Genomic DNA, 112950 nt, shown 5'->3' on the forward strand with positions numbered 1-112950 from the left:
TGGTCCTGCACGCGCCAGTAGGCGCCGTGGCTGACGCAGCCGGTCTGGCAGATCACGAGGTCGGCGGCGCGCAGGCCCGCCTCGAGCGCCGTGGGGTCGTCGGCCTCGTCGCCGCCGTCGTGGTGCAGGTAGTGGCCACCGGCAATCTCCACGAGCTGGCGCGCCAGCGAAGGCGCCTCTTGCGCCGCTTCCGAACGGCCGACGCACAGCACCGACTTGGCCCGCAGGTCGGCCGGCACCTGCGGCCCCGGCGGCAGGGCGTGGTGGCGCCGGCCGCCCGGCGCCAGCAGCGCATGCAGGCGCTGGGGCAAGGCAGTGCCCTTGGCCGCGCGCGCCGCCAGCTCTTCGCGCACGATGGCAATCGCCGAGTCGCGCGCCACCAGCGCACCGCGCAGCCGCACGATCTGCGCCTCGAGCCGCTCGACCCGGGCGGCCTGCTCCATCAGCAGGCGCGAGCAACGCTCCTGCACCCGGGCATAGGCCCGCAGCAACACGGCATGTTCTTGCATCGGGAAGTCCATGGCGGCCATTCTAGATGAGAACAATTCTCAAATGAAACACCCGCGCGTCAGCGGGCCCGAAGCCATGCTCGGTATAGTGGGACGCGTTTTTTTCCCCACCTCCCCCGGAGACAGCGACACCATGAGCTACGAAAACATCGACGTGCGGACCGAAGCAGGCAAGGTCGGCATCATCACCCTCAACCGCCCCAAGGCCCTCAATGCGCTGAACGACGCGCTGATGACCGAGCTGGGCCAGGCGCTCAAGGCCTTCGACGCCGACGACGCCATCGGCTGCATCATCCTCACGGGCAGCGAGCGCGCCTTCGCGGCCGGCGCCGACATCGCGGCGATGGCCAAGTACAGCTTCATCGACACCTACAAGGGCGACTACATCACGCGCAACTGGGAAACCATCCGCTCGATCCGCAAGCCGGTGATCGCGGCCGTGAGCGGCTTCGCGCTGGGCGGCGGCTGCGAACTCGCGATGATGTGCGACTTCATCATCGCGGCCGACAACGCCAAGTTCGGCCAGCCCGAAATCAAGATCGGCGTGATCCCCGGCGCTGGCGGCACGCAGCGCCTGCCGCGCGCGGTGGGCAAGAGCAAGGCCATGGACATGGCGCTCACCGCCCGCATGATGGACGCCGCCGAAGCCGAGCGCGCGGGCCTCGTGAGCCGCGTGGTGCCTTTTGAAAAGCTGGCCGACGAGGCGCTGGGCGCTGCGCTGATCATCGCGGGCTTCTCGCAGATCGCCGTGATGGCGGCCAAGGAATCGGTCAACCGCGCCTTCGAGAGCGGCCTGAGCGACGGCGTGATGTTCGAACGCCGCCTGTTCCACGCGCTGTTCGCCACGCAGGACCAGAAGGAAGGCATGGACGCCTTCCTGGCCAAGCGCCAGCCGGATTTCAAGAACGCCTGATCAGGCTGATCGTCGCGGGCCCGGCGGCCGCAGCAGCGGTTGCCGTCAGCGGGCTCGCAACAGCGCCGTGCGCAGCGCCTCGAGCGCCTGCGCCGGCGGCGTGCCGATGGATGCGGGGCCGCCCGGCTGCGGCGTCCACCGCACCTGGTCACCCGCGATCTCGAGCACGGCCAGCAACGCGCCGTCGCGCCGCAGTTCGATGCGCGCCTCGACCGGCGCACCCCATTCCCCGCCCGCCACGGTGGCCGCGCGCGCCACGGTGTTCACCAGCGCCGCGAGGCCTTCGGTGTCGCCGCGCGCCTGGCGCGTGGTGGCGCCGGCGCGCGTGATGTCGAGGGTGGTCCAGCGGTCCAGTGCGGTGAAGCCGCCGCTCACCACGGCTTCGGTGGCCGCGCGCGGCGCCGCCTTGGCGGCGGCCGACGGAGCCGGCGCGGCTTGCACGGGAGCGGCCCGACGCTGCATGCCGGCGACATTCGCGCTGGCACCGCCTTGCGCGGCAAGCGACGGGGCCGTGTCTGCGGACTCGCGCTGCATCGGCGCTGGCGCTGCAGGCGCTGCAGGTGCTACGGCCGGCGCCGGCGGTGCGGCTGCGTAGGGCATCGGACTCTGACCGACATCGGCCATGGGCGGCGCGGCCGGCATGGGCGCGGACGCGATGGCCGGTGCGGCGGGTGCAGGCGCAGTCACGGGCGCCGGGGCTTGCACCACCGGGGCCGCGGGCGCCGCCTTTTCCATCGCCCGTGCTTCGTCCTTCTGGACCGACGCCGCCGCCGCAGGGGCTTCGCGCCGCCGCGACGCTTCACGCGTTTCCTGCGTCTCGCGCTGCTTCAGGGTTTCTTTCGCATCGCGCGCCGCTTCGCGGCGCTGCGCAGCGGGCGGTGTCATGTCCGCCGTTGCGGCCGGTTCAGCGGCTGGCGCAGGCGCTGCGGCCACTGCCGGTGCTTCGGCGGATTGCGCAGGCGCAGGCGGTGCCGACGCCGGCGCGGGCGCCCCGGCCACTTGCGCCTCGCCATCGAGCCGCGCGTCGGGCACCGGCTCGCGATGCCACAGCACGGTGACGAAAGTCGCCACGAGCACGGTCACGAAGGCCGCGTTCCACGGCATGCGCGAACGCGGACTGCCGCCGCCGAACAGGCGTCGCCACCACGGCGCGGCCTGCACCGCAGGGCCGGCCGCCGGCGCGGAGGCCGCGGCGAGGTTGTGCGCCATCTTCAGGATCGCCTCGCGCGTGTGGGCCGCGGGCACGGCGTCGCGGTCGGGCGCGTGGTCCAGCGCGCGACGCAGCCGCGGGTCGTGCAGATCGTCGTCGTCCATACCGGTGCTCATGCCCGCTGCTCCAGCACCGACAGGTAGCGTTCCATGCAGCCGCGCAGCTTCTGCAGCCCGTAGCGCAGGCGGCTGCGCACGGTCTCGAAGCCGATCTCCAGCCGGGCCGCGAGCGCGTCGACGGTCAGGCCGTCTTCATGGTGCAAGAGAAAAGCCGCGCGTTGCTCGGCCGGCAGTTCGTCCAGGCAGGCCAGCAGCCGACGCCCGGCGGCACGCCAGAACGCCAGCTCTTCGGCCGACGGATGCGCCGACAAGTCGGTGGCCCCGTGCACGCCGCGGTCAAGCGCGGGCACCGCGTCGCCGTCGTCGTCCGTTGCATGGCCATCGAGCGTCACCTCGCGCCCGCTCACGCGCAGGCGGTCCATCGCGAGGTTGTGCGCGATGGTGAAGGCCCAGGTGCGCCAGGTGGCGCCCTGCGGCGAGAAGCTGCCGCGCGCCGAGATGATCCGCACCCAGGTGTCCTGGAACACCTCGTCGGCCTGCGCGGCCAGCCGCGCGCCGAGCAGGCGCTTGACGAAGCGGAACAGGCCGCCTTCGTGGCGTGCGTAGAGCACGTCGAAGGCGGCGGCGTCGCCGTGGGCGTAGGCCAGCATCAACTGATCGTCGGGCATGGCGTCGCGCTCGGTGGCGGTGCGGGCAGCAGCAGAAGGGGCGCGTGGCAGCGCAGACATCGCAGGATTGTCACCCGAGCTTGTACGGCGCACGGAGGCGATCGGGGTTAAGTCGCGATGCGATCCGACGCATTCGATCGCAGAAAAATCGAGCTGAAAACGCCGGGAGTTGAACTGGGCCCAAAGCCTGGGCTATAATTTTGGGCTCGGTGCTGAATTGCACTGACGGCTCTTTAGCTCAGTCGGTTAGAGCGATGGAATCATAATCCACAGGTCCGCGGTTCGAGTCCGTGAAGAGCCACCAACACAGCCTCCCCGCCCCGGCGGAATGGCTCAAAAAGCCCTAAGTTTTCAACGACTTAGGGCTTTTTTCGTTCAGGCGTTCGGTGCCGTTTCGCCCACCGGCACCCGGTCCAGCCGGAACGCCTCGGGCTCGCAGTGCACCAGGCGCCAGCCGTGGGCGCCGTGCAGCTGCAGTTCGTCCATCACGTCCGTCAGCGTGCCGATGAGTTCGTTGCCCCAGAACCTGCGCGCGCCGCGCACGGGGTTGAGCATCTGCCGCAGCCGCGGAATCGACAGCACGCGCTCCGCGTTGAAGAAGAACTCCAGCGCCAGGTCGAAGGTGACCGGGTCGACGCGCTGCGTGCGGCCCGGGAAGCTCACGCTGCGGTCCATCGGCTGGAAGCTGTAGGCGCCCCACACGAGCGGCGCCGGCATCGCGCACGCCAGGCCGCGCGTTCGGAGCGACAGCAGGATGGAGCGATAGAAGTCGTCGAACGCCGGTGCCGCCGCGGGCGGGCGCCCCCGCAGGTGCCGCGTGGGCGCGGGCGCCTCCTGCGCCAGTGGAACGACTTTCGTCCCCATCAACGACAGCACGTCCGGCGCCTCCTCGCTCGCTGCCTCGGGCACGTCGGCCAGGAACAGCAGGTTCAGGCGGTCGCCCAGCGTCGCCAGTTCGTCGATGCTGGTGAACACCAGCGGCGCCACGCCCAGTGCGCGCAGCACGCGCCGCGCGTACTCGCGCTCGCGCAGCGCATGGCCGAGCACGCCGATGCGTCGGGCGGGGCGCGCCAGGGGCTCCGAAGGTGCAGCGAAGAAGCGGCTCATGCGGGCGCCCCTTCACAGTCCGCTGCGGCAACAACATGCCCGAGGCAATGCTTTCGGGGGCTCGGGCCGCGGTTCGCGACCCCGGTGATCAGGACCGGCATGGGTGCTCGAAATTCTCAAAAGAATGAATGAAGCCGCGTCCGCTGCGCCCGCGCTTCATGCCGCATGCGATGCGGCACAAGGCAGCGGGCCCACTGAGGCAACCCGGCGCTCACCCATCCTAGGAAGGCCCGCACGGCCCGTACATAGGACTGTTCCGAAAAGCCGCGCCTTTCGCGCCCCTCAGAGCACCTTTGCGCCGCGCAGCCAGTCCAGCAGCATGGCCGAGTCGGCGCGCATGCGCAGGTCGGCGGCCTCGGCGTCGAAGCGCGTCGTCACCTGGGCCGACTGGTTGTTGTAGTGATCGCTCTCGGCGGTGAGCACGTCCAGCAGCGTGCGCTTGCCCAGGTGGTACCACTGCTCGTAGAAGATCTTGCGCACGCGGTCGGTTTCCTGGATCAGCTCGGTGTACTCGCCGGCACGGCTGGCCGCCGCGTCGCGCTGCTCGGCCGAGGTGCGCAGCCGGTAGGCCAGGTCGCGCGCCGAGGCCTCGGCCTTTTCCTCGCCGGCCGCCGCGCGCTCGAAGGCCGCGCGTTCCGACGCGCGCCCCGAGCCGCCCTGGAACGCGTTCCACTGCAGCGACAGGCCCGTGGACCACGGCTGCTTGTTGCCCGCCGAATCTTCCTGCGTGCTCTTGCCGACCACCCAGTTCAGCTGCGGCAGGCGCCCGGCCTTCACCGACTCCGCATACAGGCCCGCGGCCTTCGCCTCGGCCCGCGCCTGCTGCATCGCCGGATGCTCGGCGCCGGCAATCAAGGCGTCCTGCAGCGCGACCGGGCGGATCTCCCATGCCAGGTCGGCCGGCCACTGCACCTCTTCGCCGACCAGCTTCACGAGGTTGACCTGCACCTCGCGCAGCTTGGCCACGATGGTGTCGCGGCCGGTCACGGCCTGCAGGCGGCGTGCGCGCGCCTGCGTGAGTTCGCTGGCGCGGCCGCGGTCGCTCTGCACGATCTGGCTCAGCATGTCGACCAGCTCTTCCATGCGCTTCACATAGCCCTGGCTGGCCTCGAGCGCCGCCTGGTGGCGCCGCTGTTCGAGCAGCGCCGACACGGTGTCGTAGGCGATCTTCTGGCGCACCTGCTGCGCCGCCTGGTAGGCCGCCTTCGAGGTCTCGGTGCGGCTGTCGATGGTGGCGCTCAGGCGCCCCCAGTCGTACACCGGCGTGGTGATCGCGAGGTTGATGGAATGGTCGCCCTCCTTCAGGTCGGTCGACGGCGTGAAGGTCCAGGCGCCGTTCTCGTCCACTTCGGTGGTGCCGATCACGGTGTCACCGTCCTTGATGACGATGGTGTCGCCCGGCGTGCCTTCGCCATGGAACTCGGGCTGGCGGTCGTCGGTGACGCCACCCGGCTTGATGGGGCCCTGGTACTCGCCCATGTTGTCGTTGGCGCCGCCCACCTGGGGCTGCGCGGGCGGGGTGATGTCGACGACGAATTCGAACGGGTCGGAGGGCTTGCTCTCGTTGCCCGCGGGGTCGCGCTCGACGATGGTGATGGAGTGCTCGCCCTCGCTCAGGTCGGTCGGCGGCGTGAAGGTCCACACGCCGTTCCCGTCCACTTCGACGCGGCCGATTTCCTTGCCGTGGTCCAGCACGATGATGGTGTCGCCCGGCGTGCCCTGGCCGTCGAAATCGGGGCGCTGGTCGTCCGTCGCGCCGCCCGGGGGCACGCGGCCCTTGATGGGGCCCACGTCGTCGATGACGGCGCCGGGGCCTTCGCTGCTGCCGCCGTTCCACTCGGGCTTGGTCGGTGGCGTGGTGTCGACGGCGAACTCGAACGGATCCGAAGGCTCGCCTTCACGGCCGGCCGGATCGCTCTCGGTGATGGTGATGGAATGGTTGCCCTCGCTCAGGTCCTTCGGTGGCGTGAAGTGCCACGCGCCGTTGCCGTCCACAAGGGTCTTGCCGATTTCTTTGCCGTTGTCGTACATGGTGATGGTATTGCCGGGGGTGCCGGTTCCGAAAAAATCTGGGCGCGTGTCGTCGGTCTGGCCGCCGGGTTGGATCTGGCCCTTGATGGGGCCGACGTCGTCGTAGGCACCGCCGATGCCGTCGAAGCCGGGCTTGCCGGGGGGACGCACGTCGGGCGGGGGCATCACGGGCGGAAGGCTCGGCGCGGTATCGCCGTCGCTGCCGCTGGCCGCGGCAATGGCGCCGAGGCCGAGCGCGGCCAGGCCGCCGGTCATCAGCAGGGGCAGCATGCCGCCGAAGAAATCGTTGCCACCGGCCGCTTCGGTGCCGGCCAGGTACGGCGCACCCGCGCCGTACGAATCGCCGCCCAGCGCCACGGGCGCCGACTGGCCTTCGGCCAGCGCGTAGATGTCGCCCGCGCCATCGGTGCGCGCGTAGGCGTACAGCTGGCCGTCCTCGGCCACGCCGTACAGGCCCACGGGTTCCGACTGCGCGTAGTAGCCCTCGAGCACCAGGCCCGGGCTCGTCTCGCCTTCGAGCGTGATCTGCAGGTCGTTGCCCACGCGCGTGAGCGTCACGTTCTCGGGCGCAAAACCGTCGTCGCCCTTGAGCAGGTACTTCGCACCCTTCTGGACCTTGATGCGGACCGGCGCCTTGCCGTTCGCTGCCGCTTCCACCGTGTGATCGATGTTCCTGCCGTTGCTGTTGACGACGACCTTCGTCTTCTTCGTTGCCATGTGATTCCTAGTGCTTGCTGAATGAAAAACGGGACCGCAGCGGCACGCGCACGCGCGGCGCCAGCTCATACGGTTTGTTGACCGATGACTTTAGGAAGACGGTCCCGTTCCATCCATCGGACGAGTCCGAAAGCGGGTGCGACAAACATAGGCACAGGGCGAAACTGTGAACAAAGCCCCCAGGAGTTCGTACAAAGCACAAGGCCCTCGCGAGTCAGCGACTCGCAAGGGCCTTGAAGAAGACAGCGCGGCAGCGCGAAGCGGTCAGCGTCCGAGGTCTTTGGCGGACACGCCGCCGATGCCCCAGTTTTCCTTGGGCATGTCGTGCAGCCACACGCGCACGTTCTCCTTCGGCGCGTCGACGGCCTCGACGATGGCGCGGGTCACTTTCTCGATCAGCGCGCGCTTCTGTTCTTCGGTGCGGCCTTCGATGAGGTAGATCTGTGCAAAGGGCATCGTGTACTCCTGTTCGGTGCTTCAGTGCTTGATGCAGATCAGACGAAGCGCAGGCCCACGCTGCCCATGCCCTGCACCTTCAGCGTGACGGCATCGCCCGCCTGCACGGCCACGGCCTCGGTGATGCCGCCCGACAGGATCAGCGTGCCCGCCGGAATCTCCTCGCCGCGCGCGCCCAGGTGGTTGGCCAGCATCGCAATGGCCGCGGCCGGGTGGCCGAGCACGGCGGCGCCCGCGCCGAAGGCCACGGGCTGGCCGTTCTTCTCGAGCACGATGCCCACGGTGCGCAGGTCGACCTCGCTCGCGGGCACGGCGCGCCCGCCCACCACGAAGCGCGAGGCGGAGGTGTTGTCGGCCACCACGCTCTTCAAGTCGAACTTGAAGTCGCGGTAGCGGCTGTCGATCACCTCGATGCCCGGCAGCACGAAGTCGGTGGCCGCGAGCACGGCGCCGATGTGGCAGCCCGGGCCGCTGAGCGCGCGCTTGGTGACGAACGCGATCTCGGGCTCGACCTTCGGGTGGATGAGCTCGCTCACCTTGCATTCGCCGCCCTCGGGCAGCGCGTAGTTGTCGGCCATGAAGCCGAAGACCGGCGTGGTCACGCCCATCTGCTTCATCTTGGCGTGCGAGGTGAGCCCGGCCTTCAGCCCAATGATGCGGTGGCCGCGCGCGAGCTTGCGGCGGCGGATCTCGTTCTGGATGGCGTAGGCGTCGTCCCAGTCCATTTCGGGATGCTCGTCGGTGATCTTGGGCGTGTCGCGCGCCTCGAGCTCGCAGGTCTCCAGGTGCTCGGCGAGCGCGGCGATGGTGTCTTGGCTGAGCTTCATGCCGCCACTCCTTCCTGTTGTTGCTGCACGGCCTGGCGTGCGCGGGCCAGCGTGATGGCCGTGTCTTCGATCATGTCTTCCTGCCCGCCGACCATGCCGCGCAGGCCCAGCTCCACCAGGATCTCGCGCGCGGGCACGCCGTACTTCTTCTCTGCGCGCTTGGCGAACAGCAGGAAGCTCGAGTACACGCCCGCGTAGCCCAGCGTGAGCGAGTCGCGGTCGACGCGGATCATGTGGTCCATGATCGGCACGACGCGGTCCTCGGCCACGTCCTGGATGCGGAACACATCGACGCCGGTCTCGATGCCCATGCGGTCGCACACCGCCACGAACACCTCCATCGGCGTGTTGCCCGCGCCCGCGCCCAGGCCTGCGGCGGCGGCGTCGATGCGGTTGGCGCCGGCCGCAACGGCCGCGACCGAATTGGCCACGCCCATCGCGAGGTTGTGATGGCCATGAAAGCCCAGCTCGGTGTCGGCCTGGAGCGCCGCGCGCACCGCGCCGATGCGCGCCGTGACATCGTCCGGCAGCATGTGGCCGGCCGAGTCGGTCACGTAGATGCAGTTGGCGCCGTAGCCTTCCATGAGCAGCGCCTGGCGCACCAGCGTCTCGGGCGAGGCCATGTGGGCCATCATGAGAAAGCCCACCGTGTCCATGCCGAGCCGGCGCGCCATGGTGATGTGCTGCTCGGACACGTCGGCCTCGGTGCAGTGCGTGGCCACGCGCACGGTGTGCACGCCCAGGCCGTGCGCCATGCGCAGGTGGTCCACGGTGCCGATGCCGGGAATCAAGAGCGCCGACACCTTGGCCTGCTTCATGAGCGGGATCACGGCGCCTAAATACTCCTCGTCGGAATGCGCGGGAAAGCCGTAGTTGACCGAGCTGCCGCCCAGGCCGTCGCCGTGCGTCACTTCGATCAGCGGCACGCCCGCTTCGTCGAGCCCGCTGGCGATGTGCGTCATCTGTTCGAGCGTCATCAGGTGGCGCTTGGGGTGCATGCCGTCGCGCAGCGTCATGTCGTGCAGGGTGACGCGGCGGCCCTGCAGGTGGGTGTTCGTGGGGGTGGTCATGGGGGTTGCTCCTAGGCCACGGCGGGCTCGGTTTGCGGGAGGCTGGCGAGCATCGCTTCGGCGAACATTTCGGCCGTGCGCGCCGCGGCGGCGGTCATGATGTCGAGGTTGCCGGCGTACTTGGGCAGGTAGTCGCCCAGGCCTTCCACCTCCAGGTAGATCGACACGCGGTGACCGTCGAACACCGGCCCGTTCACGAGCTTGTAGCCCGGCACGTACTTGCGCACCTCGGCGATCATCTCGTGCACCGAGGCCGTGATGCGCGCCTCGTCGGGCGCGCCTTCGGTGAGGCAGTGCACCGTGTCGCGCATGATCAGCGGCGGCTCGGCCGGGTTGACGATGATGATCGCCTTGCCCTTGGCCGCGCCGCCCACGCGCTCGACCGCACCGGCCGTGGTGCGCGTGAACTCGTCGATGTTCTTGCGCGTGCCCGGGCCGACCGAACGGCTCGACACGGTGGCCACGATCTCGCCGTAGGCCACGGGCTGCACGCGCGACACGGCCGCCACCATCGGGATGGTGGCCTGCCCGCCGCAGGTGACCATGTTGACGTTGGCCGGCCGCGCACCGCCTTCCATCAGCAGGCTCTTGAGGTTGACCGGCGGCACGCAGAACGGGCCGATGGCCGCGGGCGTGAGGTCGATCATCAGCACGCCCAGCGCGTTGAGCTTGGCGCTGTTCTCGGCATGCACGTAGGCGCTGGTGGCGTCGAACGCAATCTGCACGCCGTCGGCCTGCACATGTGGCAGCAGACCGTCCACGCCCTCGGCCGTGGTCTTCAGGCCCATCTCGCGGGCACGCTTCAGGCCGTCGGATTCGGGGTCGATGCCCACCATCCACACGGGTTCGAGCACCGGGCTGCGCTGCAGCTTGGCGAGCAGGTCGGTGCCGATGTTGCCGGGGCCGATCAGCGCGCACTTGATCCTGGTTGTTGTCGTCATGGGGTTGTCTCCTTCAGTGGAAGCGCACCGAGCAGCCGCCGAGGCCGCCGATCGAGACGCGGAAGTTGTCGCCGGCCTTGGCGGGGAACATCGCTGCGAGCGCGCCCGACAAAATCACCTCGCCCGCCTTGAGCCCGATGCCCAGCGCGCCCAGCGTGTTGGCCAGCCACGCGACCGCATTCACCGGCGAGCCGAGCGCAGCGGCGCCCGCGCCGGTGGCGATGATTTCGCCGCTCTTCTCGAGCACCATGCCGCAGGTGGCCAGGTCGAGGCGGCGCGGATCGACCGCGTGGTCGCCCAGCACGAACACGCCGCAGGAGGCGTTGTCGGCCACGGTGTCGGCGATCTGGATCTTCCAGTCGCGGATGCGCGAATCGACGATCTCGAAACAGGGCATCACGCACTCGGTGGCGGCCAGCACGTCGGCGTTGCCGATGCCGGGGCCCATGAGGTCGCGCTTGAGCAGGAAGGCGATCTCGCCCTCGGCCTTGGGCTGGATGAGCGTGGTGCTGTCGATCGACTCGCCCTCGCCGACGACCATGCCGTCGAGCAGGTAGCCGAAGTCGGGCTGGAACACGCCCAGCATGTTCATCACGGCGCGCGAGGTGACGCCGATCTTCTTGCCGACGATGCGCTCGCCGGCGTCGAGGCGGCGCGCGATCATGCGCTGCTGGATGCCGTAGGCGTCGGCGATGGTGATGCCTTCGTGCCGGCTGGTGAGCGGCTCCACGACGCTGCGCTCGCGCAGCGCGTCGTAGAGCTCGTCGCCGAGCCGCTGGATGAGGGTGGGGTCCATGGTGGGTTCTGTCCTTTGCTCTGTCTCGGGTGAATCAATCAATCGGTCGATCGGCTTCGTTCAGGAAGTCGCCGACCAGGCGGGCGAAGCGCGCGCTGTGCTCGATCTGCGTCCAGTGGCCGCAGCGGCCGAACACATGCAGCTGACTGCGGGGAATCCACTGGCTCAGCGTGAGCGAGGTGGCCAGCGGGATCACCTGGTCTTCGCGGCCGTGGATCAGCAGCGTCTCGTGCGGCAGCGCACGAATGGCGGCCTCCGGGCTCGCCATGGCATCGACCCAGCGCTGGCGCGGCGCCGGGAACATCGCGCCGAAGGTCTCCTGGAAACCGGGCCGCATGCTGGCCTCGTAGCGCAGCTGCGCGAGCTCGTCGGTGACGAGGGCGCGGTCGAACGCGAACACGTCCATGATCCGGCGCATGTTCGCGAACGAGGGCGTGTAGCCCCACACGGCGTCGAGCCCCGGCGTGATCGCGAAGGGCACGCCCACGCTGCCCATGAGCACCAGCCGGCGCACGCGGTGCGGCGCGCGGATGGCCAGCGCCAATGCCAGCGCACCGCCGAAGGAGTTGCCCACCACGTCGGCGCGTTCGATGTCGAGCGCGTCGAGCAGGTCGAGCGCCTGCTGCACCCAGGCGTCCATCGTGTAGGCCGCGCCGGGCACGCGCTCGGTGAAGCCGAAGCCGGCCATGTCGGGCGCGATCACGCGGCGCGTCTGCGCGAGCACCGGCAGCACCAGCCGCCAATTGGCCCACGCGCTCACGCCCGGGCCCGAGCCGTGGATGAAGAGCACCGGCGCGCCCTCGCCCAGGTCGTGGACGTTGGTGTGGAAGGCGCCGGTGCGCACGCTGTTCGCGATTTCGGGGTTGCTCACCGCCGGGCCCTCACAGCTTGATGCAGACGTTGCGAAGTTCTGTGTAGAACTCGAGCGAATGCACGCCGCCTTCCCGCCCGATGCCCGACGACTTGGCGCCGCCGAACGCGGTGCGCAAATCGCGCAGGAACCAGCTGTTGACCCAGCAGATGCCGACCTGCACCTGCTTGGCCACGCGGTGGGCGCGGCCCAGGTTCTCGGTCCACACGGTGGTCGCCAGGCCGTAGTCGGTGGCGTTGGCCAGCGCGATGGCTTCTTCCTCGGTGTCGAAGGGCGCGATGTGGCAGCAGGGGCCGAAGATTTCCTCGCGGATCACCGAGGCCGTCTCGGGCAGGCCGGTCCAGATGGTGGGCTGCACCCAGTGGCCCTCGGCCAGCGCGCCGGACATCGACGGCACGCCGCCGCCGGTGACGACGGTGGCACCTTCCTTCACGGCCTTCGCGTAGTACGACAGCACCTTCTGCTGGTGCTCGCGCGAGATCAGCGGGCCGATGCCCACGCCCGCTTCCTCCGACGGGCCCGGCTTGAGCGCCTCGGCCTTGGCCTTGAGCGCCGCGACGAACCTGTCGAAGATCGGCCGCTGCACGTAGACGCGCTCGGTGCCCAGGCAGACCTGGCCGCAGTTCTCGAAGGCCGAGCGCGTGATGCCGGCCACGGCCTTGTCGAAATCGGCGTCGGCGAACACGATGCCGGCGTTCTTGCCGCCGAGTTCGAAGGACACGGGCCGCACGCCCTTGGCGGCCGCGCCCATGATGGCCTCGCCGGTGCGCGTCTCGCCGGTGAAGGTGATGCCGTCCACGCCCGGGTGCGTGGTGAGGAACTCGCCGGCCGAGTCGGGCCCGAAGCCGTGCACCACGTTGTAGACGCCCGGCGGGATGCCGACCGCGTTCATCACCTCGCCCAGCAGCGTGGCGGTGGCCGGCGTTTCTTCCGAAGGCTTGACCACCACCGTGTTGCCGCAGGCCAGCGCGGGCCCGACCTTCCAGGTCATGAGCAGCAGGGGCAGGTTCCACGGGCACACGACGCCGATCACGCCCAGCGGCGAGCGCACGGCGTAGTTCAGCGCCTGCCCGCCGTCGGGCGTGGCCATCTCGAAGCTCTCGGTGGGCACGTTCTTCACGATGTCGGCAAACACCTTGAAGTTGGCCGCGCCACGCGGGATGTCGACGTGCGAGGCCAGCGCGTGCGGCTTGCCGGTGTCGGCCATCTCGGCGGCCAGGAAGTCGTCGAAGCGCCGGTTGATCTCGTCGGCCACGGCATGCAGCAGCTCGACGCGGCGCGCGACGCTCATGCGGCCCCACTCGCCGTTGAGGGCTGCACGCGCGGCGCGCACGGCCGCATCGACCTCGCTGCGACCGGCCTCGTGGACCTTGCCGATGACGCGGTTGTCCACCGGCGCGCGGTTGTCGAAGGTCTTCGTCGTGGCGACGAACTCGCCGCCGATGAAGTTCATGAACTGTTTCATCGCACCGTCTCCTTCAGGTCACCACGCTCAGGAAGTTCTCGTTGAGCTTGCGGTCGTGATAGAAGATCGCGCGCCCGAGTTCGTCGTCGGTCCACACCAGCGGCGGCTTGTCGGGGTAGAAGATGTAGCCGCCCGAGAACACCTCGTTGCGGTTGCCGCTCGGGTCGAAGAAGTAGATGGTTTCGCCGCGCGTGATGCCGTGGCGCGTGGGGCCGATGTCGAGCGACACGCGCTTCTTGGTGATGATGTCGGCCGCCTTGAGCACCTCGCCCCAGTTGTCGAGCAGGAACGACGCGTGGTGGAACTTGTTCTTCTCTGGGTGGCGGATGAACGCGATGTCGTGCGGCTTGGTCGAGCAGGTGAGAAAGGCCGCGATGTACATGCGCTCGGGGCCGGCCACCACGCTCTCGGCGAGCTGGAAGCCCAGCACCTCGGTGAACAGCTTCATGGTGCCGTCGAGGTCGTCGCCGTACAGCAGGCAGTGGTCGAAGCGCGAGGGCGCCATGCCCTTGAGGTCGTCGGGATAGACCTCGGGGTTTTCATACGGCATGCCGTTGCCGACCTTCTCCTTCTCGGCGAAGAGCTCGATGGCGTGGCCGGTGGGCACGGTGAAGCGAAAACGCTTGCCGGTGCGCAGGTGCTCGCCGGCGGCGATCCATTGCGTGTCGGTGGCCAGGCCGCTGGCCTTGAGGTCGGCGGCAAGCTTGTCGAGCGTGGCGGGAGAATCGACGCGAAAGCCCATGAAGTCCATGCCGGCCTCGTCGGCTTCGCGCAGCACGACGCTGTGGTGGTCGTGCTCGTCCCAGGCCTTGAGGTAGATGCGGCCCTGCGCATCGCGCCCGGTTTCGATCAGGCCCAGCACGTCGCGGTAGTGCGTGAGGGCGGCCCCGAGGTCGAGCACGCGCAGTTGCACGTGTCCGGGGCGAATGACGCCAGTGAGTGCCATGGAAGTCTCCTTTGGTGGGTGAGGGAAAAGTTCAGGTGGGGGAACGGGGAACGGCGGGCTGCGGCGCGGCCAGGCGCCGCTCGATGCAGCGCGCCAGCTTCTCGACGGCGCGCAGGGCCAGGTCGCTCTGCGGGTACGCGCGGCAGGCCAGCACGTAGCCCTGGGCTTCTTCTTCGGCGCTGACGTGGCAGCGGCTCATGCGCTCGCGGCGCACGGCGCCCGACTCGATGCGCACCTTGCACACGCCGCAGCCGCCGCCGCGGCAGCCGACCGGGATGCCCTTGCGGCCGAGCTGCTCCATGCCGCCGAGCAAGGTCTGGTCGGCGCGGCATACGTAGTGCTCGTGGGTGTTGCCGATGGCGACGGAAAAGCGCATGACCGGCTCCACGTCACAGTGCCTTGAACAGCGGGCTGCGCGGCGCTGCAGAGGCCGCATCGGCGGCGGTGAAGAATTTCTCGGTGTAGATGTCGCGCTCGAACAGCCGCCCCTGCATCAGCGTGGCGATGCAGGCCTCGGTCATCGGCGGCGGCCCGCACAGGTAGGCCTTGTGGCCGCGGAAGTCGTTCGCGAAATGGGCCTTCAGCGCCTCGTGCGCAAAGCCGCGCGCCCCATGCCAGTCGCTGCCGGCCGGCAGGTCGGACAGCACGGGCACGTAGGTGAAGTTGGGGTGCCGCTCGGCGAGCTGCTCGAAGAGCTCGCGGTAGTACAGCTCTTCGGTGTTGCGCGCGCCCTGCACCAGCGTGATCGGCAAGGTGCAGCCTTCGGCCAGCAGGTCGAGCACCATCGACTTCGGGCTCGACAGGCCCGAGCCGCCAGCCACGAAGATCATCGGCAGGCCGGCCGACTTGCGCACGAAGAAGCGGCCGTTGGGCGCGGTGAAGCGCAGGTGCTGGCCCAGCTGCAGTTCGTCGTGCAGCCAGCCGGTGGCGCGGCCGTGGGGCACGCGGCGGATGTGCAGCTCGACGAGGTGGTCGTCGGGTGCGTTGGCGATCGAGAAGGCGCGTGCGCCCTCCACGCCCGGCACGTGCAGCATCACGTACTGGCCGGCCTGGAACGGCGCCGGCCGGTCGGTGCGCAGCCACAGGCCGCGGATGGTGGGCGTGAGCATGCGGGCCTGGACCAGCTCGGCGTCGAAGTCTTCCAGCGGCAGGAACTGCGCGTCGGGGTCTTCGTCGATCTCGGCCTCGATGACCAGGTCGGCCTGCGCCATCGCGCAGCACGCGAGGATCTTGCCGTCGTCGCGCTCGAAGTCCATGAGCGCGAAGTTGGAGGCGTCGCCGTGCTCGCATTCGCCTTCGAGCACCTGCACCTTGCAGGTGCCGCACACGCCGTGGCCGCAGGCGTGCGGCAGCCACACGCCGGCGCGCAGGCAGGCGTCGAGCACGGTCTGCCCGTCGCGCGCCGCCACGACCTGGCCGAGCGGCTCGATCATGATCTGGAAGCTCATGGCAAGGCCCTCCGGTACTCAGCTGAACGAGCCGTCGATGCCCGTGAGCCCGGGCGTGCGAAAGCGCAGCGCCGACTTGTGGACCAGGCCGTTGTCGGCCAGCGACTTCGACGCGTCGGGCGCGAAGGGCTTGCCGGAGTCGAACCATTCGACCTTCGACCAGTCGACCTTTTCGAAGTCGGGGTGGCTGCCGTACACGCCGGGCAGCACGTCGCTGACGAGCGCGCCGAAGGGCATGGCCGCGGGCAGCGGCAGGCACACGGGGGCGCAGAAGAGCAGGTGGTCTTCCCAGCCGATGTAGAGCAGGCGGTTGCCATGGAAGCGGTCTTCGCTGTCCATGACGGTGCCGGTGTAGCCGGGGGCGAGTGCAACAACAGACATGTCGGTCTCCTTGTTTCGGGGTGAGCGCCGCCCGCGCCGTGCGTGGGGCACGGCGGGAGCGCGGGGTCGATGAGGGGTGGTGGGGCCTGGGTGCTCAGGCCACCTTGGGCTCGGCCGCCGACAGGTCCTGCCCTGTCCAGCGTTCCCAGTTGGCCTTGTCGGGCGAGGTGTTGAACTCGCCGTTGTCGGCGCCGACGTTGATGTGGTAGTAGTCCAGCACGGCCGCCAGCGGGTTGAAGCCTTCCACCGTCGGGTCGGTGCCCTCGGGGAAGCAGTTGCCCTGGTAGATCTGGTGCACCGGCAGCCAGGCCTGCACGTACTTCTCGGGCTCGCCGTCGAACACGTCCTTGCAGCCGTCGGAGCAGAAGTGGTACTTCATGCCGTGGTAGCTGCTCTCGCGGTAGCAGATCTTGGTCGGGTCGTCGGGCTCGGTGAAGGCCATCGGGATCTGGCAGGTCTGGCACAGCATGGGCAGCGTGTTGTTGAACCAGCGCTTGCCCTGCTTCTCCTGCTCGGCCAGCCACTCGAAGCGCGGGCGGTACAGGGTGTCGAAGGTCTCGGGGTACTTCTCGGCCAGCCAGCTCATCTCGTCGGGCTTGGGTGCCCAGACGTTGAAGTTGGCGGCGTGGCCGTAGTTGTTGAAGATGGCCCAGGCCTCGTGCGAGATGCGGCTCTTTTCCTTCGAGGCCACCTCGTGGTACTTGGGCATGCGGATGCCGTAGCGCGCCAGGTCCTCGAACAGCGCGCCGCCGTTCTTCTCGAAATACATCTCCCAGGCCTCGGACCAGCTCATGACGCGCTTGGGCAGCATGTAGTCCATCATCATCGCCACCAGCGTGAGCAGTCGGTAGCCGCGCCAGAACCACTTGTCGACCCACTTCTGCACGATGGGCACGTTGTCCGGGTCCTGCTCGAGGATGAACTTCACCACCTCCAGGCCCAGCGTCATGTGGCGCGACTCGTCGCTCTGCGCCGAGAAGCCGAAGGTGACGGTGGCCATGTCGCCGTTGTAGGCGGCGCCGCTCATGAAGGGCATGAACAGCAGGTTGGTCAGCACGTACTCGAAGGAGAACGAGATGGCGGTGATGAACTCGAAGGGCCCCGCGCTCATCGCGTCTTCGAAGTAACTCTTGGGCACCGACAGGTACCACACCCGGTCGTGCATGTGCTGCGGGTCGTGCAGGCCGTTGAAGTACTTGTTGAAGTGGCTGATGGTGTGGAACTGCGTCTGCGCATGGCGCAGCTCGTCGATCGACTGCATCTGGCAGGCCACGCGCGCGCCCACGCCGCGCAGCGAGCGCCCGGCCATGGCATAGCCGCGATGCGCCGCGTACTCCAGCGGCGAGACGCCGGTGAGGAACAGCTTGAGCGTGTTCAGGTAGCGCGGGTCGCTGATGTTGAACTGGCCGTTGTTCTGCTGGAACGCATCGATGATGGCGTAGAGTTTTTTCTCCTTCTCGCCCTGGAACTTCCAGTAGGCGTCCATCGTGAGGCGGAACGGGTCTTCCCACTTATCCCAGTCGTGGATCTTGATGCCCTCGAACTTGTCGAAGGGAAACACGTCGTCCATCGACTGGTAGGTGGTCTCCCAGCCGAGGCCGCGCGTCATCATGGCGTAGCGTTCCTTCAGGCCGAGGCGCGGGGTCGTGGAGGTCTTTGCTGCTGCTTGGGTGGTCATGGCGTGGTCCTTGGTCGTGGTCCGGTGGGGGCTGGGCTCAGGCGCCCCAATGGAGGGTGAATTCGTCGTCGGTTTCTTCGATGCTTCCGGACAGCGAGATCAGGCTCAGGTGCAGTTCCTGCAGGTCCCAGCGGCGCCCGACCAGGGCTTCGACGCTCTCGCGGCGGATCACGAGGCGGCCGGGCGCATCGATCTTCACCATCGCGGGGTACTCGGTGACGGTGGCCCCGGGGTTGTCGGCCACGATGGCCTCGACGATGGCGCGCGCGGCCTCGCCGGTCTGCAGCGCGATGAAGACGGGCGGTCGGGACACTTCGGCGGTGGCGGTGGTCATGGGGTGGTCTCCTTGGTTCGATCGATTCGGTCGTCAGGCGGCAGCGCCGGTGCGCACCAGGCGGGCCACGCGCGCGTCGAGCGCGGCGTGCAGCGTCTTCAGCACCTCGGCGCCCTGTGCGCCCAAGGCCAGCGCGGCCAGCGGCGCCAGCGCCTGCACGGCCTGGTCGCGCCAGCTCGCGTACCACTGCGCAAGCAGTTCGGCGTTGGTGGGCGACTCGTCGGCGGCGGTCTTCAGCGTGGCGTCGACCCAGCGCACGTTCTCGTCGAACCACTCGTTCATGAACTCGGTCAGCATCGCCAGCGCGTTGCCGGTGGCGGCGCTGTGCGCGTTCACGTAGTGGCGGTAGACCAGCGGGTACAGCAGGCCGTCGAGCACGAGGTTCTGGGCCACGAACACCTCAAACCAGTCCTTGGTGACGAACAGGTTCTCCATCAGGCGGCGCACGCCCTGCCAGGCCGGGTGCGCGAGCCAGGCCTGCTTGCCGGCGTCCAGCGCGCGGCCCGAGTTGGCGTCGATCTGCAGGCCGACGCGCGAGAGGTACTGCGCGATGCCCAGGCGGTCCATGGCCGCGTAGATGAAGGGCTGCGTGATGGCCGTGCCGTAGCCATAGCCGCAGCAGTAGCTGTGGTTCATGTTGGCGCCCCACTCGTAGTGGCGCAGCGGCACCAGCACCTGCTGCAGCGACTCGCGCACGCCGGCATCGGCCTGGGCCAGCAGCTGGCGCTTCTCGGCGAATTCGAACTGGCGGTCGGCGCCTTCCCCCTGGCGCGCGCGGGTCATGGTGTACACGCCGTAGTAATAGTGGCGCGGGTCCTTGAAGCTGTACCAGTCGGCCATCACGAGCGCCGTGCGGCGCTTGTCGTACAGCGCGTGCTGCGGGTCCCACAGCGGCCGGTAGTGGAAGTTGGCGGTGGGCTGCATGTCCAGCGTGGCCTCCTGGTAGCGCGAGGCCGGCTTGTCGCCGAGCCGCCGCGCCACATGCGAGAAGGTCTGCCGGATCGGCCGGATGTCCGAGGTCTTGATGTCGACTTGCACGGGGTGTCTCCTTGGTTGTCGCGGGGAAAAAATGCGGGGTCGTCAGTGGTCGATGCCGGGCGCGCCGAAGCGCCACTTCATGCGCTCGAAGTCCAGCCGCGCGCCCTCTTCGGTGCTCAGGTGGCGCACCGCGTGGCGCGCGCAGAACTCGCGGAACTGGTCGAACTGCAGCACCAGCTCCACGGCCAGCTCGGGGTCGCCGATGGCGAACTCGAACTCCACGAAGCGCGTGCCGCGCGTGCCGGTGACGCGCACGAAGCACGGCTGGCCGGTCATCTGTGCGGCGCTGCCGCTGCGGGGGTCGGGCTGCATCGAGGGCATCACTTGTTCAATCCATCAACAGGTAGACGGCACCAGCGCCGCCCGGCCTGATAAGGGCAACGGGCGTGCCAGCGTGGCTAAGTGATTGATTTGCATGGGCCCGCTGCGCCTGCGGGCCCGAAGCACCGGGAAGTCCCGGATGCTGGTTTGATCATTTGCTGCGGTGCAGCTTGATCAAATGGTGAAAACCGGAAAACGCCGGCCGGCGTCCGCTCAGGACGTCGGCAGGCCTTCCTTCTTGAGCCGGTAGGCCAGCTGCGGGCGCGTGATGCCCAGCAACCGAGCGGCCTGCGACAGGTTGCCCTTGGCGCGCTGCATCGCGGTCTGCATGAGACGCTGCTCGAGCGAGGCGATATCGATGTTCTGTTCCAGCACGCGCTGGCACAGCGCATCGAGCTCGCTCGCATCCGCGCCCGAAGCCGACGCGCCCGTGGCGACCTTGCCGCTGGCGTCGAGCTGGTTGTCGGGCGGCGCGCCCGGCGGCTGCATCCACAGGTGGCAGGCCTCGATGTCGCCGTGGTCGGGCGCCAGCAGCACGGCGCGCTCGATCACGTTCTCGAGCTCGCGGATGTTGCCGGGCCAGGCGTGCTTGTGCACGTCGAGCGCGGCCTTGTCGGTGAGGCCGCGCAGCTTCTTGCCGTACAGCGCGCTGTACTTCTCGACGAAGCGCGCCACCAGCGCCGGGATGTCGGCGGTGCGCTCGCGCAGCGGCGGAATCTGGATCGGGAAGGTGTTGAGCCGGTAGAACAGGTCGGTGCGGAACTTGCCGGCCTGCATGGCCTGCTGCAGGTTGACGTTGGTGGCGGCCACGATGCGCACGTCGACCTGGGTCGGCTGCTCGGCGCCCAGGCGCTCGACCTCGCCGGTCTGCAGCACGCGCAGCAGCTTGACCTGCGCGGCCAGCGGCAGGTCGCCCACCTCGTCCAGGAACAGGGTGCCGCCGTGGGCGCGCTCGAAGCGCCCGGCGCGCGCATGGTGGGCGCCGGTGTAGGCGCCCTTTTCCACGCCGAACAGCTCGGCCTCGATCAGGTCGGCCGGGATCGCCGCGCAGTTGACGGCAATGAAGGGCTGCTTGCCGCGCGGCCCGTTGTCGTGCAGCCAGCGAGCGAACACTTCCTTGCCCACGCCGGTCTCGCCGAGCAGCAGCACGGTGATGGCACTGTCGACCGCGCTGCGCATGAGCTCGAAGGCGGCACGGAAACCCGGCGACACGCCGACCAGCTTCTGGTCGTACTCGCGGCGCGGCTGCAGGCGGCGCAGGTGCTGCAGGCCGAGGTTGAAGTCGATGAGCTTCTCGGCCACATGGTGCTGGCGGAAGTACTCGAGGTAGTGCTCGTCGTTCCACGCCTCGGCGGCCTGGCCGACGATGCGGCAGCGGCTGTCGCCCATGCTGGTGCATTCGACTTCCTTGAACACCACCAGCCGCCCCATGAAGGCGGTGGTGTAGCCCGAGGCATAGCCGATCTGCGACCAGCACTGCGGGTCTTCCCCGTAGCCGAAGTCGGCCACGTGGGCTTCGCATTCCCAGGAGTTCTCCCAGAGGAATTCGCCGTAGAAATGCTTGGTGGCCACGTCGAGGTCGACCTGCACCTTCTGCACCGAGACGATGCCCTCGATGGAATGCAGGCGCGGCCCGAGCATGAAGGCGTCTTCGGCGCGCATGCCGGCAAGGCGCTCGCGCACGGCCACCTCACCGTCGCGCAGGCCGGAAGCAAAACCCATGCGCACCAGCAGGCCGCGCGCGCGCTCGATGCCCAGCGAGTCGAGCAGTTCGCGGCGCAGTTCGGCGAAGGCCCGGGCATGCATGAGCAGCATGCGCTGCTCGTCCAGCCAGATGTGGCCCGAGCCGGCGCTGAAGCGCAGGAGAGAAAGAAGTTCTCCCACCATGTCCCCTTTACTTGTCTGGAATCCGTTCCTCCTACATTCTCCTGCAAGGACGGACGACAAGGCTGCTCAATCAACAGGCAACGTGGTGCGAAGCCGCGCCAATGCTCGTTCTGCTGGCTCGCCTCCTCAGGCAACCCACAGAGTTATGCACAGAAAGAACGAACAACTGTCATCAAGTTGACTTGGCAGCGACGTAGCCCTTGAACTGCTCGCGCAGCTTGGTCTTCAGCAGCTTGCCGGTGGCTGTATGCGGCAGGCTGTCGACGAAAGCCACGTCGTCGGGCAGCCACCACTTGGCCACGCGCTGCGAAAGAAAAGTGAGCAGTTCCTCGCCCGTGACCTCTGCGCCTGCACGCTTCACGACGATCAGCAGGGGCCGCTCCTGCCACTTCGGATGCGCGATGCCGATCACCGCCGCCTCGGCCACGGCCGGGTGCGCGCTGGCGGCGTTCTCCAGGTCGATCGACGAGATCCACTCGCCGCCCGACTTGATGACGTCCTTGGCGCGGTCGACCAGCTGCACATAACCGTCGGCGTCGATGTTGGCCACGTCGCCGGTCGGAAAGAAGCCCTCGGCATCGAGCACGTCGCCGCCTTCGCTGCGGAAGTAACCGCTCGCAATCCACGGGCCGCGCACATGCAGGTGGCCGAAGGCCACGCCGTCGTGCGGCAGGCGCTGGCCGTTCTCGTCGACGATCTTGAGTTCCACGCCCCACACGCCGCGGCCCTGGCGCATCTTGACCGTGGTCTGCTCATCTTTCGGGAGCGCGAGGTGCTTGGGCAGCAGGTTGCCGATCACGCCGATGGGGCTGGTCTCGGTCATGCCCCAGCCTTGCACGAAGTCGGCGCCGAAGTCGCGCTCGAAGCGTTCGATCATGGCGCGCGGCGTGGCGGCGCCGCCCACGCCGATGCGCTTGAGGCCGATGGCGCGGGTGTCGATCTCGGGGTGGGCGTCGAAGTACTGGAACAGCATCAGCCACACGGTGGGCACGGCCTGCGAGAAGCTCACTTTCTCGTCGCGCATGAGTTCGTACAGGCTCTGGCCGTCCAGGTGCGGGCCGGGCATGACGAGCTTGGCGCCCACCATCGGCGCCGAGTACGGCATGCCCCAGGCGTTGGCATGGAACATGGGCACGGCCAACAGCAGCGTCATCTGCGAGCACACGCCGAAGGTGTCGGGCGCGCATTCCATCAGCGAATGCAGCACGGTGGAGCGGTGCGAATACAGCACGCCCTTGGGGTTGCCCGTGGTGCCCGAGGTGTAGCACAGCGACGACGCGGTGCGCTCGTCGAACTCGGGCCAGGTGTAGTCCTCGCTCTGCGCGCCGATGAGCTCGTCGTAGCACAGCAGGTTCGGCACGTCGATGGCCGGCATGTGGGCGCGGTCGGTCATGGCGACGAAGGCGCGCACGCTCTTGAGCTTGGGCGCGAGCTTCTCGACCAGCGGCGCGAAGCTGGTGTCGAAGAACAGCACCTTGTCTTCGGCGTGGTTGACGATGTAGTCGATCTGCTCCGGAAAGAGCCGCGGGTTCACCGTGTGCAGCACCGCGCCCGAGCCCGACACACCGTAGTACAGCGCCAGGTGCCGGTACGTGTTCCACGCCAGCGTGCCCACGCGGTCGCCGGGCGCCACGCCCAGCGCCTTCATCGCATTAGCCACCTGCTTGGAGCGCCGCTGCACCTCGCGGTAGTTGGTGCGGTGCACCGGGCCTTCGACGGTGCGCCCGACGATCTCGACGTGAGGGTGGAAGGTGGCCGCGTGGTCGATCAGCGACGAGATCAGCAGCGGGCGGTCCTGCATCAGTCCGAGCATGGTGTGTGTCTCCTGTGGTTCTTTTGAGCGTGCTTCTGCGAAGGCTACTTCACGGCGATCGAATCGCCCATGGGCTCGAACTCCTTGCCGTTGAACTGCACCAGCTGCAGCGTGTTGAACGGAAAGTAGTCGGTGGCCGAGGTGTTCAGCGCAATGCCCGGCAGCAGCATGCCGGTGCGCATGTTCTTGAGCGTGGTGGCCTGCTTGAGCACGTTCTCGCGCGTGAGGTTGTCGCCCGAGGCCTTGAGCACGGTCTCCATGGCCTGCGCCACGCCGTAGCCGTACACGCCGGCGGCGTTGTTCACGTCTTCGTTGGGTGCGTACTTCTTCATGAAGGCCAGGAACTCCTGCGTGGCCGGGTCGTTGGCCCAGCGCGGCTGCGCGGCGTCCTTGAAGAAGGCCATGGCCATGATGCCCTTCGACTTCTCCAGGCCCGCGGGCTCCAGCGTCATCTTCACGTAGGCCGACACGTAGGTGAGGTACTGCTGCTTGGGCTTCCAGCCGATGTCCCAGGCCTTGCGGATGGCCTGCGCGGCAAAGCGCGCGGTGGCGAAGTTGACGAACACGTCGGCGCCCGACGACTGCAGCTTGATGATCTGCGAATCGACCGTCGGGTCGGCCACTTCGAACGAGGCCTCGGCCACCACCATCGAGGCCTTGTCGCCCAGGCCTTTCTTCAGGCCCTTGAGCAGGTCCTTGCCGAAATCGTCGTTCTGATAGAGCACGGCGATCTTCGCGTTCGGCATCGTCTTCAGGATGTTCTTCGCGTAGAGGCTGCCCTCGCCTTCGTAGCTGGGCATGTAGGGCGTGGTCCAGGGGTAGGTCTTGGGGTCGTTGAAGCGGTCGGCGCCCACGCCCAGGAACAGGTGCGGCACCTTCTTGGCGTTCATGTAGCGCTGGATCGCGGCATTGGAGGCCGAGCCCAGGTTGCCGTACACGGCGAGCACTTCGTCCTGCTCGACCAGCTTGCGCACCACCTCGGTGGTGCGCGGCGGCGTGTACTGGTCGTCATAGCTGATGAGCCTGACCTTTCGGCCGTTGATGCCGCCCTTGTCGTTCACCATCTTGAAGTAGGCCTCGTTGACCTTGCCGACGATGCCGTACGACGACACCGGGCCGCTGTAGGGCATGGCCATGCCGAGCTTGATCTCGGTGTCGGAGGCGCCGGTGTCGTACTTCTTCTGCGCAAGGGCCGCGCCGGCGGTGAACAGGAGGGCCGCGCCGCCCAGGGCGGCGGCCAGTCGAACGATGGAGGTCATGGAAGCTTCAATGAAAACGAAAAGAGGGAAATGAAAAGCGGGCCAGCGGCGTGGCCCGCGTGACGTCAATCAATCGCCGAGCACTTTGCCGAAGGGCTCGTAGCGCGTGCCATTGAAGCGCACCAGCTGCATGCGCTCGATCGGATAGAAGTCCGTCGGCGAGGTCTTCACCTCGATGCCCGGGTAGAGCATGGGCGGGCTGTACTGCAGGTTGGCCGCCACCTTCATGATGTTGGCGCGCGTGAGGTCGTCGCCCGCCTTGCGCAGCACCTGCTCCAGCGTCTGCGCCGACGAGTAGCCCAGCACGTTGAGCGAATCGCTCAGGTCGCCCGAGGGGTAGTACTTGCTGAACCAGGTCTTGTAGTCCTCGTACTCCTTGGCGCCCTTCCACATGTCGTCGGCCGGGTCGCGCAGGTAGGTGGCCGAGATCACGCCCACCGCGTTCTCGGGGCCGGCCGGCTTGATCACCGCCGACACCGAGACCGACACGCTCGACAAATACTGCGTGGGCTTCCAGCCGATGTCGGCCGCCTTGCGGATCGCCTGCGCCGCGAACTTGGGCGTGGTGATGCTGAAGAAGGTGTCGGCGCCCGAGGCCTTCAGGTTGACCATCTGGCTGTCGATGGTCGGGTCGGTCACCTCGTAGGTCGACTGCGCCACGATCATCGTCTTGGCCTTGTCGCCCAGCGCCTCGAGAAAGCCCTTCAAAAAGTCTTTGCCGAAGTCGTCGTTCTGCATGAGCACGGCGATCTTCGCGTTGGGCTTGGTGGAGAGGATGTGCTGCGCGTAGATCTTGCCTTCGGTCTGGTACGTGGGCTGCCAGCCCATGGTCCAGGGGAAGGCCTTCGGGTCGCCGAAGCGCGTGGCGCCCGTGGCCACGAACAGCTGCGGCACCTTCTTGGCGTTCATGTAGCGCTGGATCGCAAGGTTGTGCGCCGTGCCCAGCGGGCCGAAGAGCACCAGCACCTCGTCCTGCTCGACCAGCTTGCGTGCCTGCTCCACGGTCTTGGAGGGGTTGTAGGCGTCGTCCAGCGAGATGAACGTGACCTTGCGGCCGTTGATGCCGCCTTCGGCATTGAGCTTGGCGAAGTAGCCCGCCGCGGCCTTGCCGATGGTGCCGTAGGCCGACACCGGGCCCGAGTACGGGACGATGTGGCCGATCTTGATCTCGGTGTCGCTCGCGCCCGGGTCGTAGCGCTTCTGGGCCTGCGCCGTGAAGGTCGCGGCGAGGCCTAGCGTGGCCGCCAGGCCGGCGCCCAGCAGGCGGCGGCGCGTGCCGGGGCGGGCGGAAATGAGGGAACGTGTCATGGTGTTGTCTCCGTCGTTCTTGTGAAAAAGAAGCTGCGGCCGCGGGCCTCTTGCCGGCCTTGCATGGGTCTCTTGCGGACCTCGTGCGGCATTCGGGCTGGATGGTAGGCAGCGCCCCTTGCGCGTCACATCGTCGGAACGGACGATTGAGAGCGGCTGAGGGTTGCCCCTAGCATGGGCCTCGACACGGAGACACACCCACCGCCGCGCAACGCGGCGCGCACCGAAGGCAAGCACCGCATGGACCTCACGCTCAATCCCCGCTACGAAGCCTTTCGCGACGAGCTGCGCGCGTTCCTGGCCACGCACGGCCACCGCTCGGCCTTCGCGCGCACCGCCGAGCGCCCCGACGCCGACGCCCTCGCATGGCAGCGCCTGCTGCTGGACCACGGCTACGCGGGCCGCACCGTGCCGCGTGAGTACGGGGGCCACGGCGCGGTAGCCGATGTGATGGCGTCGCACCTCATCACCGAGGAGTTCGCGCGCGCCGGCGTGGCGCCACCGCTGGGCAACCAGGGCATCTCGATGCTGGTGCCCACCCTGCTCGAGCTGGGCAGCGAGGCGCAGCGGCGCGAATGGATCGGCCCCACCTTGCGCGGCGAGGTGGTCTGGTGCCAGGGCTACTCCGAGCCCGGCGCGGGCTCCGACCTGGCCTCGCTGCAGACGCGCGCCACCGAAGACGGCAGCGACTTCGTCATCAACGGCCAGAAGATCTGGACCTCGACCGCGCACGTGGCCGACATGATCTTCTGCCTCGTGCGCACCGAGCCCGGCGCCGCGAAGCACGCCGGCATCAGCTACCTGCTGTTCTCGATGAAGACGCCCGGCATCGAGGTGCGCCCGCTGAAGACGATGACGGGCCACGCCGAGTTCAACGAAGTCTTCTTCACCGACGTGCGCGTGCCGCAGCACCAGATCGTGGGCCAGCGCGGCGACGGCTGGAAGGTGGCCAACGCCACGCTCAAGCACGAGCGCGGCTCGCTCGGCAACCCCAACCTCACGACCCAGCGCTACCAGGAGCTCGCCACGCTGATGCAGGCCGAGACCGTTGACGGCACGCGCCTCATCGACCAGCCCGTGCTGCGCGACCGCCTGATGCGGCTGCAGGGCCAGGTGCTGGCGCAGAAGTGCCACGGCCTGCGGCTGCTCACGGCCGCGGCCAACGGCGAAGACCCCGGCCTGGCCGCGCTGGTCGTGAAGCTGCAGGGCTGCGAGCTGCGCCACCAGCTGGCCGCGCTCGCCATCGACGCGCTGGGCGAGCTGGGCCTCCTGATGCCCGGCAGCGCGCACCTGCGCGCACAGGCGCTCTGGCAGGAGCGCTACATGTTCGACCTGGGTTTGATCATCGGCGGCGGCACCGCGCAGATCCAGAAAAACATCATCGCGGAGCGCGGGCTGGACATGCCGCGTGAACCGCGTCTTGCCTGATCGACTGGAAGGAACTGCTCCATGGAATTCGCCCTCTCCGCCGACCAGAAGCTGCTGCAGGACAGCCTGCGCCGCGCGCTCGAACGTGCGTGTCCGCTCGACCGTGTGCGCCGCGTCGCGGCCGACGACCTGCCGCTGGACCGCGAGGTCTGGCACACGCTGTGCGAAGTCGGCGTGCCGGCCCTGCTCGTGCCCGAGGCCTTCGGCGGGCTCGGCCTGTCGCTGCTCGACGCCGCGCTGGCCGCAGAAGAACTGGGCCGCCATGTCGCGCCCTCGCCCTTCCTCGGCACCGCCGTGCTCGCACCGCTCGCGCTGCGCGAAGCCGGCAGCGCCGCGCAACAGGATGAATGGATGCCGCGCCTGGCGGCCGGCGAATGCATCGCCGGCGTGGCCATCGCCGAGGCCGTGGCCGGCGCGCGCGATGGCGCCGGCGTGACGGCCGACACCAACGGCACGCTCGACGGCAGCGCACTCTTCGTGCTCGACGCGGGCGCCGCCGATGTGTTCATCGTGGCCGACCGCGCGGGCGGCCTGCACCTCGTGCGCGCCGATGCGCAAGGCCTCACGCGCGGCGCACTGCGCAGCATCGACGCCACGCGCCCGCTCGGCGAATTGCACTTCGCACAGGTGAAGGCCGAGCGACTGCCCAACGCCAGCCCCGCCACGCTCGCGCGCCTGCGCAGCGCGGGCTGGGCCCTGCTCGCCGCCGACACGCTCGGCGCGGGCGAAGCCATGATCGGCCAGGCCGTGGCCTACGCCAAGGAGCGCCGCCAGTTCGGCCGCGTGATCGGCTCCTTCCAGGCCGTGAAGCACCTGTGCGCCGAGATGGCCGCCGCGCTGGAGCCCGGCCGCGCGCTCGTCTGGTACGCGGCCCATGCCTTCGACGCATTGCCCGAAGAAGCCGCGCTGCTCGCCGCGCACGCCAAGTCGCACCTGAGCGAAACCGGCACCTTCGTCGCCCGCACCGCCACCGAGGTGCATGGCGGCATGGGCATCACCGACCTGCTGGGCCTGCACTACTGGTTCAAGCGCATCGGCTTCAACCGCCAGCTGCTCGGCGGACCCGAGCGCGTGCGCCACCTCGCCGCCGAGATCCAGGGCCTCGTCGCCGCATGACCTCCCATCCCATGACCACACCATCCACCGCCCCCCGCATGCTCGAAGGCCTGCGCATCGTCGACCTCACCACGGTGATCTTCGGCCCCTACTGCACGCAGATCCTCGCGGACCTCGGCGCCGAGGTGGTCAAGGTCGAGCCGCCCGAGGGCGACAGCATCCGCATCATCGGCACGCCGCCCGTCACGCCGCTGATGAGCCCCGTGCACCTGCGGCTGAACCGCGGCAAGCGCTCCGTCGTCTGGGACCTGAAGAGCGAGGACGGCCGCGCCGCGATGCGCCGCCTCATCGAGACCAGCGACATCTTCATCCACAACGTGCGCAGCGACGCCATCGCGCGTGCGGGCCTCTCGTACGACGACGTGCGCGCCATCCGCCCCGACATCGTCTACGTGCACTGCACCGGCTTCGACCAGCGCGGGCCGTACGCCGCGCTGCAGGCCTACGACGACATCATTCAGGCCGCCTCGGGCATTGCCTCGCTGCCGCCCAAGGTCGACGGCAACCCGCAGCCGCGCTACGTGCCGATGACCATGGCCGACAAGGTCTCGGGCCTGCACGCGGCGTATGCCGTGCTCGCCGCCGTGGTGCACCGGCTGCGCACCGGCGAGGGCCAGCAGGTGGAAGTGCCGATGTTCGAGTCGCTCGCCAGCTTCAACCTCGTGGAGCACCTGTGCGACAAGACCTTCGTGCCGCCCACCGGCCCCGCGCTGTACCCGCGCCAGATCGACCCCATGCGCCAGCCCATGCGCACGCGCGACGGCTACATCGCCATTGCGCCCTACCTGGACGACCGCTGGCTGCGCTTCTTCGAGGCCGCCGGCCACCCCGAGGTGCTCGAGGCGCCCGAGCTGGCCGACAAGGCGCTGCGCCGCAAGCACATGAGCCGCATGTACGAGGCCGCCGCCGCGATCCTGCCCGAGCGCACCACGGCCGAGTGGCTCGACATATTGAAGAAGGCCAACGTGCCCGCGATGCGCGTGAACGACATCGCCGACCTGCCCGACGACCCGCAGCTGCAGGCCGCCGGCCTTTTCCGACAGCGCACGCATCCGACCGAAGGCGAGTATCTTGAGGTGCGCCCGCCGGTGCGCTTCTCGGGCTATGCCTACGCCGACCTTTCGCACGCCGCGACGCCCGGCCAGCACAGCGCCGAAGTGGCGCGCGAGCTGGGCGTGACCCTCATGAACGAACGAAAGAACGCCGCATGATCATGACTGTCTACGACGCCGTCGCAAGCCGCCGCTCGGTGCGCGAATTTCTCGACCGCCCCGTGCCGCCCGACACCATTCGCCGCGTGCTGCAGGCCGCGTTGCGCGCCCCCTCGGGCGGCAACCTGCAACCGTGGCACCTGCACGTGGTGGGCGGCGAGCGGCTTGACGAACTCAAGGCCCTCATGCGCACCCGCGTGCAGGAAACACCCGGCGGCGAGGGCAGCGAGTACGACATCTACCCGCGCGAGCTGGTCGCGCCCTACCGCGACCGCCGCTTTGCCGTGGGCGAGGCGATGTACGCGCGACTGGGCATTCCGCGCGAGGACAAGGCCGCGCGTTTGAGATGGTTTGCGCGCAACTTCCAGTTCTTCGGCGCGCCGCTCGCGCTCTTCTGCACCGTCGACCGCCGCATGGGCCCGCCGCAGTGGTCCGACCTGGGGATGATGTTGCAGAACGTGATGCTGCTGCTGCGCGCCGAGGGCCTGGACAGCTGCCCGCAGGAGTGCTGGGCCATCTACCCGCAGACCATCGGCCGCTTCATCGACCTGCCGCCCGAACGCATGCTCTTCACCGGCATGGCCATCGGCTACGCCGACCGCGACAAGCCCCTCGACGCCCTGGAGACCGAGCGCGCGCCGCTGGACGACGTGGCCGAGTTCATCGGCATCTAGGAAGGTAATCACCGATGGACGATTGGGAAAGCGCCTGGGCGCCGATGGTGGCGCGCGTGGGCGAAGACTTCGCGAACGGCGTGATCCGCTGGGGCGTCGATGTGATCGAGGCCGGCGCGGTGCGCCGCTATGTCGAGGTGCTGGAGTTCGACTGCCCGCTGCACCAGGGGCCCGACGCGGTCGCACCGTCGACCAGTCTCGCCAGCCTCACGCTGCCGCCCATGTGGGCCCCGGGCCAGCCGCCCGTGTTCACCAGCGACGCCCGCAACGCCGAACCCGAGCGCAGCCCGCTCAAGGGCACGCGCCCCGAAGGCATGCCGCCCACCACCGCCTACATGGCGACCGACTACGAGGTCGACTATCTGCAACCCGCGCGCCTGGGCGACCGCTTGGGCCGGCGCGGCAACCGGCTCGTGCGCTGCGAACCCAAGGCCACGAAGGTCGGGCGCGGTGCGTTCACGACGTGGGAGTACGACATCGTGAACCAGCGCGAAGAAGTCGTGGCCCGCTGCCGCTTCGGCATGTACCACTACCTGCCGCACTAGAGAACAGACGCCCGACGCCGTGCGGCCTCCCGCACTGGCGCGCTGCGTCCCGTGCGCAGGGCATTGGGTGCTCCCCGCAGCGAAATCAAGGAGGAGGGGCGAAGCCCCGGGGGACATTCGCGGAGGGGAGTACCCGATGTCCTGTGCACGCGCCCTGAACAAAGAAAGCAAAAAGATGAACTGGCAAGAACAACGCCACTGGAACGAAGTCAACGAGGGCGACACCCTGGCCCCCGTGCCCTTCCCCCTCACCGTCTACCGCCTCGTGATGGCCGCCGGCGCCAACCGCGACTTCAACGCCATCCACCACAACACCGAGCACGCCCAATCGACCGGCGCCCCCGAGATGTACGCCAACGTCATGCTGCTGCAGGGCATGTGGGAGCGCGCGATTCGCGAGTACATCGGCACGGCCGGCGTGCTGCATGCCATCCGCGGCTTTCGCATGAAGTCGTTCAACACCGCGGGCGACACCGTCACCGTGCGCGGCCAGGTCGAGCGCAAGTGGATCGACGACAGCACCGATGCCGCGCATCGCCACCGCCTCGACCTGCGCCTGTGGAGCGAGAACCGCCACGGCGTGTCGGTCGGCCCCGGCATTGCCGTCGTGAGCCTGCCGCCCTGACATCGCGCCCAGACAGAAAAACCATCGGAGACAAGACAGACATGCACAACAGCAGATTCACCCGCCGCCACGCCCTCGCGCTGGCCGCCGCCCTGGCCACAGGCAGCGCCTTCGCGCAACAGCCAACGACCACCTGGCCCGACAAACCCATCCGCATGATCGTGCCCTACGCCGCCGGCGGCGGCACCGACGTGTTCGCGCGCATCGTCGCCGAGGGCCTGGGCAAGCGGCTCGGCCAGAGCGTCATCGTCGACAACCGCCCCGGCGGCAACGGGCAGATCGGCATCACCGCCGTGCAGCGCGCACCGGCCGACGGCTACACCGTGCTGTTCTCGCTGACCTCCATCATCCAGAACCCGCTGCTGTACCCCAACGCCGGCTTCGATCCGTTCAAGGACTTCGTGCCCGTATCGGAGGCGGGCCGCCTGCCCATCGTCTTCACCGTGAGCAACAAGCTCGGCGTCGACACCCTCGACGGCTTCGTCAAGCTCGCGCGCGCCGCGCCCGGCAAGTACTCGTACGGCTCCTACGGCAACGGATCGAGCGCCCACCTGTACGCCGAGGTGCTGCAGGACGCCGCGGGCATCCAGCTGCTGCACGTGCCCTACAAGGGCGAAGCGCCGGCCATCACCGACCTGCTCGGCGGCACCGTCGATGCCGTGTTCGTTTCGGCCAAGGGCGTGGGCCCGCACGTCGCGGCCGGCAAGGCGAAGTCGATCGCCGTCGTCGGCACCGCACGCGCCCCGCTCGCGGCCGGCGTGCCCACCTTCAAGGAGCAGGGCTTCGCCGGCATGGAGTCGGTCGGCTGGTTCGGCATCTACCTGCCCGCCGGCACGCCGCAGCCCATCGCGCAGCGCCTGTCGACCGAAGTGGCCCAGGTGGTGCAAAGCCCCGAGCAGGCGGCGCGCATCGAAGGCCTGGGCGTGATCCCGGTCGGCAGCACGCCCGCGCAGCTCACCGCCACCATGCGCGCGGACCATGCGCGGTGGAAGCAGGTGATCCAGGCCAAGAACATCAAGCTCGATTGAGACCGCACGCCATGACACGTCTTTCCTCCACGCTCGGCCTCGCACTCGCAGCCTTGCTCACGCTGCCCGCCGCCGCGCAACAACCACCGGCCGACTACCCCTCGCAACCCGTCACGCTCGTCGTGCCCTTCCCCGCCGGCGGCATCACCGACAACATCGCGCGGCTGGTCGCACAGGAACTCGGCACCGCCTGGGGCAAGCCCGTCGTCGTCGACAACCGCGTGGGCGCCAGCGGCACCATCGGCGCCGCCGCCGTCGCGCGCGCCCCGAAGGACGGCCACACCGCCCTCTTCACCATCACCACGCACGTGCAGATGCCCGCGCTGCAGCGCAAGCTCTCGTACGACGCGGTGAAAGACTTCGCGGCCGTGTCGCAGATCGGCATCTCGACCTCGGCATTGGTCGTGACGCCCGACGTGCCCGCGAAAACGCTGGCCGAACTCGTCACGCTGCTCAAGGCCGAGCCCGGCAAGTATTCGTACGGCTCCACCGGCGTGGCGACCACCTCGCACATCTACGGCGAACTGTTCAAGAAAGAAGCCGGCGTCGACATGCCGCACGTGCCCTACAAGGGCGCCGCGCCCATGGTGACCGACCTGCTGGGCGGCCACATCCGCGTGGCCGTGCTCGACACCGGCACCGCCCTGCCCTACCTGCAAAGCGGCAAGCTGCGCGCGCTGGCGGCACTGGGCACGCAGCGCTCGGCCACGCTGCCGCAGGTGCCGACCTTCCAGCAGGCGGGCTACGCGGGCTTCGAGCCCTATGCGTGGATCGCGCTGTTCCTGCCGGCCGGCACGCCGCAGCCGCGCGTGGACAAGATGTCGAAGGCCGTCGCCGCCATCATCGCCAAGCCCGAGGTGCAAAAGAAGATGCGCGACATGAACATCGAACCCGTGGGCAGCACGGCCGCCGAGTTTGCCGTGGTGCTGCGCCAGGACGCCGACACCTGGAAGCGCGTGATCGACAAGACCGGCATCCGCCTGGAGGACTGATCGATGACGCCCCCTCCACTTTTTCGCGGCGCCCTCGAAGGCGTCAAGGTGCTCGACCTGTCCTCCGTGGTGCTCGGCCCGCTGGCCAGCCAGATGCTGGCAGACATGGGCGCCGACGTCATCAAGGTCGAGGCGCCGCAGGGCGACCTGGCCCGCTCGGTGGGGCCCGCGCGCCACAAGGGCATGTCGTCGCTGTACCTGTCGTGCAACCGGAACAAGCGCAGCCTCGTGCTCGACCTGAAGCAACCCGCCGCGCGCGAGGTGCTCGACACGCTGGTGCGCGGCAGCGACGTGCTCGTGCACTCGGTGCGCACCGACGCAGCGGCACGCATCGGCATCGACGCGGCGCGGCTGCATGCGCTCAACCCGCGGCTGGTGAGCGCGCACGTCAAGGGCTTCTCGGACGAGGGGCCGTATGCGGGCCTGCCGGCCTTCGACGACATCATCCAGGCCGCGTCGGGCCTGGCGCAGCTGCAATCGATCTACACCGGCGAGCCGCGCTACATGCCCGCGCTCGTGGCCGACAAGACCACGGCGCTGTACGCGGCGTACGCCATCGTCACCGCGCTGTTCCACCGCGAACGCAGCGGCCAGGGGCAGGCGGTCGACGTGCCGATGTTCGAGACCATGACCGCCTTCAACATGGTGGAGCACCTGTGGGGCCACACCTTCCAGCCGCCGATCGACGACATGGTGTACGGCTCGATCCGCTCCGGCGTGCGCAAGCCCTTTCGCACGGCCGACGGCTACATCGCGCTGGTGCCCTACACCGACGCGCAGTGGCTGCGCTTCTTCGAGGTCGTGGGCCGGCCCGAGCTGCGCGAGGACGAACGCTTTGCCACACTGGCCGCGCGCGTGCGCAACCACACGGTGGTGTTCGGCGAACTCGAACGCGCCACCGGCGCACGCACCACGGCCGAATGGGTGTCTGCCTTCCGCCAGGCCGACATTCCGGCGATGCCGATCCAGACACTGCAGCAGCTGCCCGACGATCCTCAGCTGAAAGCCAGCGGCCTGTGGCACGACGCCGAACACCCGACCGAAGGCACGCTGCGTTTTCCCGGCGTGCCGTTCACGCTGTCGGCCACGCCGGGCGGCGTGCAGCGGCTTGCGCCGTCGCTGGGCGAGCACACGGACGAGGTGCTGGAGGAGTTCGGGTTCGAACGCGCGGCGGTCGATGCGCTGGTGACCGCCGGCGTGGTGGCGCGGGCCTGAGGTCTATTCAAGCTTCAGGTTCATGTCCTTGATGAGCCGCGACCACAGCAGGTTCTCTCTGCGCACCGCCGCCATCAACTCACCCGGCCCTTCACCCGAAGGCTCCAGCCCCAAACCGATCATCCGTTCCTGAAGATCAGGCTGCGCCACGGCCTGGCGCACCGCACCGGCGAGCTTGTCGATGGCCGGTTGCGGCGTGCCGGTGGGCGCGAAGAAGCCCCAGAAGCCGCCGTGCTCGTAGCCCTTGAAGCCCTGCTCGGTGAAGGTGGGAATCTGCGGCGCGAGCGGCATGCGGCGCGTGCCGAACACGCCCAGCAATTTCGCGCGGCCCGACTTCGCGTGCGGCAGCGCCTCGCCCATGGTGACGAAGCCGCCCTGCACCTGGCCGCCGAGGATGTCGATCATCAGCGGCGCGCCGCCCTTGTAGGGCACGTGCGTCATCTGCAGGCCCTCGTCGCGCATGAGCTTCTCGCCGTAGAGGTGGCCCGACGAGCCCTGCCCCGCCGAGCCGAAGCTCAGCTTGCCGGGCTGCGCCTTGGCCATGGCGACGAACTCGCGCATGCTCTTGGCCGGCACGCCCTCGCCCACCGCGAACACGAGCAGGCCGTAGTTCGACAGCGACACGGGCGCGAAGTCCTTGAACACGTCGTAGCCGGGCTTGGCCATCAGCAGCGGCGCGAGCACGAAGGAGTTGACGGCGAACAGCAGCGTGTAGCCATCGGCCGGCGCCTTGGCCACGAAGGACGCGGCAATGGCGCCGTTGGCACCCGGCTTGGGGTCGATCAGCACCGGCTGGCCCAGCGGCTTGGCGATGCGTTCGCCGATGGTGCGCGCGATGCCGTCGACCAGCCCGCCGGCCGCCGACGACACGATGACCTTGATCGGCTGGGTCGGGTAGGCGTCGGCCGCCTGCGCCTTCGGCAAGGCACCGAGCGCGGGGGCCAGCAGTCCGCTCGCGCCCCATTGCGCGAATCGACGTCGTTGCAGCATGGAAAAAGTCTCCTGTTGGTTTTCTTGACGATGAAAGTCGTTCAGCCCGCCGCGCCCCACACGGCCAGCGCATCGAGCGCCTCGACCGTGCGACCGTCCACCCGCAGCGGGTTGACTTCGAGCGAGACCAGTTCGGGGCCGAGCGCGAGCGCCGCGTTGCCGATGGCGGCCACGGCTTCGGCGATGGCGTCGCGGTCGGCCGCGGGTGCGCCGCGCCAGCCGTCGAGCAGGCGCGCACCGCGCAGCTCGGCCAGCATGTCCTTCACCTCGGCGGGCGTCACGGGCAGCAGGCGCAGGCTGGTGTCGCGCAACGCCTCGACCCAGATGCCGCCGAGCCCCACGGCCAGCGCCGGGCCCCACTGCGGATCGCGCACGGTGCCGACGAAGAGCTCGAGCCCACCTTGGCGCATCGGCGCGACGAGGATGCCGTCGATCTCGGCTTCGGGCCGCGCCGCGCGCACGCGCGCATCCATCGCCTGCCAGGCGGCGCGCACCGCGTCGGCGCCCTGCAGGTTGAGGGCCACGCCGCCGACCTCGGTCTTGTGCGCGATCTGCGCCGAGGCGATCTTCAGCACGACCGGGCCGCCGAGTTCGTCGGCGAAGCGCGCGGCCTCGTCGGCGCTGCGCGACAGCCGCACGGGCACCACGGGCACGCCGCGCTGCGAGAGCCACTCGAGCGTCTCGCGCTCCGAACGCAAAGGCTGCGCGGGCGGCGTGGCCGGCACCGCGGCAGCGACACCTTGCGCGCCTTGACGCCGGCGCAGCGTTTCGGACCACCGGCGCACCGCACCCGCCGCGCTCATCGCGTGGTGGATGCCGCAGGCGATGTGGCGGATGCCGGTCTCGGCGATGAGCTCGCGCGACCGCTCGCTCACCTGCATCACGTAGTGGCTGCAGACGATGGCGGGCACCGGGCTGGCGGCCAGGCCGCGCGCCACCTGCGCCAGCACGGCGCGGTTCAGCGGCGTGTCGTTGGCCGGCGCGTTGGGCACGTCGGCCACCACGATGGCGGCGCCCAGCGCGGGGTCGCGCACCAGCGCTTCGAGCGCGTTGCCGAACAGCTCGGGCTGCAGCATGGCGGCGCCGGTCACGTCCAGCGGGTTCTGCGGCGTGCCGTAGCCCGGCAGCACCTCGCGCAACGCGGCCTCGGTGGCGGGCGCGAGCGGCGTGAGCGCCAGGCCTTCTTCCTCGGCGCGCTCGGCAAAGATCTCGCACATGCCGCCCGACATCGACACCGCCGCCAGCCCGCCGGCCGCGAAGGGCCCGGTCATGCTGGCGAAGGCGGCGGTGAACACCAGGTCTTCAATGGAACGCACGCGCATCAGGCCCAGGCGCTGGCACATGGCGTCGAACACGCGGTCGTCGCCCACCAGCGAGCCGGTGTGGGCCTGCGCGGCCTGCGCCGTGATCTCGCTGCTGCCCATCTTCAGCACCACGATGGGCTTGGCCACGGCCAGCGCGCGCTCGGCCGCGGCGGCAAAGCGCTGCGGGTCGCGCACGGTCTCGGCGAACACGGCGATGGAACGCGTGTGCTCGTCGTCCACCAGGTAGTCGATGACCTCGGCGATGTCGATGTCCGACTCGTTGCCGGTCGACACCATGCGGCTCAGGCCGATGCCATGCACCTGCGCCATGAACGACAGCTGCCCCGCCAGCGCGCCGCTTTGCGACACGATGCCCAGCGTGCCCGCCGGCAACGGCTCGCGCAGCGAGGCGGTCCACACGGCCGAGCGGTCGACGAAGTTGACGAAGCCCAGGCAGTTGGGCCCGAGGATGCGCAGGCCGCGCGAGCGTGCCTTGGCCGTGAGCTGGCGCTGGCGCTCGCGGCCTTCCTCGCCGGCTTCGGCAAAACCCGAGCTCAGCAACACCGCGTTGCCGATGCCCGCGCGCTGCAGGTCGGCCAGCGCGTCGTCGAGCGCGTCGGCCGGCACCATGAGCAGCGCCGTGTCGACCGGCTCGCCGATGGCCTCGGCCGAGGTGGCCGCCGCCATGCCATGAAAGCTGCCGCCGCGCCGGTTGACCGGGTAGAGCTGGCCCGCGTAGCCCAGCGTGCGCAGGCTGGCGAGCGCCGCGTTGGACCACACCGAGCGCTCGGTGGCGCCGACGAAGGCGATGGCCTTCGGGTGGAGGAAACAGTGAAGAGAAGAAGAGGAAGAAGAAGTCATGGCAGCAGGAAGAAAGGTCGGGTTCAGTCGTCGAGCTTGATGCGCAGGTCGCTCACGAAGCGCTTCTCGTCGGCATAGGTCTTGTGCGCCCAGGCCGTGTAGGCGGGGCTGTCCATGTAGAACCTGACGTAGTCGTTGAGGTCGAGCGTGCGCAGGAACTCGGGGTCGTCCACGGCCTTGCGGAAGGCCTCCTGCAGCGCCTGCACCACCTTCGGGTCCATGCCGCGCGGGCCGGCGATGCCCCACGAGCCGTTGGCCACCACGTCGTAGCCGAGCTCCTTCACGGTCGGCACGTTCAGCCGCGTGGGCGAGCGCGCCTCGTTGAAGGTGGCCAGCAAGCGCACGCGCCCGCCCGCCACGGCGGCGCCGAAGCCGGCCTCGGAGACCGCGTCCACATGGCCGCCCATGAGCGCGTTGTACAGCTCGGCCGCGCCCTTGAAGGGAATGAAGTTGAACTTCACGCCGGCCAGCGCCGCCAGCCGCTCCATCGACACGTGCGAGGTGCCGCCGCGCCCGGTGGTGCCGTACGACACCTCGCCCGGTTTGGCCTTGGCCGCGGCCAGCAGCGCGTTCAGGTCTTTCCACGGCGCGTCCTGGCGCACCGTGATGCCCAGCGTGGCGGCCGTCACGTTGGCCACGTAGGTGAAGTCGGTGGCCGGGTCGTAGCTCACCTTCTGCAGGTGCGGCAACCGGTACAGCGAACTCAGCATGAGCGACAGCGTGTAGCCGTCGGGCGCGGCCTTGCGCGCCATGGTGGTCGGCGCCAGCGTGGCGGCCACGCCGGGCTGGTTGAGGATCACGATCTGCTGCTTCAGCTCGCGCGAGGCCGCCAGGGCCAGCGCGCGAGCCTGCACGTCGGTGGCGCCGCCCGCGGGGTACGGCACCAGCAGCGTGATCGGCTGCTTGCCGAACAGGCCCTGGGCGCGTGCCAGGAAGGGCAGCGCGGTGCCCGCGACGGCGAGCGCGGCGCCGTGGATCAGGCGGCGGCGCGCCGGGTCGGTCGGGAAGGAATGCATGGCTTGTCTCCGGTCGGTCGAACAGTCGAATCTGTCGTTCTGCGGCGATGGTCGCGCGCAGCCCTTGGCCGGTCACCGTCGCTTCGGACGACTTTGGCCGCCACGGCGCATTCGATCCCGTCGCTTCCGACGATGCCGGCGCGGCGCGCCCCTTCCATACTCGGCGCACGACAACGAACCGACCGACGGAGACCACAGTCCATGGACCTCACCCAGCCCCTGCACAAGGCCCTGCAGGAACGCCCCGGCGCCACCGCCCTCGTGTGCGGCGAGCGCCGCAGCACCTTCGCCCAGTTCGTCGACCGCGTGGCGCGGCTGGCGGCCGTGCTGCAGTCGCTGGGCCTGCAACCCGGCGACCGCGTGGGCCTGCTGGCGCTGAACTCCGACCGCTACGTGGAGTACCTCTACGCCACCTGGTGGGCGGGCGGCGTGATCAACCCCGTCAACATCCGCTGGAGCGCGCGCGAGGTCGCGTACTCGCTGGACGACTGCGACACGCGAATCCTGCTGTCGGACGCGCACTTCGGCGCCGTGGCGCAGCAGCAGCGCGAACTCTCGCGTTCGCTGAAGACGCTGGTGCACTTCGGCGACGGCCCCGCGCCCGACGGCATGGCCGATGCCGAAGCCCTCATGGTGCGCACGCAGCCCGTGCCCGACGCGCGGCGCGGCGGCGCCGACCTGGCCGCCGTGATGTACACCGGCGGCACCACCGGCCTGCCCAAGGGCGTGATGCTCACGCACGGCAACCTCTACACCGGCCAGCTCTCGGCCAACATGGCCGCCACGCGCCCCGCCGAGGCCGTGGGCCTGAACATGGCGCCCATGTTCCACGTGGGCGGCACCGGCCTCACGCTGCAGCTGATGATGCGGCTGTGCACGCAGGTCATCATTCCGGCCTTCGACGAAGTGAAGGTGCTCGAGGCGATCCAGAACGAGCGCGCCAGCGAGACCTTCATGGTGCCCACCATGCTCAAGCGGCTCATCGAGCACCCGCGCTTCGGCGAATTCGACACCACGCCGCTGCAGCTGGTGCTGTACGGCGCCGCGCCCATCGACGACGCGCTGCTGCTGCAGGCCATCGACAAGCTGCCGCGCGCGGGCTTCTGCCAGCTCTACGGCATGACCGAGCTGTCGCCCGTGGTCACCGTGCTGCCCACGTGGTGCCACCAGCCCGACCAGCCCGCCGCGCGCCGCCGCTCGGCCGGGCGGCCCGTGCCCATCGCCGAAGTGCGCATCGTCGATGCCGAAGGCCGCCCCGTGCCAAACGGTACCGTCGGCGAGATCGCCGCGCGCGGGCCGATGGTGATGGCCGGCTACTGGAACAAGCCCGAGCAGACCGCCGAGGTGCTGCGTGACGGCTGGATGCACACCGGCGACGGCGGCGTGATGGACGCCGACGGTTTCGTCTACGTGGTCGACCGGCTCAAGGACATGATCGTGAGCGGCGGCGAGAACATCTACTCGGCCGAGGTCGAGAACGCCATCACCCAGCTGCCACAGGTCTCGATGTGCGCCGTGGTCGGCGTGCCCGACGACCAGTGGGGCGAGCGCGTGCATGCCGTGGTCGTGCTGCGCGCCGGCGAGGCCCTGAGCGCCGAGGCGCTGGTGGCGCACTGCAAGACGCTGATCGCCGGCTACAAGTGCCCGCGCAGCGTGGAGTTTCGCGCCGAGATTCCGCTGTCGCCGGCGGGGAAGATGCTCAAGTACAAGCTGCGCGAGCCGCACTGGGAGGGGCGCGCGCGCAAGGTGGGGTGACGCGCCGGCGGGTGTGTACGGGTGTGTTTCACCTGCTTGGGGTATGGTGGCGGGCCGCCACCTGCACCCACTGCGACATGCACCGCCGCCTCCTCGCTCTCGCCCTGCCCTGCTTTCTGCTCCTTGGCCTGTCGCCCGCCTTTGCGAACGGCAGCCTGCAGTGCGACGGCCGGCCGTACGCGGTCGAGATCCAGTTCAGCCTCTCGACCGGCCAGCTGACCGAGCTGATCGTGGCGAACACCGCCTCCGGTGCCGACGAGACCGAGCGCTTCAGCCTGCAGCAGCGCTTCGTCGACCATCGCCGCCAGTTCATGCGCGCGCGCGGCACCGGCCTGGACCGTCCGCAGGTGGCCGTGGCGCTGCGCGTGGCCGGCGCGACCGGCACGCTCAGCTACCGCGGCGCGCAGTACGAGCTGCGCTGCAACTGGACCGCGCTGGGCTGACCCACCCTGTCGTGCGTTCACGCTTCGCATGCCGCAAGACCGCACCCTTCTCTATGCCGGACGTGGGTTCGAGGTGGCGCATGTGCGCCTGCACGCGCCGCAGGGGCCGGCGTGGAGCGACCTGTACACCGTGGCCTCGCCGCGCGTCGTCTTCCCCATCGGGCGCACGCGGCTCGACGTGCGCTCGGGCGATCACACCTGGCTGACCGACGCGCTCACCGCCATCCGCTTCGGCGACGCCACCGCCTACCGGCTGCGGCCCGAGACCGCGACCGTGCGGCACAGCCTCGTGGTCAGCGGCCACGCGTCGGTGAGCCCGGCCCACGGTGAAAGCGCGGCGGGCGTGAGCGTCTGCCTACTCACCCCGCAGGCGCTGTACCGCATGCACGCGGCGCGGCGCCAGCTGCCGGACACCGACAGCGCACGGGCCGCGACCCTGGTGGCCGCGCTCGTCGCCGAGCTGGGCAGCGCGCCGCACCAGGCACCCTGGCACGGCGCCGTCGCACGTGCGCGGCAACTGCTGCTGTCCGAAGGCAGCGGCCCGGGCACGCGGCCCCCGCTCTCGCTGGACGAGCTGGCCGAGGCCGTGTCGCGCTCGCCCTTTCACCTGGCGCGGCGCTTTCGCCAGCAGACCGGCCTGAGCCTGCACCAGTACCGCCAGCACCTGCGGCTGGCGGCGGCGATGGAGCGGCTGGCCGACGGCGAGCGCGACCTTGCGGGCCTCGCGCACGACCTGGGCTACTGCAGCCAGAGCCACCTGGGCGCCGTGTTCCGGCGCGGCGTGGGCGTCACGCTCGGCGAGGCCCGCCGCGTGCTCGGGCCGGCCGGCGCAGGCGCACGAATCTGATAGCTTTCGCGCCGGCCGGGCCACAGACTGGCCCGATGACGACATCGCCTCGCACCCTCTGGACCGGCGCGCTCGCCGCGCTGGCCGCAGCCCTCATCGGCAGCGCCTGGCAGCTGCTGTCGCGCCACGGCGTGACCGCCACCGCGCTCGGGCCGATGGACCTCGCCCTGCTGCGTTACGGCATTCCCGCGCTGCTGCTCAGCCCGTTGTGGCTGCGCGGCAGGCTCGTGCCGCCGGGTGCGTCGCGCGGCGCGCTCGTGCTGCTCGTCGTCGGCAGCGGCCTGCCCTTCGGCCTGCTGGTGCTGGCCGGCGCGCAGTGGGCGCCCGCCAGCCACATGGGCATCTTCATGGCCGGCAGCCTGCCGCTCTTCACCGCGCTGGGCGCGTGGGTCTATCGGGGCGAGCGCGTGCACGGCCTGCGCCTGCTCGGGCTGGCCGGCATCGCCGTCGGCATGGCCGTGTTCGCGGCGGGCAGCTTCGGCGAGGGCTTGCGGCAACAGCACTGGCGCGGCGACCTGCTCTTTCTGCTGGCGGCTTTGCTGTGGACCGTCTACTCCCTGGCCTTCGGCCGCTGCGGCATGAGCGCGTGGCAGGGCGCGGCCTTTGTCAACGGCGCGTCGACCCTGCTGCTGTTGCCGCTGCTGTGGCTCGCCGGCCCGCCGCGCCTGTTCGCCGCGCCATGGACCGACATCGCGATGCAGGCCGCAGGGCAAGGCGTGGTCGCCGGCCTGCTGGGGCTGGTCGTCTACGGCGTGGCAATCACGCGGCTGGGCGCCGCACGCGCCGCGCTGTCGTCCGCGCTGGTGCCCGTGCTCACCACGCTCGGTGCGGCCTGGTGGATGAACGAACCCGTCACGCGCCCGGCGCTGCTGGCGCTGTCGTTCGTGGTGCCCGGCGTCGTGCTCGCGAGCGGCGCGCTGCGGTGGCCGGTGCCGGCGCCACGCGACAGCGAGCGCAAGACCCCGGAGGAGAATGCGACGACGCCGTGAGGTGGTGTGACGCCTCGGTGCGCTAACGGCGCAGATCGGCTGCTGCGGCGTTCAGTTGGGCGATGAAGTCAGGAAGGGGAATGCGTGAGCCCAGGCTTCCGTCTTTCGCGGGGAACGCAACGCAGAGCTGGTCCCGGCCTTCCTCGCGGTCGAGCAGCAACAAGAACTGACCGTCGAAACTCAGTTCCGCGACGAGGTGCTCGTACGTCGTGTCGCTCAGGATGGTGGTTTCCCATTTCTCGTTGTTCATGTCTGCTCTGCGGAAGAAAGATGACGATGCCGTGCGCTGTGGGTTGAGGCCCGACAGGGCCGGATGATAGGTCTGTAGGTCTGCAAATCCAGCCTCGCACGAGCAGCACTGGCCATGGCTATACTGCGCCGGTCACGTCAACACAGGGCGTGATCGGGCTTGGACTCCCGTTGAAATCACTGCGACGTAAAAGCCGCAGCCGCCCCGCAGGGTCTGCGGCTTTGTCGTTCGTGCTTCCTGTTTAGGCGGCTCGATGGGCGGGCGCGAGCCCGGCCGGTTTCACGCAAGTGGTTTCCCGGTAGTCCAACCCGTCGAGCCGCCGCCCCCGCTTGGACTCGGGCGCGTCGGTTTCAGCAAACCGAAACCCTTGGAGGCCATTCATGGCTGCATCTGCATCTCCCCGCGCGTGCGCGCACGCGTCTTCGCTTTCTCCATCTTCCGAAACCGCCAGTGCCGAATCGCTCGCGCTGCAGGCGTGTGATGACGTCGACAGTCTTCATGCGGTGCAACGGGCCTATGCGTGTATCGAGAAGCTCATCGTTCCGCAGCGTGTGGGGGATACGGAGGAAGTCTTTCCGACACGCACGGAGTTGGGGGCGTTGGTGCGGTTGGTGAATGAGGAACTGCAGCGGCGGATCGATGCCGCCGATGTCACGACGCAGTCGCTGCGTGCGGCCCTTGGTGAAGATGGTGTGCAATGAGCGCGTACCGTCACGACTGCCCCTCCAAGTGGGCATCGATCCATGCGTCAAGCGCGGGACCGCTCCGCACAATTCCACGCTCCGTATGCACGTGCAGGCCTGATTCAAACCTCCACGGTTGGCCCCGGCCTCCGTTCTGCTGCAGCCATGCCGCCACGACGCCAGGGTCGTCCGAGCCGAAAAGGCACTTGTCTATCAACCAGTGCGCCTGAATGACGCGAAACTTCGCGACAGGCTGCCGCGCGAATTTGAAGAACGACAACATCGACAGGCCTTCTACCGTTGGCACGCGTGCTCGGCGCCGAATACGTCACCGCAGCCCTTCACTTTGCACCGATGGGCGGGGCTGCGTAGATGGCGTCGCGTGCCCATTGCATCACCACTTCGAGGTCCTCGGGAACCGGTCGGTCGTCAGGCCGTTCGCGGCAGTCCACATAGGGCGCAAGGGTGTGAACATTCATTGTGATTCTCCGGCCGATGTAGACCCTCACGCGAGGTTGATGCACGCGGAGTTCCATCTTCGATGGACCGATGGGTCGCAGGGACAAGACAAAGTTCGAGGATATCGCCGCCGGCTTGCCGTTCACCGTGTACGCGCTTGTTTGCCAGTGCGCCAATGTGGCCACGTCCGTATTCGTATGCGTATACGGCTCCAGCCCGTACTGGCGCTCGCCCGGCTCGAGCGGGCGCTGGATCGGTTCATCGTCAGGCGATGCCCCAACGTTGCCACCACGACGTGTAGCTGCGCGCGCCCTGATCGCGGTTTGATCTTTCAGCGAAAACTGACCGCGCTCCGGGACCAGGACATTCCCGACAGCATAGGGACTGTCGTACCGTCCCTTGGTTGCCGAAGCGCGCAGCCCTCGCTCTGCGTCTGCAACCGAAACCGGCAATTGGGCGACGAGGAATTTCGAACCGTCCGTCGAGTGATATTGCACAGCAAGGCTTCCTCGCATGGGAAGCCCTTCGCACGGGGCCGTTGGCGTGTCGCCTCTTCTTGCGTGGCTTGCGCCCCAGGCACTTCCCGCCATCGCGCAACCGACGAGCAATGCAATGCAGCCGCGCTGGAGGGCGCGAGGGGGCAGGTCAAACCCCATCAGGCTTGCCAGCACGACGCCGCCTCCAAATCACGGCGTCCGCCAAGTAGTGATGGAAGTTCAAGACGAAGTGCGCGATAAGAATGGTCGGAAGCCCCAGCCAAAGAAGACTTTCGCCAACACGATCGGCAGCCACGAACAAGACAGCGCCCACGATTGAACACGTCAGAAAAAATGTCGCCGGCGACTTCAGAACCTCAACCAACGACTTGCGACGCACCGAAGCGCTGTCTGATTCTTCGCTGCCTTGTCCCGCCATGACTTCGGGCCGCCGTTGGCGATACACGAATATCAGGTACTGGATGTTGTGCCAGACGTTGACCACCAACCAGCCCACCGTGATGTCGCTGATCCAGACATAGCCAACCAGCGAAATCACCAGGTGCGAGAGCACGAAGCTGTTGAAGGGCTCATTCGCCGGCTTCTCGCTCCTGGCATGCATCATCAGGCGAGCGAACCAGAACAATGCACCGGCGATGGCTGCGACGCCCACCGCAAAGGCCAACTCCTGCGGAATGGGAGGAAACCAGATGGGGTACCCCAGGAAGCTTTGGGGCGCCTGCGCGCTGCGATGCAGGTACCCCCACGCGGGAAACAAATAGACCAGCAAGTAGGGCAGGTTTCGATAGGGCACCTGAAGCCGGCGGTCATGGCGTCTGGCGATTCCATAGCTCTGGCGAGCAACATGGAACGTCTGAAGCACGAAATACAGGGCGAGCAGCCCGGCTGCTTCATAGGCCAGCGCGATGACCGTCAAAGCCGCCAATATCAAGAGAGGTGCGACAACGATCAGGACCCAACGCAAGCGAAGGCGCGAATAGATCGCGCCGATGCGCGTGTAGGTCGCAACCAGATGCGGGTTCGCCAGCAGCCATACATTGATATAGAGAATGGCCAGCATCATCGGCGCGGACCACAATGCCAGCGCCCCAGCCGACAGCGCCACGAACAGGTTGCCAAAGATGAACCAATGCTCCTGGCGCATCGCGGCGTTGGTGCCGCTCCCAGCCGCAAGCTGCGCGTGGGCGGTCATGTCGCCGCAACCGGCATGGGCGGAGGACGTGGCGACCCGAGGGGCGCTGGTTTGGGCGGCACCGAGAACACGGAGCGAGGCCGCAGATAACGTTCGAGGTCGGTACGCATGCTTTCGTATGCCGCGTTCCGCGCTGCCGTGAATCTCGACTCGAGGCTCGCGCGGCTCACGACGCCAGACAGACCCGCCGGGGGAAGTTGCTGGTGCGGATCGAAGTACTCAATGACCTCGCAGGGGTAGCAATGGCCGTCCGCGTCGTACTGGCTGAGGACCTTCACCTTGTAGACCACCCCGCCCTCCTTGGCCGGATCCACGGGAAAGCTGAAAGCCAGAGTGAGCTCGGGGGCCTTCGGAGGAGCCTCGCCTTCAATGGGCTGGAAGCCAGCGCGCTGGTAAGCGCGAACAATGTTCTCCTTGAGGCTGGGCAAATTGAGGCCAACGAAGGCGTTGCCGAACAAGGTCTTTTCCCCTTCCCATTGCCGCTTGTAGTCGAACCGGAACGCAGGGTCGATATGTTCGCGCCCGGCAGACTCGATCGTCGCGTACGCGTTGTCGATCGCCGGCAAGAGCCGCGCGCTCAGGTCGTACTGAGCCATCCACGGGAGCGCCTTGACCTCTGGCGCGTTTTTTATCTCGAAGAATCTCAAGTAGCATGGATTGCACTTCTTCTTTCCATCGAGCAACTCCTCGGCAGATACGAGAACTGTCGGTACGAACCGCCACTTCGGATCCGCATTGAATTTGAACTCGAAGATCGTCGACTTGTTCTTCTGCTGGCCCACAGCCACAAGAGAGAAGTCCGACTTCTGGAACGCCTTGTTCACCATCGACCTGAATTCCGCCCCGCTGATATTTCGGTAGGCGGCGACCGGAAGAGCGGGCCTTGCACTCTTGTAGCTGAGATCCAGAACGCTTCGATACAGCTCCGGCTGGGCGAAAGCAGTCAGTCCGACCAGCAAGAAGCATCCACCAAGCAAAGCTTTGCGAATGCCGGAAGTAAATGCCATGTGTGCTCCCTGTAACAGCGCCCGTGTGTGCGTGGACTCGCCATTGGCGCCAATTGATTTTTTGACGAATGTCCAATACCGGCCGATAACGCGGCCCCGAATCGTCGCATGGAACCTCTCTGCGAAATAGGCACGGCCTTGGTTAAACGCCTCAGACAAGCATCCATCGGCACGATGGAATTCGGCGTTTAGCGAAAAAGTTCCGAGACCCATTGGGGGCTCAAACACCTGTTGCCCGCAAACGACGGCTTCCGCCTACAGAGCGCCCCCTCCATTTGTGTCCCCAAATTGAGCACAATCCCCCCATGCCAAACATCGCCTCCATCCTCAAAGCCGAAATCTCCCGTGTCGCTCGCAAGGAAGTGCGAGCGGAGATCGAAACCCTCAAGAAGGCCTCCGTCGCGCACCGGGCATCGATTGCCGACTTGCGCCGTCAGGTGAGCGCGCTTGAAAAAGAACTGCGCAAGGTCGCCAAGGGTTCCGCGCGTCAGGCACCGGCCGCCGCCGGTGCTGCGGGCGACGACGCCGATGCAGGCGGCCCGAAGCGCCGCTTCAGTGCCAACCGGCTGGCCGCGCACCGCGCCAAGCTCGGGCTTTCTGCAGCGATCTATGGGCAGCTGGTCGGCGTGTCGGGCCAGACGATCTATCACTGGGAACAAGGCAAGGCGCGCCCGCGCGCGGCGCAGCTGGAGCGACTGGCCACGGTGCGCGAACTCGGGGCGCGCGAGATTGCAGAGCGGCTGGAAGCGCAGTAAGCAAGTCACCCGCCGCACACCATGAAGCTCGGCTACACCATCGTCTACGTTCCCGACGTCGCCCAATCGCTGAAGTTCTTCGAGCAAGCCTTCGGTCTGCCCACGCGCTTCCTGCACGAATCGGGCACTTATGGCGAACTCGAAACTGGCGAGACCACGCTGGCGTTCGCTGCACACGCGCTCGGCGATTCCAACTTTCCGGGCGGCCATGTCGCCGCCTCGGAATCCGCGCAACCGCTGGGCATGGAGCTGGGCCTCGTGACGCCCGACGTGCCCGCCGCGCACAGCCGCGCGCTCGCGGCCGGCGCCACGCAGCTGTCGGCACCGGTGACCAAGCCCTGGGGGCAGGTGGTCTCGTACGTGCGCTGCCCCGACGGCACGCTGGTCGAGCTGTGCTCGCCCATCGGCGGCTGACGGGCGCCCTGCCCTGCACCAGCCGGTTCGCTACCGGCTAATCGATCAACGCCACCGCCCGCCGCGCAAACCCCGCGGCCTGCGCGCCCACCTGCACCGCATCTGCCGCCGCCGCGCTGCCGCTCTTCGCACGCGCCGCGATGCCTTCGAGGATCACGGCGAAGCGGAACAGCGAGAACGCCAGGTGGAAGTTGGTCACCGGCTCGGCGCAGCCGCCGGCCTGCTGGTAGTGGGCGATGTACGCGGCCTGCGTGGGAATGCCTTCGGCCGCGAGGTCGATGCCCTGCATGCCTTCGAACTCGTCGGCGCCGGTGTGCCAGGCCATGCAGTTGTAGGCCACGTCGGCCAGCGGGTGGCCCAGGGTCGACAGCTCCCAGTCGAGCACGGCGATCACGCGCGGCTCGGTGGGGTGGAACATGAGGTTGCCGAAACGGAAATCGCCGTGCGCGATGGTGGTCTGGTCGCCCGGCGGCAGGTTGGCCGGCAGCCAGGCGATGAGGCGGTCGATGTTGGCGTCCTCGCGGGTGCGCGAGGCTTCCCACTGCCGCGTCCAGCGCGCGATCTGGCGCTGGAAGAAGTTGCCGGGGCGGCCGTAGTCGGTGAGGCCGACAGCCGCAAGGTCGACCGCGTGCAGGCGCGCCAGGGTCTCGGCCATGGCGAAGTAGTAGGCGCGGCGCTCGGCGGGCGCGATGCCGGGCAGCGCGTAGTTCGACAGCACGCGACCCTCGAGCTTCTCCATCACGTAGAAGGGCGTGCCCACCACGGCGCGGTCGTCGCAGTACAGCACGGTGCGCGGCACGGGCACGTCGGTGGCGGCCAGTGCGCGCAGCACGCGGTACTCGCGGTCGACCGCGTGGGCCGAGGGCAGCAGCTCGCCGGGCGGCTGCTTGCGCAGCACCAGCGCGCGGTTGTCGAAGTCGACGAAGAAGGTAGGGTTCGACTGCCCGCCGCCGATGCGCGCCAGGCGCATCGGGCCTTCAAGCGCGGGCAGTGCCTGCCGCAGGTGGCGCTGCAGGCGGTCGGCGTCGAACTCGATGCCTGCGGTGGCGGTGTCTGCAGCTGTGCTCATGGCCGGCGGAACACGGGCTCGCGTTTTTCCAGGAAGGCTTTCACGCCTTCGGCGAAGTCGGGCCGGTCGATCAGCTCGCGCTGGCGCTCGGCCTCGTGGCGCATCTGGCCGACGAGCGACTGGCTCGCAGCCGACTCGTACACGGCGCGGATCTCGTGCGCGGCGTGTGCAGGCAGGCGCGCGAGCCGCTGCGCAACGGCCACGGCCTGGGCGCGCAGTTCGGCGTCGTCCACGCAGGCCCACACGAGGCCCCATTGCGCGGCCTGTTCGCCCGACAGGCGCTCGCCGAGCAGCGACATGCCGACGGCACGCGCGCGGCCCACGAGCCGTTCGAGGAACCAGGTGGTGCCCAGGTCGGGCACGATGCCCAGGCGCGGCATGAAGGGCAGGTAGAAGTAGGCCGATCGCGCCACCAGCACGACGTCGGCGGCCAGTGCCACGCCCACGCCGGCGCCCGCGGCGGGGCCGTTGATGGCGCTCACCACGGGGAAGGGCATGCTGCGCAGGTCTTCGATGAGGCGGTTCGACATCGCCTCCATCGCGTCGGCCGTGCGCTGGCCCAGGCTGCCGGGCGCGGTTGCGTCCATGCTGCCCAGGTCGGCGCCCACGCAGAACGATTTGCCGACGCCGGTGAGCACCACGGCGCGCACCTCGCCTTCGTCGCGCAGCTGTGCGAGCCGCTGGCGCAGGGCCTCCTGCAGCGGCTGGGTGAGCGGGTTGAGGCGCTTGGGAATGTTGAAACTGAGGATGGCGACGTCGCCGTCGCGCTCGTACAGAAGGGGGTCCTGGTCGTCAGGCTGGCTCATGGGTGGGCTCCGAAAGGCATGGGTAGGCAAAGGGGGTTCACTTCATGTTCAGCGCGGGCCCGACCGGGTCGAGGTCCACGCCGTTGAAGCGCACGGGCTGCATGGAGGCGTAGGCGTGCAGGTCGGCGGCCGAATTGGCCATGGCCACGCCGGGCAGCAGCATCGAGATGCGCGGGCTCTTGAGGGTGCTGGCGGCCACGCGCACGCTCTCGCGCGTGGGGTTGGCGCCGGCCTCGCGCAGCACGTGGGCCATGAGTTGCGCGACGATGTAGCCCGACACGCCGCTGCCGTTGCTCGGGTCGACGCCGCTGGCGTGGGTCTTGAGCAGCTCGAGGTACTCGAGCACCTCGGGGTCGCGGCTCCAGCGCGGGCTCATGGGCTCCTTGTAGACGGCGAGCGCGACCACGCCCTTGGCCTTGTCGGCGCCCGCGGGCTCGAAGGCCATCTTCACGGAGGCGGCGGCAAAGTTGAGATACCGGTCGGGCGTCCAGCCCACGTCGGCGACCTTGCGGATGGCCTGCGCGGCGGTGCGCGCGGTGGCGGCCATCACGAGCACGTCGGCGCCCGACGACTTGAGCTGCACCACCTGCGAATCGACGGTGGGGTCGGTCACCTCGAAGGTGGCCTGCGCCACGATCTTCGCCTTGCCCTGCTTCGACAGGCCTTCCTGCAGGCCCTTGAGCACTTCGCGCCCGAGGTCGTCGTTCTGCATGAGCACGGCGATCTTGGCGTCGGGGCGGTTGTCGATGATGTGGCGCGCGAACACGCGGCCCTCGCCCTGGTAGCTGCCGAGAAAGGGCACGGTCCACGGGTACTTGGCAGCGTCGTCGAACTGCGAGGCGCCCGACTGCACGAACAGCTGCGGCACCTTCTTGGCGTTCATGTAGCGCTGGATCGCCATGTTGGGCGCGGTGCCCAGGTTGCCGAAGATGGCGAGCACCTGGTCTTCCTCGACGAGGCGGCGCGCCACCTCGACGGTCTTGGGCGGCGAGTACTGGTCGTCGTAGATCAACAGGCGCACCTTGCGCCCGTGGATGCCGCCCTGCTCGTTGAGCTTCTTGAAGTAGGCCTCGGCCACCTTGCCGACCACCGAGTAACCCGACACGGGCCCCGACAGCGGCATGGGCATGCCCAGCACGATCTCGGCGTCGCTCACGCCGGCTTCGGGCTTCTTCTGGGCCAGGGCCGGCAGGCTGGTGCAGAGCGTGGCAAGGCCAGCCACCAGGGCGGTGCGGCGGGAAAGCGGATGAACCATGTCGCGTGTCTCCTTCTGTGTTGCTGAGTGGCCGGGTGGCCTGCGTCGTCAGTCGTCGTCGGAAAGCGGTTCAGGCCGTGGCCCGGTTCGGCCCCATGTAGCCGAAGAGGTGGCCCGCCACCTTGCGCATCTGGATCTCTTCGGAGCCCTCGGTGATGCGGTAGCGGCGGTGGTGGCGGTAGATGTGTTCGAAGGGCTTGTGGCGCGAGTAGCCGATGCCCCCGTGCACCTGCATCGCGCGGTCGGCGGCCTCGCACACGAGGCGGTTGGCCCAGTAGTTGCACATGGAGACCTTGTCGGACAGCTGCTTCTCGACCTGCGGCTTGGGCATCTGGTCCATCTGCCACGCGGTCTTGCGAATGAGCAGGCGCAGCATCTCGACCTGCGTGGCCAGCTCGACCAGCGGAAACTGGATGCCCTGGTTGCGCGCCAGCTCCTCGCCGAAGGGCTTGCGCTCGCGCGCGTACTTGACGCTCTCGCGCACGCAGTAGTCGGCGGCGCCCAGGCTCGACGCGGCCTGGCGGATGCGGTTCTCGTGCACGAAGTGCTGGGCAATGGCCAGGCCGCCGTCGAGCGGGCCGAGCACGGCGTCTTCGGGCACCCACACGTTCGTGAAGCTCACGCGCGGGTGGTCGGTGGGCATGTTGAAGGTCCAGAGGTACTCCTCGATCTTCACGCCCTCGGCCTTCGCGGGCACGAGCAAGGCGCTGATGCCGCGCGCGTCGCCGTCGCGCCCGCTCGTGCGCGCGAACAGCACGCAATGCGTGGCGGTGTGCATGCCGGTGGTCCACATCTTTTCGCCGTCGATGCGAAAGCCGGCGCGGCCGTGGCGTGCCTCGGGCACGGCGCGCGTTGCCATGTGGGTGGCGTCGGAGCCGTGCTGCGGCTCGGTGAGGCCGAAGGTCAGGCGCACGCGCTCGTCGAGCATGCCCTGAATGAGTTCGTCGCACTGCGCGGGCGTGCCGAAGTCGCGAATGGCGAGCACGAAAGGGTTGTTGGCGACGATCGAGTGTTCGTTCTGCAGGTCGTTGTGCAGGCCCAGGCCGCGCGCCGCAAAGTGCTCGCGGATCACGGCCATCCAGAGGTTGCTGCCGTCACGCCCGCCGAATTCGGCGGGCAATGCAAAGCGCAGGTGGCCCGCGCGGTCGGCGCGGTGGCGCGCCTCGGCCAGCAGCGCTTCCCACTCGGGGCGCGGCAGGCCGCCGTTCTCGAAGTCGGTGCGGGCCCATTCGCGGCGGTGGTCGAAGAAGCGCTCGTTGTCGTCCTGCGCCTGCAGCGGCGCGATCTCGCGGTCGATGAAGGTATCGAGCTCGGCGAGGTAGTCGACGAGGTCGCGGGGCAGGTCGAAGTCCATGGCTCAGTCTTTCTTCTTCGTGCCGGCGGCATAGCCGGGCTGGTCGATGGCGAGCTTGTCGCGCGTGGTCTGGCGCAGGTGGTCGATCAGGCCGGAGGTGGCGGCGTCGAGTTCGCCGGTGGCGATGCGGGTGCAGAGCAGGCGGTTGGCTTCGGCCAGGTCGGCGGGTGCGCCGGGGCCCAGCAGTGCGTGCAGTCGCGTCAACTCACTGGCCTGCGCGACGGGGCCGAGCTGCACTTCGCGCCGCACGATGTCGAGCGTGTTCGCGGCCACGCGCGCATGAAAAGCGACCTGCCCTTCGGTCGCCGGCACCACCTGCTCGCGCAGGAAGGCGGCAACGGCCTCGAGCAGTTCGGCGATGTCGGGGCGGTCCTGCATCAGGCGGCCTCTTCCTCGGGGGCGAGCAGCGCCAGCAGGTCCGACTCGGCCTCCGACGCGCGGCGGCCGATGGCGGCCTTCTCGACATCGCGCTCGCGGCCGCTGAGCCACGCATGCACCATGGCTTCGCAGACGATGCCCCACTTGAGCGTGCCCAGCACCTCCCACCAGCGCACGCGCCCGGCATCGACCTGCCCGCCTTCGGCCGTGTAGCCCTCGAACAGTTGCTCGCGCGTGCCGAAGCCGCCCACGGGCAGCGCACCGTGGCCGAAGCGCCAGGAACGCACGCACATCCAGCCGAGGTCTTCCATCGGATCGCCGAAGTGCGCGAGTTCCCAGTCGAGCACGGCGCGCAGGCCCTCCTCGCCGACCATCAGGTTGCCGTTGCGGAAGTCGCCGTGCACGAGCACCGGCGCGGGCACGTCGGCCGGCGCGTGCGCGCGCAGCCAGCGGAACGCGAGTTCGAACACGGGGCGCGCGGTGCCGTGGCTGCGGTGCAGGCCGATCTGGAAGTCGAGCTCCGCGCGTGCGGCGGCCGTGCGCAGTGGTGGCAGCTGGTGCGCGGGCAGGCGGTGGATGCGCGCCATGGCCGCGCCGCACTGGCGCGCCAGCACGCGGCGCGCGCCGGCCAGGCGTTCGTCGCGCACGATGCGCCGGCCCAGGGTCTCGCCCTCGATGCGGTCCATGACGAAGCCTTCGCCGAGCCCGTCGGCCGGCTGCAGCACATGGCGCACGCCGGGCACGGGCACGCCGCCTGCGCGTGCGGCCTCGATGAGTTGTGCTTCGGCTGCGAGACCTGCAGTGCCCAGGGCGCGTGCGCCGCTGGCATCGGCCGCGCGGCGCAGCACCAGCGGCCGGGCCGGGCCCGCGCCGCCTGTCGTCACATCGAAAGCCCAGGTCTGCTGGCTGGCGCCGCCCGAGAGCCGGCGCACGGCCTGCACCATATGGCCGTCGGGCACGAGCCGCCCGGCCAGCCGCTGCAGTGCGTTCGCGATCAGCGTCGCGTCATCGTGCACGGGCGAAGCGTGCCTGGAGCTTGCGCAGCAGCCCGACCACGCCGCCGGGCATCGCGAACATGAAGGCGATCAGCACCACGCCGTACACCGCCCAGGGCGCGGCCTTGGAGACCTTCTCGGCCAGCGAGGGCACGAACATGATGAAGATGGCGCCGAAGATCGCGCCGTACAGCGTGCCCACGCCGCCCACCACGATGCCCACCAGCAGCGAGATCGACAGGAAGAGCGTGAACGAATCGGGCGCCACGAACTGCACCGCAATGGCCGACAGCGCGCCGCCCACGCCGGTGTACGCGGCCGAGACGCCGAAGGTCATCGCCTTGTAATGGCTGTTGTCCACGCCCATCGCCTCCGAGGCCATGGCGTGGTCGCGGATGGCGCGCATGGCCCGGCCGCTGCCGCTTTGCAGCAGGTTGTGGGCAATGAAGAACATCACGACCGCGACGAACAGCGAGAACAGGTAGAGCCACTGGTCTTCGTTCAGCGGCAGGCCGAAGGGCGCGGCAGGCTTCATGAGCACGATGCCCTGCACGCCGCCGGTCCAGGCCTCGAGGTGCTTGTACTTGAGCAGCTGCGGCATCGCCACGCCGAGCGCGAAGGTGGCCAGCGCCAGGTACAGCCCTTCAAGCTTGAGCGCGGGCCGCCCGAACAGGTAGCCGACGATCAGGCACACCACGGCCGCCGCCGGCACCGTGAGCCAGTAGGGCACGCCCGCGTGCTCCATGAGGATGCCGGTGGTGTAGGCCCCAATGGCATAGAAGGCGCCGTGGCCGAGCGAGATCTGCCCGTTGTAGCCCGTGAGAATGTTCAGGCCCAGCAGCGCGATGGCGTACGAGATCACCATGGTCGCCTGGAACAGCTGGTAGCCGCGCGCCACGAAGGTGATGCCGATGGCCAGCACGATCAGCAGGCCGACCCACAGGAGCGGCGAGCGCGAGCGCTTGGCGGTGGCGCGTGCATCGGTCGACCCGGCGAGCGGTGCCATGGCGGTCGGCAGGGAGGAAGCTTGGGGAGAGTTCATGCGATCAGACCCGGGTGACCAACTTGCGGCCCATGAGGCCGGAAGGCTTGACGATGAGCACGCCGACGATCAGCACCAGCGCCACCGACAGCTTGAGTTCGGTGCCCACCACGTAGGTGCCGATGAGGTTCTCGAGCACGCCGACGATGAAGCCGCCGAGCACGGCGCCCACGGGGCTGTCGATGCCGCCGATGAGCGCACCGGCAAAGGCGTAGAGCAGCACGCCGGTCATCATGTGCGGGTCGAGGAAGACCACGGGCGCGACCATCATCCCGGCCACCGCGCCGATGGCACCGGCCAGGCCCCAGCCCAGCATCAGCATGCGCCCGACGTTGATGCCCACCAGCCGCGACGAGGCCGCGTTCTGCGCCGCGGCGCGCATCGCCAGGCCCAGCGGCGTGAAGCGGAAGAACGCGAACAGCAACAGCACCACCAGCAGCGTGACGCCGATGGCGCCCATCTCGTGCGCCGACATCATGGCGCTGCCGAACCACGCGTCCGACGGGAACGGGCTCGGGAACTGCTTGATGGTGTAGCCGAAGAGCCAGCCCGCCAGGCTGTGGAAGATCACCAGGAGGCCGATGAACACCACCACCACCGACAGCGCCGGCTTGTCGTGCATGGGCCGGATCACGGTGAACTCCACCACGGCCGCGAGCACGAAGGACAGCGCCACGGTCGCCACGAAGGCGGCCCAGTACGGCAGGCCGGCCTGCATGAGGCTCCAGGCGATGAAGGTCGAGAACATCGCCATCTCGCCCTGCGCGAAGTTGATGTGGTGCGTGGCCTGGTAGATCATCACCAGCGCCAGCGCAACGCTGGCGTAGATGCCGCCGGTGGCCAGGCCCGCCAGCAGTTGGTGCAGGAATGCGTTCATCGGTGTGAGGCCCTTATTCGCCGAGGTAGGCTTTGCGCACGGCGTCGTTGCGGCGGATGTCGGCGGCGCTGCCCGAGAGCACGATGCGGCCGGTTTCCAGGAGGTAGGCCGAGTCGGCCAGGTCGAGCGCGAGCTTGGCGTTCTGCTCGACGAGCAGGATCGACACGCGCTCTTCCTTGTTGATGCGCCGCATGATCGAGAAGATGTCCTTCACGATGAGCGGCGCGAGCCCGAAGGACGGTTCGTCGAGCAGCAGCAGGCGCGGCTTGCCCATGAGCGCGCGGCCGATGGCCAGCATCTGCTGCTCGCCGCCCGACAGCGTGCCGGCCTGCTGGGCGCGGCGCTCGCGCAGGCGCGGGAAGTAATCGAACACGCGCTCCATGTCGGCGTCGATGCCGTCCCTGCTCGCGCGGGCATACGCGCCCAGGCGCAGGTTTTCTTCGGTCGTGAGGCCCAGGAAGGTGCCGCGCCCGTCGGGCACGTGGCCCACGCCGGCTTTGGCGATCTGCTCGGTGGAGCGGCCGTCGATGCGCTGGCCGGCCAGCATGATGCGGCCCTCGGTGCTCACCATCATCTGGCACAGCGCGCGCAGCGTGGTGGTCTTGCCGGCGCCGTTGGCGCCCAGCAGCGCCACGACCTGGCCGGTGGGAATGTCGAGGTCGATGCCTTGCAGCACGCGCGTCGGGCCGTACGCCGCATGCAGCCCGCGCACTTCGAGGATGTTGGTCGTCATGCCATCGCCTCCGCTTCTGCCTCTTCGCCCAGGTAGGCGCGGATCACCTCGGGGTGCGCGCGCACCTCGGCCGGCGTGCCCTCGGCGATCTTCTTGCCGAAGTTCAGCGCCACCACCTTGTCCGACACGCCCATCACGAGGCTCATGTGGTGCTCGACCAGCAGCACCGTCACGTTCAGGCGGTCGCGGATGTCGCGGATCAGCGTGCCCAGGCTTTCGAGTTCTTCGTGGTTCAGGCCGCAGGCCGGCTCGTCGAGCAGCAGCAGTTGCGGCTCGGCCGCCAGTGCGCGTGCCAGCTCGACGCGCTTTTGCGTGCCGAAAGGCAGGTCGGCCACTTCGCGCTCGGCCACGGCCTCGAGGTCGAGAAAGTGGATCAGCTGGTCGGCCCGCGCCCGCGCCTGCGACTCGATGGCCGCCACGCCGGGCAGCCGGAAGGCGTTGCGCAGAAAGCCCGCGTGGTGCTTGCTGTGGCAGCCCACCAGCACGTTGTCGCGCACGGTCATCGTGCGAAACAGCGCCAGGTTCTGGAAGGTGCGCCCGATGCCCAGGCCCGCCATGCGGTGACGCGGCAGGCGCGTGAGCGGATGGCCGTCGAACTCGATGCGGCCGGCGCTGCACTCGTACAGGCGCGAGAGACAGTTGAACAGCGTGCTCTTGCCCGCCCCGTTCGGCCCGATGAGGCCGCAGATCTGGCCCCGCCGCACGTCGAACGAGACGCCGTCGAGCGCCACGATGCCGCCGAAGCGCACCGACACCGCGTCGATGCGCAACAGGGGGGTGTTCTCTTTGTCTCCGCGATCGGTGTCATGAATCATGCGTCGATCTCTTTTTATGGAGCCGCGGTCGATGGCCGCAGCGTTCTCTTATCCAGAAACACCGCGGAACCGGCTTTGCCGGGCCGCAGGTGTTGCCCCCTGCAAGGGGGTTGGAGGCCACACGAAGTGGGCAAGCCTGGGGGTGTGCCTGTCTACAGCCGTTCGATGATGGTCACATTCGCCATGCCGCCGCCTTCGCACATGGTCTGCAGGCCGTAGCGCTTGCCGCGCTGGCCCAGGGCGTTGACCAGCGTGGTCATCAGCTTGGTGCCCGAGGCGCCCAGCGGGTGGCCCAGCGCAATGGCGCCGCCGTTCACGTTGATGCGGGCCGGGTCGGCGCCCAGTGCCTTGAGCCAGGCGATGGGCACGGGCGCGAAGGCTTCGTTGACTTCGTACAGGTCGATGTCCTCGATCTTCATGCCGGCCTTTTGCAGCGCGCGCTGCGTGGCGGGCAGCGGGGCCTCGAGCATGATGACCGGGTCGTGGCCCAGCACGCTCATGTGGTGGATGCGCGCCAGCGGCTTCACGCCCAGCGTCTTCAGGCCGCGCTCGTTCACGACCATGAGGCCGCTGGCGCCGTCGCAGATCTGGCTGGCGGTGGCCGCGGTGCAGCGCCCGCCTTCGGCGATGAGCTTGACGCCGGCGATGCTCTCCAGCGTGGCGTCGTAGCGGATGCCCTCGTCGGTGGTGTGCAGCTCGCCGGTCTCGGTGCCGTCGGCCATGCGCACGGCCACGGGCACGATCTCACGCTCGAAGTGACCGGCCTTGGTGGCGGCGATGGCGCGGTGGTGGCTTTCGAGCGCGTAGCGGTCGAGCGCGTCTTTCTCGATGCCGTAGTTGCGCGCGATCATCTCGGCGCCCGTGAACTGGCTGAACTGGATGCCGGGGTAGCGCTTCTCCATGCCCGGGCTCACGTAGAAGCCCAGGTTGTTCTTCAGCGGCAGCGTGGTGGGCAGGCCCATGGGCACGCGGCTCATGCTCTCGACGCCGGCGGCGATGACGATGTCCATCGTGCCCGACATCACGGCCTGCGCCGCGAAGTGCAGCGCCTGCTGCGACGAGCCGCACTGGCGGTCGACCGAGGTGGCGGGCACCGACTCGGGCAGGCGCGAAGCCAGCACCGCGTTGCGCGCCACGTTGGAGGCCTGCTCGCCGGCCTGGCCGACGCAGCCCATGATGACGTCCTCGATCAGGGCGGGGTCGGCGTCGGTGCGCTCCACGAGGGCGTTGAGCACCTGTGCGGCCAGGTCGGCCGGGTGCCATCCGGCGAGGCGGCCGTTGCGGCGGCCGCCGGCGGTGCGCGCGGCGGCGACGATATAGGCTTCGGGCATGTGAAATCTCCGGTGATGGGTTCGGTTCAACAGTCCAGCGCATTGTTGGCGCCGCGCCGCCGCACAGCGTCGTCGGAACCGACGATTTTGGGCGGCGGCGCCTTGCGCCCCTACGCTCTCAGGCCTTGGCCAGGCGCTTGGCCATGCTCCAGCGGTGCACCTCCGACGGGCCGTCATAGATCCGGAAGGCCCGCATGTCACGGAAGATGCGCGCGGCCACGGTCTCGTCCGAGACGCCGCTCGCGCCCAGGATCTGTACCGAGCGGTCGACCACGCGCCACTCGGCCTCCGAGCACAGCACCTTGGCCACGCTCGACTCGTGGCGGCCCTTGCCGCCCTGGTCGAGCACCCACGCGCAGTGCCAGATGGTCAGGCGCGAGACGTGCAGGTCCATGTCGTTGTCGGCCAGCATGAAGCCCACGCCTTCGTGCTCCACCAGCGCATGGCCGAAGGCCTGGCGGCGGCGGGCGTAGTCGGCGGCGAGTTCGTGCACGCGGCGCGCGGCGCCGAGCCAGCGCATGCAGTGCGTGAGGCGCGCGGGCGCCAGCCGCACCTGGGCGTAGCGAAAGCCCTCGCCGATGGCGCCCAGCACGTCGGTGGCCGGCACGCGCAGGCCGTCGAAGCGCACCACGCCGTGGCCGCCGGTGAAGCAGCTGTCGAGTGCGTCGATCTGCCGCTCGATCACGATTTCGGGCTGGTCCATGTCGGCCAGGAACATGGTCGACGAGCCGTCTTCCATGCGCGCCATGATGATCGCGAAGCCCGCGCCGGTGGCGCCGGTGATGAACCACTTGCGCCCGGTGATCACGTAGTGGTCGCCGTCGCGCACGGCCACGGTCTGCATCATCGACGGGTCGGAGCCGGCGCCGGGTGGCGGCTCGGTCATGCAGAAGCACGAGCGCACATGGCCGTCGATGAGCGGCTGCAGCCAGCGCGCCTTCTGCGCCGGCGTGGCCACCACCTCCATCAGATGCACATTGCCTTCGTCGGGCGCGTGGATGTTGAGCGCCACCGGGCCGAGCGGCGAGTAGCCCGCCTCCTCGAACACGATGGCCTTGTCGACGTGCGACAGGCCCAGCCCGCCGTGTTCCTTCGACGCGTGCGGCGTGAGCAGGCCGGCGCGGCGTGCGCGTGCCACCAGCTCGTCGCGCAGCGCCTCGGCGGGGCCGTGCGAATCCTGCCGGGGGTCGGATTCGAGCGGAATCACCTCCTCGGCGATGAAGCGGCGCGTTCGTTCCTGCAGGTCGAGCTGGGCCGGGGTGAGGCTGAAGTCCATGGTGGGACGCTCCTTCTTTCTCTCAGTGGATTCAAGGACGGATTGAAGACAATGCGGCGCATGGTGCCGACGCGGGCACGGGTTTCGAGTCGTGAGCGGGACAAGCCTGCCGGATTCGTCCGTTCCGACGATGCCGCGGCCCGGCCTGCGCCCAACACTGACACGCCATGAACACAGCTGCAACCAACAACGACGACAACATCCTCCTGCTCACCCGTCCGCAGGACGGCTGCGCCTGCCTCACGCTGAACCGCCCGCAGGCCATGAACGCCCTGTCGCTCGCGCTGCGGCGCGCGCTGGTGCGCACGCTCGACACGCTCGCGCAGGACGACAGCGTGCGCGTGCTGATCCTCACCGGCGCGGGCCGCGCCTTCTGCGCCGGCCTGGACCTGCGCGAGATCGACCCGGGCGCCATCACCGGCGACGCCGGCACCGACGTGGCCACCGCGCTCGCGAACTTTCCGCGCCCGGTGATCGGCGCCGTGAACGGCGCGGCCATCACCGGCGGCCTCGAGGTGGCGCTGGCCTGCGACCTGCTGATCGCCTCGAGCGAGGCGCGCTTTGCCGACACCCACGCGCGCATCGGTGTGATCCCGGGCTGGGGGCTGTCGCAGCGGCTGTCGCGGCTCATCGGCATCGCGCGCGCGAAGGAAATGGCCTTCAGCGGCAACTTCGTCGGTGCCGAGCAGGCCGAGCGCTGGGGGCTGGTCAACCGCGTGACCACGCCCGGGCAACTAATGCCCGAAGCGCTGGCCCTGGCCGCCGACATCGCGAGCGCACTGCCCGAGATGCTGCCGGTCTACAAGCGCCTGATCGACGACGGCCATGCGCGCAGTTTTGCCGAAGGCATGGCGCTGGAGCAGGCCGCCGCGCGCGAGTGGGCCGCGTCGCTCACGCCCGAGGTGCTGCGCGCGCGCCGCGAGGCGGTGCAGGCGCGCGGGCGGGCGCAGAAGGGCTGACGACGGCCCTTCGCACTGGCGTCAGCGCGGCGCCATCCGGATCGCGCCGTCCAGCCGCACGCTCTCGCCGTTGAAATAGCCGTTGGTGATCATCAGCTCGGCCAGCGTCGCGTACTCGGCCGGGTTGCCCAGGCGCTTGGGGAAGGGCACCGAGGCGGCCAGTGCGGCCTTCACGTTGTCGGGCGCGCCCTGCAGCAGCGGCGTGTTGAAGATGCCCGGCAGGATGGTGTTCACGCGGATGCCCTCGCCCATGAGGTCGCGCGCGATGGGCAGCGTCATGCCGACCACGCCGGCCTTCGAGGCGGTGTAGGCGGCCTGGCCCATCTGGCCGTCTTGTGCCGCGACCGAGGCGGTGTTGACGATGGCGCCGCGCTCGCCGTCTTCCAGCGCATCGAGCGTGAGCATGCCGGCCGCCGACTTGGCGATGCAGCGGAAGGTGCCCACGAGGTTGATCTGGATGATGCGGTCGAAATTGGCGAGCGGAAAGTGCTTGATCTCGCCCGAGGCCTTGTCGCGGCTCGCGGTCTTCACCGCGTTGCCGGTGCCGGCGCAGTTGACCAGCACGCGCTCCTGGCCGTGCGCGGCGCGCGCCTTGGCGAAGGCCGCGTCGACCTGCTCTTCCGACGTGACATCGACCTTGCAGAACACGCCGCCCAGCTCCTTGGCCAGGGCCTCGCCCTGTTCCACGTTGAGGTCGAACAGCGCGACCTTCACGCCGTGGCTGGCCAGGCGGCGCGCGGTGGCAGCCCCCAGGCCCGAGGCGCCGCCCGTGACGACGGCGGCAATGCTGGAATCGAGTTGCATCTCTTGTTGTCCTTGGATAGAGAGAGAAAGGAAGAAAGAAAACCGAAAACGCCTGCCGTTCAGACCGGGTAGTAGCGCAGCTTGCGCGCCGCCATCTCGCGCATGCGCGCCGTGGGCACATACGGCGCGCCGAGCGCCGCATGCTTGTCGCACAACGCGACCACGCGGTCCAGCCCCAGCCAGTCGGCGTACTTGAGCGCGCCGCCCGCATAGGCCGGAAAGCCCACGCCAAGCAGCAGCGCCATGTCGAGCTCGGCCGGCGTGGCGACCACGCCGTCTTCGAGCGCGTGCGCGGCCTCGACCACCATCGGCAGCATCATGCGTTCGACGATCTCCGCGTCCGCGAAATCGCGCCGGCCCTGCGGCTGCAGCGTGGCAACCAGCGCATGCGCCTCGGGCGCGGCCGACTTGCGCGGGCGGCCCGTGGGGTCGTTCTCGTAGCGGTAGAAACCGGCGCCGTTCTTCTGGCCATAGCGCTTGTTCGCCACCATCAGCTTCACGGCGTTGCGTTCGAGGGCCGGCATGCGCTGCGGGTAGCCCGCGGCGATCACGTCGCCCACGTGCGCGCCCACGTCCATGCCCACCACGTCCTGCAGGTAGGCCGGGCCCATGGGCCAGCCGAAGGCTTCCATCGCGCGGTCGACCGCTTCGAAGTCGGCGCCATCGGCCACCAGCTGCACGAAGGCGTTGATGTACGGCGTGAGGATGCGGTTGACCAGGAAGCCCGGGCAGTCCTTCACCACGATGGGCGTCTTGCCCATGGCCACCGCATAGCCCACGGCGGTGGACACGGCGGCGTCGCGCGTCTTCGCGCCCTGGATCACTTCCACCAGTTGCATCACCGGCACGGGGTTGAAGAAGTGCATGCCGACAAAGTCTTCGGGCCGCGCGAGCGGCTGGGCGATGTCGTCGATGCGCAGGCTCGAGGTGTTCGAGGCGATCACGGTGCCGGGCTTCACGCTGCCTTCCAGCGCGGCCAGCACCTTGCGCTTGACCTCGAGGTTCTCGACCACGGCCTCGACCACGCAGTCCACGCTGTCGAAGCCGGCCTCGTCGAGCTGCGGCACGATCGACGCGCGGATGGCATCGGCCTTGGCCTGCGCGAGCCGGCCGTTCTTCACCTGCTTGGCGAGCTGCTTGCCGGCCTCGGCCATGCCCAGGTCGAGCTGCGGCTGCGCGATGTCCTTCATGCGCACCGGCGTGCCGCGCAGCGCGCTCGTGTAGGCGATGCCGCCGCCCATGATGCCTGCGCCGAGCACGGCCGCCTGCTTCACCGGACGGCCTTCGCGCGCGTGGCGCTTGTAGAGCTTCTTGAGCGCCTGGTCGTTGAGAAAGGCCTGCACCAGCGAGGCGGCGGCCTGCGTCTTCGCGACGCGGCCGAAGGCGGCCGACTCGAGGTCGAGCGCGCCCGCGCGGTCGCGGCCTGCGGCCTCGGCCATCATTTCGAGCGCGATGATTGCTGCGGGCTGGTGCTTGCCGCTGCGCGCCGCCACCTGCGTGCGCGCTGTCTCGACCAACGCACCGGCCTCCTGCGCCGACAGGGCCAGCGGCGTGCGCTTGCGTTGCTGCGCGGCCTGCCAGTCGATCTCGCCGCGCACCGCGCGCTGCAGCAGCGCGAGCGCACGGTCGCGCAGGGCCTCGGGCGCGGCGACCTCGTCGGTCACGCCCGCGGCCAGCGCGGCCGGCGCCTTGGCCGGCTTGCCGCTCGCCACCCAGTCGATGGCCGTGGCCAGGCCGGCCAGGCGCGACAGCCGCACCGTGCCGCCGAAGCCCGGGAACAGGCCCAGCTTCACCTCGGGCACGCCGACCTGGGCCGTGTCGGCCATCACGCGCAGCGGCGCGAGCATCGCCAGCTCCAGCCCGCCGCCGAGCGCGAAGCCGTTGATGGCGACCACGCTGGGCACGGCCAGGTCTTCGAAGGCGTTGAACAGTTCGTTGCTGGCACGCACGCCGCGCGCGATGTCGGCCTCGGCCTGCTGGAAGGTGGCACCGAACTCGGTGATGTCAGCGCCGACGATGAACACGTCTTTCGCGCTCGTCACCAGCACACCGCGCACATCGGGCGAGGCCGCGATGCGTTCGGTGGCCTGGCGGAACTCGTCGACGGTGCGCGCGTCGAGCTTGTTGATGGCCTCGCCGCGCCGGTCGAAGCGCAGCTCCACCAGCCCGTCCTGCAACGGCAGGACTTCGATACTTTCGCCTTGGAACAAAGGGGGTCTCCTCGCGGCCGGCGACACGCCAGCCTGTGGGAAAAAGTTTAGGGACGCGCCCTGCGCGCAGGCATCGTCCGAAGCGACGATTACAGGCGGCCGCGCGCCTGCAGGTAGTCGCGCACCGCCTCGGCGGCGGGGTCGCCGACCACGGCGAATTCGTCGGTGAAGAAGATCGGCGAGGCCGCCAGGTCGATGAAACGGCGCTCGTCCGCGAGCAGCTCGGCGCTCGCGCGGCGGGCTTCTTCGCGCCGCGCACCGGTGCGCGCCTCGAGGCTGTCCCACCACAGCTCGGCCACGCCGTCGAAGGGCGCCGGGCTGCCGCGCGGCACGGCCAGCGGCAGCACGAGTGCGTCGTCGAGCGTGTGCGACTGCACGTAGCGGCGCAGGCCCAGCACCTCGGCGCGCTCGGCGACCAGCGGTGCGTGCACGTGGCGCCAGTGGTGCTGGAACTGCGCGCGGTCCAGGTGCGGCAAGCGCCGCAGGCAGAAGACGAGCTTGATCATCGGCGCACCCGGATCAGCCCTTCCTGCGCCACCGAGGCCACGAGCCGGCCGGCGCGGTCGAACAGCGCGCCGCGGCAGAAGCCCCGCGCATGCTCGGCCGAGGGCGAGTCGGCGTCGTACAGCAGCCAGTCGTCGCAGCGGAAGTCGCGGTGGAACCACATCGCGTGGTCCAGGCTCACGCCCTGCACGCCGGGTTGTTGAAACGCCAGGCCGTGCGGCTGCATCGCCACGCCCATGAAGCTGTAGTCGGAGGCGTAGGCCAGCATCGCCTGGTGCAGCAGCGGATCGTCGGGCAGCGCATCGGCGGTGCGCAGCCAGAGCTGGCTCTGCGGTGGGCGCGGGCCGGCCGTGACCGGGTCGCGCGGATCGACGTAGCGGAACTCGATCGGCCCCTCGACGCGCACGCGTGGGCCGGCGCGCGGCGTGAGGTCTTCGGGCGGCGGCGCCTCGGGCATGGCGCACTGGTGCGACACGCCCTCTTCGCGCCGGTGGAACGAGGCCGACATGTGGAAGATCGGCTCGCCGTGCTGGATGGCGACCACGCGCCTCGTGGTGAAGCTCGCGCCGTCGCGGATGCGGTCCACGTCGTAGACGATGGGCGCGGCCTTGTCGCCCGCGCGCAGGAAGTAGCCGTGCAGCGAATGCGCCGCATGCCCGTCGACCGTGCGGGCCGCCGCCATCAGCGCCTGCCCGAGCACCTGGCCGCCGAAGACGGCGGGCGCGCCGATGTCGGTGCTGGTGCCGCGAAACAGGTTCTTCTCGAGCTGTTCGAGCTGCAGTTGGGCGACCAGCGACTGCAGCGCTTGCGCGCGGCCTGAGCTCACGCGGCGTGCTCCGTAAGATAGAACGAGGTGTTCGATTGCGCGCGCTGGCGCAGTGCGGCCGTGGGGCGGAAGCGCTCGCCGTGGCGCAGCACGAGTGCGTCGCAGCGCGCGACGAAAGCCGTGAGGCCGACGGTCTCGATGTACGAGAGCGTGCCGCCGGTCCAGTCGGGGTAGCCCAGCGCGAGCACGGCGCCGAGGTCGGCCTCGACCGGCTGCTTCAGCACGCCTTCTTCGAGGCAGCGCGCTGCTTCGAGCGCGAGCAGCGACAGCAGGCGCTCGCCGACGGCGCGTGCGTCGGGTTGCGACGCAGTGGCTTGTTCCGCCGTTGCATCGGCGGTCAACGGACTCTCGCCCAACCCGGCCTGCCGCGCAGCGTTCGCGATGAGCGCAGGCGACACGCCTTCACTCAACAGCGCCACACCTTCACTGCGGTACAGCTGCCGCAGCCGTTCGACATACGCAGCATTGACCGTACTCAAGTCACCCTTGCGCCGCAGCGCCGCGCCCCGGTTCACGAACAGCGTGCGCATCAGGTTGCGCGCCACCGGGCCGGCCAGCAAGGGGCCGAAGCACTGCGCCTCGACCGCCAGGCCCGCGTCCATCGGCAGCTGCGTGCCTTCGTACACGGCCGACAGGATGGCCAGCGGCGCCGGCAGGTTGTCGTGCGTGTCGCGCCGCACCTGCGCCAGCGTGGCGCCGAAGCTGGCACCCGCGTGCGGTGCGAGCGCGCCCGCGCCGCCCGGCACCTGGAAGCCCTTCACGTCCCACGGCTGCTGGCCGGCGTCGGGGTGGTCAAGCACCCAGCGACGGGCCACGGCCACGAGCTGGTCGGCCGGGGCGAGCGCATCGACCATGCCCAGCGCCAGCGCTTCGGCCGGCGCCACATGCCGGCCCGACAGCAGCAGCGGCAGCGCGCGCGCAATGCCGACGAGGCGCGGCAGCCGCTGCGTGCCACCGCCCACGGGCAGCAGGCCGACCGTGACCTCGGGCAGCCCGACCACCGCGCGCGGCTCGTCGAGCAGCACGCGGTGATGGCAGGCCAGCGCCAGTTCGAAGCCGCCGCCCAGCGCCACGCCGTTGATCGCCACCGCCACGGGCTTGCCGCAGCGTTCCAGCTCGCGCAGCGCGCGCCCGCCGGGTGCGATCGCCTCGATGGCCTCGGCCGCGCCGCCGCCCGTGGCATGAAAGCCCACGAGGTCCTTCAGGTCGGCCCCGGCCATGAAGCCGCTGGCCTTGCCCGAAGTGATGACGGCGCCGCGCACGTCGGCGCGCTGCGCGATCTGCGCCACGGCCTCGCGCAGTTCGGCCGTGAAGCCGGGCGTGAACACGTTCATCGGCCGCTCGGGCACGTCGAGGGTGAGGAGCGCGACGCCGTCGGCATCGACCTCGAATCGGATGTGGGAAGGCATAGAAAAAATGGAAGAGAAGACGTGCTGCTCAGACGCGCTCGATCACCAGCGCGGTCGACTGCCCCGCCGCGGCGCACAGCGTGACCAGGCCCAGGCGCGCGTCGCGCCGCTCCAGTTCGTCGAGCAGCGTGCCCGTGAGGATCGCGCCGGTCGCGCCCAGCGGGTGGCCCAGCGCGATGGCGCCGCCGTTCACGTTGATGCGTGCGGGGTCGATGTCGAAGTGGCGCGCATAACGCATCGGCACCACCGAGAAGGCCTCGTTCACTTCGAACAGGTCGATGTCGCCGATGGCCAGGCCGCAGCGTGCCAGCAGGCGTTCGGTGGCGGGCATCGGGCCGCCCAGGCTCAGCAGCGGCTCGTCGGCGCACGAGGCGCTGCCGACGATGCGTGCGCGCGGCACGAGGCCGTTGCGCGTGCCGTAGTCGCGGTTGCCCAGCAGCACCGCGCAGGCGCCGTCGACGATGCCGCTCGAGTTGCCGCCCGTGTGGATCGCGTCGATGTGCGACAGCTGCGGGTAGCGCTGCAGCAGGATCGCTTCGTAGCCCTGCGCGGCCACGCCGGCGAAGGCGGGCTTGAGCTTGGCCAGGTCGGCCATCGTGGTGCCGGGGCGGTTGGCCTCGTCCTTCGCGAGCACGGTGCGGCCGAGCCGGTCGCGCACGGGCACGAGCGAGCGGTCGAAGCGGCCCTCGGCCTGCGCCACGGCGGCGCGGCGCTGGCTTTCCACGGCGTAGGCATCGACCGCCTCGCGGTCCACGCCGTCGAGCATGGCCATGAGGTCGGCCGCCACGCCGTTGGGGATGTAGGGGTAGCGCTGGCCCACGGCCGGGTCGGTGTAGACCGCGCCGCCGTCGCTGCCGATGGTCACGCGCGACATCGACTCCACGCCGCCGCCGATCACCGCGTCGGCCTGGCCCGAGGCCACGAGGCCGAAGCCCATCTTCAGCGTGTCGAGCGCCGAGGTGCAGAAGCGGTTGAGCTGGAAGCCCACCACGCTGTCGCCGTAGCCCGCCGACAGCAGCGCGACGCGCGCGATGTCGGCGCCCTGCTCGCCCACGGGCATCACCACGCCCAGGCCCACGTCCTCGATCTGCGCGGGGTCGAGTGCATGGCGTTCGCGCAGCGCCTGCAGCACCTGCGTGGCCAGCTGCACCGGCGTGATGGGGTGCAGCGCACCGTCGGCGCGGCCCTTGCCGCGCGGCGTGCGCACGTGGTCGTAGATGAAAACGTCGTGGGTCATGGGCAGGGCGCCGCCCGGGTGCGCAAGGCCACCGGATGCAGGGGAATTCAGTTTGTCTGCGGCCAGTTTAGGAAGCAGAATCGGTTGCCGGAATCGTCGGAAGCGACGGAATTTCCAGGCACTCACTCCCCCTTCGCGATGCCTGCTCCAGCCCCCGTTCCCCCTTCTTCGCTCCGGATTCTCGAGACCAAGCTGAACCCGCCGGCCTTCGTGGCCACGCAGGTGCCGCGCACCGCCATCAGCGAAGAAATCGCGGCCGCGACCGTCAAGCTCGTGCTGGTGCGTGCGCCCGCCGGCTTCGGCAAGACCACCGCCATGGCGCAGATCCGCGAGCGCATGGACGCGCAGGGCATCGCCACCGCCTGGCTCACGCTCGACCGCGCCGACAACGACGTGTCGCGCTTTCTCAACTGCCTGGCCGAGGCCGTGCAGCGCATCGGCGTGGACGAGCCCGCAAGCCACGCGCCCTTCGACGCCGTGGCCGCGCTGGCCGCGCACGACTCGCCCTTCACGCTCTTTCTCGACGACTTCGAGGTGGTGCAGGAGCCCGCCGTGCTGGGCCTCGTGCGCGAGCTGGTGGAGCACCTGCCGCGGCGCGGGCAGATCGTGATCGGCTCGCGCAGCCTGCCCGACCTCGGGCTGGGCCGGCTGCGCGCACGCGGCCAGCTCATCGAGATCGACACCGACCGGCTGCGCTTCTCGCTGGAAGAAACCAGCGCCTTCATCGGCCTGCGCCAGGCGCATGCGCCGCACGCCGCCGCGCAGCCGCCGCAGGCGCTGCCGGCCGACCTGCTCTCGCAGCTGCATCGCAAGACCGAAGGCTGGGTGGCGGCCATCTGGCTGGCGTCGATGGCGCTGGAGCGGCACGGCATCGAGACCGGCTTCATCGAACGCTTCTCGGGCTCCGACCGCGCCGTGGCCGACTACCTGGCCGAAGACGTGCTTGCGCACCAGCCGCCCGAGATCCACGACTTTCTGCTGCGCACCAGCATCCTGCGCCAGCTCGACGCCTCGGTGTGCCAGGCGCTCAACCCGCGCGGCGACAGCGCCGTCATCCTCGAGCAGCTGGCCGCCGCCAACCTGTTCCTCACACCCGTGAGCGGCGATGCCGGCGGCGAGGTGCGCGCGTGGCGCTACCACAGCCTCTTTGCCGACTTCCTGCGTGCGCAGCTGGCGCGCGAGCGGCCCGGCGAACTCGCGCGGCTGCACCTCGCGGCCTCGGGCTGGTACGAATCGCACGGCCGACCCGTGCCCGCCATCGACCACGCCATCGAGGGCGGCGACCATCCGCACGCGCTCACGCTGCTCGACAGCTACGCCGAGCAGTTCCTCGAGCAGGGCCGCATGCGCATGCTGGCGCGCTGGTTCTCGGCCATCCCTGAGCATCAGCTGCGCGAGCACCCGTTTTTGCAGCTCATCGCGCTGTGGGCCACCTGCTTCACGCACGGCCCGTGGGACGCCATGCGCCTGCTCGAACAGTCGGGCTGCCTCGACAGCCCCATCCCCGAGGTGCGCGCCAACGCCCACACGCTCATTCCGCTGCTGCTGGCGATGGAAGACCAGCACGACGCCGCCTATGAGGCCGGCCGCGAAAGCCTCGCGCGCCTGCCCACCGGCCTGGCCTTTGCCGAGGGCGTGCTGCTCAACGCCATGGCCCACATCCTCGCGGTGCGCGGCGACCAGCGCGAGGCGCAGCGCCTGCTCGAGGCCGCGCGGCGCGAGCAGGGCAACAGCACCTTCAACCGCATGTACACCGAGTCGCTGGCGGGCCTGTTCGACCTCACCGAAGGCCGGCTGCGCCAGGCCACCGCGCGGCTGCGCATGGCGGTCGATTCCACGCATGCCGTGTCGTACAACCACAGCCACGGCAACGCCTGGGCCGGCGTGCTGTACGCGGGCGCCGTGTACGAAACCAACCAGCTGGTGCAGGCCGAGCACCTGCTGAACGTGTACCTGCCACTGGCGCGCGACGTGGGCCTGCCCGACCACATGATCCTGAGCCACGTCATGCGCTCGCGCATCGCCTTCCACGCGGGCGACATCGACGCCGCGTTCCAGGCGCTCACCGAACTCGAATACCTCGGCCACCACCGCCAGCTGCCGCGCGTGGTCGCGGGCGCCAAGCTGGAGCGCGCGCACATGTTGCTGCTGCAGGGCAACGGCCCCGCCTCGCGCGACGAGCTGCAGCGCGCCGACGACCCCGAGCTGTGGGAACGCGAGCGCCGCCAGCGCCTGCCCGCGCACGACCTCGACTACCTCGCGCTGGCGCGGGCGCGCTGGGACATCGCCTTCGGCGACGCGCGCGCAGCCCTCACCGTGCTCGACGCCGAGCTGCACGCCGCCGTCGCCGCCAACCGCAACCGCCGCGCGCTCAAGCTGCGCGTGCTGCGCGCGCTGGCGCTGCAGCGCGCAGGCGACCTCGCCACCGCCATCGAAGAAATCGGCGCCGTGCTGCAGGCCGCGAGCCAGGAAGGCTTCGTGCGGCTGATCCTCGACGAAGGCCCGGCCGTGGGCACGCTGGTGCACCGCTATGCCGCCGCCATGCAGCAAGAAGCGGGTGCCGTCGCGCCCGTGCTGCGCAGCGACCCGATCCTGGCCGACTACCTGCAGCGGCTGCTGCAGGTGCTGGGCCCGCCGCCCTCGCCGATCGACGCCGAGGCGCCCTCGGGCGACGCCACCAAGGAGCCGCTCACGCGCAAGGAGATCCGCGTGCTGCAGCTCCTGGCCGAGGGCTACTCGAACAACGCCATGGGCGAGAAGCTGTTCGTGTCCGAGAGCACGGTGCGCACGCACCTGCGCAACATCCACATGAAGCTGGGTGCCAAGCGGCGCACGGAGGCGGTGGCGATTGCGCGCAAGCTGGGCGTGATCCGCTAGCAAAAAAAAGGGCCCGCCCGCCGACACATGGCAGACGGGCCCAAACCCTCGCCTTTCGTCAGAACGACACGTTCAGATTCGCCTTCACCGACTGGTCGCGCGCCTTACCGCCGAACTGGCCACCGTACGACACGCCGAAGGTCGCGCGCGGCGAGAACGCGAAGTCCATGCCGAGTTGCAGCACCGCCGCGTTCTTCGCCACCGCCACGCCCGCGATGTCCGAGAAGCCGGTGGCGCCCGGCAATGCGACGCTGGTGAACGGCGTCAGGTCGCCGTAGGCGCGGCGCCAGCCGACCATGCCCTTGAGCGTGGCGTCGACGCTGCCCAGACGCACCGCGGTCGATGCGCGCAGGCCCAGCGTCGACAGGCCGACGTTCGCGCTGCCGCTGCGCGCCTGCAGCGCCGCCCACGTGCCGCGCTCCGAGAACGCGTCGGTGTGCAGCGTGACATGCGCGAGGTTGGCGAAAGGCTCCAGTGCCACGTCGCCGGCGGCCAGGCTGTAGCCCACTTCGCCGAAGACCTGCGTGGTCGATGCATCGTGGTTGCTCTTGAGCGAATCCGCCAGGCCCGCCACGCGCGCCTGGCGTGTGGTGTCCACGTCGTGCCGCGCGTAAGCTGCGCCGGCGCGCAGGGCCCACGGGCCGAGCGTGGTGCCGCCGTACAGGCCCAGGTGGTAGCTGGTGGCATCGCCCGAGGACGAACGCGCGTCCACGTCGAACTTGCTGCGGCTGTAGCCGCCGGTCACGCCCAGGCGCCCGTTGTCGCCCACGCGGGTGTCACCGCCCATCAGCAGGCCGTCGACCGAGCGATCGAGCCGTGCGGCGTTGCCGTCGCCGCGCGCACGGCCGGTCGAGTGCAGGGCCTGGCTCCAGAAGACCGTCTCGCCCGTGGTTGGTGCGGCCATGTGCGACTGGCCGGCGCCGTCGTTGATCTTGACCGGCGCCGTGGACGCGCCCGCCGTGCCGGCCGAGGCGCGCAGGCGCTCCATCGCGGCCTCGCGCACGAAGCGGCTGTCCTCGATGAACGCGGTCTTCGCGGAGGTATGCGCTTCGCCCGACAAGCTGTCGAAGGCCGTGCGCGCGGCCGGCACGCTCTCCAGCTGCAGCGCGGCGGCCAGCGCCGGGCTCCACGCGGCCGCGCCATCGAGGTTCGCCCCCATCGCGCGCTGGTTGCCCGACTGCGCGACCGACGCGAACGACACGTTGTTGCGCATGGCTTCCGTGTAGACCTGCGTCGCGGTGTAGCCCAGCTTCGGCGAGAGGAAGAGGTAGTCCTTGGCCACGCTGAAATCGGCGAAGGTGCCGCTCACGCCGCCTTCGGCGTTGAGCAGCGTGTAGCGCGCACCCAGAACGTAGCCGCCGAGCACGCGGACCGTGCCACCGTCGAGCGTGGCCTGCCCGCTGACGTCGAGCCGGTCAGCCTGCGCATCGGTGCCGCTCAGTTCGGCCTCGAAGGTCGCGCCCGGCGCGAAGCGTGCGTTGCCGGCCACGTGCAGTGTGCCGATGGAGTTGCCCGGCGCCACGACACCGCCCGCCGCGATGGTGGTGCTGCCGACCGTGCCGGTGCCCTGCAAACGCCCGCCCGACCACACGGCCATCTCGCCGCCCAGCGTGCCGTTGACCGACAGCGTGCCCTGCGCCACCGCGGTCTTGCCGGTGAAGGCACCGGAATCGCCGGTGAGCTCGAAGCGGCCCGCGCCCACCTTGACGAGGCCGCCGTTGCCGCTGAAGCGGCCCGCGAACTGCGTCGAACGGTCGTTGCCGCCGGTGGTCAGCGTGCCGGTGCCGACGGCCACATCGCCCGCGCCGGCCAACGAACCGATGGTCGCGTCGAAGCCGTTGAGGTCGAGCTTCGCCTTGCCGGCCACCGTGAATGCGCTGGCGTTCGACAGGCCCGTGGCCGAGCCCGCGCGCAGCGTGCCGCCCTGGACCCAGGTCGCACCGCTGTAGCTGTTGGCGCCGCTCAAGGTGGTGACGCCTTCGCCGGTCGTGCCGCCCGTGGTGCGCAGGTCGCCCGCGCCGGTGATGTTGTAGGTGAAGTCGTAGGCGTCGCCGCGGTCGATGGCGAAGCTGGCGCCCGCGTCGATGGCCACGTGGCTGGTGATGGAACCGGTGGCACCGCCCTCGCCCAGGGCGAGTTCGCCGGCCTGGACGCGCGTGTCGCCCGAGTAGGTGTTGGTGCCCGTGAGCACCAGCCGCCCGGCGCCGGCCTTCACGAGGCTGCCGCGGTAATCTTCGTCGGTCTTGCCGCGCAGGTGGGTCAGGCGGTCCCATTCGACATTGATCGCTCTTGCCCGATCCTCGACCGTGGCCATGATGTCGTCTGTGGGAACCACCATGTAGGGAGGGAGTTGGGTCCACAGGGGGTCTGCGGGCCCGACCTGTTGGCGCAGGCTCTCGAACGTCTCGGCGGTGCCCTTCGCGAGCGGGTTGGCCTTCGCTGCGGCCAGGGCGTCGGCAAAGTCACCACCCGACAACATGGCCGTGCGCAGCGCCTGAAGCAGCGCGACGGCCTCATCACCCAGGGGCTTGAAGGCGTCCGGGGCAATCGGCCCCTTCACGAGCGCACCCAGGCGCACGATCTCGGCGGCTTCTTCCTGCTTGCGCTGGACCAGCCCCGTTTCCGAGATGTCGTTGCGCCACGTGTCGGAGGCACCGCCGGGCATGTCGATGACCGTGCGCTTGAGCAGCTGGCCCGGCCCCTTCATGGCGTTCTCGAGGTTGACAAGGCCCCAGCCGATCACCGCGTCGGGCGCCGTCTGGCGCGTGCCGTCGAGCCTGGTGGCCGTGGTGAGCAGCACCTGCAGCGCCTGCTCGTTGTTCATGTACGGAAAGCGTTCCATGATGATGCCCAGGGCCCCTGTGGCATGCGGCGCCGCCATTGAGGTGCCGGTGTAGGTCCCATAAGCCCCGTCGAGCACCGTGCTCGTGATCTTGGTCCCCGGGGTGGCCACGCACCAGTATTTGGCGATGCCGCACTTGTTGAGGGAGCTGTTCTGCTGGTAGCCCGTCTTCGCCTGACTGACCCCCGTCACTGTCAGCCAATGCCCCTCCACATCGGGCCGGAAATAGGGCAGCGCCCCGCGCGCCGCCGGATTGGCCTGCCCCTGGTTGTCGGCGGCGAACACCTGGATGACCCCTTCCTTGCCATCGGCCTGGGGCTTCGTGGCGTCGATCGCGGCATCGACCCAGGACGGTCCGCGCAGGTACTGCAGGTAGTCGGCGGTGACCGCATTCTGTGTGCTGAAATTCCGATTGCTCGGATTGCCCCAGCTGTTGTTGATGACCCGCACGCCCGCGTCGCGCATGCCCTGGTAGAGGTTGCGGAAGTTCTCGGTGGTGGCGTGGCGGTAGCTGTCCGGACTCAACCCGGCACTCGACTTCAGCGCGTCGGGCGCATTGGTGTTGCCCACGACCACGCTGGCATTGAACGCCACGCCGTGCATGTTGTTCTGGACGTCCTGCCCGTCCCGGCTGGCGCCCACGGTGCCGGCCACGTGGGTGCCGTGAAAACCGGTACCCGACGCTGGACCATTGAGCCTGGAACCATCCGCCGCGAACTCGCTGTACGCCCCGTTGGACGTCGCCGTCACCAGCGCCGTGAAGCGACCCAGCGGCAGCTCGCGCGTATGGCGCACATCGAACCCCGAGTCGACAACCCCCAGCTTCACGCCCTTGCCGGTGAAGCCTGCCGCGTAGGCGTACTCGGTCTTCATCGCCCCGAGCCCCCAGTCGGCCAGGAACTCCTTCGTGCGCCAGCTGGCCGGGTCGCCGATCATGCCGGGGTCTCCCGGATAGGCCTGTGCACCGGCCGCGGAGGCCAGCATCGAACCCAGCACACACACGGCGGCGCGGGCCACGGCCCTGCGCTTGAACTTCGGTGATCTCGTCATGACGGAACGAACCCTCTCTGTCTTGGTATGGAATGAAAAGACCGTCGCCCTGCCGGTGAAGCCACGTCGTGAAGACGTCGCGCACGGGCCGGTTAACGGTCGTTAAATTCTGGAAAGAGGGGTCGTTCTTTGTGATCTCGTCGGGGCTTGTTCCGATACTTTGAAATCCTGACGCTGGAGTTTTTCCCTAGGTTGCGGCGCTTCAGGCCGCCAGCCGCTGCCGCTTGTCCTGCGCGTCGCGCCCCGCGATGTGCTCGCGCGCGCGTTTCCAGTCTTCGTCCTGCCACTGCGACATGCGCGAGAAATTCCCGCCCGTGGCCTGGAACTGCGCGCCGTCGATGGCGATGGTCTGACCGTTGACGTACTCCGAGCCCGGGCCGAGCAGGTAGGCCGCGAGGTTGGCCAGCTCGGGCATGCGGCCGTTGCGCTCCATCGGGTTGCGCTCGGCCTTGTGTTCGCCGCCGCCGGGGTTCAGCCGCGCGCTCATGCCCTCGGTGGGGAACAGGCCCGGCGCGATGGCGTTGAAGCGGATGCCGCGTCCGGCCCACTCGACCGCGAGCGACTGCGTCATGGCGTGCAGCCCGGCTTTCGACATGGCCGAAGGCACGGTGAAGGGCGAGCCGTTCCACACCCAGGTCGTGAGGATCGACAGCACCGACGCGGCCTTGCCTTCGGCCAGCCAGCGCTTGCCGCATTCGAGCGTCATGCAGAAGCTGCCGCGAAAGACGATGCTCGAGATGGCGTCGAAGGCGCGCGGCGACAGGTCTTCGGTGCGGCTCACGAAGTTGCCCGCGGCGTTGTTGACCAGGCCGTCCAGCGCGCCGCCGTCGGCCCAGATTTCATCGAGCATCTCGGTGATCTGCGTGTCGTGGCGGATGTCGCAGGTCTTGGGCGTCACGCGCCCGCCGTGCAGGTGCATCAGCTCGGCCGCGGTTTCTTCGAGCACGGGCGCGCGGCGCCCGCAGATGTAGACGTGGGCGCCGAGCAGCAGCAGCGCCTCGCTCATCACGCGGCCCAGGCCGCTGCCGCCGCCGGTCACGAGGTAGCGGCGGCCGGCCAGCAGGCCGGGCTTGAACATCAGGTCGTCGAGGGTCATGGGAATCCTTGTGTGCGGTCCGTTGAAGTTCGGGAATGAAGCTCAGCGCCCCGTGTAGACGGGCGCGCGCTTCTCGAGGAAGGCGGTCATGCCTTCGCGGAAATCGCGGGTCTGGGTGCACAGCACCTGGTTGCGGTCTTCCATGGCAATCACCGCTTCCATGCTGCCGGCGTCCACGGCGAAGCCCAACGCCTCCTTGGTGAGGCGCAACGCCACGGGCGTCGCGTTCAGCATGTCGTCGGCCAGCGCCTGCGCCTCGGCCTGCAGCGCGGGCAGTGCATCGACGCGGCTCACGAGGCCCAGTGCGTAGGCGCGCTGCGCGTCCATGAAGCGGCCGGTGAGCATGTACTCGGCCGCGACCGAGCTGCCGACCATGCGCGGCAAAAAGTAGCTCACGCCCACGTCGCAGGCCGACAGGCCGATGCGGATGAAGGCGGCGTTCATGCGCGCGTCGGGCGTGGCCAGGCGCACGTCGGAGGCCAGCGCGAGCGCAAAGCCGCCGCCGCTGGCCGCGCCCTGCACCACGCACACGATGGGCTGCGGGCAGCGCCGCATGGCCAGCATGATGTCGCGGATGCCCTTCTGCTGTTCGAGCATGTCGGCCACGCCGAGGTCTTCGCCGCCCACCTGCTCCTTCAGGTCGAGCCCGGCGCAGAAGGCGCGGCCCGCGCCCTGCAGCACGACCACACGCTCGGGGCTGCGTGCGTTCAGGCCTTCGAAGTACTCGCGCAGCGCGCGCACCAGCACCGGGTCGAGCGCGTTCAGGCGTTCGGGGCGGTTCAGCGTGAGCCAGGCGACCTCGCCGCGTCGCTCGATCTGCAGCACGTCGTTCATCGCCGTCACAGCGCGCGCGAGATCACTTCTTTCATGATCTCGTTGGTGCCGCCGTAGATGCGCTGCACGCGCCCGTCGGCGTACATGCGCGCGACCATGTATTCGGTCATGAAGCCGTAGCCGCCGAAGAGCTGCAGGCATTCGTCGACCACGCGGCCCTGCGTCTCGGAGGCCCAGAGCTTGGCCATCGAGGCGGTGGCGGTGTCGAGCCGGCCGGCCACGAGGTCTTCCACGCAGCGGTCGATGAAGGCGCGGCCGACCTTGATCTGCGTGGCGATCTCGGCCAGCTTGAACTTGGTGTTCTGGAACTCGGCGATCGGCTTGCCGAAGGCCTTGCGGTCGCGCACGTAGTCGAGCGTGGCCTGGTAGGCGCCTTCCATGGTGGCGAGCGCGTTCACGCCGATGATGGTGCGCTCGTACGGCAGGTCGCTCATGAGCTGGAAGAAGCCCTGCCCTTCCTGGCCGCCGAGCAGCGCGTCGGCCGGCACGTGCACGTCGTCGAAGAAGAGCTCGGAGGTGTCCTGAGCCTTCATGCCGATCTTGTCGAGCACGCGGCCCACGCGGTAGCCCTCGCAGCCCTCGGTCTCGACGATGAGGATGGAGGTGCCCTTGGCGCCCTGCGTCGGGTCGGTCTTGGCCACGACCAGCACCACGCCCGCGAGAAAACCGTTGGTGATGAAGGTCTTGGAGCCGCGGATGCGGTAGCTGCCGTCGGGCTGCTTCTCGGCGCGCGTGCGCACGCCCTGCAGGTCGGAGCCGGCGCCGGGCTCGGTCATGGCGATGGCGCCGACCAGCTCGCCACGCGCCATGCGCGGCAAATAGCGTTGCTTCTGTTCCTCGGTGCCGTGGTTCAAAAAGTAGTGCGCCACGATGGTGTGCACCGAACTGGCCATGCCGCTCAGCGCGCGGCGCGCCTTCTCTTCGTAGAACACGGCCTCGTGGCGGAAGTCGCCGCCCGCGCCGCCGTAGGCCTCGGGAATGTCGGAGCACAGCAGGCCGAGCGCGCCGGCCTTGCGCCACACCTCGTGGCCGACGTGGCCGCGCTTGCGCGCCTCTTCGTCGTGGGGCACGACTTCGGTCTCGACGAAACGCACCACGTTGTCGCGGTACAGCTCCAGTTCTTCGTCGCTCCACGAGCGGCGGAAATCGATGGGCATGGGGTGTCCTTCAGTGTCTTGGAATGTGGGGAATGGGGTCAGCCGACGCGACGTTCCTTGCCCGCCCAGAAGGGTTCGCGCAATTGGAATTTCTGCAGCTTGCCGGCCACCGACAGCGGCAGCGCATCGCGGAACTCCACGCTGCGCGGGCACTTGTAGTTGGCGATCTGGTCGCGGCAATGCGCGATGACGTCGTCGGCCGTGAGCGGCATGCCTTCGCGCAGCACGATCACGGCATGCACGCGCTCGCCCCACTTGTCGTCGGGCACGCCGATGACGGCGGACATCAGCACCTGCGGCATCTGGGCGATGGCGTTCTCGACCTCGGCCGAGTACACGTTCTCGCCGCCGCTCACGATCATGTCCTTCATGCGGTCGACCACGAACAGCAGGCCGTGTTCGTCCATGTAGCCGCCGTCGCCGGTGTGCATCCAGCCGCCGCGCAGCGCCGCCTCGGTCTCGGCGGGCTTGTTCCAGTAACCCTTCATGACCATCGGGCCGCGCGCGACGATCTCGCCGACCTGGCCGGGGGGCAGCTCGTTGTCCTCGCCGTCGACGATGCGGATCTCGGCCACGGGCACCGGCGTGCCGGCCGCGCGCAGCAGGCGGTTGCGGTCGGGGCCGGGCAGGTGGAAGTGCGGCATCAGCACGGCCACGGTGGGCGACAGCTCGGTCATGCCGTAGGCCTGCGAGAAGCTCGTGACCGGCAGCGCGGCCATGGCCTGCTCGAGCAGCGCCACGTCGATGGGCGCGGCGCCGTACAGCAGCATCTGCAGGCTCGACAGGTCGAACTCGGCAAAGCGCGGATGCTCGATCACGCGCTTGATCATGGTGGGCACGAGGAACATCTCGGTGGCGCGCGCGGCCTGGATGGCCTGCAGGATCGCCACCTCGTCGAACATCGGCACCACGTGCTGCGGCACCAGCCGCAGGATGCTCTGCAGCGAGAGCCCGCAACCGGCCACGTGGAACATGGGCACGGCGATGACCACGGCGGCGTTGCGCGTCTCGCGCGGCACCGCGGCCACCGAGCTCAGCGCGTTGATGTAGAGGCTGCCGTGCGTGAGCATCACGCCCTTGGGCCGGCCGGTGGTGCCGCCGGTGTACATGATGGCGGCCAGCTCGTCGGCGCTGTGCGGCGCGTCGTCGATGGGCTGCGCGTCGGCCAGCAGCGCCTCGTAGCCGACCATGCCCTCGGGCACGGGGCCGTCGCCGCAGTACACCACGGTGCGCAGCGACGTCGAAAGCTTGCGCAGCTCGCCGGCCATGGGCGCGAACAGGTCGTCGACCAGCAGGATGCGCGTGTCGCAGTCGTCCAGCGAGTAGGCGACCTCCTTCGGGTTCCAGCGGATGTTCACCGGGTTGATGACGCCGCCGCCCCACCAGGTGCCGAAGAAGAACTCGACGAAGCGGTGCGAGTTCAGGCTCATCATGCCGACGCGGTCGCCGCGCGCCATGCCGAGCTGCTGCAGCACGGCGCCCAGGCGCGCCACGCGGTCGGTGAGGGTCGCGAAGTCGAGGCGATGGGCGCCGCAGACCACGGCGGTTTCGCGGGCCTTCTCGCGGCGGCCCTTGTGCAGGGGCTGGGTGAGGAACATGGGTGTCGTCTCCTTGGTGATTGTCTTCAGGCAACCTTGCGCGCGCGTCCGGCCCAGTGCGGCTCGCGCAGGCGGTACTTCATGACCTTGCCGGCGCCCGAGATCGGCAGCGCGTCGACGAACGCCACGCTGCGCGGGCACTTGTAGCCAGCGATCAGTGCGCGGCAGTGGGCGATGAGCGCCTCGGCATCGGCCTCGACATCGGTGTTGGGCTTGCGCACCACCACCGCATGCACGGCCTCGCCCCAGCGCTCGTCGGGCACGCCGATGACGGCGGCGGCGGCCACGGCGGGGTGGCGCGCGAGGGCGCCCTCGACCTCGGCGCAGTAGATGTTCTCGCCGCCGCTCACGATCATGTCCTTGTAGCGGTCGACGATGAAGACGAAGCCGTCGTCGTCCATGCGGGCAGCGTCGCCGGTATGCATCCAGCCGTCGCGCAATGCGGCCGCGGTTTGTTCGGGCAGGTTCCAGTAGCCCTGCATCACGCACGGGCTGCGCACCGTGAGTTCGCCGACGGTGCCACGCGGCACCTCGTGGCCGTCGCCGTCGCACACGCGCAGGTCGATGCCCGAGAGCGCCTGCCCGGCCGAGGCCAGCTTGCCGAGCTTGCGGCCTTCGGGCGAGTGGTAGTGGCGCGTGAGGTAGCTCACGCCGGCCGACAGCTCGGTCATGCCGTAGCCCTGCGCGAACTCGGCCTGCGGGAAGGTGGCGAAGGCGCGCTCCAGCAGCGCCTCGGTGATGGGCGAGGCGCCGTAGCCCACGAAGCGCACGCTCGACAGGTCGGCCTGCGCGGTGCGCGGGTCGTCCACCAGCATCTGCAGCATGGCGGGCACGGCCATGAGGTTGGTGGCGCGGTCGCGCTCGATGGCGGCGAGCATGCCGTCCACCGAGAAGCCCGGCAGGATGATCTGCGCGCAGCCCATGAGCACGCCGCGCAGCAAGAACGACAGCCCCGCCAGGTGAAAGAGCGGCGCCACCTGCAGCAGCCGCGCGCTGTCGTCGAAGAAGGCGCCGAGCATCGACACCTGCGCGTTGATCACCAGCGCCGCGTGGCTGAGCATCACGCCCTTGGGCCGGCCGGTGGTGCCGCCGGTGTAGAACACGCCGGCCAGGTCGTCGCCGCCGCGCAGCGCGTCGGGCACGGGCTCGCTCTCGCGGACCAGCGCTTCGCCATCGGTCATGCCCGTGGGCGCCTGGCGCTCGCCCATGTAGACCCAGGTGGTGACGGCGCGCGCGGCGGCGCGCAGTTCGTCCGCCGTCGCCAGGAACTGGTCGTCCACGAACAGGATGTGCGTCGCGCAGTCGTCGAGCGAGTGCGCCATCTCGGCCACGCTCCAGCGCGTGTTGACCGGGTTGACCACGCCGCCGGCCCACCACACGGCCAGGTAGTACTCCAGCGTGCGGTCGGCGTTGAGCGCGAGCACGCCCACGCGGTCGCCGGGCTGCACGCCCAGTCGGCGCAACCCGCCCGCCAGGCGCGCGACACGCTCGCCGAGTTCGCCGTACGTGCGCGTGCGGCCCTGGAACACGGTGGCGACGGCGCGCGGGCTGCACTGCATGGCGCGGTGCAGGGCCTGCGTGAGGTACAGCGGCGGTGGCGTGGTGGGCATGGACAAGGCTCCTGTCGGTGCGGTGCGGAAATGCCATGCATGCGCGAACGCGCATGCCCGGAAAACAAGGACGTCAGCGTGCTTCGGCCACGGGCGCTGCCGCGCCCCAGCGCTTCAGCAGCGCGGGCCCGTCGTCGGGCGACACGGCCGGTGGCACGACCGGCGCGGTGCGGCTGAAGCGCGGCGCGGGCGCGGGCTGCACCACGCCGCCCACGGTGGCGAAGGTGCCGCGCGCCACGTTGTGCGGGTGCTGCGGGGCCTCGTCCCAGTCGAGCACGGGCGCGAAGCAGGCGTCGCTGCCTTCGAGCAGCACGCACCACTCGTCGCGCGTGCGGGTGCGGAACACGTCGGCCAGGCGCAGCTTGAGCAGCGGCCAGCGGTCGGCGTCCATCTGGGCATCGAAGGCGGGGTCGTCGACCAGGCCGCAGCGCTCGCGCAGCAGGGCGTAGAACTGCGGCTCGATGGAACCGATGGCCACGTACTTGCCGTCGGCGCAGGCGTAGGTGTCGTAGAAGTGGGCGCCGCCGTCGAGCAGGTTCTCGCCGCGCTGGTTGCTCCACTGGCCGGCCGACTTGAAGCCGTACATCATGGCCGACAGCAGGGCGGCGCCGTCGGTCATGGCGGCGTCGACCACCTGGCCCTGGCCCGAGGCCTTGACCTCGTGCAGCGCGGCCAGCAGGCCGAAGGCCAGCAGCATGGCGCCGCCGCCGAAGTCGCCCACGTAGTTCAGCGGCGGCACGGGCGCCTCGCCCGAGCGGCCGATGGCGTGCAGCGCGCCGCTGATGGCGATGTAGTTGATGTCGTGGCCGGCCGCGTGCGCCAGCGGGCCGTGCTGGCCCCAGCCCGTCATGCGGCCGTAGACCAGGCGCGGGTTGCGCGCAAGGCATTCGGCCGGGCCCAGGCCCAGGCGTTCCATCACGCCGGGGCGAAAGCCCTCGATGAGGATGTCGGCGCGCGCGATGGCGTCGAGCACCGGCGCGGCGGCGTCGGGGGCGCGCAGGTCGACCTCCCAGGTGCTGCGCCCGCGCGCCAGGATGTCGTGGGGGTCGCGCCGCGTGCCGGGGCGCGTGATGCGCAGCACCTCCGCGCCCATGTCGGCGAACAGCATCGCGCAAAAGGGGCCGGGGCCGATGCCGGCCATCTCGACGACCCGAAGTCCTTTCAGGGGTCCTGCCATGTGTGTCTCCTCTGGCGCGCACCCGGCGGCCTGTTGTGTGAAGGCATCTTGGCGCGCGGGCGCCGGCGTCGCATCGTCGGAAGCGACGAAAGCGCGGAAAGACGGTTCAGCGCCCCGTGAAGACGGGCGCGCGCTTGGCCGCGAAGGCGGCGGCGGCCTCGCGGAAATCCTCGGTTTTCAGCGCCAGCACTTGGGCGCGGTTCTCGACCTCGAGCGCGGCGTCGAGGCTCGGCGCTTCGAGGTTGGTCCACATGAGCTGCTTGGTGTGGCGCGTGGCGTAGGGGCTGTTGCGCAGCACGTCGGCGGCCAGGGCGAGCGCGCGCGGCAGCAGGGCCTCGTCGTCCACCAGCGCGGCGACCAGGCCGATGCGCTCGGCCTCGTCGGCCGGCACGGGGCGGCCCGTGAGCATGAGTTCGAAGGCGCGCGAGGCGCCCACCAGCCGCGGCAGGTGGTAGCTGATGCCGCACTCGCCGGCCGTGAGGCCGATGCGCACCGCGCCCACATGGAACGACGCGGAGCGCGCGGCCACGCGGATGTCGGCGCCCAGCGTGAGCGCAAAGCCCGCGCCCACGGCCACGCCGTTGACGGCGGCGATCACCACCTTGTCGAGCGCGCGCAGCCGCCGCACCATGCCGGCGAACAGCTCCTGCCCCGCCATCAGGTCGGCCACCGAGGGCTCGTCGTCGAGCGGCTGGTCGTCGCGTCGCGTGAGCGGCGTCGTGAGGTCCCAGCCGGCGCAGAAGCCACGCCCGGCGCCGGTGAGCACCAGCACGCGCACGCTGGCGTCTTGTGCCAATGCGTCGAGCGCTGCACACAGGCGCCGCACGGTGGGCTGGCTCAGTGCGTTGAGGCGCGCCGGGCGGTTCAGCGTGAGCAGTGCGATGCCGGCGCGGCTGCGGTCGATGAGGATGTCGTCTGCTTCGCTGTCGGGCATGGCTGTCTCTTTCTCGGCGTTCAGCGCCCGGTCCAGCGCGGCGCGCGCTTTTCGATGAAGGCACGCGGGCCTTCCTTGAAGTCTTCGCTCGCGGCCACGCGCTCGAAGGCGTCGCGCGTGAGGGCGCGCAGCGCGGCTTCGTCGAGCCCGCTGTTCGCCTCGCGCGCCACGCGCAGGCTCTGGCGCACCGCCACCGGACCGTTGCGTGCGATCTCGGCGGCCAGCGCCAGCGCCGCCTCGCGCAGCCCCTCGACGTCAGCCACGAGGCGGTTGACCAGGCCGAAGCCGTGCGCGCGCTCGGCATCGAGCTGCCCCGCCGTGAGGATCAGTTCGAGCGCGATGTTCGGCGGAATGGCGCGCGGCAGCCGGTACAGCCCGCCCGCCGCGGCGATCAGCCCGCGCAGCACCTCGGGCAGCCCGAAGGCGGCCTGCCGCACGGCCACGACGAGGTCGCAGGCCAGCACGAGCTCGGTGCCGCCGGCCAGCGCCTTGCCGTTGACGGCGGCGATCCACGGCTTGCTGCGCTCGCGGTACACGAAGCCCGCGAAGCCGCCGCGCTCGGTGCGCAGCGCGCTGCCGCGCCCGGCTGACACTTCCTTCAGGTCGGCGCCCGCGCAGAAGGCCTCGCGGCCGGCGCCGGTGAGCACCACGGCGCGGATGTCGTCGTCGGCCTCGGTGGCATCGACGGCGGCTTCGAGCCCCGTCGCCACGTCGCCGTTGACGGCGTTGCGTGCCTCGGGGCGGTCGATGGTGACGAGGGCGACATGGCCCGGCAGACGCTCGACGGTGACTGCGCTCATGACACGCTCCAGTTCAGAAGATCGTCCGCACCGGCCGTCACCGTGCCGCCGCAGCCGACAGGGCTGCGGTCCAGGTCGGTCAGCACCTTCAGCGAAGCCGCATCCGTGGCCTCGACGCGCGCCATGAGCCGTTCGCCGGCCGGCGTGCGCGCGATCACGATGCCCTGCGAGGGCTGGCCGTCGCGCCCGTAGACCACGGTGAAGGTCTCCAGCGTGGCGGCGCCCGCGTACTGCAGCACCAGCGGCGGCACCGGGCCGCGCCGCGCATCGGCGGCAGCCTGCACGTCGTAGTCGGGCTTCGGAAGCCCTTGCGGCGGCGGGCTGGAGCCCAGCACCAGCGCGTGGTGCTTGGTGACGTACTCGCCCTGCCCGTAGAGCAGCGCGGCCTTGCCCTTCGGCGCGGCGCGCAGCGCGCGCACCAGGCCGGCGGCGGCGTGGGTCATGTAGTCGTTGAGCGGCGCGCCGAAGAAGCTCAGGCCGCCGGTGGAGGTCATGCGCGCCTCGGGTGCGAGGCCCAGCGTGCGGCGCGCCATCTTGGGCACGATGGGGAAGCAGCTGTACAGCTCCAGCATCTCGAAGGCCGAGGCGTCGCCGCCGACTTGCGCGAGCACGGTTTCCATCACCAGGTCCTGCGCGTGCGAGCGGTGGTACTGGTCGCGCTGCAGGTAGTCGCGCGGCTCGCGTGCGGCGGCGCCGTCCCACACGTAGACCCAGCGGTCTTCGGGAATGCCGAGTTCGCGCGCATGGCCCACGCTGGTGAGCAGCACGGCCGCGCCCATGTTGACCAGCGGATTGGCCACCATGTGCTTGGTGTAGGGCCAGGCGATGAGGCGGTTGGCCGCGTCGACGCGCGCGATGTCCTCGGGCGTGAAGGGCTTGCGCAGCCAGGCGTAGGGGTTGGCGGCGGCCACCTCGGAGTAGCGCGCCCACAGGCGCGACGACTCGTCCTGCGCCTGGCGCGGCGTCTGGCCCCAGTGGGCGAGCGCGGCGTTCTCGTAGAACGGGTAGATGGTGGTCGGCATGGCCGCGCCGAGCTGGATCGCCACGGGGTGGCAGATGTCGGTGCCGCGCACCAGCTTCACGCTGTCGTCGCGCGGGGTCCAGTCGAGCGCGATGCCGAGCTTGGCGGCGGCGTCCACCGTGTAGCGCGCCTCGGCGCCGGTGATGGCGGCCACTTTGCTCTCGCCGCGCGCGATGCGCAGCGCGGCTTCGTGGATGTAGCGCACCGGCGCTTCGCCCCCGGTGACGCCGTAGACGCTGCGCGCCGGGCTGCAGCCCAGCCGCGCGTTGAGCAGCGCGGGCGCGTCGGTGTAGGGCCACGAGTACTCGCAGACGACGTCGAGCGAATCGAGGCCGGCCAGCAGCGCGGCGGCGCCGCTGTCCTGTGCGGCCGCGCGCATGGCGCGCGCCATCAGCTCGATGGGTTCGAGGCCCTCGGCGGCCTCCTTGGTGCGGTGTGTGATCTCGCCGACGCCGACGATGACCGGCGTGCGGTCGTCCAGTGCTGTCATGGGGTTAGTGCTGTGAGAGGGTTTGTTGTTGCTGCAGCTGCGCCACGCGGCGCAGGTGCCACGCGGGCGGGCCGAACTGGCCTTCGATGAGGGTGGCGCGGCGCACGTAGTGGCCGACAGCGAGCTCCTCGGTCATGCCCATGCCGCCGTGCAGCTGCACCGCGCCCTGCCCCACGGCGCGGCAGGCCTTGGCGACCGCGACCTTGGCGGAGGACACGGCGCGGGCGCGCGAGGCCGCGTCGGCGCCTGCGGCCAGTGCCTCGCCCACGCTGGCGGTGAGCGCGTCGGCCTGCTCGAGCGCCATGTGCATGTCGGCGAGCCGGTGCTGCAGCACCTGGAAGCTGGAGATCGGCACGCCGAACTGCTTGCGCTGGCGCACGTAGTCGAGCGTGTCGCGCATCAGCCGGCGCAGGATGCCGATGGACTCGGCGCAGACCGCGAGCGTGGCTTCGTCGAGCGCCTGCTCGATCTGCGGCAACGCTGCGCCTTCCTCGCCGAGCAACGCATCGGCGTTCAGGCGCACCGCGTCGAAGGCGATGTCGGCCGCGCGGCCGCCGTCGCGCGTGCGGTAGGCACGCAGCTGCACGCCGGGCGTGTCCTTGGGCACGACCAGCAACGACAAGCCCTTGTCGCTGCGCGCCGTGACGATGAAGTGGCTGGCCCACGGCGCGGCCTGCACCACGGCCTTGCGGCCGTCGAGCTTCAGCCGGCCGTCGGCCTCGCGCACGAGCGTCGTGCGCACGTCGTCGCGTGCATGGCGGCTGTGCGGCTCGTCGTGCGCGAAGGCCAGCACGGCCTGCCCGGCGACGACGCGCGCGAGCAGCGCATCGGCCTGCGCGCCCGGGTGGCGCTGCAGCAGGCCGGCGCCGATCACCAGCGTCGAAAGATACGGCTCGGCCGCGAGCGCGCCCCCCAGCGTGGGCATCAGCGCAAGGTGCGCGGCCAGGCCGAGGCCCAGCCCGCCCTGCGATTCGGGCAGGGCCGCGCCCAGCAAGCCGAGGTCACTTGCCAGGCCTTGCCAGAACGGCGGCGGTGCATCGTCGGCGGCGGCCAGCGCATGAAGCCGCTGTTCGAAGCCGTGCTGGTCGTCGAGGTAGCGCGCGAGGCTGTCGCGCAGCATCGCGAGGGTGTCGTCTTGGTCGGTGAGGGTGGTCATGGAGAACGGGGCCTCAGCGTGATTGCAGCAACTGCGCCGCGATGATGTTGCGCTGCACTTCGTTGGAGCCGGCGTAGATCGACGCGGCGCGGTCGTTGAGGTAGGCGGACATCGAGAACACCGCCTCCTCGGGCACGGCGAGCGCGCCCTGCAGGCCGTCGTCCAGCGGCAGGTCGGCCGCCGCGTAGTGCGCGGCAATTTCCACGCCGAGTTCGGTCAGGCGCTGGCGCAGCTCGGAGCCCATCACCTTGCCCATCGAGGGCCGGATGCCGTGCGGCTCGCCGCGGGCCTGGGCGCGCAGCGACTGCAGCTCGGTGGCTTCGACCGCATCGATGGCGCAGTCCATCTCGGCCAGGCGCAGCGCCATCTCGCGCGCCTCGTCGGCGGCGGACTCGCTCGCGGCGGCGAAGGCGCTGTCGGCCGCGGCGCGCAGCCGGCGCAGGCGCGCGCGCAGCATCGGCGCCCAGGCCCCACCGCGCTCGTGTTGCAGCAGGTACTTGGCCACCGTCCAGCCCTGGTTCTCTTCGCCGATGAGGCCGCTGGCGGGCACGCGCACGTCGTCGAAGAACACCTGGTTGAGCTCGTGGTCGCCCGAGATGCTGATGATCGGGCGGATCGTCAGGCCGGCCTGGGGGATGTCGAAGCACAGGAAGCTGATGCCCTGCTGCGCCTTGCCGCCCGAGGCGGTGCGCACGAGGCAGAACATGCGGTTGGCGTACTGCGCGTGGGTGGTCCAGATCTTGGTGCCGTTGATGACGTAGTCGTCGCCGTCACGCACCGCCTTGCATTGCAGCGAGGCCAGGTCGGAGCCCGACTGCGGCTCGGAGTAGCCCTGGCACCAATAGTCCTCGCCCGAACGGATGCCGGGCAGCCAGGCCTGCTTCTGCGCCTCGGTGCCGAAGGCGATGATCACCGGCGCCACCATGCCGGGGCCCATGGGCGCGCGCGGCGGTGCGTCGGCCGCGGCCAGCTCGCTCGCGAAGAGGTAGTGCTGCATCGGCGTCCAGCCGGTGCCGCCGTGTTCCACCGGCCAGTGCGGCACGCTCCAGCCCCGTTGGGCCAGCACGCGGTGCCAGCGGTTGCCGTCGGCGTAGTCGGTGAAGATGCCGGAGCAGCGACGCCCTGCGGCGCGCAGCTCAGGCGTCAGCTCGCGCGCGAGAAAGTCGCGAACCTCGTCGCGAAACGCGGTCTCCGCCGCGCTGAGGGTCCAGGCCATGGTGTTGTCTCACAGGGTTCACACCCGGCAAGTGTGTGACCTGGGAGGGCCTGACGGTATCGTCGGATCGGACGAACCTGATTGCGGATGGTGCTTGCGCGGGGAGAGGCAGCCAAACGCCCCAAAACCCTGCGCATGTCGGGCGGCTCTGGACAGCGCTGGTCGAAAGCAAAACGCCGCGCCGGTACTCCCGCTGTACGGGAAAAGGCGCGGCGTTGTGGTTGTTGTCGCGTACGGCCTGCCTATGCGGTGTTGATGTTGCTGTTCCTGAACTCCGAGTTCTCGAAGAAGCTGCCGTAATAGACGACTTTCTCCCCCTTGACTCCCTCGCCCTGGATGCCATCGCAATGGCAGTCAAGAATGTCTACCCCGGTCCACTGGCAGTTGATGAAGCCCAGATTCTTCCAAGTACAGCCTTGGAACTTGCATCCTGCCCACTGAGTACCGGAGTACACAGCCCCCGTCAGCGTTGCACCCGTGAAGGTGCAACCCGACATGCCCGCTCCGCTCATGTCACAGTCGCTCATGCTCCCGCCGCCACCACCGGTGCAATCCGACATCTGCGAGTCCTTCATCATGCATTTGTCGTAGTTGCAGCTTTGGAGATCGCACCCTGTCATCTTCAAGCTCTGCATGTCGCAGTTGCTGAAGGTGCAATTGGTGAAAGTGCACCCCGTGATGCCCAGGTTTTCCATGTTGCAGTCGGTGAAGCGAACCCCCGTGAACTGGCTTGACGACCAGCTCGCGTCCTTGAAGGTGGTGGACGCGAAGCTGCTGCCGTTGAAGCAGGTCGACGTGATGGTGATGAAGTCGAGATCGAGCCCCGAATAACTGTCGCCATCGCTCTCTCCAGACAGGCCTGCTTGCGCGCCGCCCGCGCCTTTGCGCCACTTGTCGTGGTCTTTGATGATCTGATTGGCGCTCATTGAAACAACTCCTGCACTGTGCCTGCAAGCTTGCCTGGCGGCACGCGCCCCCACAGCAGGCTTTCGATTACATTCCAATGCGCCACCGGCACATCGTCGCCTCGGCACGAACGCACGGTTGAAAAGAGCGTGTGGCGGATGTCATCGAGTACGCGCTTGCCGTTGATAGCCTTGCGGTACAGGCCTTTGAACCCGAGTGCGATGACGATCAACAGGAGTTCCAGCAGGTCAATGTGCTCGGCTGGGTTCTTGATCAGGGCCGCCATGAGTTTGAAGACGTTTTCTCCGCCCCGGGCATCGCCATGAAATTGAACCGCCAGTTGTCGTTCGGCCCATAGGTTGACGCCCGCCATGGCGTCCATCGACCGGGCGGCCAAACCTGCCGCCTCATCCAGCGCTGTGCAGAGTGTGTAGCTCGCGCCAGCGATGTACTCCTGACGAATCAGGCCATCCGCGCACACCGACTGGAAGCTGGTCACTTGGCTCATCAGATCGCTGTGCAAGGCGCTGGCGTGCTCCGGATCAAGCTGCCACGGCATATGAGCCATAGCAAGCAACAGCGGGCGAGAAGCTTCGAGTAAAGGGATACGAGCAGCTTGAATGGCGACCAAGCGATCGGGCTGCGGGGAGCCGCGTGCAAGGCTCTGCTGACTTTTCAAAAGAGGCTGAGACTGTGGTTTGGGAGCGCTCCGCACGACAAGACACTGAGCAAGTTGCTCGAAGTGGTCGTAAGTGGCGCGTCTGAAATCTTCGCGAAGGGACATGAGAGTTCTCACTCGTTGGACGGAGAAAAATGTCGACCACCGTCAGGAGTCCATCGATCCGAACTTCGACCAAAACTCCGTCGTAGTTTTCTTTTCACGCGGCCGAGAAAGTTTCGCCGATCACAAGTGCGGGGGGCGAAGACCTCAGAGTTTCGTGAAGAGCGAGGCGTCCTTTTCTCCCCGGCGCTTGGCATTGCACTGCGATCTAGGAACCGGTGGCATTCAAGACCTTCTGCATTCATTTTTTACTTCCTTTTTATGGGTCTTTTTTTTGCGCCACGCGTCGACGATCGTCAGCCACCCTTCGCTTCAGCTTCTGCCAACGCCTCGGCTGTGCCGTAGTGCCTGAGCAGTTCAACCTCATCCTCCCTGCTCAATCGTCCCTGTGCTCGGTAGACCAACGCCGTCATCACAGCCCCTGTTTGCACCGGCCTGTCTTCAGGTTCACCCATGCCACTATCACTTTGCCACTCTTTGGGAAAGCGCGGCCAGCTACAGGTGATCTGGCTGCTCATGTGAAAGAAAGTTTCCATGAAACCGGGCCTGCATTCCAGCTTGTACTGACGGCCGTCGGGCAGGCCGCAATAGGTGGTGTAGTCTGGATGAAGATACCGCGCGATGCCTTTGAAGTTAGCCGGCGCATCGAGTGGAATTCGGTCGATGGTCGGGCCTGTCTCCATGTACTGTCGGATGTATTCCCACAGGTGCGACGCACCTTCGGGACCGGGAACAGCGGGCCCCACGAACAGGCAATCTTCACCTAGGGCCACTGGGTCGTCGGCACCGAATGGCGGATGGTACAAGGCCAGCATCGCAACGTCCTGCTTGTCCCAGCGATTAGTGCTTTGAGGGTCAAACAGGGCGACCAGTCGCTCCCATTCAAACACCGCATTGCCTCCACAGTACCCAGGACGCAACACGTACACCTTTCGAGTGAGTCGATTGAAGCGAATACGGCCCCGCGCGAACGTGAAAAAGCATGTGCGCATGCCCATCCTGGCAAACCACATGTAGATCAAGAAGGCGGAGGCCAGGGCTAGGGGAAAAAGCAGGAGCCAGCCAAAAACAAGATAGGGCCAATCATCGGCTCCGTAGGCGATGGTGGGCCAAAAGAAGATGATCTTTCCAAAGAGTAGAGGGTGTAACGCAAACCCGTACCAAGCCCAAATAACAAACAACGCCGGCAAGATCACATAGATATTCCCTATGCCCGCGCGCCACTGCAGACTCCATCCTGGATTGCACAATTCCAGATAGGCCTCGTTCTGCGCAAACGCGCCACCGTTGGGCATCGTGACTCCCCGCGCACCTGAGCGTCTCGTTGACCATTGCGTTTGACCATCCAGATTGATGTGTTCACGGCTCTTTTTAGTAGAAAATTTTTGCAGACGGGCATAGCCTTCTTCGCGGATAAACATTGAAGGACTTTCTCAATTGGCTTTAATCTCGTTCTGGGCATTCGCCAACTCTTGCAACATCTCTCGTACGTTTTCGTGTATTGGCTTCTGCCCCCTCCGCTTTTTATTCAGTGGAATGTCTAGCAACCAAGTGATCCACTTTTCCTCGCTTAAGCCCACAACGAAGATCGCACCGCCAATGGCCAAGAAGGCCCCCACCAGGCTCAACGTCACCGCAACTGCACTCCACAGCACCGCGCCGACCCCAACCCCCGCCGCGAAGACGCCAGCGCCAGTGCCAGCAATAGTGAAGATGGTTCCAACGGCGCTCGCTGCCTGCGCAATTGCCAAACCTCTTTGTTGACGTTGAGCAGACTTCCAAGCGTCCATCCCGTCCAGCACCGCCGAAATAGCCGCCGCCGGCGCCAAAAAATTTGAATGCCGTCAGGCGCAAGCTCTTGAGATGCAACGCATTAATGTTGTCAAGCCCGTCCCTCAGCGCCTTGTATTTGTAGACGTCGTGCGCCTTCACTCCCTTGAAGATCGTTTCTTCATATACCTTGGCGCGCCAGTCATACAGGCTGCCGATGCCTTGCAGCAATTGACCCGTGAGATCGAAGGCGCTGCGCCCATCGAGCTTGGTGCCGAACTGGTTACCCTTGATGACGGCACTGCCCAGGTCCATCAAGGCACCCAGCATCGCCGCGCGTGTGTGGGGTGCGGCGCCGCGCGCGCGTTCCAACGCCGCAGCCTTGCCCGCGCGCGCGGCCGGGTTGGCAACAGACTCCAGCTTCTTGGCCCGTAGCGCGAGACGCTTGGCGTTCTCGGCCACATCGCTTTGAAGTCTTTCCACCGCCTTTTGCACGGTACTTCCCATGGTGCTCATTCCGGCCAAGGCAAGGTGCTGTACCAGCCGGGCTTCCAATTTCGACGTCGGCAGTTCGTTGATACCGGTCATGGCACGGGTAGAGAGCAACGAGAACACATGGCCGACCCAAGCTGCCTTACGCAGCTTCTCATGCGCATGGTCCGCTTTTGCCTCCTCGATAAAGGCCAGTGCCTTGTCGCCCAGCGCCAGTCTCCCGGCGATCAATTTGAGTTTTGTCGCCAACGCGTCGGCCATGGCGGTTTCGGGCTCAGCCGCGGGGGTGGTTGTGGCGGGCTTGGCATCTTCGAGGTCTTTGTATGTCGCCCGGAGAGTCACGCTGTTGAAGCACAGCAGGCGCGATAACAAACTGTCGTCCCACGGATTCATCGTTTGCAGTGCCTGGCGCCCAGCTTCATGGGTTGCCATGCCAGCCAGGCACTGTGCAAGTTGCAAGCTCAATGCGGCGCCGCCGCCGGGTTTGTTGATCTTGACATCTTGGTTGCTAAAGCGGCCAACGGCCTTGAGCAAAGTTCCACTGAAAACCCAGTTGTTCTGGTCTCTCCCCAGCGCGGCCACCTTTTCTTGTGCCTGTCTTTGCCGCGCCTTTTGCTCCAGCAAGATGTCGCGCGCGGCAGCCTGATCGAACAGCTGGGTAAAGGCGGCATGAACAGCTGACTGAGCACTCTTCAATTGGCCCGCGTGATTGACCGCACGCGCTGCGGTGCGGCGCGCGCGCTCCTTCACCGCCTCCTGAGGATCGTGCGGCAGCGGGGCATGGACAAGCGCCGATTCTTCGAAACCTCGGTCAACCCGCGCGACGGCACCTTGCTGCGCAATCTCCATCAGGCCTTGCACCCCAATGGCCGCCTGGAATACCCATTCGTTATTCACATCCCTGTGATGCCCTATGGCACTGGACGCCTGCCAATGGCTATATGTAGTTTGCGCTTCCACCTGCAGGTGCCCCAGTTCCTGCGCAATGCCAATCGCATCTTCGCATGCAACGATGGCGCCACCGTTATCGGTCAGAAATTTGGCGACCTTCTGCAGGCGCCGCCCATGGGCACCAGCGTAATCCAACTGACGGACCGTGGAGAACTCCGCGGTCGAATATGTCCCGACATACTCGCCCATGTGAGTGTGCTCAGGGTTTTCTACGATCCTGGTTTCTTCGTAGTCACCCCACTCGCGCTCTATCGCATTGCTGCCCATCAGGCCGTACAGCTGCGGTTCCAGCGCATTGCGCACGGCTTCGTCTTTCAGTGCCCTGAACTCGGCCACACTCGAGCTGCCTTCGTCAACATTGGGCACCGCGGTGTCGGCCCCCGTTTTGACACCGTTCGCCCAACTGGCGACATCGAAACTTTGCGTGTACTTTGCCAGATCACTATCAATGACCTTGTTCAAGTGTTCGGCGTCAATCGGGTCCGGATGGAACATGTAGTTCAGCTTCGTGACGTCCTTGGCGCCCTTGATCCATACAAGGCTTCTGTTGGCCCCCCATTCCTGCGGACTGCAAGCAGCAAGACCTTCCGCTTCTTCCGGATGATGGATATCGAAGCGGGTCAGGTACCCGTGCGGATGCACGGCATAGCCGAACCACGCGGGGCGCCGGCAGACGGTTTCGATGCGAATGTACAAATAGCCCGCGCGCAGCATGCGCACGTTGTACTTGGATGTCTGGAGCGCAACACCGCCTGGCTGGGACTTCAAGTTCCCGTGGGGCTTGAGACCCTCCAGTGCTGCTGCGCCTTTTTCAGTGATGCTGTAAGCGACAGCGTAGCGCGTGAAAAGAATCGGCATTCCCGTTTGGGAACACTGTGAGCAGGCTGTTCTACAGACCATGGCTTACCTTTTTTGAGACTGGATGACTTGGTTCAGTAGCATCGAAAAACTGGCATCGGGCTGATCGCGTCGCCGGTCTTCAATCCGGCTCAATGTCGACACCAGATGTGTCAGGCGCCAATCCATGGCCCGCGCCGGGCCTTCTTTGGGGGCATGCATCCAGCTGATCCAGACATAGTCTTCAAGATCGAGATCGCTCAGCTTCATGCGCGCGGCGTCGGCCAGCATTTGCAGCAAGCTGTCCGGTTCGGGCTGGGCCTCTGGCGGTATGTTGTGTTTGGCATAGCTGCGCCAGATCGAATTGGCGTCTGGAGAGACACCGGAGAGGAACCACTGCGCTTCGTCGAATAGATCGCGGGGCGATCCCCCCGCTTCCGATCCTGCATGCAGCGCTGGCGCTTTGGCACGAAACCACTGAGCAGGTGCGGGCTTGTCGCCGAACGGGCCCCATGGCTGCATCAGCGACCACCACTGCGTGACCGGCCCAAGCCAACGGCTTTGCTGCGAGGGGCTCAGACTGGGCCAGACACGCTGCATGACACGTGGGTCGTGGTAACGAAACAGCACGCGATCCTCTTTGTAAGGCGGTCGTTGATCGCCCAGTCCAACCCAGTGCTGGGTGATCGCCTGCTCGGACACAGGACTGATGACCACACCGCAGAGGTCTTGCTTCGTGACACGCGCATTCACTTCCCGCGCCGTGACTTCCAGACAGCGCACCAACCATGCGCGGAAGTCTCTGGTTTTGAACCCAGAGGCGGAGGCAACCAACTCCTCGGGCAATTCCAGCAAACAAGGCGCGCGCTCTTTGCGGTGCTCAAAGTAGCTGTCGGGCACGCTGACGCGGTCGCGCGCCCATTTGGGAAACTGCTCGCTCAGTTCTTGCCCCAGTGAGTTGCCTTCCCAGCGGTTGAACAACAGGTAGGCACGCTGGGGAATCGGTTCTTTCTTGACCTGGGGTGCGTCCCCGGACTTCCTGGGCGAGTGCACGGTCAGAGCACCCCAGCCTTGAATCAACGCTTCGAGCAGTTCTTCGCAATGAGCCGTTTCCCCTTCATTGCAGGTGTCGTCAGCCATCAACGTGACACCGCGTTGCCGCCGTTGTCTGCAGCGTGCTCCTTGGTGACACAGGCCTCACCGTTCACGGGCCGGGTGGGCCTTGAGTCTCCTGGAATGTTGGTGTGAACAGTGGCGTGGTTGGTGTACTTTCCGGTAGTTCCTTTGGTGATTTTTCCTGATCTGTACTCACCGTAGCTGCCACCGCCATTGATCGTCAGTCGGGTCTTCGCAGTGATATTGATGATGTCGGCGGTCAGCTCGATCTTGTCTTTGGCCATCATCCTGATGGAGTTCTTCAGCGCCTTGATCTCGATGTCGGCCTGAGCGGCAATCACCTCCATACCGTTTTGCATGGCATAGACCTTGAACGCCTCCAGCGCGACTGCGATCAGGCTGCCGCCGCTGTTGACGCTGGTGTGCTTGGAACTGGTAATTTGCGTGTGCTCGACGCTGGCGATGTGCGTGGAGCCACCCGACGTCACGGCGACACCACTCGGGCTGGCGAGCACGAGATGAGGATCGACCAGTTCTGGAAACTGGCCTTCTTGCGGGTTTCCGCCACTGCCCTTGATCGTGTCGTTCTGCTTCTTGAGGGCCTTGGCCACGGCATCCTGGTCGCCTTTGACCTGGGCTTCGCTAGTGCGGGCCGCATCGGACTGGCCTTCGATCAGATCGCGGGCCTGCGTGAGTCGCGAAATGGCTTCTCCCAGGTCTTTGGCATACCCTGCGGCATCCATGCGGGCCTCGGTGGTGATGAGCATGCCATCGGCTGCTCGCATGACGCCATGGCCGTCGGTGCGCAGCTCGTAGCCTTGGCCTCGCGGATCTTTGCGACCCGCGTTGTCTTCAACGCGGGTGATGAACCCGAGACTCAACGAACTGGATTGATGATCGCTTTTAAGTTGCGTCTGGATCTTCCCGGCCGTGTCGTCCAGAACCAGTTGGTTGCTGCGCCCCGAAGAAGCGTTACCGCCACCACTGACGAGTTCGCGCGAGCGGAACCCTGACAAGGCAGCCTGATCGGGCAGCTTGAACGGCGGCAGGTTCATCTGGTTGTAGACACGACCTGTGCAAATCGGCAGGTCGGGGTCCCCGCCGAAGAACTCGATGACCACCTCTTGGCCAATGCGTGGGACGTGCATCGCGCCGAGCTGATTGCCCGCCCATGCCGCGCTCACGCGCACCATGCAGGAGCTGTTCTGGTCGAACTGACCGTCCCGATCCCATGGAAACTGGACCTTGATGCGCCCGTACTCGTCGGTCCAGATGTTCTGGCCGGCAGGGCCGACGACAACTGCGTTCTGCGGGCCACCCGTCTTGGGCTTGGGACGCGTAAGCGCGGGGCGCAATGCCTCTGCGATCGGATGCGCAGTGAATTCGACCTGTACCGTCCAGCGTTGCGAGCGGCCGGAAGCCACGTCCTTGACTTGACTTTCTTGCCCGACGTCCTCGATCACGAAGTCCGTCTGCAGGATCAAGTATTCGGCGTTGACACTCTCTCGAGGATGCTCGTGCATGCGAAACGTGCAACCCGGCACCATGCCCCGCAGGTTGCCCGTGGCACGCGCGCGAGCGCCGTGGGTGCGCAGATGCTGCATGCGCAGGCGGGCGAAGGCGCGTGCCTCGGTGGAGGGATCATTGGGCCCCGCGTCGCCAGCTTCCGGCTGCACGAAATGACTGCCACCGACACTTGCGTGGTACTGATACACCTCGCCATTGGCCTGGCTTGTCGGGCGCGGGGCGCTGTTCTGACCGATCAGCTGAGCTTTGCTGCGCGTGTAGTCGTAGTCTCGGGTGACGTAGGCGCCGCTGGTGAGCTGGTTGTATGGAGCAAATTGGTGGATGTACTCGGCGTCGGTCTTGTAGCCCGGGGTATGAAACTCGACGTTCGCGTAGGCAGCACTGGGGCACTCCCGGTAAGCGGCCATCGCATCCGACAAGACTAGGCGATGGGCACCGTCGCTGTGCTCGAAGTGGTAGCTGATGCCGTACTCCTGGCACAGACGCTCGAAGAACTCGAAGTCGCTTTCGTTCCATTGCACGCAGTAGTCACGAATCGGATAGGTCTCGTACAGTCGCTTTTCCACGGGAAACGAGTAGTTGCCCAACACCTGATCGAGCGTGTCTACGACAGTCTGGTCCTGATAAATCTTGCAGTCGCAGTTGAGCGTTGCCAAGTGCAGCCAGGGTCGAATGACGAAGCGATAGACGACATGGCGCCCCGCCTCTCCTTCCATGGCGGCCTCCGTCACGATGCCGCTGATCTGCCGAATCCCGGCACCGATGCCGCTGTTGCCGGGCCCTACAACGCCGGAGAGGATTTCGCCGGCCCCATCCAACTCGATCGCACACGTGATTTCGTGCCCGATGAATCCGTCGAGATCGAAATCAGCCGCTTCGCTGGCGCCCAGATTCAGCGCATCGGGGGTCTTGAGAAGGAGTTCGTACGCAAACAGGCCGTTCAGGCCCTCACGGCCAGAAAGCCGGACGGGCATCAATACGGGCTGCCCCAGAACCAAGGGGATGGCTGTGCTTGTGACAGAGAGGGTTTGGGACATGTGCGACAGACCTGGTGGATGGCAATCCCAAAAGTCTGGGCCACGCAAGACCTGCACGTTCGCAAACAATGGTCAAACGACCAGCCCTGCAGAAACTGACACGCAGGAATGTCGAAAATTCACGCACCGCAAGCGCCGCGCGATCGCAGCGCTGCGTTCATGTCGCCGCTCAGGCCGCGACAGCCTCGCGCGCCGGCGCCGCCTTGGCCGCCACCGGCATGTGCTGCGCCCAGTCGATGATCTCGAGCGTGCCGTCGGCATGCTCGGCCAGCGCCGTGAGGCTTTCCACCCAGTCGCCGTCGTTGCAGTACAGGATGCCGTCGATGTCGCGCATCTCGGCGTGGTGGATGTGGCCGCACACCACGCCCTGCGCGCCGCGGTTGCGGGCCTCGCGGGCCACGGCGTTCTCGAAGTCGCCGACGTAGCTCACGGCGCGCTTGACCTTGCCCTTGAGGTACTTCGAGAGCGACCAGTACGGCAGCCCCATGCGCGCGCGCAGCGAGTTGAGGTGGCGGTTGAGCTTGAGCGTGAACTCGTAGAGCGAGTCGCCCACGTAGGCCAGCCACTTGGCGCACTGGATCACGCCGTCGAACAGGTCGCCGTGGATGATCCACAGCTTGCGGCCGTCGGCCGTCTCATGAATCCACTCGTCGGCCACGTCGATGCCGCCGAAGTTGTGGTTCAGGTACTTGCGGGCGAACTCGTCGTGGTTGCCCGGAATGAAGATCACGCGCGTTCCCTTGCGCGCCTTGCGCAACAGCTTCTGGATCACGTCGTTGTGCGCCTGCGGCCAGTACCAGTGGCGCTTGAGCTGCCAGCCGTCGATGATATCGCCGACCAGGAACAGGGTCTCGCACTCGGTGTGCTTGAGAAAGTCGAGCAGCGCCCGGGCCTGGCAGCCGGGCGTGCCCAGGTGCAGGTCGGAGATCCAGAGGGTGCGATAGCGCAGCGCCGGACGCGCCGCATCGTCGTCCTCCGGCTCGGGAGGCTGGATCGCGGTGTCGCGCCAGGCGCGAAGGAAAGCGTCGTCGCGTTGCATGGTCCGGCAGGTTCGCATCCGCGCATGACCGCACGATGGCGACTCCGTGACATCCCGGTGACGCGTGGCACCGGGGCAACGCCACAATCGGACGATGCGCTCTGGCCAGATCATCGTTCTCGTGTCCCCCGTGTTCTTTTTGCTGATCGCGATCGAGTTCGCGGTCGGCCGCGCGCGTGCCCGGCGCGGCACCGGGCAGGACACCTACCGCCTGGCCGATGCCGTGAACAGCATCGGGCTGGGCATGCTGAGCCAGATCAGCGCGGTGCTCACGGGGCTTCTGCGCATCGGCATCTACACCGCCGTGTATTCGGCGGTGGCGCTCTTTCCGCAAGAGGCGGCGCGCGAGTTCTGGACCACCTGGTACGGCTGGCTGCTGGCGCTGGTGTTCTACGACTTCTGCTACTACTGGCTGCACCGCATGGGCCACGAGTCGGCCGTGCTGTGGGCCGCGCACGTGGTGCACCACCAGAGCCAGCACTACAACCTGTCGACCGCGCTGCGCCAGACCTCCAGCGGCGCGCTGCTGGGCTGGCTCTTCTACCTGCCGATGGCCGTGGCCGGCGTGCCGCCGCTGGTGTTCGTCGTGGTGGCGCTCATCGACCTGCTCTACCAGTTCTGGGTCCACACCGAGCAGGTCGGCAAGCTGGGCTGGTTCGACCGCTGGTTCTGCTCGCCCTCGAACCACCGCGTGCACCACGCGGTGAACGACACGTATCTGGACCGCAACTACGGCGGCGTGCTGATCGTGTGGGACCGTCTCTTCGGCACCTTCCGCGAGGAGGACGAACGCTGCGTGTACGGCACGCGCGGCGAGCTGAAAAGCTGGGACCCGCTGTGGGCCAACGCCGAGGTCTACTGGGCGCTCGCCAGGGATTCATGGCATGCGCGCCGCTGGTCCGACAAGCTGCGCGTGTGGTTCAAACCGCCCGGCTGGCGCCCCGACGACGTGGCGACGCGCTACCCGAAGCCCGCCTTCGACCTCGCGAAGGTCACGCGCTACGAGCCCGTGGTGAGCCGCGGCGTGCAGTGGTTCGCAGGCCTGCAGTTCCTCGCGCTGCTGGCCGGCGTGACGGTGTTCCTCTGGTACTCCGACGCCGTGCCGCTGCCGCAGGCCGCCGTCTGGCTGGCCGCGCTGACGGCCGGGCTGTGGGCCGTGGGCGCGGTGCTGCAGGGGCGGCTCTCGGTCACCGAGGTGCTGCTGGTCGAGGCCGCCGCACTGGCCACGGCGAGCGCGGCCTTGGGCATCGGCTGGCTGCACCTCCTCTTCAAGCCATTGGCGCTGACCATCGCCATTGCCTTCGCAGCCCGCCGCGCGCAACGCCAGCCCGGCGGCATGACGCGCTTCGATGCGCTGCTGCTGGCGGGCCTGGTCTTCTCGCTCGCGGGCGACGTGTTGCTGATGGGACCGGCGAGCCTCTTCGTGCCCGGGCTCGTGTGCTTCCTGCTCGCGCACCTGGCGTACATCGCGCTGTTCCGCATCGGCGTCGGGCTGTTTCCGCGGCCCCGCGCGCTCGCGGCCACCTTGCTGATCGGCGCGGGCATGTACGCTTTCCTGTGGCAGGGCGGCCTGCCGGTGGCGCTGCGCATCCCGGTCGGCTTCTACGTGGTGGTGATCGCCTGCATGGCGGCGCAGGCCATCGGGCGTGCGGCGGTGCTGCGTTCAAGCGACCCGGCCGCGCTGTGGGTGGCGGTGGGAGCCTGCTTCTTCATGCTGAGCGATGCGCTGCTGGCGATCAACCGGTTCGTGGCGCCGCTGCCGTTGGCGTCGCTGTGGGTGCTGTCTACCTATTACGTGGCGCAGATGTTGATCGTGCGGCACGTCCGGCGGCCGACGGCCTGACTTGCTTCTGAAGGCGCAGCCCGGCCTGCTAGTCGGCCGGGCGCCCCATCGTCGGCGGGCCGATCTCGAACGATGCCGTCTGGATGAGGCCCTGGCGGACCACGTAGACGCACACCATCTCCACGGTGCCGATCCCCTCCGGGAAGTTGCGCGTCACCACCTCGTGATCGACAACGACATGCCCCATGACCGAGCGCTGCAACAGGCGTGCATGAAGGTCAGGCTCGGCAAAGCGAATCGCGGTTCGGGCGCGCAACTCGGCGTGGCCGGCCGCCAGCAGCTTGCCTGCCAGTTCGAATTGCTTGGCGTCCTCGGCGTAGGTGGCCAGCCACGCGTTGAGGTCCCTGGCGTTGTAGGCGGCCAGCTGGCGCTGCACCACGGCTTCGGGGGACGCATCGAGGGTCATGGATTCCAGCCTTGGTTCGACAAAGCAACCCGGCGTCTCAGTCCGTGCAGCGCTGGATTTCGACTGTCGAGTGCCGGATCTCCTCGTGCATCGAGAAGCACGCCCGCACCTGGTCCGCCGTGAGCGTGGCCGAATGCGTCACCACCGTGAGCGCGCAGGCGTACGCATCGCGGCCGACGCGCCAGACGTGCAGGTCGGCCACGCGGGTTTCGGAGTCGGCCAGCATCGTCTCGACGCCTTCGCGGATTTCGGCGGTGACGGGGTGGTCCATCTCGCGGTCGAGCAGGACCTTGCCGGTTTCCTTCAGCAGGCCCTTGGCCCAGACGGCGACGAGCACGGCGCCGACGATGCCCATGGCCGGGTCGAGCCAGGACCAGCCGTAGAACCAGCCGCCCAGCAACGCCGCGATGGCGAGCACCGAGGTGGCGGCGTCGGCCACCACATGCAGGTAGGCGGAGCGCAGGTTCAGGTCGTGGCCATGCGCGTGGTCGTGACCGTGGTGGTCATGGCCGTGCCCGTGGTCATGGCCGTGATGGTCATGCGAATGCCCCAAGAGCCGCGCGCAGACCAGGTTCACCACCAGGCCCAGCACCGCGATCGAGATGGCTTCGGGGTAGTGGATGGCCACGGGCGACCACAGCCGCTCCAGCGAACCGACCACCATGAGCGCGGCGACGCCGAGCAGCAGCAGCGCGCTCGCGAAGCCGCCGAGCACCTCGATCTTCCAGGTGCCGAAGGCAAAGCGCGGGTCGCGGGCGTAGCGCCGCGCGGCGGCGTAGGCAAAGGCGCTCAGGCCGATGGCCAGCGCGTGCGAGCTCATGTGCCAGCCGTCGGCCAAAAGCGCCATGGAGTTGAACCACCAGCCAGCGCCGATCTCGACCACCATCATGGCGGCGGTGATCCACATCACGAGGCGGGTGCTGCGTTCGGCGGCGGCGTTGCCGGCGCCGAAATGATGGTCGTGCTGCCAGGCGCTCAGGTCGTGGGTGTGCATGGGATTCTCTTCAGGCGCCGAAAAGGTCCGGGCCGTCGGCGCGGCCCGAGGGCGGCACCACGCCCAGGTGGCGGTAGGCCGCGAGCGTGGCGATGCGCCCGCGCGGCGTGCGTTGCAGGTAGCCCTGCTGGATGAGGTAAGGCTCGATCACGTCCTCGATGGTGTCGCGCTCTTCGCCGATGCTGGCGGCCACGTTGTCCAGGCCGACCGGGCCGCCGTCGAAGCGGTGGATGACGGCCTCGAGCAGCTTGCGGTCCATGAGGTCGAAGCCCTGCGGGTCGACGTCGAGCATGGCCAGCGCCTTGTGCGCGATGTCTTCGGTGATGCGGCCGTTGCCCTTGACCTCGGCGTAGTCGCGCACGCGGCGCAGCAGGCGGTTGGCGATGCGGGGCGTGCCGCGCGAACGGCGCGCGATCTCGAAGCCGCCGGCGGCGTCGGTCTCGACCTTGAGCAGGCCCGCGCTGCGGCGCACGATGAGCGCCAGTTCTTCGGGCGTGTAGAACTCCAGCCGCGCCACGATGCCGAAGCGGTCGCGCAGCGGGTTGGTCAGCATGCCGGCGCGGGTGGTGGCGCCCACCAGCGTGAAGGGCTGCAGGTCGAGCTTGATGCTGCGCGCCGCGGGACCCTCGCCGATCATGATGTCGATCTGGTAGTCCTCCAGCGCGGGGTACAGGATTTCCTCGACGACCGGGCTCAGGCGGTGGATCTCGTCGATGAAGAGCACGTCGTTGGGCTCGAGGTTGGTCAGCAGCGCCGCCAGGTCCTTGGGCTTTTCGAGCACGGGGCCCGAGGTCTGGCGCAGGTTGACGCCCAGCTCGGCCGCGATGATGTGCGACAGCGTGGTCTTGCCCAGACCCGGCGGGCCGAACAGCAGCACGTGGTCGAGCGCCTCTTTGCGCTTGCGCGCCGCGCCGATGAAGATCTCGAGCTGCTCGCGCACCTTGGCCTGGCCGACGTACTCGTCGAGCAGCTTGGGCCGCAGGGCCCGCTCGATCGCCTCCTCGTTGGGCGAGGCGGGGGCGGCGGACACCACGCGTTGCGGGGCGGGGGCGAAATCGTCGGTCTGGATGGTCATTGGGGGTGGGTCTTCGGGGGCAAGTTTAGTCCGAGCGCTGCGCCGGGCCGCCCCCAGCGAGCGAGCGCCCCCTCGGGGGGCCGCGAGAGCGCGAAGTGCCGAGCGTGGGGGCCATGTTTCACACTGGCAGAATGCCTGCAGAACATAACAAGAGAGGGAAGTCAGAACGTGTCCATCTACGAACTGAAACCGCGTTTCCAGGCCTTGCTGCGACCGCTCGTGGTCCGGCTGCATGCGATGGGCGTGACGGCCAACCAGGTGACGCTGGCGGCCTGCGCGGTGTCGGTCGGGCTCGGGCTCTGGCTGTTCTTCGCCGCGCCCTCGCTGGCGGCCTTCGGCCTGATCCCCGCCTGGATGTTCCTGCGCATGGCCTTCAACGCCATCGACGGCATGCTGGCGCGCGAACACCACCAGCAAAGCCGGCTGGGCGCCTTCCTCAACGAACTCACCGACGTGGTCTCCGACGCCGCGCTCTACCTGCCTTTCGCGCTGGTGGCGCCGTTCGCGCCGTTCTGGGTCGGCACGGTCATCGTGCTGGCCGGGCTGAGCGAATTCGCCGGCGCGCTGGGCCCGACGGTGGGCGCCTCGCGCCGCTACGACGGGCCGATGGGCAAGAGCGACCGGGCCTTCGTGTTCGGCGCACTCGGGTTGTATGTCGCCCTCGGCGGGCCGCTGCCGGGCTGGACCGCCCTGCTGATGCCGCTTGTGGCCGCGCTGGTGGCCTGGACGGTCGTCAACCGCATCCGCCGCGCCCTGGCCGAAGCCGAAGCGCCCGCCGCCTGAAACACCCCCATACAAATAAATAAAGAAGACCCTTCTTCATGACCCTTTCCACACCCCGCGTCGCCGCCGAGCACCACTTCCGCACGCACGACGGCGAATCGCTGTTCTACCGCTACTGGCCGGCCACGGGCGCCGCGCGGCGCGGCGCCGTGCTGCTGTTCCACCGCGGCCACGAGCACGGCGCGCGCATGGCGCACCTGGTGGACGAGCTGAACCTGCCCGACTTCGACTTCTTCGCCTGGGACGCGCGCGGCCACGGCCTCTCGCCGGGCCAGCGCGGCTACAGCCCCAGCTTCGGCACCTCGGTGCGCGACGTGCAGACCTTCGTGCAGCACATCGCCGCCGCCCACGGCGTGCCCGAGCACGACATCCACGTGGTGGCGCAGAGCGTGGGCGCGGTGCTGATCGCCACCTGGGCGCACGACTACGCCCCCAAAGTGCGCGGCCTCACGCTGGCCTCGCCGGCCTTCAAGGTCAAGCTCTACGTGCCGTTCGCGCGGCCGGGGCTGGCGCTCATGCACAAGCTGCGCGGGCTGTTCTTCGTGAACAGCTACGTGAAGCCGAAATTCCTCACCCACGACCCCGCGCGCATCGAGAGCTACAAGAACGACCCGCTGATCTCGCGCCCGATCGCCGTCAACATCCTGCTGGGCCTGTACGAGGCGGCCGACCGCGTGGTGGCCGACGCCAACGCGATCACGCTGCCGGTGCAGCTGCTCATCTCGGGCGCCGACTGGGTGGTGCACCACAAGCCGCAGCACCAGTTCTTCGAGCGGCTGGGCAGCGCCGTGAAGACGAAGACGGTGCTGCCGGGCTTCTTTCACGACACGCTGGGCGAGAAAGACCGGGCGCCCGCGGTGGCGTCGATCCGCGAATTCATCCTGCAGCGCTTCGACGAGCCGGCCGTGCCGGTCGACCTGCGCGAGGCGCACCTGCGCGGCAACACGGCCGACGAGTCGCGCGCGCTGGCCGAACCGCTCTCGCCGCTGTCGCCGCGCGGCGCCTACTGGGCGATCACGCGCGGCGGGCTGCGTGTGGGCGGCGCGCTGTCCAGCGGCATCGCGCTGGGCCACGCCACCGGCTTCGACTCGGGCAGCACGCTCGACTACGTCTACCGCAACCAGCCGCAGGGCAAGGGCGCGCTGGGCCGCTCGGTCGACCGCACCTACCTCGACTCCATCGGCTGGCGCGGCATCCGCCAGCGCAAGATCCACGTCGAGGAGCTGCTGCGCATCGCGATGGAGCGGCTGGTCGAGATGCACCGCGAGGTGCGGCTCATGGACATCGCCGCCGGCCACGGCCGCTACGTGCTCGACGCGGTGCTGGCCAGCCCGGTGAAGGCCAGCTCGATCCTGCTGCGCGACTACAGCGACATCAACGTGCGCGACGGCACGGCCCTGATCGCCGAGAAGGGCCTGGAAGACGTCGCCCAGTTCGTGCAGGCCGACGCCTTCGACCGCATCAGCCTGGCGAGCGTGACGCCGCGGCCCACGCTCGCCGTGGTGTCGGGCCTGTACGAGCTGTTCCCCGACAACGAGATGGTGCGCCGCTCGCTGGCGGGCGTGGGCGACGCCGTGGAAGACCGGGGCTACCTGGTCTACACCGGCCAGCCCTGGCACCCGCAGCTCGAAATGATCGCCCGCGCGCTCACCAGCCACCGCCAGGGCGAAGCCTGGGTGATGCGCCGGCGCACGCAGGCCGAGATGGACCAGCTGGTCGAAGAAGCAGGCTTCCGCAAGATCGACCAGCGGGTGGACGAGTGGGGCATCTTCACGGTGTCGCTGGCGGTGCGCGTCGCGCAATGACCGCCCGGCGCGCGCCCCGGCCGTGGAAACGCGCCGCCGCGTGGCTGGTGTTTCTGGGGCCGCTGTTCTACGCCACGTATGGCTTCGCCAACTGGTGGGCCACCACGCGCGCCAGCGTGCCCTCGATGGCCTTCGACTGGGAGCGGCAGGTGCCCTTCTGGGCCTGGACGATCTTTCCGTACTGGACCATCAACGTCTTCTACGCACTGTCGCTGTTCCTGGCGCGTGACCGCCACACGCTCGACCGGCATGCGCTGCGGCTGGTGAGCGCCACGCTCATCGCCTGCACCTGCTTCATCCTCTGGCCGCTGCACTTCAGCTTCGGCCAGCCGCCGGTGGAGGGCGCGCCGGCCTTCCTGTTCAACGCGCTGCGCGGCTTCGACCAGCCCTACAACCAGGCGCCCTCGCTGCACATCGCGCTGGCCGTGATCCTGTGGGACTGGTACCGGCGCTTCATCCGGCCGCTGTGGGCGCGGCTCGTGCTGCATGTGTGGGCCTTCGCGATCTGCGCCTCGGTGCTCACGACCTGGCAGCACCACTTCATCGACATCCCGACCGGCGCGCTGCTGGGCATCTTCTGCGTGTGGCTGTGGCCGATGGCGCGCCGGGTGTCGATGCTGCGCGCGTGGCGCCTGGCGCGCGATCCGCAGCGGCTGAAGCTCGCGGGCTTCTATGCCGTGGGCGCGGCGCTGTGCCTGTTCGCGGCGCTGGCGACCGGCGGCGTGGCGCTGTGGCTGGCCTGGCCGGCGGCGGCGCTCGCGCTGGTGGCGCTCAACTACCTCGGCTTCGGCGCGCGCGGCTTCCAGATGGACGGCCACGGCCGCATGGGCTGGGCGGCGCGCTGGCTGTTCGCGCCCTACCGCCTGGCCGCGGCCTTCAATGTGTGGCTCTGGACGCGCAAGCTGCCGGCCTCGGTCGAGGTGGTGCCCGGCCTGCGCCTGGGCCGTCGCCCCACACAGGCCGAATGGCTCGCCGCCGGCCAGCCCCGGCTCGTGAGCCTGTGCGCCGAGCTGCAACTGCCGGCCGGCGTGCCGCTCGCCCGTGCGCGCTGCGTGCCGCTGCTCGACCTCGTGGTGCCGCCACCCGTGCGCCTGCGCCGTGCCGCGGCCGTCATCGAAGGCCAGCGCCGCGCGGCGGCGGCCGACGGTTCGGCCGTGTGGGTCTGCTGCGCGCTGGGCTTTTCGCGCAGCGCCGCCGCCGTGGTCGCCTGGCTGGGCCGCGACAACGGCCTGGCACAGGCCGAAGACGCCGTGCGCCGCGCCCGCCCGCAGATCGTGCTGCACGCCGCCTGGCGTGCCGCGCTCGCCCCCATGCCTGACTCAGCCCCTTCCCGCCATGACTGACAACGAACGCGCCACCTGCACCACCCTGGCCGGCCTGCTGCGCGCGGCGGCCATGCTCGCCCTCTGGGGCTTCGCGCTCACCTGCATCGCCGCCCTGGTGCTGGCGCTCACGCTGCGCGGGCTCTCGAACACCGCCATCCTGGCCTTTGCCGCGGTGATGGTGCTGGGTGTGCTCGAACGCTACTTCGCCTTCCGGCTGCGGCTGGACCAGGCGCTGTTCGAAGGCCTGGCCAACGGCCAGATCGCCTCGCTGGGCGCGATGGACAACGCCCTGTCGGTGCTCGGGCTGCGCGACCCGCCGCCGCAGCCCAACGCCCGCGCGCTCGCCGACCGCGTGCAGGGAACCCGCCAACTGATGCAGCGCCACGCCATCGTGATCGCCTGCCAGAACGCGCTCTTCCTGCTCGCCCTCATGACACAGGAACTCGCTTGAACAACGACAACGGCAACAACAAGAACGACAGCAGCAGCAATGGCGACGGCAACGACAGCGCCCGCCCCGGCGCCATCGTGCGCCGCGGGCTCGCGGTGGTGGCGGGCCAGCTCATCATCGGCGCGGCCGGCCTTTTGACCGGCGTGCGCGCCATCTGGGCGGGCACCACGCCCAAGGCCGAGCAGACGCTGTACTTCGCCAACCACACCAGCCACGGCGACTTCGTGCTGCTGTGGGCCACGCTGCCCTCCGACCTGCGCGCGCTCACGCGGCCCGTGGCCGGCCAGGACTACTGGGAGGCCTCGAAGCTGCGCAACTTCATCGGCAAGGACGTGTTCAACGCGCTCATGATCCGCCGCGACGGCTCGGGCCAGGGCGGCAACCCGGTCGACCAGATGAAGGAGGCGCTGGAAGGCGGCGACTCGCTCATCATGTTCCCCGAGGGCACGCGCAACACGGGCGACGACATCCTGCTGCCGCTGAAAAGCGGCCTCTTCCACCTGGCGCGCGCCTGCCCCACCGTGCGGCTGGTGCCGGTATGGATCGAGAACCTCAAGCGCGTGCTGCCCAAGGGCACGCTGGTGCCGATCCCGCTGGCCTGCACGGTGCGCTTCGGCGCGCCGATCCAGCTCGAGGAAGGCGAAGACAAGGTCGCCTTCCTTGCCCGCGCACGCACGGCCATGCTCGACCTGCGCCCGGAGTACGACCGCATCGAACCCAACGGAGGGACCGCCTCGTGATCGAAATGTCCCCCTTCGCCTGGACCACCTTCAAGCTCTTCGGCGGCGTCTTCGGCGTGCTCGTGCTGGCCTCGGCCATCGGCGCGCTGCTCAAGTGGCGCGTGGCGCACGGCCAGCCGCACTCGGTGATCGACAACCTGAACTCGCGCGTCAATGCATGGTGGGTGATGGTGGCGGTGATCGGCCTGGCCTTTGCCTTCGGCAAGGGCGGCGTGATCGTGCTGTTCTACCTGATCTCGTTCTATGCGCTGCGCGAGTTCATCAGCCTGGCCTACACGCGGCGCGGCGACCACGGCGCGATCGCGCTGGCTTTTTTCGTGGCGCTGCCGGGCCAGTACTTCCTGATCTGGATCGACTGGTACGGGCTGTATTCGATCTACATCCCGGTCTACGCCTTCCTGCTGCTGCCCATCCTGGCGGCCGTGGGCGGCGACACGCAGCGCTTCCTGGAGCGCACTTCGAAGATCCAGTGGGGCCTGATGGTGTGCGTGTTCTGCATCAGCCACGTGCCGGCGCTGCTCACGCTGCAGATCCCGGGCTTCGAGGGCCGCAACCTGCTGCTGATCGCCTTCCTGGTCATCGTGGTGCAGGGCAGCGACGTGCTGCAGTACGTGTGGGGCAAGCTCTTCGGCAAACGCAAGGTGGCGCCCGAACTCTCGCCGTCGAAGACCTGGGAAGGCCTGATCGGCGGCGTGGCCAGCGCCACCGCGATGGGCGCGGCGCTGTACTGGGCCACGCCCTTCAACCCGTGGCAGGCGGCGCTCATGGCCTTCATGATCTGCCTCCTGGGCTTCTTCGGCGGGCTGGTGATGTCGGCCATCAAGCGCGACCGCGGCGTGAAGGACTGGGGCTCCATGATCGAAGGCCACGGCGGCATGCTCGACCGGCTCGACTCGGTGATCTTCGCGGCGCCGATCTACTTCCACGCGCTGCGCTACTGGTGGGTGCCATGAGCCCGGCGGCGAAGAAGACCGCGGTCAAGACCGACCGCATCGTCGACGACACGCCGCTGGAATGCGCCGACGCCGCCGCGCTGCTGCGTTGGTACAAGAAACACCATGCGAGCCACGCCGGCGTCTGGCTGCGCATCGCGAAGAAAGCCAGCGGCATCGCCTCCGTCGACCACCCCGAGGCGCTGGAGATCGCGCTGTGCTTCGGCTGGATCGACGGCCAGCGCAAGAGCCAGGACGCGCAGTTCTTCCTGCAGCGCTTCACGCCGCGCACCGCGCGCAGCATCTGGTCGAAGATCAACCGCGACAAGGCGCTGAAGCTCATCGACGACGGCCGCATGCAGCCCGGCGGCCTGGCCGAGGTGGAGCGCGCCCGCGCCGACGGCCGCTGGGAGGCAGCCTACGACGCCCCGAGCGTGGCCACCGTGCCGCCCGACCTGCAGGCCGCGCTCGACGCCAACCGCAAGGCCAAGGCCTTCTTCGCCACGCTCGATGCGCGCAACCGCTTCGCGGTGCTGTTCCGCACCCAGGGCGCGAAGAAGCCCGAGACGCGCGCCCGGCGCATCGCGCAGTTCGTCGAGATGCTCGCCAAGGGCGAGAAGATCCACCCCTGAGCCTGCGCGCGGCGGTGCGCGCCGCTCACTGCGGCCCGGTGCCGGTCGCGATGACCGCGAGCTGGTCGGGGTCCACGATGCGGATGCGCTTGTAGCTCATGTCGATCACGCCTTCCGCGACCAGCCGCCCCAGCTCCTTGTTGATGGTCTGGCGCGACAGCCCCAGCATCGCCGCGAGGTCGTTCTGCGACAGCCGCACCGGCAGGCTCGCCGCCGCCTCCACCTGCATGCCGTAGAAATGGATCACGCTCATCAGCGTGGCGGCCACGCGCCCGCGCACCGAGTTCAGCATCTGGTTCTGCAGCAGCACCACGCTCAGCCGCTGGCGCTTCAGGCCCAGCCGGGCCACGCCGCGCCACAGCGCGGGCTCGGCGTCGAGCACCGCGATCACGGCGTCGCTGGGCAGGTGGACGATCACCGAGTCTTCGTGCGCGTGGTAGTCATAGGGCAGCGGCACGTCCTCGAGCAGGCGCACCAGCGGCGCCACCTGGCCGGGCCCGAGCAGCGCGTTGACGTACTTGCGCCCCTGCGGGCTCATGCTGCTGATCTCCAGGCAGCCTGACACCACCGCCAGCAGCTCGCGCTTGTGGCGGTCGCGCGCCAGCACCTGCGTGCGGCGGCGGTAGCGCACCAGCCGCGCCGACTTCATGAGCTCGGCGCGGCGCGCGTCGGGCCATTGGGAGAACAGCTCGTTCCAGCGCAGCGCGCGGTCGAGCAGCTCGGCGCTGTCTTCGGCGTCGGGAGGGGTGGTTGCAGGTGGTCGGGTCAGCGGGTTCTCCCTGCCCTGGTGTTCACGAATCTGTCAAAGCGTTGACAGATTCGGGGGCCCTTCATTTCTATCGTAAGCCCCGGACATCGACAAGCACACAGGCGGCACCGCCCTGCACCCGCAGGCGACCGGCCACACCGGAGACAACCCAAATGAAGAAGACAGCCACCGCGGCCCTCGCGCTCGCGGCCTGCGCCCTTGCGTCCGCGCAAAGCACCGTGAGCGTCTACGGCACGCTCGACCTGTACGTGGCGCACGCCAGGTCGGGCCCCGCCTCCTCCACGCGGCTGGAGGACGGCGGCCAGACCGCCTCGCGCATCGGCTTTCGCGGCACCGAGGACCTGGGCGGCGGCCTGGGCGCGCACTTCACGCTGGAGAGCGGCTTTGCGCCCGACACCGGCAACGGCACGCTGCCGGGCCCCGCGATGTCGTTCAGCCGGCAGTCCTTCGTCGGGTTCTCGGCGCCGTGGGGGCAGATCGACGCGGGCCGCATGTACACGCCGATGTTCTACGCGCTGTTCAAGGCCGACCCCTACGGCCTGAACTCGGTGTTCTCGCCGATCAACCTGGTGGCCGCCACCGACGCGCAACCGGGCCTCACGCCCTTCGCGGCCCGCGCCAGCAACATGGTGCGCTACCGCACGCCGGCCAGCATGGAGTTCTTCGCCGACCTGGCCTACGCGCCCGGCGAATCGAGCGCGCCGAGCCACCAGAGCGGCAACGTCTACGGCGGCAACATCGGCTGGGCGCGCAAGCCCTACTACATCGCCTATGCCTTCCAGCGCGCGCGCTCGGGCTCGGCGGCGGCGCCCGTGGCCTCGCCCGCCACCACGACCTACCAGGCGCTGACCGGCTCCTACGAGCTGCCCTCGATCGGCCTGCAGCTGTACGCCAGCTACGTGCGCAACGCCTCGAGCCTGCCCAACGTGCCGACCGCGAAGCTCGTGAACCTGGGCGCCACCTACAACGTGACGCCGGCCTCGAACCTGATCTTCGGCGCCACGCAGCGCAAGGTGACCGAGAGCGAACGCTCGCAGCTGGCCTGGACGCTGGGCTACGACTACTACCTGAGCAAGCGCACCGTGGTCTATGCGCGCTGGCTGCGCCTGCTGAACCGGCACGGCGCCTCGGCCTCGCTCGCAACCATCCCGGTGGTGGCCAACAGCGGCAACGACGTGCGCGTGCTCGCCACCGGCATCCGCCACAACTTCTGACTTCCGAACCCTCCGCCATGCCCATGGACTTCTTCTCTTCGCAAGCCGAATCCCTCTCGGCGCTGTTCGCGCCGCGTTCCATCGCGGTGGTCGGCGCCTCGTCCAACGCGCAGAAGATCGGCGGCATTCCCGTCGACTACCAGCGCCGCTTCGGCTTCGAGGGCGCGCTCTACCCGGTCAACCCGAACGCCGACCGCATCCAGGACCTGCCGGCCTTCCCCAGCCTGCGCGCCATCGGCCAGCCGGTGGACCTGGCCATCCTCGCGGTGCCGTCGGCGCTGGTCGACGGCGCGCTCGACGACGCCATCGCGGCGGGCGTGAAGGGCGTGGTGCTGTTCTCCTCGGGCTTCGCCGAAGTGGGCGCCGAGGGCGCGGCGGCGCAGGCGCGGCTGGGCGACAAGGCGCGTGCCGCGGGCGTGCGGCTGGTCGGCCCCAACTGCCTGGGCTTCATGAACATCGCGCGCCACGTGTACGCCACCTTCTCGCCGGCGCCCGGCGTGGGCCGCGTGATGCCGGGGCGCATCGGGCTGGTGAGCCAGTCGGGCGCGTTCGGCGCCTATGCCTACGCGATGGCGCGGGCGCGCGGCGTCGGCCTGTCGCTGTGGGCCACCACCGGCAACGAGGCCGACGTGCAGGTCGCCGACTGCCTGGCCTGGCTCGCGCAGGACCCCGACACCGACGTGATCATGGCCTACATGGAAGGCTGCCGCGACGGCCCCCGGCTGCGCGCCGCGCTGGCCCTGGCGCAGGCCAACGGCAAGCCGGTGGTGATGGTCAAGGTCGGGCGCACCGCGCTGGGCGCGGAGGCCGCGGCCTCGCACACCGCCGCGCTGGCGGGCGACGACGCGGTGTACGACGCGGTGTTCCGCCAGTACGGCGTGCTGCGCGCGCGCAACCTCACGGAGTTCTTCGACCTGGCCCACAGCGCGGCCGTGGCGGGCCGCCCGCGCGACCGCTCGATCGGCCTGTTCACGCTCTCGGGCGGCGTCGGCGCGCTGATGGCCGACGAGGCCTCGGCCCAGGGCCTCGATGCCCGGCCGCTGAGCGAGGCCGCGCAGGACACGCTGCGCCGCTGGGTGCCCTTCGCGGCGCCGCGCAACCCGGTGGACATCACGGGGCAGGTCACCAACGACATGACGCTGATCGATCGCACGGCCCGCGTGATGCTGGACGACCAGGGCTTCGCCTCGTGGATGGGCTTCCTGGCCGCCGCGGGCGCATCGGACGCGTTCTGGCCGGTGCTGCGCTCGCTCGTGGCGTCGTTGCGCGAGGCCTATCCCGACACGCTGCTGGCGGTGAGCACGCTGCTGACGCCCGAGCGCCGCGCCGAACTCGAGGCCATGCGCTGCCTGGTGTTCGCCGACCCGTCGGACGGCATCCGCACGATCGCCGCGCTGGCGGGGCTGAAGCCTGCGGCTGCGGTGGCTGCAACGCCCGC

101 protein-coding genes and 1 tRNA gene (2 of these 102 cut by a window edge) are annotated in these 112950 nt (G+C 68.8%); 30 read left to right on the plus strand and 72 right to left on the minus strand.

The genetic code is table 11. The features are described from left to right. A protein-coding gene (locus tag AC1RAA_RS18175) for a DUF2325 domain-containing protein (RefSeq protein ID WP_492730867.1) crosses the window boundary here: on the minus strand, positions 1-509 show its 5' portion. Its footprint begins 100 nt before the window's first position; only the first 509 of its 609 coding nucleotides appear in the window; the start codon lies at positions 507-509; the stop codon falls past the left edge of the window. Between the two features lie 133 nt (positions 510-642). Between AC1RAA_RS18175 and AC1RAA_RS18180 the strand changes: the two genes are divergently transcribed. Next, a complete protein-coding gene (locus AC1RAA_RS18180) occupies positions 643-1422 on the plus strand; it encodes an enoyl-CoA hydratase (protein ID WP_062481985.1) in 780 nt (259 codons plus the stop codon). Between the two features lie 45 nt (positions 1423-1467). On the opposite strand, the gene AC1RAA_RS18185 is transcribed toward AC1RAA_RS18180, so the two are convergent. Both AC1RAA_RS18185 and AC1RAA_RS18190 read right to left on the minus strand, forming a co-directional pair. Beyond that, complete coding sequence (locus tag AC1RAA_RS18185; protein WP_492730866.1) at positions 1468-2748, minus strand: hypothetical protein; 1281 nt, start codon at positions 2746-2748, stop codon at positions 1468-1470. Further along, positions 2745-3419: a sigma-70 family RNA polymerase sigma factor gene (locus tag AC1RAA_RS18190; RefSeq protein ID WP_492730864.1), complete on the minus strand. Its 675-nt coding sequence runs from the start codon at positions 3417-3419 to the stop codon at positions 2745-2747. Before AC1RAA_RS18190 ends, AC1RAA_RS18185 begins: the two co-directional genes overlap by 4 nt. Positions 3420-3586: 167 nt before the next feature. Here AC1RAA_RS18190 and AC1RAA_RS18195 point away from each other — a divergent pair. Continuing rightward, a tRNA-Met gene (locus AC1RAA_RS18195) sits at positions 3587-3663 on the plus strand. A 71-nt stretch (positions 3664-3734) separates the two neighbouring features. Here AC1RAA_RS18195 and AC1RAA_RS18200 read toward each other — a convergent pair. The 21 genes from AC1RAA_RS18200 to AC1RAA_RS18300 form a co-directional block, all read right to left on the minus strand. Next, positions 3735-4466, minus strand: a complete 732-nt coding sequence (locus AC1RAA_RS18200) for a hypothetical protein (protein ID WP_492730862.1) — start codon at positions 4464-4466, stop codon at positions 3735-3737. A gap of 282 nt (positions 4467-4748) precedes the next feature. Further along, positions 4749-7214: a TolC family protein gene (locus AC1RAA_RS18205; protein WP_492730861.1), complete on the minus strand. Its 2466-nt coding sequence runs from the start codon at positions 7212-7214 to the stop codon at positions 4749-4751. A 264-nt stretch (positions 7215-7478) separates the two neighbouring features. Then, a complete protein-coding gene (gene thmT / locus AC1RAA_RS18210) occupies positions 7479-7670 on the minus strand; it encodes a 2-hydroxymuconate tautomerase (RefSeq protein WP_062475127.1) in 192 nt (63 codons plus the stop codon). Between the two features lie 38 nt (positions 7671-7708). Then, a complete protein-coding gene (dmpH, locus tag AC1RAA_RS18215; RefSeq protein WP_369645208.1) occupies positions 7709-8497 on the minus strand; it encodes a 2-oxo-3-hexenedioate decarboxylase in 789 nt (262 codons plus the stop codon). Then, positions 8494-9567 carry a 4-hydroxy-2-oxovalerate aldolase gene (dmpG, locus tag AC1RAA_RS18220; RefSeq protein WP_492730859.1) on the minus strand — a complete coding sequence of 358 codons (1074 nt, stop codon included), beginning with the start codon at positions 9565-9567 and terminating at the stop codon, positions 8494-8496. The genes dmpH and dmpG overlap by 4 nt, the downstream gene beginning before the upstream one ends. An 11-nt stretch (positions 9568-9578) precedes the next feature. Continuing rightward, positions 9579-10508, minus strand: coding sequence for an acetaldehyde dehydrogenase (acetylating) (locus AC1RAA_RS18225; RefSeq protein WP_492730857.1), 930 nt, complete (start codon positions 10506-10508; stop codon positions 9579-9581). A gap of 13 nt (positions 10509-10521) precedes the next feature. Beyond that, positions 10522-11304 (minus strand): 2-oxopent-4-enoate hydratase, encoded by a 783-nt coding sequence (gene dmpE / locus AC1RAA_RS18230; RefSeq protein ID WP_492730855.1) that lies wholly within the window; start codon positions 11302-11304, stop codon positions 10522-10524. Positions 11305-11338: 34 nt separating this feature from the next. Continuing rightward, complete coding sequence (locus AC1RAA_RS18235; RefSeq protein ID WP_492730853.1) at positions 11339-12175, minus strand: alpha/beta fold hydrolase; 837 nt, start codon at positions 12173-12175, stop codon at positions 11339-11341. Positions 12176-12185: 10 nt separating this feature from the next. Beyond that, complete coding sequence (locus AC1RAA_RS18240; RefSeq protein ID WP_492730851.1) at positions 12186-13640, minus strand: 2-hydroxymuconic semialdehyde dehydrogenase; 1455 nt, start codon at positions 13638-13640, stop codon at positions 12186-12188. A gap of 13 nt (positions 13641-13653) precedes the next feature. Beyond that, entirely contained in the window at positions 13654-14586 is a 933-nt protein-coding gene (locus tag AC1RAA_RS18245; RefSeq protein WP_492730849.1) for a catechol 2,3-dioxygenase, read from the minus strand. A gap of 31 nt (positions 14587-14617) precedes the next feature. After that, complete coding sequence (locus AC1RAA_RS18250; RefSeq protein WP_492730847.1) at positions 14618-14962, minus strand: 2Fe-2S iron-sulfur cluster binding domain-containing protein; 345 nt, start codon at positions 14960-14962, stop codon at positions 14618-14620. Between the two features lie 13 nt (positions 14963-14975). Then, positions 14976-16034 (minus strand): NADH:ubiquinone reductase (Na(+)-transporting) subunit F, encoded by a 1059-nt coding sequence (locus AC1RAA_RS18255; RefSeq protein ID WP_492730845.1) that lies wholly within the window; start codon positions 16032-16034, stop codon positions 14976-14978. Between the two features lie 18 nt (positions 16035-16052). Then, positions 16053-16415: a phenol hydroxylase subunit P4 gene (locus tag AC1RAA_RS18260; protein ID WP_390348548.1), complete on the minus strand. Its 363-nt coding sequence runs from the start codon at positions 16413-16415 to the stop codon at positions 16053-16055. 94 nt (positions 16416-16509) lie between these two features. After that, complete coding sequence (locus AC1RAA_RS18265; protein WP_492730843.1) at positions 16510-18093, minus strand: aromatic/alkene/methane monooxygenase hydroxylase/oxygenase subunit alpha; 1584 nt, start codon at positions 18091-18093, stop codon at positions 16510-16512. A 37-nt stretch (positions 18094-18130) separates the two neighbouring features. Further along, positions 18131-18427: an MmoB/DmpM family protein gene (locus tag AC1RAA_RS18270; protein WP_174250302.1), complete on the minus strand. Its 297-nt coding sequence runs from the start codon at positions 18425-18427 to the stop codon at positions 18131-18133. A gap of 33 nt (positions 18428-18460) precedes the next feature. Next, positions 18461-19465 (minus strand): aromatic/alkene monooxygenase hydroxylase subunit beta, encoded by a 1005-nt coding sequence (locus AC1RAA_RS18275; RefSeq protein WP_492730842.1) that lies wholly within the window; start codon positions 19463-19465, stop codon positions 18461-18463. Positions 19466-19507: 42 nt separating this feature from the next. Then, a complete protein-coding gene (locus AC1RAA_RS18280; protein ID WP_174250303.1) occupies positions 19508-19777 on the minus strand; it encodes a phenol hydroxylase subunit in 270 nt (89 codons plus the stop codon). Positions 19778-19999: 222 nt separating this feature from the next. Next, positions 20000-21673, minus strand: a complete 1674-nt coding sequence (locus AC1RAA_RS18285) for a sigma-54-dependent Fis family transcriptional regulator (protein WP_144004497.1) — start codon at positions 21671-21673, stop codon at positions 20000-20002. Positions 21674-21845: 172 nt separating this feature from the next. After that, the gene (locus AC1RAA_RS18290; RefSeq protein ID WP_487849669.1) at positions 21846-23486 is read right to left on the minus strand and encodes a 3-(methylthio)propionyl-CoA ligase; all 1641 of its coding nucleotides are present in this window, start codon (positions 23484-23486) and stop codon (positions 21846-21848) included. A gap of 44 nt (positions 23487-23530) precedes the next feature. Beyond that, on the minus strand, positions 23531-24745 hold the full coding sequence (locus AC1RAA_RS18295; RefSeq protein ID WP_492730840.1) for an ABC transporter substrate-binding protein: 1215 nt from the start codon (positions 24743-24745) through the stop codon (positions 23531-23533). A gap of 69 nt (positions 24746-24814) precedes the next feature. Next, on the minus strand, positions 24815-26053 hold the full coding sequence (locus AC1RAA_RS18300) for an ABC transporter substrate-binding protein (RefSeq protein ID WP_492686510.1): 1239 nt from the start codon (positions 26051-26053) through the stop codon (positions 24815-24817). A gap of 174 nt (positions 26054-26227) precedes the next feature. Here AC1RAA_RS18300 and AC1RAA_RS18305 point away from each other — a divergent pair, with 174 nt between their 5' ends. The 9 genes from AC1RAA_RS18305 (at position 26228) to AC1RAA_RS18345 (ending at position 34887) form a co-directional block, all read left to right on the plus strand. Then, positions 26228-27481: an acyl-CoA dehydrogenase family protein gene (locus tag AC1RAA_RS18305; RefSeq protein WP_492730838.1), complete on the plus strand. Its 1254-nt coding sequence runs from the start codon at positions 26228-26230 to the stop codon at positions 27479-27481. 21 nt (positions 27482-27502) lie between these two features. Next, a complete protein-coding gene (locus AC1RAA_RS18310; protein WP_492730836.1) occupies positions 27503-28597 on the plus strand; it encodes an acyl-CoA dehydrogenase family protein in 1095 nt (364 codons plus the stop codon). Positions 28598-28608: 11 nt separating this feature from the next. Then, a complete protein-coding gene (locus tag AC1RAA_RS18315) occupies positions 28609-29808 on the plus strand; it encodes a CaiB/BaiF CoA transferase family protein (RefSeq protein WP_492730834.1) in 1200 nt (399 codons plus the stop codon). Positions 29809-29810: 2 nt separating this feature from the next. Next, positions 29811-30482, plus strand: a complete 672-nt coding sequence (locus AC1RAA_RS18320; protein ID WP_492731295.1) for a nitroreductase — start codon at positions 29811-29813, stop codon at positions 30480-30482. Between the two features lie 14 nt (positions 30483-30496). Then, a complete protein-coding gene (locus AC1RAA_RS18325) occupies positions 30497-31027 on the plus strand; it encodes a hypothetical protein (RefSeq protein WP_447747175.1) in 531 nt (176 codons plus the stop codon). 175 nt (positions 31028-31202) lie between these two features. Further along, entirely contained in the window at positions 31203-31652 is a 450-nt protein-coding gene (locus tag AC1RAA_RS18330) for a hotdog family protein (RefSeq protein ID WP_492730832.1), read from the plus strand. 41 nt (positions 31653-31693) lie between these two features. Then, the gene (locus AC1RAA_RS18335) at positions 31694-32680 is read left to right on the plus strand and encodes a Bug family tripartite tricarboxylate transporter substrate binding protein (RefSeq protein ID WP_492730830.1); all 987 of its coding nucleotides are present in this window, start codon (positions 31694-31696) and stop codon (positions 32678-32680) included. A gap of 11 nt (positions 32681-32691) precedes the next feature. Then, entirely contained in the window at positions 32692-33672 is a 981-nt protein-coding gene (locus tag AC1RAA_RS18340) for a Bug family tripartite tricarboxylate transporter substrate binding protein (protein WP_492730828.1), read from the plus strand. Between the two features lie 3 nt (positions 33673-33675). After that, positions 33676-34887 carry a CaiB/BaiF CoA transferase family protein gene (locus AC1RAA_RS18345; protein WP_492730826.1) on the plus strand — a complete coding sequence of 404 codons (1212 nt, stop codon included), beginning with the start codon at positions 33676-33678 and terminating at the stop codon, positions 34885-34887. Positions 34888-34890: 3 nt separating this feature from the next. Here AC1RAA_RS18345 and AC1RAA_RS18350 read toward each other — a convergent pair whose 3' ends face one another. From AC1RAA_RS18350 to AC1RAA_RS18360, 3 genes are read right to left on the minus strand one after another with little or no spacing between them, the layout of a single operon-like run. Beyond that, positions 34891-35877 carry a Bug family tripartite tricarboxylate transporter substrate binding protein gene (locus AC1RAA_RS18350; protein ID WP_492730824.1) on the minus strand — a complete coding sequence of 329 codons (987 nt, stop codon included), beginning with the start codon at positions 35875-35877 and terminating at the stop codon, positions 34891-34893. Between the two features lie 41 nt (positions 35878-35918). After that, complete coding sequence (locus AC1RAA_RS18355) at positions 35919-38042, minus strand: acetate--CoA ligase family protein (protein ID WP_492730822.1); 2124 nt, start codon at positions 38040-38042, stop codon at positions 35919-35921. Positions 38043-38065: 23 nt separating this feature from the next. After that, the gene (locus tag AC1RAA_RS18360) at positions 38066-39058 is read right to left on the minus strand and encodes a tripartite tricarboxylate transporter substrate binding protein (RefSeq protein WP_492730820.1); all 993 of its coding nucleotides are present in this window, start codon (positions 39056-39058) and stop codon (positions 38066-38068) included. A 201-nt stretch (positions 39059-39259) separates the two neighbouring features. Here AC1RAA_RS18360 and AC1RAA_RS18365 point away from each other — a divergent pair, with 201 nt between their 5' ends. From AC1RAA_RS18365 to AC1RAA_RS18380, 4 genes are all read left to right on the plus strand, one after another. Continuing rightward, positions 39260-40813 carry an acyl-CoA synthetase gene (locus AC1RAA_RS18365; RefSeq protein WP_492730818.1) on the plus strand — a complete coding sequence of 518 codons (1554 nt, stop codon included), beginning with the start codon at positions 39260-39262 and terminating at the stop codon, positions 40811-40813. Between the two features lie 77 nt (positions 40814-40890). Next, positions 40891-41256 carry a hypothetical protein gene (locus AC1RAA_RS18370; protein ID WP_095746821.1) on the plus strand — a complete coding sequence of 122 codons (366 nt, stop codon included), beginning with the start codon at positions 40891-40893 and terminating at the stop codon, positions 41254-41256. Between the two features lie 28 nt (positions 41257-41284). Continuing rightward, complete coding sequence (locus AC1RAA_RS18375) at positions 41285-42103, plus strand: helix-turn-helix transcriptional regulator (protein WP_492730816.1); 819 nt, start codon at positions 41285-41287, stop codon at positions 42101-42103. A gap of 35 nt (positions 42104-42138) precedes the next feature. Continuing rightward, on the plus strand, positions 42139-43092 hold the full coding sequence (locus AC1RAA_RS18380; protein WP_492730814.1) for a DMT family transporter: 954 nt from the start codon (positions 42139-42141) through the stop codon (positions 43090-43092). 22 nt (positions 43093-43114) lie between these two features. Here the strand turns inward: AC1RAA_RS18380 and AC1RAA_RS18385 are convergent, their stop codons facing one another. Further along, the gene (locus AC1RAA_RS18385; RefSeq protein ID WP_159279364.1) at positions 43115-43342 is read right to left on the minus strand and encodes a hypothetical protein; all 228 of its coding nucleotides are present in this window, start codon (positions 43340-43342) and stop codon (positions 43115-43117) included. 380 nt (positions 43343-43722) lie between these two features. Between AC1RAA_RS18385 and AC1RAA_RS18390 the strand changes: the two genes are divergently transcribed. Continuing rightward, a complete protein-coding gene (locus AC1RAA_RS18390) occupies positions 43723-44043 on the plus strand; it encodes a hypothetical protein (RefSeq protein ID WP_492730811.1) in 321 nt (106 codons plus the stop codon). 323 nt (positions 44044-44366) lie between these two features. Here AC1RAA_RS18390 and AC1RAA_RS18395 read toward each other — a convergent pair whose 3' ends face one another. The 3 genes from AC1RAA_RS18395 to AC1RAA_RS18405 form a co-directional block, all read right to left on the minus strand. Continuing rightward, positions 44367-44981: a hypothetical protein gene (locus AC1RAA_RS18395; RefSeq protein WP_492730810.1), complete on the minus strand. Its 615-nt coding sequence runs from the start codon at positions 44979-44981 to the stop codon at positions 44367-44369. Between the two features lie 148 nt (positions 44982-45129). Then, the gene (locus tag AC1RAA_RS18400) at positions 45130-46173 is read right to left on the minus strand and encodes a hypothetical protein (protein ID WP_492730808.1); all 1044 of its coding nucleotides are present in this window, start codon (positions 46171-46173) and stop codon (positions 45130-45132) included. After that, positions 46170-47180 carry a hypothetical protein gene (locus AC1RAA_RS18405; RefSeq protein ID WP_492730806.1) on the minus strand — a complete coding sequence of 337 codons (1011 nt, stop codon included), beginning with the start codon at positions 47178-47180 and terminating at the stop codon, positions 46170-46172. The genes AC1RAA_RS18400 and AC1RAA_RS18405 overlap by 4 nt, the downstream gene beginning before the upstream one ends. A gap of 305 nt (positions 47181-47485) precedes the next feature. On the opposite strand from AC1RAA_RS18405, the gene AC1RAA_RS18410 reads away from it, so the two are divergent. Continuing rightward, positions 47486-47935, plus strand: coding sequence for a helix-turn-helix domain-containing protein (locus tag AC1RAA_RS18410; protein WP_070062806.1), 450 nt, complete (start codon positions 47486-47488; stop codon positions 47933-47935). Positions 47936-47956: 21 nt separating this feature from the next. Continuing rightward, entirely contained in the window at positions 47957-48349 is a 393-nt protein-coding gene (locus AC1RAA_RS18415) for a VOC family protein (RefSeq protein ID WP_307696445.1), read from the plus strand. 37 nt (positions 48350-48386) lie between these two features. Here AC1RAA_RS18415 and AC1RAA_RS18420 read toward each other — a convergent pair whose 3' ends face one another. The 12 genes from AC1RAA_RS18420 to AC1RAA_RS18475 form a co-directional block, all read right to left on the minus strand. Continuing rightward, positions 48387-49418, minus strand: a complete 1032-nt coding sequence (locus tag AC1RAA_RS18420) for a phosphotransferase (RefSeq protein WP_492730804.1) — start codon at positions 49416-49418, stop codon at positions 48387-48389. Beyond that, complete coding sequence (locus tag AC1RAA_RS18425; protein ID WP_487850220.1) at positions 49415-50224, minus strand: enoyl-CoA hydratase-related protein; 810 nt, start codon at positions 50222-50224, stop codon at positions 49415-49417. Before AC1RAA_RS18425 ends, AC1RAA_RS18420 begins: the two co-directional genes overlap by 4 nt. 37 nt (positions 50225-50261) lie before the next feature. Continuing rightward, a complete protein-coding gene (locus AC1RAA_RS18430) occupies positions 50262-51479 on the minus strand; it encodes an ABC transporter substrate-binding protein (RefSeq protein ID WP_492730801.1) in 1218 nt (405 codons plus the stop codon). A 70-nt stretch (positions 51480-51549) separates the two neighbouring features. After that, positions 51550-52833, minus strand: coding sequence for an acyl-CoA dehydrogenase family protein (locus AC1RAA_RS18435; RefSeq protein WP_492730798.1), 1284 nt, complete (start codon positions 52831-52833; stop codon positions 51550-51552). A 3-nt stretch (positions 52834-52836) separates the two neighbouring features. Continuing rightward, entirely contained in the window at positions 52837-53211 is a 375-nt protein-coding gene (locus tag AC1RAA_RS18440; RefSeq protein WP_492730795.1) for a DUF6285 domain-containing protein, read from the minus strand. Continuing rightward, positions 53211-54227: a phosphotransferase family protein gene (locus tag AC1RAA_RS18445; protein WP_492730792.1), complete on the minus strand. Its 1017-nt coding sequence runs from the start codon at positions 54225-54227 to the stop codon at positions 53211-53213. Before AC1RAA_RS18445 ends, AC1RAA_RS18440 begins: the two co-directional genes overlap by 1 nt. After that, complete coding sequence (locus AC1RAA_RS18450; RefSeq protein ID WP_492730790.1) at positions 54217-55212, minus strand: branched-chain amino acid ABC transporter permease; 996 nt, start codon at positions 55210-55212, stop codon at positions 54217-54219. Before AC1RAA_RS18450 ends, AC1RAA_RS18445 begins: the two co-directional genes overlap by 11 nt. Positions 55213-55252: 40 nt before the next feature. Next, on the minus strand, positions 55253-56125 hold the full coding sequence (locus AC1RAA_RS18455) for a branched-chain amino acid ABC transporter permease (protein ID WP_056577629.1): 873 nt from the start codon (positions 56123-56125) through the stop codon (positions 55253-55255). A 13-nt stretch (positions 56126-56138) separates the two neighbouring features. Next, entirely contained in the window at positions 56139-56858 is a 720-nt protein-coding gene (locus AC1RAA_RS18460; protein WP_095746832.1) for an ABC transporter ATP-binding protein, read from the minus strand. Further along, positions 56855-57673 (minus strand): ABC transporter ATP-binding protein, encoded by an 819-nt coding sequence (locus AC1RAA_RS18465; protein ID WP_062478152.1) that lies wholly within the window; start codon positions 57671-57673, stop codon positions 56855-56857. The genes AC1RAA_RS18460 and AC1RAA_RS18465 overlap by 4 nt, the downstream gene beginning before the upstream one ends. Before the next feature lie 152 nt (positions 57674-57825). Beyond that, a complete protein-coding gene (locus AC1RAA_RS18470) occupies positions 57826-59004 on the minus strand; it encodes an acetyl-CoA C-acetyltransferase (RefSeq protein WP_095746834.1) in 1179 nt (392 codons plus the stop codon). Positions 59005-59122: 118 nt separating this feature from the next. Further along, complete coding sequence (locus AC1RAA_RS18475; RefSeq protein WP_095947984.1) at positions 59123-60280, minus strand: acyl-CoA dehydrogenase family protein; 1158 nt, start codon at positions 60278-60280, stop codon at positions 59123-59125. Between the two features lie 167 nt (positions 60281-60447). Between AC1RAA_RS18475 and AC1RAA_RS18480 the strand changes: the two genes are divergently transcribed. Beyond that, positions 60448-61239 (plus strand): enoyl-CoA hydratase, encoded by a 792-nt coding sequence (locus AC1RAA_RS18480; RefSeq protein ID WP_492730787.1) that lies wholly within the window; start codon positions 60448-60450, stop codon positions 61237-61239. A gap of 21 nt (positions 61240-61260) precedes the next feature. Here the strand turns inward: AC1RAA_RS18480 and AC1RAA_RS18485 are convergent, their stop codons facing one another. From AC1RAA_RS18485 to AC1RAA_RS18510, 6 genes are all read right to left on the minus strand, one after another. Continuing rightward, positions 61261-62043, minus strand: a complete 783-nt coding sequence (locus AC1RAA_RS18485; protein WP_062478161.1) for an SDR family NAD(P)-dependent oxidoreductase — start codon at positions 62041-62043, stop codon at positions 61261-61263. 59 nt (positions 62044-62102) lie between these two features. Further along, positions 62103-64253, minus strand: a complete 2151-nt coding sequence (gene fadB, locus AC1RAA_RS18490) for a fatty acid oxidation complex subunit alpha FadB (protein ID WP_492730785.1) — start codon at positions 64251-64253, stop codon at positions 62103-62105. 89 nt (positions 64254-64342) lie between these two features. Then, positions 64343-64759, minus strand: coding sequence for an EthD domain-containing protein (locus tag AC1RAA_RS18495; RefSeq protein ID WP_492730783.1), 417 nt, complete (start codon positions 64757-64759; stop codon positions 64343-64345). Continuing rightward, entirely contained in the window at positions 64756-65583 is an 828-nt protein-coding gene (locus tag AC1RAA_RS18500) for an acyl-CoA thioesterase (RefSeq protein WP_492730781.1), read from the minus strand. Before AC1RAA_RS18500 ends, AC1RAA_RS18495 begins: the two co-directional genes overlap by 4 nt. Beyond that, on the minus strand, positions 65580-66992 hold the full coding sequence (locus tag AC1RAA_RS18505; RefSeq protein ID WP_492730779.1) for an enoyl-CoA hydratase-related protein: 1413 nt from the start codon (positions 66990-66992) through the stop codon (positions 65580-65582). The genes AC1RAA_RS18500 and AC1RAA_RS18505 overlap by 4 nt, the downstream gene beginning before the upstream one ends. A 28-nt stretch (positions 66993-67020) precedes the next feature. Continuing rightward, complete coding sequence (locus AC1RAA_RS18510) at positions 67021-68229, minus strand: acetyl-CoA C-acetyltransferase (RefSeq protein ID WP_492730777.1); 1209 nt, start codon at positions 68227-68229, stop codon at positions 67021-67023. A 138-nt stretch (positions 68230-68367) separates the two neighbouring features. On the opposite strand from AC1RAA_RS18510, the gene AC1RAA_RS18515 reads away from it, so the two are divergent. Beyond that, positions 68368-71106, plus strand: a complete 2739-nt coding sequence (locus AC1RAA_RS18515) for a winged helix-turn-helix domain-containing protein (RefSeq protein WP_062478179.1) — start codon at positions 68368-68370, stop codon at positions 71104-71106. 58 nt (positions 71107-71164) lie between these two features. Here the strand turns inward: AC1RAA_RS18515 and AC1RAA_RS18520 are convergent, their stop codons facing one another. From AC1RAA_RS18520 to AC1RAA_RS18610, 19 genes are all read right to left on the minus strand, one after another. After that, complete coding sequence (locus tag AC1RAA_RS18520; protein WP_492730775.1) at positions 71165-74998, minus strand: autotransporter domain-containing protein; 3834 nt, start codon at positions 74996-74998, stop codon at positions 71165-71167. A 202-nt stretch (positions 74999-75200) separates the two neighbouring features. Then, positions 75201-76094: an SDR family oxidoreductase gene (locus AC1RAA_RS18525; protein ID WP_095746851.1), complete on the minus strand. Its 894-nt coding sequence runs from the start codon at positions 76092-76094 to the stop codon at positions 75201-75203. Positions 76095-76136: 42 nt separating this feature from the next. After that, entirely contained in the window at positions 76137-76928 is a 792-nt protein-coding gene (locus tag AC1RAA_RS18530) for an enoyl-CoA hydratase/isomerase family protein (RefSeq protein ID WP_492730773.1), read from the minus strand. Between the two features lie 5 nt (positions 76929-76933). After that, a complete protein-coding gene (locus tag AC1RAA_RS18535; RefSeq protein ID WP_095947975.1) occupies positions 76934-78085 on the minus strand; it encodes an acyl-CoA dehydrogenase family protein in 1152 nt (383 codons plus the stop codon). A gap of 38 nt (positions 78086-78123) precedes the next feature. Then, positions 78124-79683: a long-chain-fatty-acid--CoA ligase gene (locus AC1RAA_RS18540; protein WP_492730771.1), complete on the minus strand. Its 1560-nt coding sequence runs from the start codon at positions 79681-79683 to the stop codon at positions 78124-78126. Positions 79684-79709: 26 nt separating this feature from the next. After that, positions 79710-81293 (minus strand): long-chain-fatty-acid--CoA ligase, encoded by a 1584-nt coding sequence (locus tag AC1RAA_RS18545; RefSeq protein WP_492730770.1) that lies wholly within the window; start codon positions 81291-81293, stop codon positions 79710-79712. Positions 81294-81366: 73 nt separating this feature from the next. Further along, a complete protein-coding gene (locus AC1RAA_RS18550) occupies positions 81367-82470 on the minus strand; it encodes a CaiB/BaiF CoA transferase family protein (RefSeq protein WP_447747253.1) in 1104 nt (367 codons plus the stop codon). Positions 82471-82576: 106 nt separating this feature from the next. Then, a complete protein-coding gene (locus AC1RAA_RS18555; RefSeq protein WP_492730769.1) occupies positions 82577-83404 on the minus strand; it encodes an enoyl-CoA hydratase/isomerase family protein in 828 nt (275 codons plus the stop codon). A gap of 20 nt (positions 83405-83424) precedes the next feature. Further along, positions 83425-84204, minus strand: coding sequence for an enoyl-CoA hydratase-related protein (locus AC1RAA_RS18560; RefSeq protein ID WP_492730768.1), 780 nt, complete (start codon positions 84202-84204; stop codon positions 83425-83427). Further along, positions 84201-85715, minus strand: a complete 1515-nt coding sequence (locus tag AC1RAA_RS18565; RefSeq protein WP_492730766.1) for an acetyl-CoA acetyltransferase — start codon at positions 85713-85715, stop codon at positions 84201-84203. Before AC1RAA_RS18565 ends, AC1RAA_RS18560 begins: the two co-directional genes overlap by 4 nt. A gap of 4 nt (positions 85716-85719) precedes the next feature. Next, positions 85720-86871: an acyl-CoA dehydrogenase family protein gene (locus AC1RAA_RS18570; protein WP_492730765.1), complete on the minus strand. Its 1152-nt coding sequence runs from the start codon at positions 86869-86871 to the stop codon at positions 85720-85722. A 13-nt stretch (positions 86872-86884) separates the two neighbouring features. After that, positions 86885-88087: an acyl-CoA dehydrogenase family protein gene (locus tag AC1RAA_RS18575; protein WP_487850246.1), complete on the minus strand. Its 1203-nt coding sequence runs from the start codon at positions 88085-88087 to the stop codon at positions 86885-86887. A gap of 242 nt (positions 88088-88329) precedes the next feature. Beyond that, the gene (locus tag AC1RAA_RS18580; RefSeq protein WP_492730764.1) at positions 88330-89013 is read right to left on the minus strand and encodes a pentapeptide repeat-containing protein; all 684 of its coding nucleotides are present in this window, start codon (positions 89011-89013) and stop codon (positions 88330-88332) included. Continuing rightward, positions 89010-89777: a type IVB secretion system protein IcmH/DotU gene (gene icmH / locus AC1RAA_RS18585; protein ID WP_492730762.1), complete on the minus strand. Its 768-nt coding sequence runs from the start codon at positions 89775-89777 to the stop codon at positions 89010-89012. Before icmH ends, AC1RAA_RS18580 begins: the two co-directional genes overlap by 4 nt. Positions 89778-90070: 293 nt before the next feature. After that, positions 90071-91195 carry a hypothetical protein gene (locus AC1RAA_RS18590; RefSeq protein WP_492730760.1) on the minus strand — a complete coding sequence of 375 codons (1125 nt, stop codon included), beginning with the start codon at positions 91193-91195 and terminating at the stop codon, positions 90071-90073. 103 nt (positions 91196-91298) lie between these two features. Next, positions 91299-93887, minus strand: coding sequence for a T6SS effector BTH_I2691 family protein (locus AC1RAA_RS18595; RefSeq protein ID WP_492730758.1), 2589 nt, complete (start codon positions 93885-93887; stop codon positions 91299-91301). Between the two features lie 3 nt (positions 93888-93890). Next, positions 93891-94964: a DUF4123 domain-containing protein gene (locus AC1RAA_RS18600; RefSeq protein ID WP_492730756.1), complete on the minus strand. Its 1074-nt coding sequence runs from the start codon at positions 94962-94964 to the stop codon at positions 93891-93893. Then, positions 94964-97504: a type VI secretion system Vgr family protein gene (locus tag AC1RAA_RS18605; protein WP_492730754.1), complete on the minus strand. Its 2541-nt coding sequence runs from the start codon at positions 97502-97504 to the stop codon at positions 94964-94966. Before AC1RAA_RS18605 ends, AC1RAA_RS18600 begins: the two co-directional genes overlap by 1 nt. 169 nt (positions 97505-97673) lie before the next feature. Continuing rightward, positions 97674-98543 (minus strand): UDP-2,3-diacylglucosamine diphosphatase, encoded by an 870-nt coding sequence (locus AC1RAA_RS18610; RefSeq protein WP_492730752.1) that lies wholly within the window; start codon positions 98541-98543, stop codon positions 97674-97676. A 94-nt stretch (positions 98544-98637) separates the two neighbouring features. On the opposite strand from AC1RAA_RS18610, the gene AC1RAA_RS18615 reads away from it, so the two are divergent. Further along, the gene (locus tag AC1RAA_RS18615; RefSeq protein ID WP_492730750.1) at positions 98638-100386 is read left to right on the plus strand and encodes a lysoplasmalogenase family protein; all 1749 of its coding nucleotides are present in this window, start codon (positions 98638-98640) and stop codon (positions 100384-100386) included. Positions 100387-100414: 28 nt separating this feature from the next. Here AC1RAA_RS18615 and AC1RAA_RS18620 read toward each other — a convergent pair whose 3' ends face one another. The 3 genes from AC1RAA_RS18620 to ruvB are packed head-to-tail and all read right to left on the minus strand — an operon-like array spanning position 100415 to position 102861. Next, positions 100415-100792 carry a nuclear transport factor 2 family protein gene (locus AC1RAA_RS18620; protein ID WP_492730748.1) on the minus strand — a complete coding sequence of 126 codons (378 nt, stop codon included), beginning with the start codon at positions 100790-100792 and terminating at the stop codon, positions 100415-100417. Between the two features lie 37 nt (positions 100793-100829). Further along, entirely contained in the window at positions 100830-101786 is a 957-nt protein-coding gene (gene dmeF, locus AC1RAA_RS18625) for a CDF family Co(II)/Ni(II) efflux transporter DmeF (RefSeq protein WP_492730746.1), read from the minus strand. A gap of 10 nt (positions 101787-101796) precedes the next feature. Continuing rightward, a complete protein-coding gene (gene ruvB, locus AC1RAA_RS18630) occupies positions 101797-102861 on the minus strand; it encodes a Holliday junction branch migration DNA helicase RuvB (protein WP_062482092.1) in 1065 nt (354 codons plus the stop codon). Positions 102862-103029: 168 nt separating this feature from the next. Between ruvB and AC1RAA_RS18635 the strand changes: the two genes are divergently transcribed. From AC1RAA_RS18635 to AC1RAA_RS18665, 7 genes are all read left to right on the plus strand, one after another. After that, the gene (locus AC1RAA_RS18635; RefSeq protein ID WP_492730744.1) at positions 103030-103644 is read left to right on the plus strand and encodes a CDP-alcohol phosphatidyltransferase family protein; all 615 of its coding nucleotides are present in this window, start codon (positions 103030-103032) and stop codon (positions 103642-103644) included. Positions 103645-103682: 38 nt separating this feature from the next. Next, a complete protein-coding gene (locus tag AC1RAA_RS18640) occupies positions 103683-105449 on the plus strand; it encodes a bifunctional alpha/beta hydrolase/class I SAM-dependent methyltransferase (protein WP_492730742.1) in 1767 nt (588 codons plus the stop codon). Then, entirely contained in the window at positions 105446-106792 is a 1347-nt protein-coding gene (locus AC1RAA_RS18645) for a phosphatase PAP2/dual specificity phosphatase family protein (RefSeq protein ID WP_492730740.1), read from the plus strand. The genes AC1RAA_RS18640 and AC1RAA_RS18645 overlap by 4 nt, the downstream gene beginning before the upstream one ends. Continuing rightward, entirely contained in the window at positions 106785-107225 is a 441-nt protein-coding gene (locus AC1RAA_RS18650) for a hypothetical protein (RefSeq protein WP_062482724.1), read from the plus strand. Before AC1RAA_RS18645 ends, AC1RAA_RS18650 begins: the two co-directional genes overlap by 8 nt. 74 nt (positions 107226-107299) lie before the next feature. Next, positions 107300-107965: a lysophospholipid acyltransferase family protein gene (locus tag AC1RAA_RS18655; RefSeq protein WP_307638135.1), complete on the plus strand. Its 666-nt coding sequence runs from the start codon at positions 107300-107302 to the stop codon at positions 107963-107965. A 5-nt stretch (positions 107966-107970) separates the two neighbouring features. Continuing rightward, a complete protein-coding gene (locus AC1RAA_RS18660; RefSeq protein ID WP_172438312.1) occupies positions 107971-108918 on the plus strand; it encodes a phosphatidate cytidylyltransferase in 948 nt (315 codons plus the stop codon). After that, positions 108915-109529, plus strand: coding sequence for a YdeI/OmpD-associated family protein (locus AC1RAA_RS18665; RefSeq protein ID WP_492730738.1), 615 nt, complete (start codon positions 108915-108917; stop codon positions 109527-109529). The genes AC1RAA_RS18660 and AC1RAA_RS18665 overlap by 4 nt, the downstream gene beginning before the upstream one ends. A gap of 25 nt (positions 109530-109554) precedes the next feature. Here AC1RAA_RS18665 and AC1RAA_RS18670 read toward each other — a convergent pair whose 3' ends face one another. Then, positions 109555-110178, minus strand: coding sequence for a Crp/Fnr family transcriptional regulator (locus AC1RAA_RS18670; protein WP_223301435.1), 624 nt, complete (start codon positions 110176-110178; stop codon positions 109555-109557). Positions 110179-110450: 272 nt separating this feature from the next. Between AC1RAA_RS18670 and AC1RAA_RS18675 the strand changes: the two genes are divergently transcribed. Beyond that, on the plus strand, positions 110451-111512 hold the full coding sequence (locus AC1RAA_RS18675) for a porin (protein ID WP_492730736.1): 1062 nt from the start codon (positions 110451-110453) through the stop codon (positions 111510-111512). Positions 111513-111535: 23 nt separating this feature from the next. Beyond that, positions 111536-112950 carry the 5' portion of an acetate--CoA ligase family protein gene (locus AC1RAA_RS18680; protein ID WP_492731292.1) on the plus strand. Its footprint extends 697 nt past the window's final position, so the window shows 1415 of its 2112 coding nt (coding positions 1-1415); the start codon lies at positions 111536-111538; the stop codon falls past the right edge of the window.

It is taken from the genome of Variovorax sp. GW823-FHT04F07 (assembly GCF_058795995.1).

Bases quoted from the DNA above. Each gene is read 5' to 3' on its own strand.
- AC1RAA_RS18180 (WP_062481985.1), top strand. From the start codon at position 643: ATGAGCTACGAAAACATCGACGTGCGGACCGAAGCAGGCAAGGTCGGC.
- AC1RAA_RS18185 (WP_492730866.1), bottom strand. From the start codon at position 2,748: ATGAGCACCGGTATGGACGACGACGATCTGCACGACCCGCGGCTGCGT.
- AC1RAA_RS18190 (WP_492730864.1), bottom strand. From the start codon at position 3,419: ATGTCTGCGCTGCCACGCGCCCCTTCTGCTGCTGCCCGCACCGCCACC.
- AC1RAA_RS18200 (WP_492730862.1), bottom strand. From the start codon at position 4,466: ATGAGCCGCTTCTTCGCTGCACCTTCGGAGCCCCTGGCGCGCCCCGCC.
- AC1RAA_RS18205 (WP_492730861.1), bottom strand. From the start codon at position 7,214: ATGGCAACGAAGAAGACGAAGGTCGTCGTCAACAGCAACGGCAGGAAC.
- thmT (WP_062475127.1), bottom strand. From the start codon at position 7,670: ATGCCCTTTGCACAGATCTACCTCATCGAAGGCCGCACCGAAGAACAG.
- dmpH (WP_369645208.1), bottom strand. From the start codon at position 8,497: ATGAAGCTCAGCCAAGACACCATCGCCGCGCTCGCCGAGCACCTGGAG.
- dmpG (WP_492730859.1), bottom strand. From the start codon at position 9,567: ATGACCACCCCCACGAACACCCACCTGCAGGGCCGCCGCGTCACCCTG.
- AC1RAA_RS18225 (WP_492730857.1), bottom strand. From the start codon at position 10,508: ATGACGACAACAACCAGGATCAAGTGCGCGCTGATCGGCCCCGGCAAC.
- dmpE (WP_492730855.1), bottom strand. From the start codon at position 11,304: ATGGACCCCACCCTCATCCAGCGGCTCGGCGACGAGCTCTACGACGCG.
- AC1RAA_RS18240 (WP_492730851.1), bottom strand. From the start codon at position 13,640: ATGAAACAGTTCATGAACTTCATCGGCGGCGAGTTCGTCGCCACGACG.
- AC1RAA_RS18245 (WP_492730849.1), bottom strand. From the start codon at position 14,586: ATGGCACTCACTGGCGTCATTCGCCCCGGACACGTGCAACTGCGCGTG.
- AC1RAA_RS18250 (WP_492730847.1), bottom strand. From the start codon at position 14,962: ATGCGCTTTTCCGTCGCCATCGGCAACACCCACGAGCACTACGTATGC.
- AC1RAA_RS18255 (WP_492730845.1), bottom strand. From the start codon at position 16,034: ATGAGCTTCCAGATCATGATCGAGCCGCTCGGCCAGGTCGTGGCGGCG.
- AC1RAA_RS18260 (WP_390348548.1), bottom strand. From the start codon at position 16,415: ATGTCTGTTGTTGCACTCGCCCCCGGCTACACCGGCACCGTCATGGAC.
- AC1RAA_RS18265 (WP_492730843.1), bottom strand. From the start codon at position 18,093: ATGACCACCCAAGCAGCAGCAAAGACCTCCACGACCCCGCGCCTCGGC.
- AC1RAA_RS18270 (WP_174250302.1), bottom strand. From the start codon at position 18,427: ATGACCACCGCCACCGCCGAAGTGTCCCGACCGCCCGTCTTCATCGCG.
- AC1RAA_RS18280 (WP_174250303.1), bottom strand. From the start codon at position 19,777: ATGCAGCCCGACCCCCGCAGCGGCAGCGCCGCACAGATGACCGGCCAG.
- AC1RAA_RS18285 (WP_144004497.1), bottom strand. From the start codon at position 21,673: ATGGTGGGAGAACTTCTTTCTCTCCTGCGCTTCAGCGCCGGCTCGGGC.
- AC1RAA_RS18290 (WP_487849669.1), bottom strand. From the start codon at position 23,486: ATGCTCGGACTGATGCAGGACCGCCCGCTGCTGATCTCGTCGCTGATC.
- AC1RAA_RS18295 (WP_492730840.1), bottom strand. From the start codon at position 24,745: ATGACCTCCATCGTTCGACTGGCCGCCGCCCTGGGCGGCGCGGCCCTC.
- AC1RAA_RS18300 (WP_492686510.1), bottom strand. From the start codon at position 26,053: ATGACACGTTCCCTCATTTCCGCCCGCCCCGGCACGCGCCGCCGCCTG.
- AC1RAA_RS18305 (WP_492730838.1), top strand. From the start codon at position 26,228: ATGGGCCTCGACACGGAGACACACCCACCGCCGCGCAACGCGGCGCGC.
- AC1RAA_RS18310 (WP_492730836.1), top strand. From the start codon at position 27,503: ATGGAATTCGCCCTCTCCGCCGACCAGAAGCTGCTGCAGGACAGCCTG.
- AC1RAA_RS18315 (WP_492730834.1), top strand. From the start codon at position 28,609: ATGACCACACCATCCACCGCCCCCCGCATGCTCGAAGGCCTGCGCATC.
- AC1RAA_RS18320 (WP_492731295.1), top strand. From the start codon at position 29,811: ATGACTGTCTACGACGCCGTCGCAAGCCGCCGCTCGGTGCGCGAATTT.
- AC1RAA_RS18325 (WP_447747175.1), top strand. From the start codon at position 30,497: ATGGACGATTGGGAAAGCGCCTGGGCGCCGATGGTGGCGCGCGTGGGC.
- AC1RAA_RS18330 (WP_492730832.1), top strand. From the start codon at position 31,203: ATGAACTGGCAAGAACAACGCCACTGGAACGAAGTCAACGAGGGCGAC.
- AC1RAA_RS18335 (WP_492730830.1), top strand. From the start codon at position 31,694: ATGCACAACAGCAGATTCACCCGCCGCCACGCCCTCGCGCTGGCCGCC.
- AC1RAA_RS18340 (WP_492730828.1), top strand. From the start codon at position 32,692: ATGACACGTCTTTCCTCCACGCTCGGCCTCGCACTCGCAGCCTTGCTC.
- AC1RAA_RS18345 (WP_492730826.1), top strand. From the start codon at position 33,676: ATGACGCCCCCTCCACTTTTTCGCGGCGCCCTCGAAGGCGTCAAGGTG.
- AC1RAA_RS18350 (WP_492730824.1), bottom strand. From the start codon at position 35,877: ATGCTGCAACGACGTCGATTCGCGCAATGGGGCGCGAGCGGACTGCTG.
- AC1RAA_RS18355 (WP_492730822.1), bottom strand. From the start codon at position 38,042: ATGACTTCTTCTTCCTCTTCTTCTCTTCACTGTTTCCTCCACCCGAAG.
- AC1RAA_RS18360 (WP_492730820.1), bottom strand. From the start codon at position 39,058: ATGCATTCCTTCCCGACCGACCCGGCGCGCCGCCGCCTGATCCACGGC.
- AC1RAA_RS18365 (WP_492730818.1), top strand. From the start codon at position 39,260: ATGGACCTCACCCAGCCCCTGCACAAGGCCCTGCAGGAACGCCCCGGC.
- AC1RAA_RS18370 (WP_095746821.1), top strand. From the start codon at position 40,891: ATGCACCGCCGCCTCCTCGCTCTCGCCCTGCCCTGCTTTCTGCTCCTT.
- AC1RAA_RS18375 (WP_492730816.1), top strand. From the start codon at position 41,285: ATGCCGCAAGACCGCACCCTTCTCTATGCCGGACGTGGGTTCGAGGTG.
- AC1RAA_RS18380 (WP_492730814.1), top strand. From the start codon at position 42,139: ATGACGACATCGCCTCGCACCCTCTGGACCGGCGCGCTCGCCGCGCTG.
- AC1RAA_RS18385 (WP_159279364.1), bottom strand. From the start codon at position 43,342: ATGAACAACGAGAAATGGGAAACCACCATCCTGAGCGACACGACGTAC.
- AC1RAA_RS18390 (WP_492730811.1), top strand. From the start codon at position 43,723: ATGGCTGCATCTGCATCTCCCCGCGCGTGCGCGCACGCGTCTTCGCTT.
- AC1RAA_RS18400 (WP_492730808.1), bottom strand. From the start codon at position 46,173: ATGACCGCCCACGCGCAGCTTGCGGCTGGGAGCGGCACCAACGCCGCG.
- AC1RAA_RS18405 (WP_492730806.1), bottom strand. From the start codon at position 47,180: ATGGCATTTACTTCCGGCATTCGCAAAGCTTTGCTTGGTGGATGCTTC.
- AC1RAA_RS18410 (WP_070062806.1), top strand. From the start codon at position 47,486: ATGCCAAACATCGCCTCCATCCTCAAAGCCGAAATCTCCCGTGTCGCT.
- AC1RAA_RS18415 (WP_307696445.1), top strand. From the start codon at position 47,957: ATGAAGCTCGGCTACACCATCGTCTACGTTCCCGACGTCGCCCAATCG.
- AC1RAA_RS18420 (WP_492730804.1), bottom strand. From the start codon at position 49,418: ATGAGCACAGCTGCAGACACCGCCACCGCAGGCATCGAGTTCGACGCC.
- AC1RAA_RS18425 (WP_487850220.1), bottom strand. From the start codon at position 50,224: ATGAGCCAGCCTGACGACCAGGACCCCCTTCTGTACGAGCGCGACGGC.
- AC1RAA_RS18430 (WP_492730801.1), bottom strand. From the start codon at position 51,479: ATGGTTCATCCGCTTTCCCGCCGCACCGCCCTGGTGGCTGGCCTTGCC.
- AC1RAA_RS18435 (WP_492730798.1), bottom strand. From the start codon at position 52,833: ATGGACTTCGACCTGCCCCGCGACCTCGTCGACTACCTCGCCGAGCTC.
- AC1RAA_RS18440 (WP_492730795.1), bottom strand. From the start codon at position 53,211: ATGCAGGACCGCCCCGACATCGCCGAACTGCTCGAGGCCGTTGCCGCC.
- AC1RAA_RS18450 (WP_492730790.1), bottom strand. From the start codon at position 55,212: ATGGCACCGCTCGCCGGGTCGACCGATGCACGCGCCACCGCCAAGCGC.
- AC1RAA_RS18455 (WP_056577629.1), bottom strand. From the start codon at position 56,125: ATGAACGCATTCCTGCACCAACTGCTGGCGGGCCTGGCCACCGGCGGC.
- AC1RAA_RS18460 (WP_095746832.1), bottom strand. From the start codon at position 56,858: ATGACGACCAACATCCTCGAAGTGCGCGGGCTGCATGCGGCGTACGGC.
- AC1RAA_RS18465 (WP_062478152.1), bottom strand. From the start codon at position 57,673: ATGATTCATGACACCGATCGCGGAGACAAAGAGAACACCCCCCTGTTG.
- AC1RAA_RS18470 (WP_095746834.1), bottom strand. From the start codon at position 59,004: ATGCCCGAAGCCTATATCGTCGCCGCCGCGCGCACCGCCGGCGGCCGC.
- AC1RAA_RS18475 (WP_095947984.1), bottom strand. From the start codon at position 60,280: ATGGACTTCAGCCTCACCCCGGCCCAGCTCGACCTGCAGGAACGAACG.
- AC1RAA_RS18480 (WP_492730787.1), top strand. From the start codon at position 60,448: ATGAACACAGCTGCAACCAACAACGACGACAACATCCTCCTGCTCACC.
- AC1RAA_RS18485 (WP_062478161.1), bottom strand. From the start codon at position 62,043: ATGCAACTCGATTCCAGCATTGCCGCCGTCGTCACGGGCGGCGCCTCG.
- AC1RAA_RS18495 (WP_492730783.1), bottom strand. From the start codon at position 64,759: ATGATCAAGCTCGTCTTCTGCCTGCGGCGCTTGCCGCACCTGGACCGC.
- AC1RAA_RS18505 (WP_492730779.1), bottom strand. From the start codon at position 66,992: ATGCCTTCCCACATCCGATTCGAGGTCGATGCCGACGGCGTCGCGCTC.
- AC1RAA_RS18510 (WP_492730777.1), bottom strand. From the start codon at position 68,229: ATGACCCACGACGTTTTCATCTACGACCACGTGCGCACGCCGCGCGGC.
- AC1RAA_RS18515 (WP_062478179.1), top strand. From the start codon at position 68,368: ATGCCTGCTCCAGCCCCCGTTCCCCCTTCTTCGCTCCGGATTCTCGAG.
- AC1RAA_RS18520 (WP_492730775.1), bottom strand. From the start codon at position 74,998: ATGACGAGATCACCGAAGTTCAAGCGCAGGGCCGTGGCCCGCGCCGCC.
- AC1RAA_RS18525 (WP_095746851.1), bottom strand. From the start codon at position 76,094: ATGACCCTCGACGACCTGATGTTCAAGCCCGGCCTGCTGGCCGGCCGC.
- AC1RAA_RS18530 (WP_492730773.1), bottom strand. From the start codon at position 76,928: ATGAACGACGTGCTGCAGATCGAGCGACGCGGCGAGGTCGCCTGGCTC.
- AC1RAA_RS18535 (WP_095947975.1), bottom strand. From the start codon at position 78,085: ATGCCCATCGATTTCCGCCGCTCGTGGAGCGACGAAGAACTGGAGCTG.
- AC1RAA_RS18540 (WP_492730771.1), bottom strand. From the start codon at position 79,683: ATGTTCCTCACCCAGCCCCTGCACAAGGGCCGCCGCGAGAAGGCCCGC.
- AC1RAA_RS18545 (WP_492730770.1), bottom strand. From the start codon at position 81,293: ATGCCCACCACGCCACCGCCGCTGTACCTCACGCAGGCCCTGCACCGC.
- AC1RAA_RS18550 (WP_447747253.1), bottom strand. From the start codon at position 82,470: ATGGCAGGACCCCTGAAAGGACTTCGGGTCGTCGAGATGGCCGGCATC.
- AC1RAA_RS18555 (WP_492730769.1), bottom strand. From the start codon at position 83,404: ATGCCCGACAGCGAAGCAGACGACATCCTCATCGACCGCAGCCGCGCC.
- AC1RAA_RS18560 (WP_492730768.1), bottom strand. From the start codon at position 84,204: ATGAGCGCAGTCACCGTCGAGCGTCTGCCGGGCCATGTCGCCCTCGTC.
- AC1RAA_RS18565 (WP_492730766.1), bottom strand. From the start codon at position 85,715: ATGACAGCACTGGACGACCGCACGCCGGTCATCGTCGGCGTCGGCGAG.
- AC1RAA_RS18570 (WP_492730765.1), bottom strand. From the start codon at position 86,871: ATGACCACCCTCACCGACCAAGACGACACCCTCGCGATGCTGCGCGAC.
- AC1RAA_RS18575 (WP_487850246.1), bottom strand. From the start codon at position 88,087: ATGGCCTGGACCCTCAGCGCGGCGGAGACCGCGTTTCGCGACGAGGTT.
- AC1RAA_RS18580 (WP_492730764.1), bottom strand. From the start codon at position 89,013: ATGAGCGCCAATCAGATCATCAAAGACCACGACAAGTGGCGCAAAGGC.
- icmH (WP_492730762.1), bottom strand. From the start codon at position 89,777: ATGTCCCTTCGCGAAGATTTCAGACGCGCCACTTACGACCACTTCGAG.
- AC1RAA_RS18590 (WP_492730760.1), bottom strand. From the start codon at position 91,195: ATGTTTATCCGCGAAGAAGGCTATGCCCGTCTGCAAAAATTTTCTACT.
- AC1RAA_RS18595 (WP_492730758.1), bottom strand. From the start codon at position 93,887: ATGGTCTGTAGAACAGCCTGCTCACAGTGTTCCCAAACGGGAATGCCG.
- AC1RAA_RS18600 (WP_492730756.1), bottom strand. From the start codon at position 94,964: ATGGCTGACGACACCTGCAATGAAGGGGAAACGGCTCATTGCGAAGAA.
- AC1RAA_RS18605 (WP_492730754.1), bottom strand. From the start codon at position 97,504: ATGTCCCAAACCCTCTCTGTCACAAGCACAGCCATCCCCTTGGTTCTG.
- AC1RAA_RS18610 (WP_492730752.1), bottom strand. From the start codon at position 98,543: ATGCAACGCGACGACGCTTTCCTTCGCGCCTGGCGCGACACCGCGATC.
- AC1RAA_RS18615 (WP_492730750.1), top strand. From the start codon at position 98,638: ATGCGCTCTGGCCAGATCATCGTTCTCGTGTCCCCCGTGTTCTTTTTG.
- AC1RAA_RS18620 (WP_492730748.1), bottom strand. From the start codon at position 100,792: ATGACCCTCGATGCGTCCCCCGAAGCCGTGGTGCAGCGCCAGCTGGCC.
- dmeF (WP_492730746.1), bottom strand. From the start codon at position 101,786: ATGCACACCCACGACCTGAGCGCCTGGCAGCACGACCATCATTTCGGC.
- ruvB (WP_062482092.1), bottom strand. From the start codon at position 102,861: ATGACCATCCAGACCGACGATTTCGCCCCCGCCCCGCAACGCGTGGTG.
- AC1RAA_RS18640 (WP_492730742.1), top strand. From the start codon at position 103,683: ATGACCCTTTCCACACCCCGCGTCGCCGCCGAGCACCACTTCCGCACG.
- AC1RAA_RS18645 (WP_492730740.1), top strand. From the start codon at position 105,446: ATGACCGCCCGGCGCGCGCCCCGGCCGTGGAAACGCGCCGCCGCGTGG.
- AC1RAA_RS18650 (WP_062482724.1), top strand. From the start codon at position 106,785: ATGACTGACAACGAACGCGCCACCTGCACCACCCTGGCCGGCCTGCTG.
- AC1RAA_RS18660 (WP_172438312.1), top strand. From the start codon at position 107,971: ATGTCCCCCTTCGCCTGGACCACCTTCAAGCTCTTCGGCGGCGTCTTC.
- AC1RAA_RS18665 (WP_492730738.1), top strand. From the start codon at position 108,915: ATGAGCCCGGCGGCGAAGAAGACCGCGGTCAAGACCGACCGCATCGTC.
- AC1RAA_RS18670 (WP_223301435.1), bottom strand. From the start codon at position 110,178: ATGAAGTCGGCGCGGCTGGTGCGCTACCGCCGCCGCACGCAGGTGCTG.
- AC1RAA_RS18675 (WP_492730736.1), top strand. From the start codon at position 110,451: ATGAAGAAGACAGCCACCGCGGCCCTCGCGCTCGCGGCCTGCGCCCTT.